This window comes from Saccharopolyspora spinosa NRRL 18395 (assembly GCF_000194155.1).
Taxonomy (GTDB): Bacteria; Actinomycetota; Actinomycetes; order Mycobacteriales; family Pseudonocardiaceae; genus Saccharopolyspora; species Saccharopolyspora spinosa.
Genome location: NZ_GL877881.1, coordinates 355846 through 470096 on the forward strand (window position 1 = coordinate 355846; position 114251 = coordinate 470096).

The 114251-nt window shown below is 67.4% G+C and carries 107 protein-coding genes and 6 pseudogenes (1 of these 113 running past the window's edge); 47 read left to right on the plus strand and 66 right to left on the minus strand.

The window, feature by feature from the left end; translation table 11 throughout:
* Nucleotides 1-881 (plus strand): annotated as a pseudogene (locus SSPN_RS60930) (integrase core domain-containing protein); the annotation flags it as partial.
* 228 nt (nucleotides 882-1109) lie between these two features.
* On the opposite strand, the gene SSPN_RS0134905 reads toward SSPN_RS60930, so the two are convergent.
* Nucleotides 1110-1325, minus strand: a complete 216-nt coding sequence (locus SSPN_RS0134905; protein WP_010314177.1) for a hypothetical protein — start codon at nucleotides 1323-1325, stop codon at nucleotides 1110-1112.
* On the minus strand, nucleotides 1322-1564 hold the full coding sequence (locus tag SSPN_RS47335; RefSeq protein ID WP_010314180.1) for an HC3 family zinc finger protein: 243 nt from the start codon (nucleotides 1562-1564) through the stop codon (nucleotides 1322-1324). The genes SSPN_RS0134905 and SSPN_RS47335 overlap by 4 nt, the downstream gene beginning before the upstream one ends.
* Nucleotides 1565-1767: 203 nt before the next feature.
* Here SSPN_RS47335 and SSPN_RS47340 point away from each other — a divergent pair.
* Nucleotides 1768-2612 (plus strand): annotated as a pseudogene (locus SSPN_RS47340) (IS982 family transposase).
* A gap of 29 nt (nucleotides 2613-2641) precedes the next feature.
* Here the strand turns inward: SSPN_RS47340 and SSPN_RS0134920 are convergent.
* The 7 genes and pseudogenes from SSPN_RS0134920 to SSPN_RS0134950 all read right to left on the minus strand — a co-directional run bounded on the left by SSPN_RS0134920 (nucleotide 2642) and on the right by SSPN_RS0134950 (nucleotide 9521).
* Complete coding sequence (locus SSPN_RS0134920; RefSeq protein ID WP_010314184.1) at nucleotides 2642-3859, minus strand: helix-turn-helix domain-containing protein; 1218 nt, start codon at nucleotides 3857-3859, stop codon at nucleotides 2642-2644.
* Nucleotides 3860-4204: 345 nt separating this feature from the next.
* Nucleotides 4205-4486: pseudogene (locus SSPN_RS0134925) on the minus strand (pyruvate dehydrogenase E1 component); the annotation flags it as partial.
* 164 nt (nucleotides 4487-4650) lie between these two features.
* Entirely contained in the window at nucleotides 4651-5826 is a 1176-nt protein-coding gene (locus SSPN_RS0134930; protein WP_044576410.1) for a YncE family protein, read from the minus strand.
* A gap of 218 nt (nucleotides 5827-6044) precedes the next feature.
* Nucleotides 6045-7394 carry an acetyl-CoA carboxylase biotin carboxylase subunit gene (locus SSPN_RS0134935; protein ID WP_010314190.1) on the minus strand — a complete coding sequence of 450 codons (1350 nt, stop codon included), beginning with the start codon at nucleotides 7392-7394 and terminating at the stop codon, nucleotides 6045-6047.
* Entirely contained in the window at nucleotides 7391-7630 is a 240-nt protein-coding gene (locus SSPN_RS0134940) for an acetyl-CoA carboxylase (protein ID WP_029536040.1), read from the minus strand. The genes SSPN_RS0134935 and SSPN_RS0134940 overlap by 4 nt, the downstream gene beginning before the upstream one ends.
* Before the next feature lie 20 nt (nucleotides 7631-7650).
* Entirely contained in the window at nucleotides 7651-8631 is a 981-nt protein-coding gene (locus SSPN_RS0134945) for a 5-oxoprolinase subunit C family protein (RefSeq protein WP_010314194.1), read from the minus strand.
* Complete coding sequence (locus SSPN_RS0134950) at nucleotides 8628-9521, minus strand: 5-oxoprolinase subunit B family protein (RefSeq protein WP_029536041.1); 894 nt, start codon at nucleotides 9519-9521, stop codon at nucleotides 8628-8630. Before SSPN_RS0134950 ends, SSPN_RS0134945 begins: the two co-directional genes overlap by 4 nt.
* A gap of 175 nt (nucleotides 9522-9696) precedes the next feature.
* Between SSPN_RS0134950 and SSPN_RS0134955 the strand changes: the two genes are divergently transcribed.
* Nucleotides 9697-10467: a LamB/YcsF family protein gene (locus SSPN_RS0134955; protein WP_010314197.1), complete on the plus strand. Its 771-nt coding sequence runs from the start codon at nucleotides 9697-9699 to the stop codon at nucleotides 10465-10467.
* Between the two features lies 1 nt (nucleotide 10468).
* Here SSPN_RS0134955 and SSPN_RS0134960 read toward each other — a convergent pair whose 3' ends face one another.
* Together SSPN_RS0134960 and gad are read right to left on the minus strand one after the other, a co-directional pair.
* Nucleotides 10469-11401 carry a nitrilase-related carbon-nitrogen hydrolase gene (locus tag SSPN_RS0134960; protein WP_010314201.1) on the minus strand — a complete coding sequence of 311 codons (933 nt, stop codon included), beginning with the start codon at nucleotides 11399-11401 and terminating at the stop codon, nucleotides 10469-10471.
* Nucleotides 11402-11416: 15 nt separating this feature from the next.
* Complete coding sequence (gene gad / locus SSPN_RS0134965; protein WP_083822279.1) at nucleotides 11417-12700, minus strand: glutamate decarboxylase; 1284 nt, start codon at nucleotides 12698-12700, stop codon at nucleotides 11417-11419.
* Between the two features lie 273 nt (nucleotides 12701-12973).
* Between gad and SSPN_RS61905 the strand changes: the two genes are divergently transcribed.
* Entirely contained in the window at nucleotides 12974-13351 is a 378-nt protein-coding gene (locus SSPN_RS61905) for a response regulator transcription factor (RefSeq protein ID WP_010314205.1), read from the plus strand.
* A gap of 307 nt (nucleotides 13352-13658) precedes the next feature.
* Here SSPN_RS61905 and SSPN_RS0134975 read toward each other — a convergent pair whose 3' ends face one another.
* Nucleotides 13659-14327, minus strand: a complete 669-nt coding sequence (locus SSPN_RS0134975) for a hypothetical protein (RefSeq protein ID WP_143539676.1) — start codon at nucleotides 14325-14327, stop codon at nucleotides 13659-13661.
* Nucleotides 14328-14800: 473 nt separating this feature from the next.
* Here SSPN_RS0134975 and SSPN_RS0134980 point away from each other — a divergent pair, with 473 nt between their 5' ends.
* On the plus strand, nucleotides 14801-15646 hold the full coding sequence (locus SSPN_RS0134980) for an alpha/beta hydrolase (RefSeq protein WP_010314209.1): 846 nt from the start codon (nucleotides 14801-14803) through the stop codon (nucleotides 15644-15646).
* A gap of 370 nt (nucleotides 15647-16016) precedes the next feature.
* On the opposite strand, the gene SSPN_RS47345 is transcribed toward SSPN_RS0134980, so the two are convergent.
* Together SSPN_RS47345 and SSPN_RS47350 are read right to left on the minus strand one after the other, a co-directional pair.
* On the minus strand, nucleotides 16017-16658 hold the full coding sequence (locus SSPN_RS47345; RefSeq protein WP_010314210.1) for a class F sortase: 642 nt from the start codon (nucleotides 16656-16658) through the stop codon (nucleotides 16017-16019).
* Complete coding sequence (locus SSPN_RS47350) at nucleotides 16637-17305, minus strand: DUF4142 domain-containing protein (protein WP_158309687.1); 669 nt, start codon at nucleotides 17303-17305, stop codon at nucleotides 16637-16639. The genes SSPN_RS47345 and SSPN_RS47350 overlap by 22 nt, the downstream gene beginning before the upstream one ends.
* 243 nt (nucleotides 17306-17548) lie before the next feature.
* Here SSPN_RS47350 and SSPN_RS52815 point away from each other — a divergent pair.
* Nucleotides 17549-17716: pseudogene (locus tag SSPN_RS52815) on the plus strand (acyl-CoA carboxylase biotin carboxyl carrier protein subunit); the annotation flags it as partial.
* A 546-nt stretch (nucleotides 17717-18262) separates the two neighbouring features.
* Here the strand turns inward: SSPN_RS52815 and SSPN_RS0135000 are convergent.
* Nucleotides 18263-18889, minus strand: a complete 627-nt coding sequence (locus SSPN_RS0135000) for a TetR/AcrR family transcriptional regulator (RefSeq protein ID WP_010314216.1) — start codon at nucleotides 18887-18889, stop codon at nucleotides 18263-18265.
* 6 nt (nucleotides 18890-18895) lie between these two features.
* Nucleotides 18896-20038, minus strand: coding sequence for a pyridoxal phosphate-dependent aminotransferase (locus SSPN_RS0135005; protein ID WP_010314218.1), 1143 nt, complete (start codon nucleotides 20036-20038; stop codon nucleotides 18896-18898).
* Nucleotides 20039-20278: 240 nt separating this feature from the next.
* On the opposite strand from SSPN_RS0135005, the gene SSPN_RS0135010 reads away from it, so the two are divergent.
* Genes SSPN_RS0135010 through SSPN_RS0135030 form a run of 5 tightly spaced genes read left to right on the plus strand, consistent with a single transcriptional unit; the run spans nucleotide 20279 to nucleotide 24761 of the window.
* Nucleotides 20279-21070, plus strand: a complete 792-nt coding sequence (locus SSPN_RS0135010) for a LamB/YcsF family protein (RefSeq protein WP_010314219.1) — start codon at nucleotides 20279-20281, stop codon at nucleotides 21068-21070.
* On the plus strand, nucleotides 21070-21777 hold the full coding sequence (locus SSPN_RS0135015; protein ID WP_044576437.1) for a 5-oxoprolinase subunit B family protein: 708 nt from the start codon (nucleotides 21070-21072) through the stop codon (nucleotides 21775-21777). The genes SSPN_RS0135010 and SSPN_RS0135015 overlap by 1 nt, the downstream gene beginning before the upstream one ends.
* Nucleotides 21770-22753, plus strand: coding sequence for a 5-oxoprolinase subunit C family protein (locus SSPN_RS0135020; RefSeq protein ID WP_010314221.1), 984 nt, complete (start codon nucleotides 21770-21772; stop codon nucleotides 22751-22753). The genes SSPN_RS0135015 and SSPN_RS0135020 overlap by 8 nt, the downstream gene beginning before the upstream one ends.
* 12 nt (nucleotides 22754-22765) lie before the next feature.
* Nucleotides 22766-23413 (plus strand): 4-carboxy-4-hydroxy-2-oxoadipate aldolase/oxaloacetate decarboxylase, encoded by a 648-nt coding sequence (locus SSPN_RS0135025; protein ID WP_010314222.1) that lies wholly within the window; start codon nucleotides 22766-22768, stop codon nucleotides 23411-23413.
* A gap of 28 nt (nucleotides 23414-23441) precedes the next feature.
* Complete coding sequence (locus tag SSPN_RS0135030) at nucleotides 23442-24761, plus strand: MFS transporter (RefSeq protein WP_010314223.1); 1320 nt, start codon at nucleotides 23442-23444, stop codon at nucleotides 24759-24761.
* Between the two features lie 307 nt (nucleotides 24762-25068).
* On the opposite strand, the gene SSPN_RS0135035 is transcribed toward SSPN_RS0135030, so the two are convergent.
* The 3 genes from SSPN_RS0135035 to SSPN_RS0135045 form a co-directional block, all read right to left on the minus strand.
* On the minus strand, nucleotides 25069-26265 hold the full coding sequence (locus SSPN_RS0135035; RefSeq protein ID WP_010314224.1) for an MFS transporter: 1197 nt from the start codon (nucleotides 26263-26265) through the stop codon (nucleotides 25069-25071).
* Nucleotides 26266-26408: 143 nt separating this feature from the next.
* Nucleotides 26409-27164 (minus strand): class I SAM-dependent methyltransferase, encoded by a 756-nt coding sequence (locus SSPN_RS0135040; protein WP_237710907.1) that lies wholly within the window; start codon nucleotides 27162-27164, stop codon nucleotides 26409-26411.
* Nucleotides 27128-27787 carry an ArsR/SmtB family transcription factor gene (locus tag SSPN_RS0135045; RefSeq protein WP_010314229.1) on the minus strand — a complete coding sequence of 220 codons (660 nt, stop codon included), beginning with the start codon at nucleotides 27785-27787 and terminating at the stop codon, nucleotides 27128-27130. The genes SSPN_RS0135040 and SSPN_RS0135045 overlap by 37 nt, the downstream gene beginning before the upstream one ends.
* An 81-nt stretch (nucleotides 27788-27868) precedes the next feature.
* Here SSPN_RS0135045 and SSPN_RS0135050 point away from each other — a divergent pair, with 81 nt between their 5' ends.
* Nucleotides 27869-29224, plus strand: a complete 1356-nt coding sequence (locus tag SSPN_RS0135050) for an MBL fold metallo-hydrolase (protein WP_010314231.1) — start codon at nucleotides 27869-27871, stop codon at nucleotides 29222-29224.
* A gap of 2 nt (nucleotides 29225-29226) precedes the next feature.
* Nucleotides 29227-30498 (plus strand): MFS transporter, encoded by a 1272-nt coding sequence (locus SSPN_RS0135055; protein WP_010314232.1) that lies wholly within the window; start codon nucleotides 29227-29229, stop codon nucleotides 30496-30498.
* Nucleotides 30499-31269: 771 nt separating this feature from the next.
* Here the strand turns inward: SSPN_RS0135055 and SSPN_RS50105 are convergent.
* From SSPN_RS50105 to SSPN_RS60945, 5 genes are all read right to left on the minus strand, one after another.
* The gene (locus SSPN_RS50105) at nucleotides 31270-31722 is read right to left on the minus strand and encodes an SPW repeat protein (RefSeq protein WP_044576440.1); all 453 of its coding nucleotides are present in this window, start codon (nucleotides 31720-31722) and stop codon (nucleotides 31270-31272) included.
* A gap of 511 nt (nucleotides 31723-32233) precedes the next feature.
* Nucleotides 32234-33187: a manganese catalase family protein gene (locus SSPN_RS0135070; protein WP_010314237.1), complete on the minus strand. Its 954-nt coding sequence runs from the start codon at nucleotides 33185-33187 to the stop codon at nucleotides 32234-32236.
* 310 nt (nucleotides 33188-33497) lie between these two features.
* On the minus strand, nucleotides 33498-33827 hold the full coding sequence (locus SSPN_RS47360; protein ID WP_029536043.1) for an HAD family hydrolase: 330 nt from the start codon (nucleotides 33825-33827) through the stop codon (nucleotides 33498-33500).
* A 420-nt stretch (nucleotides 33828-34247) separates the two neighbouring features.
* Nucleotides 34248-34472 carry an AI-2E family transporter gene (locus SSPN_RS60940; RefSeq protein WP_237710909.1) on the minus strand — a complete coding sequence of 75 codons (225 nt, stop codon included), beginning with the start codon at nucleotides 34470-34472 and terminating at the stop codon, nucleotides 34248-34250.
* A gap of 6 nt (nucleotides 34473-34478) precedes the next feature.
* Nucleotides 34479-34817, minus strand: coding sequence for an AI-2E family transporter (locus tag SSPN_RS60945; protein ID WP_029536045.1), 339 nt, complete (start codon nucleotides 34815-34817; stop codon nucleotides 34479-34481).
* Between the two features lie 318 nt (nucleotides 34818-35135).
* Between SSPN_RS60945 and SSPN_RS0135095 the strand changes: the two genes are divergently transcribed.
* A complete protein-coding gene (locus tag SSPN_RS0135095) occupies nucleotides 35136-36041 on the plus strand; it encodes a S1 family peptidase (protein WP_010314240.1) in 906 nt (301 codons plus the stop codon).
* Between the two features lie 172 nt (nucleotides 36042-36213).
* On the opposite strand, the gene SSPN_RS61910 is transcribed toward SSPN_RS0135095, so the two are convergent.
* The 5 genes from SSPN_RS61910 to SSPN_RS61915 all read right to left on the minus strand — a co-directional run bounded on the left by SSPN_RS61910 (nucleotide 36214) and on the right by SSPN_RS61915 (nucleotide 40695).
* Entirely contained in the window at nucleotides 36214-37629 is a 1416-nt protein-coding gene (locus tag SSPN_RS61910; protein WP_029536046.1) for a GGDEF domain-containing protein, read from the minus strand.
* 430 nt (nucleotides 37630-38059) lie between these two features.
* Nucleotides 38060-38692, minus strand: coding sequence for a cadmium resistance transporter (locus SSPN_RS0135105; protein ID WP_202798976.1), 633 nt, complete (start codon nucleotides 38690-38692; stop codon nucleotides 38060-38062).
* Between the two features lie 184 nt (nucleotides 38693-38876).
* On the minus strand, nucleotides 38877-39698 hold the full coding sequence (locus SSPN_RS55895) for a hypothetical protein (RefSeq protein ID WP_143539678.1): 822 nt from the start codon (nucleotides 39696-39698) through the stop codon (nucleotides 38877-38879).
* 158 nt (nucleotides 39699-39856) lie between these two features.
* A complete protein-coding gene (locus SSPN_RS47370) occupies nucleotides 39857-40528 on the minus strand; it encodes a DUF1275 family protein (RefSeq protein WP_010314250.1) in 672 nt (223 codons plus the stop codon).
* Nucleotides 40529-40569: 41 nt separating this feature from the next.
* Nucleotides 40570-40695 carry a hypothetical protein gene (locus tag SSPN_RS61915; protein ID WP_272941792.1) on the minus strand — a complete coding sequence of 42 codons (126 nt, stop codon included), beginning with the start codon at nucleotides 40693-40695 and terminating at the stop codon, nucleotides 40570-40572.
* Between the two features lie 278 nt (nucleotides 40696-40973).
* Here SSPN_RS61915 and SSPN_RS0135130 point away from each other — a divergent pair, with 278 nt between their 5' ends.
* From SSPN_RS0135130 to SSPN_RS57255, 6 genes are all read left to right on the plus strand, one after another.
* On the plus strand, nucleotides 40974-41405 hold the full coding sequence (locus tag SSPN_RS0135130) for a hypothetical protein (protein ID WP_010314254.1): 432 nt from the start codon (nucleotides 40974-40976) through the stop codon (nucleotides 41403-41405).
* Between the two features lie 147 nt (nucleotides 41406-41552).
* Nucleotides 41553-41948, plus strand: a complete 396-nt coding sequence (locus tag SSPN_RS0135135) for an ArsR/SmtB family transcription factor (RefSeq protein WP_010314256.1) — start codon at nucleotides 41553-41555, stop codon at nucleotides 41946-41948.
* A complete protein-coding gene (locus SSPN_RS0135140; protein ID WP_044576446.1) occupies nucleotides 41881-42363 on the plus strand; it encodes an SRPBCC family protein in 483 nt (160 codons plus the stop codon). The genes SSPN_RS0135135 and SSPN_RS0135140 overlap by 68 nt, the downstream gene beginning before the upstream one ends.
* The gene (locus tag SSPN_RS0135145; RefSeq protein ID WP_010314260.1) at nucleotides 42350-42922 is read left to right on the plus strand and encodes a TIGR03086 family metal-binding protein; all 573 of its coding nucleotides are present in this window, start codon (nucleotides 42350-42352) and stop codon (nucleotides 42920-42922) included. The genes SSPN_RS0135140 and SSPN_RS0135145 overlap by 14 nt, the downstream gene beginning before the upstream one ends.
* Before the next feature lie 100 nt (nucleotides 42923-43022).
* Nucleotides 43023-43196 carry a hypothetical protein gene (locus tag SSPN_RS57250; protein WP_158309688.1) on the plus strand — a complete coding sequence of 58 codons (174 nt, stop codon included), beginning with the start codon at nucleotides 43023-43025 and terminating at the stop codon, nucleotides 43194-43196.
* Between the two features lie 36 nt (nucleotides 43197-43232).
* The gene (locus SSPN_RS57255; protein ID WP_158309689.1) at nucleotides 43233-43391 is read left to right on the plus strand and encodes a hypothetical protein; all 159 of its coding nucleotides are present in this window, start codon (nucleotides 43233-43235) and stop codon (nucleotides 43389-43391) included.
* Between the two features lie 32 nt (nucleotides 43392-43423).
* Here SSPN_RS57255 and SSPN_RS0135160 read toward each other — a convergent pair whose 3' ends face one another.
* Nucleotides 43424-44347 carry a hypothetical protein gene (locus tag SSPN_RS0135160; RefSeq protein WP_010314264.1) on the minus strand — a complete coding sequence of 308 codons (924 nt, stop codon included), beginning with the start codon at nucleotides 44345-44347 and terminating at the stop codon, nucleotides 43424-43426.
* Nucleotides 44305-44649: a hypothetical protein gene (locus tag SSPN_RS0135165; RefSeq protein WP_010314266.1), complete on the minus strand. Its 345-nt coding sequence runs from the start codon at nucleotides 44647-44649 to the stop codon at nucleotides 44305-44307. Before SSPN_RS0135165 ends, SSPN_RS0135160 begins: the two co-directional genes overlap by 43 nt.
* 143 nt (nucleotides 44650-44792) lie before the next feature.
* Between SSPN_RS0135165 and SSPN_RS47380 the strand changes: the two genes are divergently transcribed.
* On the plus strand, nucleotides 44793-48683 hold the full coding sequence (locus tag SSPN_RS47380) for a CHAT domain-containing protein (RefSeq protein ID WP_010314269.1): 3891 nt from the start codon (nucleotides 44793-44795) through the stop codon (nucleotides 48681-48683).
* A 177-nt stretch (nucleotides 48684-48860) separates the two neighbouring features.
* On the opposite strand, the gene SSPN_RS0135175 is transcribed toward SSPN_RS47380, so the two are convergent.
* Nucleotides 48861-49181 (minus strand): GYD domain-containing protein, encoded by a 321-nt coding sequence (locus tag SSPN_RS0135175; protein ID WP_029536050.1) that lies wholly within the window; start codon nucleotides 49179-49181, stop codon nucleotides 48861-48863.
* A gap of 468 nt (nucleotides 49182-49649) precedes the next feature.
* Between SSPN_RS0135175 and SSPN_RS52830 the strand changes: the two genes are divergently transcribed.
* The 3 genes from SSPN_RS52830 (at nucleotide 49650) to SSPN_RS61920 (ending at nucleotide 52391) form a co-directional block, all read left to right on the plus strand.
* A complete protein-coding gene (locus SSPN_RS52830) occupies nucleotides 49650-50258 on the plus strand; it encodes a choice-of-anchor C family protein (RefSeq protein WP_170121597.1) in 609 nt (202 codons plus the stop codon).
* Between the two features lie 850 nt (nucleotides 50259-51108).
* Nucleotides 51109-51393 (plus strand): DUF4916 domain-containing protein, encoded by a 285-nt coding sequence (locus SSPN_RS63105; RefSeq protein ID WP_083822280.1) that lies wholly within the window; start codon nucleotides 51109-51111, stop codon nucleotides 51391-51393.
* A gap of 509 nt (nucleotides 51394-51902) precedes the next feature.
* Nucleotides 51903-52391 (plus strand): GNAT family N-acetyltransferase, encoded by a 489-nt coding sequence (locus tag SSPN_RS61920; protein WP_272941793.1) that lies wholly within the window; start codon nucleotides 51903-51905, stop codon nucleotides 52389-52391.
* 193 nt (nucleotides 52392-52584) lie between these two features.
* Here the strand turns inward: SSPN_RS61920 and SSPN_RS63355 are convergent, their stop codons facing one another.
* The 5 genes from SSPN_RS63355 to SSPN_RS55905 form a co-directional block, all read right to left on the minus strand.
* The gene (locus tag SSPN_RS63355; protein ID WP_010314278.1) at nucleotides 52585-53955 is read right to left on the minus strand and encodes an RNA polymerase subunit sigma-70; all 1371 of its coding nucleotides are present in this window, start codon (nucleotides 53953-53955) and stop codon (nucleotides 52585-52587) included.
* Nucleotides 53956-54106: 151 nt separating this feature from the next.
* Nucleotides 54107-55096 (minus strand): alpha/beta fold hydrolase, encoded by a 990-nt coding sequence (locus SSPN_RS0135195; protein WP_010314280.1) that lies wholly within the window; start codon nucleotides 55094-55096, stop codon nucleotides 54107-54109.
* 21 nt (nucleotides 55097-55117) lie between these two features.
* Nucleotides 55118-56287: a cytochrome P450 gene (locus tag SSPN_RS47395; RefSeq protein WP_237710925.1), complete on the minus strand. Its 1170-nt coding sequence runs from the start codon at nucleotides 56285-56287 to the stop codon at nucleotides 55118-55120.
* 13 nt (nucleotides 56288-56300) lie between these two features.
* On the minus strand, nucleotides 56301-57449 hold the full coding sequence (locus tag SSPN_RS52855; RefSeq protein ID WP_083822281.1) for a terpene synthase family protein: 1149 nt from the start codon (nucleotides 57447-57449) through the stop codon (nucleotides 56301-56303).
* Nucleotides 57450-57994: 545 nt separating this feature from the next.
* Nucleotides 57995-59023 (minus strand): NsdA family TPR-like regulatory protein, encoded by a 1029-nt coding sequence (locus tag SSPN_RS55905; RefSeq protein WP_237710910.1) that lies wholly within the window; start codon nucleotides 59021-59023, stop codon nucleotides 57995-57997.
* Between the two features lie 702 nt (nucleotides 59024-59725).
* Here SSPN_RS55905 and SSPN_RS55910 point away from each other — a divergent pair.
* The gene (locus tag SSPN_RS55910) at nucleotides 59726-60151 is read left to right on the plus strand and encodes a hypothetical protein (protein ID WP_143539680.1); all 426 of its coding nucleotides are present in this window, start codon (nucleotides 59726-59728) and stop codon (nucleotides 60149-60151) included.
* Nucleotides 60152-60358: 207 nt separating this feature from the next.
* Nucleotides 60359-62740: an endonuclease/exonuclease/phosphatase family protein gene (locus SSPN_RS0135215; RefSeq protein WP_044576648.1), complete on the plus strand. Its 2382-nt coding sequence runs from the start codon at nucleotides 60359-60361 to the stop codon at nucleotides 62738-62740.
* 56 nt (nucleotides 62741-62796) lie between these two features.
* On the opposite strand, the gene SSPN_RS0135220 is transcribed toward SSPN_RS0135215, so the two are convergent.
* The 9 genes from SSPN_RS0135220 to amiA form a co-directional block, all read right to left on the minus strand.
* Nucleotides 62797-63633, minus strand: a complete 837-nt coding sequence (locus SSPN_RS0135220) for an ABC transporter ATP-binding protein (protein WP_044576449.1) — start codon at nucleotides 63631-63633, stop codon at nucleotides 62797-62799.
* Nucleotides 63630-64649 carry a FecCD family ABC transporter permease gene (locus tag SSPN_RS0135225; RefSeq protein ID WP_010314292.1) on the minus strand — a complete coding sequence of 340 codons (1020 nt, stop codon included), beginning with the start codon at nucleotides 64647-64649 and terminating at the stop codon, nucleotides 63630-63632. The genes SSPN_RS0135220 and SSPN_RS0135225 overlap by 4 nt, the downstream gene beginning before the upstream one ends.
* On the minus strand, nucleotides 64646-65650 hold the full coding sequence (locus SSPN_RS0135230; protein WP_044576451.1) for a FecCD family ABC transporter permease: 1005 nt from the start codon (nucleotides 65648-65650) through the stop codon (nucleotides 64646-64648). Before SSPN_RS0135230 ends, SSPN_RS0135225 begins: the two co-directional genes overlap by 4 nt.
* Complete coding sequence (locus tag SSPN_RS0135235) at nucleotides 65647-66663, minus strand: ABC transporter substrate-binding protein (protein ID WP_010314295.1); 1017 nt, start codon at nucleotides 66661-66663, stop codon at nucleotides 65647-65649. Before SSPN_RS0135235 ends, SSPN_RS0135230 begins: the two co-directional genes overlap by 4 nt.
* Before the next feature lie 59 nt (nucleotides 66664-66722).
* Nucleotides 66723-67523 carry a sugar phosphate isomerase/epimerase family protein gene (locus SSPN_RS0135240; protein ID WP_010314297.1) on the minus strand — a complete coding sequence of 267 codons (801 nt, stop codon included), beginning with the start codon at nucleotides 67521-67523 and terminating at the stop codon, nucleotides 66723-66725.
* 64 nt (nucleotides 67524-67587) lie between these two features.
* The gene (locus tag SSPN_RS47400; protein ID WP_010314299.1) at nucleotides 67588-68778 is read right to left on the minus strand and encodes a nitroreductase family protein; all 1191 of its coding nucleotides are present in this window, start codon (nucleotides 68776-68778) and stop codon (nucleotides 67588-67590) included.
* Entirely contained in the window at nucleotides 68775-71570 is a 2796-nt protein-coding gene (locus tag SSPN_RS52860) for a CocE/NonD family hydrolase (RefSeq protein WP_158309692.1), read from the minus strand. Before SSPN_RS52860 ends, SSPN_RS47400 begins: the two co-directional genes overlap by 4 nt.
* A 14-nt stretch (nucleotides 71571-71584) precedes the next feature.
* Entirely contained in the window at nucleotides 71585-72406 is an 822-nt protein-coding gene (locus SSPN_RS0135255) for a hypothetical protein (protein WP_010314302.1), read from the minus strand.
* A gap of 89 nt (nucleotides 72407-72495) precedes the next feature.
* Complete coding sequence (amiA, locus tag SSPN_RS61925; protein WP_010314304.1) at nucleotides 72496-72600, minus strand: streptamidine family RiPP; 105 nt, start codon at nucleotides 72598-72600, stop codon at nucleotides 72496-72498.
* 160 nt (nucleotides 72601-72760) lie between these two features.
* Here amiA and SSPN_RS0135265 point away from each other — a divergent pair, with 160 nt between their 5' ends.
* Both SSPN_RS0135265 and SSPN_RS61930 read left to right on the plus strand, forming a co-directional pair.
* Complete coding sequence (locus SSPN_RS0135265) at nucleotides 72761-74014, plus strand: MFS transporter (RefSeq protein WP_010314306.1); 1254 nt, start codon at nucleotides 72761-72763, stop codon at nucleotides 74012-74014.
* The gene (locus SSPN_RS61930; protein ID WP_202798977.1) at nucleotides 73972-74253 is read left to right on the plus strand and encodes an SAM-dependent methyltransferase; all 282 of its coding nucleotides are present in this window, start codon (nucleotides 73972-73974) and stop codon (nucleotides 74251-74253) included. The genes SSPN_RS0135265 and SSPN_RS61930 overlap by 43 nt, the downstream gene beginning before the upstream one ends.
* Nucleotides 74254-74431: 178 nt before the next feature.
* Here SSPN_RS61930 and SSPN_RS0135275 read toward each other — a convergent pair whose 3' ends face one another.
* The 3 genes from SSPN_RS0135275 to SSPN_RS0135285 form a co-directional block, all read right to left on the minus strand.
* Nucleotides 74432-75067 carry an NAD(P)-dependent oxidoreductase gene (locus SSPN_RS0135275; protein ID WP_010314309.1) on the minus strand — a complete coding sequence of 212 codons (636 nt, stop codon included), beginning with the start codon at nucleotides 75065-75067 and terminating at the stop codon, nucleotides 74432-74434.
* Between the two features lie 23 nt (nucleotides 75068-75090).
* Nucleotides 75091-76113: an LLM class flavin-dependent oxidoreductase gene (locus SSPN_RS0135280; RefSeq protein ID WP_010314312.1), complete on the minus strand. Its 1023-nt coding sequence runs from the start codon at nucleotides 76111-76113 to the stop codon at nucleotides 75091-75093.
* 190 nt (nucleotides 76114-76303) lie between these two features.
* Nucleotides 76304-77017, minus strand: a complete 714-nt coding sequence (locus SSPN_RS0135285) for a GntR family transcriptional regulator (protein ID WP_010314313.1) — start codon at nucleotides 77015-77017, stop codon at nucleotides 76304-76306.
* A 121-nt stretch (nucleotides 77018-77138) separates the two neighbouring features.
* Here SSPN_RS0135285 and manD point away from each other — a divergent pair, with 121 nt between their 5' ends.
* From manD to SSPN_RS0135310, 6 genes and pseudogenes are all read left to right on the plus strand, one after another.
* A complete protein-coding gene (gene manD / locus SSPN_RS0135290; protein WP_010314316.1) occupies nucleotides 77139-78347 on the plus strand; it encodes a D-mannonate dehydratase ManD in 1209 nt (402 codons plus the stop codon).
* Between the two features lie 5 nt (nucleotides 78348-78352).
* Nucleotides 78353-79822 (plus strand): mannitol dehydrogenase family protein, encoded by a 1470-nt coding sequence (locus SSPN_RS0135295; protein ID WP_044576653.1) that lies wholly within the window; start codon nucleotides 78353-78355, stop codon nucleotides 79820-79822.
* 366 nt (nucleotides 79823-80188) lie between these two features.
* Nucleotides 80189-80641: pseudogene (locus tag SSPN_RS60975) on the plus strand (MFS transporter); the annotation flags it as partial.
* 157 nt (nucleotides 80642-80798) lie between these two features.
* Nucleotides 80799-81374 carry an MFS transporter gene (locus tag SSPN_RS60980; protein ID WP_237710926.1) on the plus strand — a complete coding sequence of 192 codons (576 nt, stop codon included), beginning with the start codon at nucleotides 80799-80801 and terminating at the stop codon, nucleotides 81372-81374.
* Entirely contained in the window at nucleotides 81371-82411 is a 1041-nt protein-coding gene (locus SSPN_RS0135305) for an L-idonate 5-dehydrogenase (protein ID WP_010314321.1), read from the plus strand. Before SSPN_RS60980 ends, SSPN_RS0135305 begins: the two co-directional genes overlap by 4 nt.
* Nucleotides 82408-82650 (plus strand): hypothetical protein, encoded by a 243-nt coding sequence (locus tag SSPN_RS0135310; RefSeq protein WP_010314324.1) that lies wholly within the window; start codon nucleotides 82408-82410, stop codon nucleotides 82648-82650. The genes SSPN_RS0135305 and SSPN_RS0135310 overlap by 4 nt, the downstream gene beginning before the upstream one ends.
* A 164-nt stretch (nucleotides 82651-82814) precedes the next feature.
* On the opposite strand, the gene SSPN_RS0135315 is transcribed toward SSPN_RS0135310, so the two are convergent.
* From SSPN_RS0135315 to SSPN_RS0135325, 4 genes are all read right to left on the minus strand, one after another.
* Nucleotides 82815-83192: a PH domain-containing protein gene (locus SSPN_RS0135315; RefSeq protein WP_010314326.1), complete on the minus strand. Its 378-nt coding sequence runs from the start codon at nucleotides 83190-83192 to the stop codon at nucleotides 82815-82817.
* A 164-nt stretch (nucleotides 83193-83356) separates the two neighbouring features.
* On the minus strand, nucleotides 83357-84226 hold the full coding sequence (locus tag SSPN_RS47410; protein ID WP_010314327.1) for a hypothetical protein: 870 nt from the start codon (nucleotides 84224-84226) through the stop codon (nucleotides 83357-83359).
* A gap of 5 nt (nucleotides 84227-84231) precedes the next feature.
* Nucleotides 84232-84585: a hypothetical protein gene (locus tag SSPN_RS60985; protein ID WP_010314329.1), complete on the minus strand. Its 354-nt coding sequence runs from the start codon at nucleotides 84583-84585 to the stop codon at nucleotides 84232-84234.
* A complete protein-coding gene (locus tag SSPN_RS0135325) occupies nucleotides 84582-86084 on the minus strand; it encodes a polysaccharide biosynthesis tyrosine autokinase (RefSeq protein WP_010314331.1) in 1503 nt (500 codons plus the stop codon). The genes SSPN_RS60985 and SSPN_RS0135325 overlap by 4 nt, the downstream gene beginning before the upstream one ends.
* A 292-nt stretch (nucleotides 86085-86376) precedes the next feature.
* Between SSPN_RS0135325 and SSPN_RS0135330 the strand changes: the two genes are divergently transcribed.
* The 3 genes from SSPN_RS0135330 to SSPN_RS0135340 are packed head-to-tail and all read left to right on the plus strand — an operon-like array spanning nucleotide 86377 to nucleotide 89350.
* On the plus strand, nucleotides 86377-87144 hold the full coding sequence (locus SSPN_RS0135330) for a CDP-alcohol phosphatidyltransferase family protein (RefSeq protein WP_010314333.1): 768 nt from the start codon (nucleotides 86377-86379) through the stop codon (nucleotides 87142-87144).
* A gap of 2 nt (nucleotides 87145-87146) precedes the next feature.
* On the plus strand, nucleotides 87147-87599 hold the full coding sequence (locus tag SSPN_RS47415; RefSeq protein ID WP_044576656.1) for an FAD synthase family protein: 453 nt from the start codon (nucleotides 87147-87149) through the stop codon (nucleotides 87597-87599).
* Entirely contained in the window at nucleotides 87596-89350 is a 1755-nt protein-coding gene (locus tag SSPN_RS0135340) for a right-handed parallel beta-helix repeat-containing protein (RefSeq protein ID WP_010314338.1), read from the plus strand. Before SSPN_RS47415 ends, SSPN_RS0135340 begins: the two co-directional genes overlap by 4 nt.
* A gap of 42 nt (nucleotides 89351-89392) precedes the next feature.
* Here the strand turns inward: SSPN_RS0135340 and SSPN_RS47420 are convergent, their stop codons facing one another.
* Nucleotides 89393-90904: a PQQ-binding-like beta-propeller repeat protein gene (locus SSPN_RS47420; protein ID WP_010314339.1), complete on the minus strand. Its 1512-nt coding sequence runs from the start codon at nucleotides 90902-90904 to the stop codon at nucleotides 89393-89395.
* 123 nt (nucleotides 90905-91027) lie between these two features.
* Nucleotides 91028-92215, minus strand: a complete 1188-nt coding sequence (locus SSPN_RS0135350) for a DUF1972 domain-containing protein (protein WP_237710911.1) — start codon at nucleotides 92213-92215, stop codon at nucleotides 91028-91030.
* A 209-nt stretch (nucleotides 92216-92424) separates the two neighbouring features.
* On the opposite strand from SSPN_RS0135350, the gene SSPN_RS47425 reads away from it, so the two are divergent.
* Together SSPN_RS47425 and SSPN_RS0135360 are read left to right on the plus strand one after the other, a co-directional pair.
* Nucleotides 92425-93714: an O-antigen ligase family protein gene (locus SSPN_RS47425; protein ID WP_237710912.1), complete on the plus strand. Its 1290-nt coding sequence runs from the start codon at nucleotides 92425-92427 to the stop codon at nucleotides 93712-93714.
* A 14-nt stretch (nucleotides 93715-93728) separates the two neighbouring features.
* Nucleotides 93729-94871, plus strand: coding sequence for a glycosyltransferase (locus SSPN_RS0135360; protein WP_237710913.1), 1143 nt, complete (start codon nucleotides 93729-93731; stop codon nucleotides 94869-94871).
* A gap of 14 nt (nucleotides 94872-94885) precedes the next feature.
* On the opposite strand, the gene SSPN_RS0135365 is transcribed toward SSPN_RS0135360, so the two are convergent.
* The gene (locus SSPN_RS0135365; protein WP_010314348.1) at nucleotides 94886-96400 is read right to left on the minus strand and encodes a sugar transferase; all 1515 of its coding nucleotides are present in this window, start codon (nucleotides 96398-96400) and stop codon (nucleotides 94886-94888) included.
* A gap of 601 nt (nucleotides 96401-97001) precedes the next feature.
* On the opposite strand from SSPN_RS0135365, the gene SSPN_RS0135370 reads away from it, so the two are divergent.
* Nucleotides 97002-97346: an Rv3488 family transcriptional regulator gene (locus SSPN_RS0135370; protein ID WP_010314350.1), complete on the plus strand. Its 345-nt coding sequence runs from the start codon at nucleotides 97002-97004 to the stop codon at nucleotides 97344-97346.
* Nucleotides 97343-97813: a DoxX family protein gene (locus SSPN_RS0135375; RefSeq protein ID WP_010314352.1), complete on the plus strand. Its 471-nt coding sequence runs from the start codon at nucleotides 97343-97345 to the stop codon at nucleotides 97811-97813. The genes SSPN_RS0135370 and SSPN_RS0135375 overlap by 4 nt, the downstream gene beginning before the upstream one ends.
* A 161-nt stretch (nucleotides 97814-97974) precedes the next feature.
* Here the strand turns inward: SSPN_RS0135375 and SSPN_RS0135380 are convergent, their stop codons facing one another.
* The 3 genes from SSPN_RS0135380 to SSPN_RS52870 form a co-directional block, all read right to left on the minus strand.
* A complete protein-coding gene (locus SSPN_RS0135380; protein WP_237710914.1) occupies nucleotides 97975-98565 on the minus strand; it encodes a manganese efflux pump MntP in 591 nt (196 codons plus the stop codon).
* A gap of 375 nt (nucleotides 98566-98940) precedes the next feature.
* The gene (locus SSPN_RS0135385) at nucleotides 98941-100089 is read right to left on the minus strand and encodes a hypothetical protein (RefSeq protein ID WP_010314356.1); all 1149 of its coding nucleotides are present in this window, start codon (nucleotides 100087-100089) and stop codon (nucleotides 98941-98943) included.
* Nucleotides 100086-100706, minus strand: a complete 621-nt coding sequence (locus tag SSPN_RS52870; protein WP_237710915.1) for a hypothetical protein — start codon at nucleotides 100704-100706, stop codon at nucleotides 100086-100088. The genes SSPN_RS0135385 and SSPN_RS52870 overlap by 4 nt, the downstream gene beginning before the upstream one ends.
* 249 nt (nucleotides 100707-100955) lie before the next feature.
* Between SSPN_RS52870 and SSPN_RS61935 the strand changes: the two genes are divergently transcribed.
* Entirely contained in the window at nucleotides 100956-101081 is a 126-nt protein-coding gene (locus tag SSPN_RS61935; RefSeq protein WP_272941794.1) for a hypothetical protein, read from the plus strand.
* A 1057-nt stretch (nucleotides 101082-102138) separates the two neighbouring features.
* Here the strand turns inward: SSPN_RS61935 and SSPN_RS0135395 are convergent.
* The 7 genes from SSPN_RS0135395 to kdgD form a co-directional block, all read right to left on the minus strand.
* Nucleotides 102139-102600, minus strand: coding sequence for a RidA family protein (locus SSPN_RS0135395; protein ID WP_029536055.1), 462 nt, complete (start codon nucleotides 102598-102600; stop codon nucleotides 102139-102141).
* A gap of 115 nt (nucleotides 102601-102715) precedes the next feature.
* Nucleotides 102716-104365, minus strand: coding sequence for a M24 family metallopeptidase (locus tag SSPN_RS0135400; RefSeq protein WP_010314363.1), 1650 nt, complete (start codon nucleotides 104363-104365; stop codon nucleotides 102716-102718).
* Nucleotides 104366-104422: 57 nt separating this feature from the next.
* On the minus strand, nucleotides 104423-105202 hold the full coding sequence (locus SSPN_RS0135405; protein WP_010314365.1) for an ABC transporter ATP-binding protein: 780 nt from the start codon (nucleotides 105200-105202) through the stop codon (nucleotides 104423-104425).
* A gap of 19 nt (nucleotides 105203-105221) precedes the next feature.
* Nucleotides 105222-106247 carry an ABC transporter substrate-binding protein gene (locus SSPN_RS0135410; RefSeq protein ID WP_010314367.1) on the minus strand — a complete coding sequence of 342 codons (1026 nt, stop codon included), beginning with the start codon at nucleotides 106245-106247 and terminating at the stop codon, nucleotides 105222-105224.
* A gap of 19 nt (nucleotides 106248-106266) precedes the next feature.
* The gene (locus SSPN_RS0135415; protein ID WP_029536056.1) at nucleotides 106267-107118 is read right to left on the minus strand and encodes an ABC transporter permease; all 852 of its coding nucleotides are present in this window, start codon (nucleotides 107116-107118) and stop codon (nucleotides 106267-106269) included.
* Nucleotides 107119-107375: 257 nt separating this feature from the next.
* Nucleotides 107376-108998 (minus strand): aldehyde dehydrogenase (NADP(+)), encoded by a 1623-nt coding sequence (locus tag SSPN_RS0135420; protein ID WP_010314371.1) that lies wholly within the window; start codon nucleotides 108996-108998, stop codon nucleotides 107376-107378.
* A 35-nt stretch (nucleotides 108999-109033) separates the two neighbouring features.
* On the minus strand, nucleotides 109034-109960 hold the full coding sequence (kdgD, locus tag SSPN_RS0135425) for a 5-dehydro-4-deoxyglucarate dehydratase (protein ID WP_010314373.1): 927 nt from the start codon (nucleotides 109958-109960) through the stop codon (nucleotides 109034-109036).
* Between the two features lie 689 nt (nucleotides 109961-110649).
* Between kdgD and SSPN_RS55915 the strand changes: the two genes are divergently transcribed.
* From SSPN_RS55915 to SSPN_RS49615, 5 genes and pseudogenes are all read left to right on the plus strand, one after another.
* Nucleotides 110650-111183, plus strand: a complete 534-nt coding sequence (locus SSPN_RS55915) for a hypothetical protein (protein ID WP_101376844.1) — start codon at nucleotides 110650-110652, stop codon at nucleotides 111181-111183.
* Between the two features lie 121 nt (nucleotides 111184-111304).
* Nucleotides 111305-111457 (plus strand): annotated as a pseudogene (locus SSPN_RS63110) (ISL3 family transposase); the annotation flags it as partial.
* 490 nt (nucleotides 111458-111947) lie between these two features.
* Nucleotides 111948-113399, plus strand: coding sequence for an MFS transporter (locus tag SSPN_RS0135440; RefSeq protein ID WP_237710916.1), 1452 nt, complete (start codon nucleotides 111948-111950; stop codon nucleotides 113397-113399).
* A gap of 93 nt (nucleotides 113400-113492) precedes the next feature.
* The gene (locus SSPN_RS0135445) at nucleotides 113493-113741 is read left to right on the plus strand and encodes a hypothetical protein (protein WP_010314379.1); all 249 of its coding nucleotides are present in this window, start codon (nucleotides 113493-113495) and stop codon (nucleotides 113739-113741) included.
* A gap of 278 nt (nucleotides 113742-114019) precedes the next feature.
* A protein-coding gene (locus tag SSPN_RS49615; protein WP_083822285.1) for an eCIS core domain-containing protein crosses the window boundary here: on the plus strand, nucleotides 114020-114251 show its 5' portion. Its footprint extends 1667 nt past the window's final position; the window shows 232 of its 1899 coding nt (coding positions 1-232); it begins with the start codon at nucleotides 114020-114022; its stop codon lies off the right edge, out of view.

The window sequence follows — 114251 nt, forward strand, 5'->3', positions numbered from 1 at the left end:
GTGAGGAGTCCGCTGAGCTGCGGGAACTGCGTAAGCGCAACCGCCTGTTGGAGCAGGAGAACGAGGTCCTGCGTCAGGCCGCGGCCTACCTGGCGCAGGGCAACCTGCCGGGAAAATAGTCTTCCCGCTCTCCGTGAACTGGCTGCGGCCGGTGCCCCTGTGCGGGTGCCGGTCGCGGTGACGTGCAGGGTGCTGGGCATCTCCCGGCAGGCCTACTACCAGTGGCGATCTGACCCGGTCTCACAACGAGACTTCGATGACGCTCAGCTGATCAACGCCGCACTCGACATCCATGCCGCCGACCCGTCCGACGGGTACCGGTTCATCGCCGACGAACTGTCTGCCCGCGGCTTTGCCGTGTCGGAGAACCGAGTGTGGCGGATCTGCTCCATCCAACGGATCTTTTCCTTACACGCTAAGAAAAAAGCCCGTTACCGCAAGGCTGGGCCGCCGGTGCACGACGACCTCGTGTGCCGGGATTTCACCGCGAACGCGCCGAATGTGAAATGGTTGACCGATGCCGTCACCGCGTTGCGCAACGCCATCGCCCTACGCGACCCGGCGGTGTGATCGTACACTCGGACCGCGGCAGCCAGTTCCGGTCGAAGAAGTACCGGTGCCTGCTGCGCAACCATAAGCTGACCGGGTCGATGGGCAGGGTCGGGGCGTGCGGCGATAACGCCGCAATGGAATCATTCTTTTCCTTGCTGCAAAAGAACGTTCTCGACACACGACGCTGGCGCACCCGGGAAGAACTACGCACCGCCATCGTCACCTGGATCGAGACAAAATACCACCGCAAACGCCGACAACGGGGCCTGGGCAAACTCACCCCGGTCGAGTTTGAGACCATCTACACCCCCGCCGCAACAGCGGCCTGAAAACAGTCAACCCCCAGTGACAATCAAAGTCTGGGCAGACCCTTACGACCGGCTCGCGCAGCCGATGCCGGCCACGTCCACGCGCCTCGGCCTCCACCCGCGCGACTAGATAAGCAACCTTCAGCGCACCCTCACCGCCACCGCCGTGCCGCGCCGGGGCGTAGTAGAACGTCGCCCACACCGCGAACCCGCCAACGCCGAGCAGACTCGTCGCAATCAACGCGGCGATCATCGGCCTGTCCCCTCGCCGTCGATTACGCGCGGCGGAACGTAGGTCGCGCTCTGGTCCCGCAGCAGCTCTGCAATCTCGTACATCAGCACCGCGGTTTCGGTGTACCGCTCGTCGGTGACGGTCTGCTCGCGCACGTCATCGGCGAGGTCCTCCAGCACCGCCGAGGCACGCACCAACAACTCGTGCAGCTGCGATTGCACCTGCGCGTTCATCGCGCACCCGCCACCGGCGCCATCGGGCACCGGGCGAGCACGTGCGCCGCCGCGTTGCAGTCCGGGCACGTCTCCCACAACCAGGCAATCTCGCCTGACTCGGCCTTGACGCGCTTGTCGCACAGGGTCGTGACCTCGGCGCCGGGGGCGTATCTGTGCCCCAGCTGTTGCGAGTCGGTGCTCGCGTGCCGTGCGCCAGCGGCCGGAAGCCAGTGGAACAGATGCGGTGCGTATAGCACGGCACCACGCAGTGCCGCATCCGGCTGGTTCCCAATTCCGTCACCTCCACGCTCGGTGCAGGCCGGTTAACAACGAACCGCAGCGCCCGCACTGATCAAGCTAGGAGTAGCGACGTACGCGGAGTTTTCTCCGTGAATAGGCGCCCTAGACGAGTAATTCCAAATTCCTGCGAGCATGAGGCGAGGGTGGCCAGGATCCGTTTGTGACGACAGACCTGGACACCCTCGTGATCGCACTCTACGTCAAAATCGACGATGACCTGGCCGGTTCGGCTCGGCTGCCTGGTCGGCCACCCAAGCTCAGCCACTCCGAGTTACTGTGCCTGGCCGTCATGCAGGCGATGCTGGGCTTTCACAATGAGGCCCGATGGCTGCGCTACACCCGCACACACCTGCGGCATCTGTTCCCCTACCTGCCCGGACAGTCCGGGTACAACAAGCGCCTGCGTGCCGCACTGCCGCGGATCAAACGGATCATCCGGGTACTGGCCCGCGACACCGACTTCTGGCATGACACCGTGTGGATCACCGACTCCACCCCGGTGCCCTGCGGCATGTCCCGCCCCACCGTCAAGCGTTCGGACCTGGCCGGCTTCGCCGGCTACGGCTACTGCGCGTCACACTCGCGGTTCTTCTGGGGTCTGCGCCTGTACCTGGTGTGCACCCCGGCCGGGATGCCGATGCTGTGGGCGTTGGCAGATCCCAAGCTCGGCGAGCGCGAGGTGCTGGCCGCGATGCTGGAGGTCGACGCCGAGATGATCAAGGACCGGGCCGGGCTGCTGCTGATCAGTGACAAGGGGTTCGCCTCGAAGACCTTCGAACGATCACTGTCCGAACAGGGCATCACGCTGCTGCGCCCGTCGCGCAAGAAGGAGGTCCTGCGAGCAGGCGAGCCGATGCTCAAGAAAGTCCGCCAACTCATCGAGTCGGTCAACGACACCTCACGGATGCCCTGGAGCTGCTCCAGAGCAATGCCGCGTTCGGTGCGTTGGGCGACGGCCGCACCGGCCAGCCAGTCACTCGCTCACTCACCGCCTACGATCACTGATCGTATTCAGACTTACTCGTCTAGTTGGGCTAAAGGGTGATTCCCATGCGGTACGCCATTCCGCGAAGCTCGCGGCCGACCGAGTCGCGCTGCGCCCGCTGCACCAGGTCCGCTATGGTTTCCCGCACAAACGGCATGTTCCGAACACGCTGCGGGGCAAGGTTTTCGGCCTTGCGGAGTAGCTGGATTGCCTGGCTGCGGGTCCGCTTGTCCACTGCGAGCGACCGTCCGAGGTCGGCGTAAAACTCGCCTTGGCGTGCCGGAGACGGCACGACTTCCGGGCGTGCTCCCTTGGCCATTTCCACGACCCGGCCCCCGTAGCCGAACTCGGTTGCTAACGCCACCTGCCAGATACGAACGTTGGCGCGACCGAACCACATGTAGCCGAACTGGCCGACGTCCTCGCGCTGTCGCTCGGCAAGCTCCTCGGCTTCCCGGTAATGGGTCCAGGCGTCGGACTCCTGTCCCATCGAGGCGTAGGCGAGCGCGGCGTTGAGGTGGAGCTGTCCGACCGCCTGTCGGAGCTCGGGCGTCATCGGTTCGCGGTCAACTGCGTCGATTGACCGGCGCGCCAACGCTGCTTGCCGCTTACGTCCGCTGCCACCGATCGCCTGGGTTCGGACCCATGCCGCGTGAGCGATCCACCCGGGGCGGCCGAGTCGGTCGGCGATCGTGATGCTGCGGTCGGCGGCCAGCTGTGCGATTCCCGGAACCCCCATCGATTTCGCCAGCATCGATGCCGCGTGGTAGCAGGTGGCGAGGCCGACTAGTGCGTCGCTGCGGCGTGCCTGGTCGGTGTAGTACACCGCGTGCAGTTCCTTGATCAGTCCTGGCACCAGGAGGCCCTGCGCCGCGTAGTCCGCGCGCGGACGTAGATCGGAGTTCAGGTGCTTGAGGTCGGCGACGATCTCCGTCCATGCGCGCGGCTCTACCTCGACCGGATCGTCCAGCCGCAAGTCAGCGACAACAGCCTCGATCATCCCGACCGCCGCGCGCGCTTCGGCGGCTGCATCGTCACGAGGCGGGAACGGAGTAGCGGCGAGCTCGGACGGTGCGACGCTGAGCGCAGCGGCCAGCGCCTCCAACGTCGATCGCTTGTCCACCCGCCGTCGGCCGCGCTCGATGTTCGACAGGTGGCCGGGGGTCATTCCCGCCAGCTCAGCAGTGGTTTTGAGGGTCATGCCCCGGAAAGCGCGGACTTCACGGATTCGGCGGCCAATGTGGGCTTCCTCGTCGAACGGGTCCATGCGCTCGCTCCCTCTGTCACGATCATCGCACATGCTAAGGGCACTCCACCAGAAAACGACAGCCCATAGCAAGGCACCACGTGACGTCGATCAGCGCCACGAGCGAAGCGCCCGCCCAGCATCCGAGATGCCGGGCGGGCGCTGCTGCGCGGCTGTGCCGACTTAGCGTTCCAGCTCTGGCCGGTCAACCCCGCGTGGCCGGAAAGAACCCCACTCCACTGCTCCTCGCCGCCACACGCTAGACGGCACGAACGGTCCGTTCGCTCCATACACCTGCCGCAAACCCCGGACTACTGGCGTGAAGCGAACGGCCTGATCACCTCACTAGACGGCACAAACGGTCCGTTAGATCCTGATGTCGAGAGCGGTGCGGACGATGGTGTCGGTATCCAGGCCGTGGTAGTGGTAGACGTCTTCCAGGGAGCCCGACTGGCCGAAGTTCGTGACGCCGAGGTGGGCGGCTCGGACCTGGTTGATGCCCGCCAGGAACGCCAGCGTGTGCGGGTGTCCATCTAGGACGGTCACCAGCGGGGTCGCCCGGTGCGCCGGGAAGACCTGGTTCAGGATTCCCGCCGATCCGCCGGCGCCCTGCCGCGCCCGCAATGCCTCGAACAGCAGGCCGGGACTAGCGAACGGCCTGATCACCTCACTAGACGGCACAAACGGTCCGTTCGCTCCACACCAGCACATACCAAAACAGCCTCCACGACAGCGAGAACCGACCGCGAATCCGTTCGCTCTCAACTGGGGGTCACAAACGCACCGGATACAACGTCGAGTGATCGCTGGCTTCAGCGGAGGTTGCTGGTGTGCCCGAGGGAGTACCGGCCTGGCTGCGGCATGTAGGTCAGACCGTGCGGACCGGCACCGACTCGGATGCGGGCCAGGAGTTGGCCCGTGTCGGTGTCGAACACGTAGACCTCGTTGTGGTATCGGCCGGACAACCACAGCTGTTTGCCGTCCGCGGAAACTCCGCCCATATCAGGGCTTCCGCCACCGGGGATGTGCCACTTGCCGATGGGCTGGTGGGTCTTGGTGTCCAGGACCGACACGCTGCCTTCCCCGCGGTTGGCGACGAACGCCCGCCGCGAATCGCGGGAGAAGTAGATCCCGTGCGCGCCCTTGCCAGTGGGCACGAAGCCGATCTGCTGGTTCGCCGCACCGTCGAACAGGTACACGCCGCCGGCCATCATGTCGGCCACGTAGAACGTCTTGCCGTCCGGCGCGAGCCGGCTGTCCTGCGGCATCCCGTCGGGGACGCGGTCGAGCTGGAAGGTGCGCACCTGCCGGCGGCTGGCGACGTCGAGCACGATCATCTTGTTGGCGAACTCGCACGTCACCAGCGCGAGCTTGCCGTCGGCGGTGAAGTCCATGTGGTTGACCCCGGCGCAGTCCGGGACGGGCAGCTTGCCCTGCGGCTGCCAGGTGTGCGGATCGTAGAAGTCCAGGCGCTTGTAGTACTCGGCGACGACGATCGCCGAGCGGCCGTCCGGGGTGAAGTACAGGTTGTACGGGTCCTGGATGGGCAACGGGGTGCTGGGCTTGCCGGTCTTCGGGTCGATCGGGGTGAGCGTCCCGGCCGGCACCTTGTCCGCGGTGACGTAGAGCGTCTTCAAGTCGTAGGACGGAACCACGTGTTGCGGTTCCTCGCCCCCGGGAAAGGCGTCCACGACCTTGAAGGTGTTCGGGTCGATCACCGAGACCGTGCCGTCCAGGCTGTTGGGCACGTAAACCAGGTTGCGCACGCCTTTCATCGCTTCCGACAGGTGGCCGGGACGGGTTGCCGCGTAAACGTCACCCTGGTCGAGCGGGGGTGGCATACCCGGCAGGACGTTGAACTGCGGTGGTGCCAGCACCGCCTTGGGCGTGTCGGCGAAGACCGCACTGTCCAGTTCTGGGCCGCTGCATCCCGCCGCCGCCAGCCCCACGATGCCGACCACCGCTAGAAGCGCTGTCCTGATCTGCATGGCCGCGACGCTACAATCCGCCATCGCTTGGTCCGGGTAACGACGTGGGAACACCACGCTTCCGAATCCACCACAGCCCCCGCACGGGTGAGGGTCTCCAGGCGCGCACGGCCTGGACGGGCAGTGGTGACCAAGTCAGGAGCGTCGTCCCACCAGGTACCCCGGCAAGGCGGTCACAAGTCAGGAGCGTCGTGCCACCAGGTACCCCGGCAAGGCGGTCAGTCGTCGGCGAGAACCTTCTCCAGCCACATGGTGTGGACCGGGCCGTCGGCGAGTTCCGCGTTGCTGGTCAGCCGGCGGTGCAGTGCCACCGTGCTCGCGACACCTTCGACGTGGAACTCGGCGAGCGCCTGCCGCGCCCTGGCGTAGGCCTGTTGGCGGTCCGTTCCCCAGCAGATGAGCTTCGCGATGAGTGAATCGTAGAACGGGCTGATCCGGTCCCCTTGCGAAATACCCGTGTCCACCCGCACACCCGGGCCGCCGGGCAGGTGCAGTGCGGTTACATCGCCAGGAGTTGGGGTGAAGGCGCGCGCCGGGTCTTCGGCGTTGATGCGCAGCTCGATGGCGACACCCCGGCACTCGATCGAGTCCTGATCCAGCGCGAGCGGCGCGCCACCGGCGATACGCAGCTGCTCCGCGACGACGTCCACGCCGGTGATCGCCTCGGTGATCGGGTGCTCGACCTGGACGCGCGCGTTCATCTCGATGAAGTAGAAGTTCTCATCGCTGTCGACCAGGAACTCCACGGTGCCGGCGTTCCGGTAACCGACGTGCTCGGCCAGTCGCACCGCCGCCGAGGTGATGGTTTGCCGGGTCGTCTCGCGCAGGGCCGGCGCGGGCGCCTCCTCGAGGAGTTTCTGCCGGCGCCGCTGCACCGAGCAGTCCCTTTCGAAGAGGTGCACCACTTTCCCCAGCTCGTCGGCGAGCAACTGCACCTCTACGTGCCGCGCGTTGGGAACCGCGCGCTCGAGATAGATCGTCGCGTCCCGGAACGCCGAACGCGCCTCTGCCTGGGCACCGGGCAGCACGTCCAGCAGTTCTTCGACATCGCGGACCGTCCGGATCCCCCGGCCTCCCCCACCCGCGGCTGCTTTGAGCAGCAGCGGGAATCCGAGCTCCAGAGCCGCCCGCGGCGCGTCCGCCGGATCGGTGATCGGGCCGCTGCCAGGCACCACCGGGACGCCAGCGGCCTCAGCCGCGCGGCGCGCGGCGGCCTTGTCGCCCATCTGCTCAAGGACCGCCGGGGGCGGCCCGATAAACACCAGGTCGGCCTCATCGATCGCCCGGGCGAAAGCGGCGTTCTCCGACAGGAATCCGTAGCCCGGGTGCACCGCGTCCACGTCGGTGGACCGCGCCGCCTTGAGCAGCGCATCCGGGTCCAAGTAGGACTTCTGCGCAGCAGACCGGCCGATGTGCACCGCATCGTCGGCCATCTGCACCCACTGCGCGTGTTCGTCGGCATCGGAGTAGACCGCCACCGCTTCGATGTCCGCCGCGTGGCACGCGCGGATGATCCGAACGGCGATCTCGCCGCGGTTGGCCACCAGCACTCGCCGCAGTCCGGTCATGGCTCATCGACCTCGAACATCGTCTGGCCCACGTCCACCTCGTCGCCGTCGTCGAGCAGGACCTTGCTGACGCGGCAGGCCCGGTCCGCCTTGATCTCGTTGAAGGTCTTCATCACCTCGATGATCCCCAGCGTCTGGCCCGGCCGGACAACGCTGCCGGGTTCGATGAACGGGTCCGCGTCGGGTGACGGTCGCCGGTAGAAGACCCCCGGCAGTTGAGCATCCACTGTAGACATCGACTCCCCCTTGAACGGCGCTAAGCGGGTGCGACCGCCGCCCGCGCCTTCTCCAGACGTGCACGCCGCTCCTGTCGGGCGGCCATCGCCGCCTCGACGTCCACCGGCACGAAATGCACCCGACCCCCGGTCCTGGTCTGCGCCATGCGGTCCCGGTCCGCCGAGATCACCGTGCCGATGGTCGCGTACCCACCGCCGGTGACCGCGTCGTTGAGCAGGACGATCGGCTCGTCGCCGCCGGGAACCTGCACCGAGCCGATCGGGTAGCCGAGGTCGACGACGTTGGCCTGGTCGCTGCCCGCACCGAACGGCTGCTCCCGTTCGATGAACTCCAGCGATCCGCCGCGCAGCCGGTACCCGACCCGGTCGGCGTCCTTGGTGACCTTCCACTCCGTGCTGAGGAACGACTCCAGCGCGCGCCCGGTCAACCGGTAGGCGCACAGCCCGACGACGAACCGGAGTTCGGTCGCCGCCGGGAAATCCGGGCGCAGCTCCTCGGGCACCTCGGTGCCGGCCGGCGGGGCCGGTCCGGGCTCACCGAGCGGCAGCTGGTCGCCGCTGATCAGCGCCCGCCCCTGGAAACCCCCGATACCGGTGAGCATGTAGGTCGAGCGCGAGCCCAGGTAGGGAGGCACGTCGATACCACCGCCCACTGCGATGTACGGACGGGCACCGGCGCGGACCTGTTGGACCGCCAGCACGTCACCTGCCGATACCCGCAGCGCCTGCCACGCCGGGGCGGGTTCCCCGTTGATCGTGACGCCGCCGTCCGCGCCGGTCACCGCGACGGTGCGCGAGTCGGTGAATTCCAGTTCGGGTCCGAGGTACGTCGCTTCCAGGGCAGCAGCCCCGTCCGGGTTGCCGACGAGCACGTTGGCCACCGCGAAGGAGTACTGGTCCACCGCCCCCGACGGCGGCATTCCGATGGCGTACCGCCCGTCTCGACCATTGTCCTGGACGGTCGTGGACAAGCCGCCCGAGCGCACGATCAGGAAGCTCACCGGTACAGCACCTCCAAGAGCCGGCCGTTCACCGCGTCCGGGTCGGCGAGCAGTTCCGCCGGAACCAGCTCCACGTCGCGGATCCGGTAGCGGAAGTGCCCGACCTCCACCTCCGAACGGGTGCGGTCGTATTCGTCGCGATCGATCGCCCGGTACCGCAGGACGTCGCTGGGCCGCGGGAACGCGATGTCGTCGGCGAAGTCCGGCAACCGCTGCGCGAGGTCGAACACCGGAGCGGGAGCTATCCCGAAGAGCTGGTACCCGCCGGCCCCGCGCACCGGGTAGACCACGGCGAAAGCCCCGCCGTAGCCGAATGCCCGTTCCGGCGTGTCGGTCCGCGGACGCACGTACTTCGGCACCTGGATCTGCCGGTCGCGCGGCACCATCTGGTAGCAGAACGGCAGTCCCGGGACGAAACCAAGCATGGTGACCAGGAATGGTGCGGCGGTGATCGCCTCGACCAAGGCCCGGACATCGGTGAAACCGTTGATGCGGGCGGCGAATTCGAGGTCCGTGGCGTCCGGATCCTGGTGCCGGTCGCGGAACTTCAGCAGGGTTTCGCGGGTCCACGGATCGTCGAAGAGCACCGGCACGTCGACGATGCGGGTGCGCACCGCGTGGTCGTCCGGGAGCTCCCCGGCCGTGTGCTCCAATCTGCGCAGTTCTTCGACCAGTTCGGCCGGGTGCAGGCGATCGGGGTTCAACCGCACCAGATACGAGGCGTTGGACGGGCAGATGTCGATGACTCCGTCGATGTTCTCGCGGCGCAGCGCACCGGTGATCGCCATCGCCTTGAGGTTGGCTTTTAGGCTCATCTCCCGGTCGAGTTCGACGAAGACGAATTCGTCGCCACCGAACTCGTAGCGCGCCGGCGGCAGCTGAACCTCCATCGCGGTCACGGCCCACCCCCCTCGCCAACGAATGCGAATTGAGAATGCGCCGCAGGAACGTTCCGCGCAGCTTGGTCGTGCGTGGGTGAGGCACCTTCGGGTGAGCCGCTTTGTGACCGCTCTGCGTGCGGCGGTCCCGGCACCTACCATCAGCGGCCGACCTGGAGGTGACCAGTTGCGCACTCTCGTCGATCTCAACGCTGACGCCGGGGAGAGCCTCGGACGGTGGCGGCTCGGTGATGACGCCCGCCTCATCCCGCTCGTGACATCCGTCAACATCGCGTGCGGTTGGCACGCCGGGGATCCGGCGACGATGAGCCGCTCCGTCGAGCTGGCGCGTGACGGCCGGACATCGATCGGCGCGCACCCGGGTTTCCCCGACCTCATCGGCTTCGGCAGGCGAGCTCTGTCGATGAGCCCGGGGGAAGCCGCGCGGGCCTGCCTCTACCAGTTCGGTGCCCTGCAGGCCATCGCCGCACACCACGGCGCCGCGATCTCCCACGTCAAGCCGCACGGTGCGCTCTACGGCCTGGCGGTCAAGGACGACGCCGTCGCCGAAGCCGTGGTGGAGGCCTTCGCCGCTGCGGCCCCCGGCGTGCGGGTCGTGCTCCTGGCCGGGCCGGTCGCCGAACGTCTCGCCGAGCGGGGGTTCCCGGTGGTGCGGGAGGCGTTCGCCGACCTGGACTACGACGAATCCGGACACATCATCATCGAGCCGGATCCCCGGGCCAAGTCCCCGCAGCGCTGCGCGGACCAGGCGGTGGCGGTGCTCCGCGGCGAAGTTACCTCCGTCGCGGGCACGCCCATCGCGGTCGACGCCGACACGATCTGCCTGCACGGCGACCGACCGAATGCGGTGGAGATCGCGGAGGCGATCCGCGACCGGTTCGCCTCCGAAGGGGTGCGCCTGGCTTCGATGGCCGAGGTCGCGGACGCGCGGTCCTGAGTCAACCCGCCGGCAGCAGGTGGTCGGAGGACTCGATGCGCGAATCGCCCAGGTGGTCCCCTTCCGGGCTGAACGGCGGCACGGTACACGGCACGCAGTCGGCCACCAGCAACGAGTCCACCGCTCGCTCCTCGGGGCCGGCGCACACCACCGCGGTACCGTTCGGCGCCCAGATGCCGGAATTGCCCCGGTACTCCCACTGCCCGCGTTCCGACACCTCCCAGCCGCGCCGATTGGCGTAGGCGACGAACACCCGCCACACGGCCGCCATCGCGGGAATGATGTGCTCGGTGGCATCGGGATAGGGAACCAGCGTCGGAGTCCCGTCCTGGAGCGTGAAGTGCCGGTCGGCAGCCGTGGGACCGACGATCAACCGCGCACCGCGCCGGACCAGACTCTGGTAGAGCGGCGGGAACTCGCACTCGTAGCAGTTGAGCAAGCCGATCGGGAATCCGTTCAGCTCGACCACCGGCGGAATCTCTTCACCAGCGGTGAAGTTCGCGCGTTCGGCGGCGCCGTACAGGTGCGTCTTACGGTAGTTGGCGATGAGCTCGCCGTCGGCGGCAATGGCCACCGAATCGTGCAAGGCACCGCTTTCCGCCCGTTCCACGTAGGGCAGGACGACTGCGACTTCGTGCAGTTTGGAGAGCTTCCGGGCGAGTTTGACGGACTGGCCGTCGTACGGCTCCGCCAGCAGTTCGCACTGCTCACGCCCGAGCGCGTAGCCGGTGTTGAAGCACTCGGGGAACGCGCAGAGCTGGCTCTCGTAGTCGGCCGCCAGGGCCAGAACTTCCTCCATCCTGGCGAGGTTCTCCGCCTTCGCGGTCGGTGAACCCGCCGGGTTCTCGCCTTGGAAGAGCGAAACCCGGATTCCGGTACCGGGCCGTGGGGGTTCGCGGTCGACCAACCTGCTGATGATTCTGACGGGACGCATGGCTCTCCTCTCCGATCAATTCACAGTGGAGACGAACTCTTCAACAGCGGCTATGAAATCCTCGACCGCCTCTAGCGTGAAATCGCTGCGGACGACGACGCGCATCGCTTCGACGTTGCCCAGTTCCGGCGGAAGCGTGTAGACCGGCACCGCCCAGCCGCGGTCGGCCAGGTGCATCGCCAACCGCCGCAACTTGATCGGCAGCTCGGCGGTCAGCACGACCACCGGCAGCTCGCTGCCGTCACCAAGCAGCCGGAACCGCCCGGTGTCGTGCAGGCGGGCGGCCAACTGCCGCGCCAGCAACCTCGAACGCGCGTGCACGGCGTGGAAACCGGCGAACCCGAAGCGAACGAAGTTGTAGTACTGAAGGACCACGGGCGCTGCCGACCTGGAGAAGCTCAGCTCGTAGTGGGTGTCGTCGCCGCCGAGGTAGTTGATCCGAATCCCCAGTTCGGGGCTGCGCCGGCCCCCGTCGCGCCACAGCAGCCAACCCAAGCCCGGTAGGACCATGCCCGACTTGTGGCCGGAGGCGTTGATCGAAACCACCCGCGGGATGCGGAAGTCCCAGCAGAGCTCGGTGTCCAGGAACGGTGCGATGAACCCGCCGGATGCGGCGTCGACGTGCATGGGCACGTCGATCCCGCGTTGTTGGTCGAGCCTGTCCAGCTCGGCCGCGATCTCGGCGATCGGCTCGTAACGACCATCCAAAGTGGATCCGAGGATGCCGATCACGCCGATGGTGCCTTCGTCGCACAGGTCTGCGGCCGCAGTGCCGTCGAGGGCCAGCCGGCCGGCCCTGGCCGGGGCGATGCGGGCCTCGACTCCCCAATGGCGGCAGAACTTCTTCCAGCAGGCGTGCGCGCCGGCACCCATGACGAGGTTCGGGCGGGACAGCTCGTCCCTGGTGCGTTCCTGCCAGCTCCGCAGCAAGGAGACCCCGGCCAGCAGGGCGGACTCACTGGACCCCGTGGTGGCGCTGCCAACCACTGCTCGCGAATCCCCGTGCCACAGCACGCCGATGATCCGCACGCATTCGCGCAGCAATTCGTCCATCGCCGGGTACTGCTCGCGGTCGACCAGGTTGTAGTTCAGGTAGGCGCGGTAGAGCCGCTGCGCCTCCGGTTCGATCGATGTGGTGAGGAAGGTCGCGAGGTTCCGTTCCGGACTGCAGCCGCCGCGCAACCTGCCCGCCACGGCATTCAGCGCTGCATCCGCGTCCATTCCGAAATCCGGGATCCCGCGCCGAAGTTGCGTCGAGGAACATAACGGTTCCTCGGCCGCGTTCGCCAGAGCAGACATGGTTGAACACTCCTGTTGCTGGTGGTGTGCGACAACATCGGCCAGGCTACGAGCGATCAGGAGCAATGCGCCATGAACAATTCGGCCCAGCGCTTTCGTACTAGTGCAGGACCCACCAACCGTGCTGGGCCGTCCGGGGTATCTCCTGCGGCATTCGAGCGATTTGATCGCTGTTTCAGTTATCTCCGCTGGTCGCGTGGCGAAATAGGAAGTGCTGATCGACGAACCGGGTACCGGGCGACCCCGGCCGAACCGCCCGAGTGGAGGCGTTTGATGGCCCGTTCCCACGACCGGGCGCTAGACCGGGCGATAACCGCTCTGCTGCACGAGGCCGTTGAGCATTCACGCGCGATGCGCCAGGTCCTGCACCAGGTCGGTCAGCTTGCTGCGCTCCGGATCGAGCTGACCCGACCAGACGAGAACGATGGTTTTCCCAAAGTCGCTGCGAACGGCCACGTGCTGTCCCCGCTGACCAAGCGGGAACGGGAGGTGCTCGACCAGCTCGTTCGCGGCCGCTCCAACAGAGAGATCGCCCGATCGCTGGGCATATCGGAGCGCACGGTCAAGAACCATCTCCGCAACATCTTCACCAAGCTGGGCGTGGGCGATCGAACTTCAGCGGTCGTGAAAGCCCTGGGGGGCAACAGGTAGCCCACTCCGTGGTGGCGTGAGATCCGCAGAGCAACCCGAGTACCAGGCCAGCCGTACGAGTTGGCCGGCAACCGATGCGGGAGCAGAACTCCTTCTCGGCCGGGGCGGGGAATCTCGCCAAGATCTCGAACAGGAGACCGGCGCCTCAAGCGGCGTGCGCCGCGACAGCTAGTCCGGCTCACGCGACTCCCGACGGCGTCGGGCGCGGCGTTCGCGTTCTCCTCGGCTGCGGCTACGGCGAACGCCGACCACCGCTCGGGTTCCGTCACGGCCAGCGCTCGCACAGCCTCGGCGATCGCATCGGAACTCAGACCGCCCGAAGTCGGTTCCAGGCCGCCGATGATGTCGCGCACCTGCGTCCAACGGGCATCCGCCAGGTGCGCATACCGCATCGTCGTTCGCGTCCCCTCACCTGGTGACGGTGTGGTGGCGCATTTACCTTGCAGGACATGTTCATTGAGACCATGCATGGTGGTGCCGATGGGGCGTTCGGCACGCTATAGATCATGAGCAGTCCTGTGGGGAAGACCGACGAGCTCGAACCCTCACCGAGCACATCGGTACCGGTGATGCATCGCTGGACGATCCCGATCGGGATCGTGTGCTGATGCTGTTTGGCGCAGGAACCGAGCAACAAGATCGGCGGGAGATCTTCAAACTCGCCGAAAGAATCGTGATCGGCACTGGCGGCGCGGTAGCGCTGTGGCTGCGTGCCCGTCGCCAGCGCATCACCGAACTCGACCTTGCCCACCGAGAACGCGTCGCGGCGGAGACAAAGGTCCGCGAAGAACTGGGCGCCGGCAACAACCGCCACGACGCCCCAGGAACGCCGCGTCATCGATCTGTATTCCACGACGGGCGAACAACTCGGATCGGCCGAGTCACCGGTACGCATCACCGCCCTGCCTGCCCTTAGCGTCCGGCCTTCCAGCGGGAACGCCGAGATCTCCGGCTGGACGAGCTGCTGCTGGTCCACGACCAAGGGCCCAGCCGAAGGGACCACGTCATCGCACCGCGTCGTCCGCGATGCCAGCTCAAAGGGCCGATCCTGCCACGTCGGACTAGCAAGTTCTTCATCACCTGCACCCTTCCCGATCGCGAGTAATGGTCAATCTGGTAGGTGTTCGCGGCGAGGACCACACGAGCAGTCGCGAGAACCTGTACCTTTCCCCCGGCAGAACACGCGTGCCCTGGCCTGGGGCTGCCGCGTGGGTGGGTTGGTAGAACATCTGACACCCGGTAGGGCCCCGTGTTCGTCACAGCCAGCCCGCACCTCGTGCACCGCGCTATCGCCGCCAGGACCTGCAACGGGGTGCGACGCTGAGCATCCAAACCGCAGGCGGCGGCGGTTACGGGCAGAACGATCGATGCTGTGCGGAAGCCACGCGCACGGTCCGACCACCCGGGCCGTGCGCGTACGGTGGCCGAAGCGCACTGCTGAGGAGCGGCATGGATCCACGCGTGGCGAACACCTCGGTCGACGGCAGGCACGGGCCCATCCCGGTCCGGGTTTACACCCCGTCGGCAGCGGCCGCGCAGCGGCGCGCTCCCTTCGTCTGGATCCACGGCGGCGGCTTCGTCAGCGGCGGTCTCGACCAACCCGAGTCCCACGCCGTCGCCAACGCCATCGCCGCGACCGGACGCACCGTGGTCACCGTCGACTACCGACTGGTGCCGCCGTTCAACCACTTCCGCAGGCCCAAGCCCGGCCCGCTGCCGGGCGTGCACTTCCCGGTCCCCCTTGACGACGTCACCGACGCGTTCAACTCGGTCCGCGCCCAGTCACCAACCGGGGCAGCGACTTTGGGCGGCGCGAGCGCCGGAGCCTGCCTGTCCGCAGCCACGGCACTCCGGCTCCGCGACCAACGCGCCTCGGGGCCGTTCCGACTGGTACTCGCCTACGGCACCTTCCACGCCGCGCTCCCGGCCCCGTCCCCGCAACTGGCCGCCCGCCTGCGCGGCCGCCACGGCATCCTCCGGCTCCGGCCGGGCACCGTGGAGCGGATGAACCGCAACTACGCCGGCACACCGGAAGCGATGACCAACCCCCACGCCTTCCCCGGCGGCTCCGACGTCGAAGGACTGCCACCCACCCTCGTGCTCGACGCCGACCGGGACTCGCTGCGCGCCTCCGGCGAGGCCTTCGCGGCCGAACTCGCCGCCGCGCACATACCCGTCGAACACCACGTCATCCCGGGAACGATTCATGGCTTCCTAAACAGACCGAACCGCCCGCACTTCCGCACCGCCATCGACATCATCGTCAAGTACCTCACTGACAACGCCGCGGGATAACCCGCTCGGTTCGCGTGCACAGCTCGACCGAGCATAAGAATGTCCTCAATGGACTGCCCTCGGCCTTCGATCCTCGGCGGTATCAATCGTGCATTCGACGCTAAGGCAACGACCCAACGCTTCAGGGCCATCAAAGCTGGCCGACGGCCCCGACAGGCGCGGTCCCGCAAGTCTACGGGCTGTTCAGCTCGCCAGGACGGCAGGACTTTGACCCGCGCCCTCGAACCCAGCGAGGTCCACAAGAGACCGTGACTCCTGGAAACGCGGGACTGTAGGACAAGCCGCCCAGTGCAGCGCAGTCCAGGTCGGACATTCCTCCTGTGCCTGCACATCGTCGAAGCCAGTGCACCCTCCCGGTCACAGGTGCCGCCTACGCCGGAACCGCGTAGGCGACGATGTTGTCCTCGTATTGGCGGGTGCTGTCGTCGAAGGGGCCTCCACAGGTGATCAGCGCCAAGCGCGGATTGCCGGTCCGGTCGAACAGGTCCGCCGGCAAGGATGCCTTGGGGTAACTGCGCACTGCCGCGATCCGGTACCGGGTCGCGCCGTGCGCGGAGGTGACCTCGAGAGGATCGCCCGGCTGGAGTTCAGCCACCCGGAACAGCGCACCCGGACCGGCGCTGCGGGTGTCGACGTGCCCAGCCAACACGACCGTGCCGGTCCGAGAACCCGGCGCGGCGCCGGCGCTCCACCAGCCGACCACGTCGGGTGATTCGGGCACGCTCAGCTGGCGGTCCGGCCCGGGCAACACTGGCTGCACCGGCGCGTCGACACCCATCGCCGATAGCCGCATGCGCTGCGGCACCTCGCTCAGCGACACCGGCTCCAGCGCTTGCTGCGCTGGAGCCGGAGAAAGTCCCGCATGGGCAGGCGGAACGGTCCCGATGTGCGGCAGGGAGGGACCGCTGACCAGAGCGTGGCCGAGTCCCGCCGCCACGGTCACCAGGCCGAGCGCCAGCACGACCACCGGCGCCCGGCGTCGCCATGAGCTCACCCGGTCCGCCGGCGCCACCGCAGCAGCATCGCACCGGCAGCCACGACCATTGCCAAACCGCCCGCGACCAGGCCCAGATCGCCAGTGCTGGACTGCGCTCGCTCCGCCAAGCCGCCGGAACCCGTGTTGGCCCCCTTCGGCGGAATTCCGAGGGCGTTCGCAGCCTCCTGGGCATGGCTCAGGTGCCTGAGGACCGCCGGGAGGAAGTCCTTCGCGAAGCTCTGCACGTCAGCATCCCGACCGGAGTCGATTTCGGAACGAGTCAGCGTGCTCGCCTCCTGGTGCCCGGAGATCTGCGCGTGCAGGTAAATGCTGTCGAACATTGTGCCCGACGCGCCCTCCAGCTGTTTTCCGGTGCTCTGCTGTTGCGCATTCGGCGACGATGGCAGCGTCACGCCCTTCTGTTCCGCCAGCCGTTCGAGTTTGCCCTGCGCGTCCTGGTGGTCGGTGAGCGTTTCCTGCGCCAGCGACCGCACCTGCGGCGTGTTGGCTTTCTGCAGCGCCAGCTTGCCTATGGTGATCTCCGCCAAGTTCACCTGCGCGGCCTGCGTCATGAAGGAATTGTCTTGTTCAGCCACTGCGGCCGCGTGCGCGGCAACGCCGGGCACAGCCAACGCCGCCACTATGGCCACGCCACCGACCGCGGCGGCGGCGCGTTTCCTCATCTTGGTCATCATCCCCCCAGTCAAGAACCAATTGCGCAGTCGGGATACCCGCACGTGCGGCAGCGAAAACCTCGGTCAATCAACGGATCTCCGGCCGGTGGTCAGATGGCCGCAGCATCACCAGAGGTATCCAGCCTCCAGCGATTCTCGGAAGCCCTTTCCCAGTTCACCGCACAGGGGACCCGTTGATCGATGCCGACGACAGCGTCACCGACCCGTTCAACCCAAGACTGTGACAGGCGGGTCTCCTGCGGCCAGGAGGTCGCGGCGAGCGACCTTATCGCGGTGCCGGAAGCGATGAAGATGGAGAAGGCGGGCACGGCCCACAAGGCGGGCACGGTCACGGGCCTGTCGGCCCAGCCGGGCGACCCGGTCTCGCAGGGCACCACCCTCTGCAAGCTGAAGGACTGAACGTCTGGGGCCGTGAGCCTTTTGGGCCACTATCGAGGATGTTTGGGAACTCGCTGTGTGGCGGTGGGTATCTGGCGGCGGTGGGCTGAAGCGAACGGACTGTTCACGTCAATAGACGCAACGAACAAGCCGTTCGCCCCGTTCGCCCCATCCACCCACCAGCGGCATCCGGTTGGTGGGTGAAGCGAACGGACCATTCACGTCAATAAGCGCAACGAACAGGCCGTTCGCCTCATCCACCCGTCACCGGCTTTGCCCTGGTTGGCTTTGGGGCCACCGGCACTGCTCAGGGTCGAACCGGCCGCTCTTGACGGCCTGCACGAACCCGGCGACGTCAACCCGCAGCATGGGGCCGGGAGCTCGCGAGCTCGGCGCAGGTTGCGGTGTTGGCGCTGTAGCTGGACTTGCGCCAGGTTGCCTCAGCTTTCATTGACGTCACGGCATGCGCCGTTTGCGGTTGCTGCGGCGGGGCCGACGATTCCTTTGTGGATGGTCCGACGCAGGTGGACGACTCGCACCGAATGCTCCGGACGATCGCCGCGGAGCTCAGGCGCCGTTGGCGTTGGCCCATCCCACAAGCGCCTGGAAGTATGCGTGTTCGAGGTGCAGGAGGGCCTCGTCACGGGTGAGGCCGGTGTCGACCAGGTCCAGGATCTCGCGCGGGTCGAACATGATGTTGCACAGGAACAAGGCGTGTTCGAAGTGCTCGTCCGGGATCTCCAGGTGCCGCATCACGCTGCGAACCGGTCGTTCCCACGCCTCTCGCACGGTGGAGATGACCGGGTCGTTGCCACGCAGCCTCGCCAGGAAGCCGCCGCGGGAACGCAGCTGCACCATCGCGGCCCCGTAGCTCTCCAGCAACCGGGCCCATTCGCCTGCGACTTCCTCGAACAGCGCCGGACCGGTTTTCGGGCAGTCGTGGCTGTAGTCGCGCAGCTCGACGATCACTCGGTGCAGGTAGGCGTTGAGCAGGTCGTCCAGCGCCGAGAAGTACCGGTAGGCGGTGGGCACCGACAGGCCAGCTCTGTCCGCGATCGCGGGCATGGAGACACCGCCGGGGTCGGTGCGCAACAGCTCCCCCGCAGCTTCGAGCAGCCGCTCTCGGTTGCGGACCGCGTCCCGGCGTGGCCGGCTGCGGGCCGGCGCGCGGCGCCCCGGTGTGGTGGTCAGCAATGCCTCCTACAGTCGCGCGAGGGTCTTCTGCATGCGGTTCAGTCCTTCGTCGAGCGTATCGAAGTCGGCGGCGAAGGAGAGCCGGACGTGGCCTTCCCCCGAGGGGCCGTATTCGCTGCCAGCGCGCACCGCGACACCACCAGCCAGCAGGCGCTGCACGACGTCCTCGGACCGCAGCGCACAGCGGTACCTGGCGAAGGCGTAGAACGCGCCTTCGGGCTTGATCGCCTCGACCTCGTCCATCTCGGCGAGACGCTTGGCCACCAGGTCGCGGCGCTCCTGGTAGGCGCGCAGCATCGGCGCCGCCAGTTCTGGGCCGAGTCGCAATGCGGTGATGGCCGCCCGCTGGGCAGCGGCGTTCAGAGCGCTGTTGAAGGTGCGGTGCACATGACGGATGGGCGCCGTCATCTCGACCGGCGCGACGACGTACCCGACTCTCCAGCCGGTCATGGCGTAGGTCTTCGACAGCGTCTGGCAGTAGATGAGGCGCTCGCGCAGGGATTCGACGGCGAGCGCGGAGGTGAACGGCACCCCGTCGTAGACGATCTCGGCGTACGCCTCGTCGGCCAGCACCAGGACATCGGTTCCGTCCAGCAACGCACCCAGGGCGCCCAACTCATCGCCGTTGAACACGGTTCCGGTCGGGTTGACGGGGTTGCACAGCACGATCATCCGCGCGCCTCGGAGGGCGTCGGCGAGCGCGTCCAGATCGAGTCGGTGATCTGATGTCGTCGGGACGAGCACCGGTTCGCCACCGGCCAACCGCACCGCGTCCGGGTAGAGGGAGTAGGTGGGTTCGGGGATCACCACTCGATCTCCCGGGTTCACGGCGGCGAGGACAGCGGCATTGATCGCGGCTGCGCCGCCGTGGGTCACCGCGACGTTGCCTTCCGAGTACGCCTGGCCGGACCGCCCGGACGCAGCCGCGGCAATCACCTCGCGGAGTTCGGGGTCGCCGTTGAGATCTCCGTAGTGGGTGTAGCCGTCGGCGAGCGCGCGACGACAGGCTTCCACGATCGGCTCCGGGGTCGGGAAATCGGGTTCGCCCGTGGCCAGCGACACCGTCCCGGCCGGCGGGACCGCGCCGGCCGGCCGAAGCGACGAACGTTTAACACGGGTGATGGCGAGCGACGGCTGGAACCGGACCACAGCTTCTCCTCAGGACGAGCGACTCGGCGAGCTCGGCACGAAACCGATAGTAGAGTCTCAGTTTTGATGCAGTATAGGAGAGGGTGGAGCTCCACGGTCAAGCCTCATCCTTCGGCAACGACGGCCGTTTCAGGTGCTTAAACCGCCTGGATTTCCAGGGGCAACCTATTGACAACACGGAACCCGCTCGCCACGCTGTCCTGAACTGAGATACCTATCTCGAATCGAGTGGGAGGTTGCATGGGTGCGGTAGTCGATCTCGTCGCGGATCTCGGGGAGAGCTTCGGCGCCTACCGGATGGGTGATGACGAAGCGCTCCTCGACGTCGTCAGCTCGGCCAACGTCGCGTGCGGCTTCCACGCCGGCGACCCGCGGGTGATGGATTCCACCGTGCGCGCCTGCGTTCGCCGCGGGGTCGGGGTCGGGGCGCACCCCGGGATCCCCGACCTGGTGGGGTTCGGCCGGCGGGCACTGGAGATGACTCCGAACGAGGTGCGCACCGACGTGCTGTACCAGATCGGCGCGTTGTCCGCGTTCGCCGCCGCGCACGGCACCCGGCTGCGCCACGTCACCCCGCACGGCAGGCTCGGCAACCTGGTGGTGACCGACGACGAGTACGCCGAGGCCGTCGCGGATGCCGTGCAGTCCTACGACCCGTTGTTGATCATCGTGGCGCAGGAAGGCCGGCTCGCCGTGCACGCACGCTCGCGCGGGCTCCCGGTCGCGGTCCTGGGCCTGGCCGATCGCGCCTATCAGGACGACGGAACACTCGTGCGCCGTTCCGAGCCCGGTGCGGTGATCCACGATTCTCGCGAGGTCGCCGAACGAGTCGTGCGGATGGTCACCGAAGGCGTGATCCGATCGATCAACGGTCACGACATCCCGGTGCGGTGCGACTCGGTGCTGCTGCACGGCGACACCCCTGGTGCGGTCGAGTTGGCCCGCACCGTCCGTCGTGAACTCGTGGCCGCGGCGGTGCGCATCCGACCGCTGACCGAGATCCTGGCCACCAAGAACGGAAACACCCGGTGATGGCCCCGCCAACGTGGCAGATCACCGACTTCGGCGACTCAGCGTTACTCGCCAAAGCGGTGGGCTCGGGCCCCGAGCACTGCTGGCAGGCCGTGCAGCGCTTGGCCGACGCCCTCGAACCCGATGATCGGGTCATCGACCTGGTTGCCACCTACGACAGCCTGCTCGTCGAGTTCGACTGCGACGAGGTCACGCACACCGAGCTGACGGAAGCGGTGCACCGAACCATCGCAGCCCAGCCCACCACGCCAGCACCGCTGCGCAGCCGCGCCTTCCGCATCCCGGTTGTCTTCGGCGGCTCCTGCGGACCGGATCTTCCTGCCGTGGCGGAAGAACTGGGCATCACCGAACAAGATGTGGTGGACGCGCTGTGCAGCCGCGAGTTCCCAGTCCGCTTCCTCGGCGCACCCGCCGGAGCCCCCATGCTGGACGGCACGCCGTTCGCCCAGCCGATCGGCCGATGCGCGCAACCCCGCGTCGCCGTCGAGCCGGGTTCCGTCGCGCTGTCCGGCCACCAAGCAGTCATCTACCCGGTGCGTTCCCCCGGCGGCTGGCGGCTGATCGGGCGAACCCCGCTGAAGCTGGTCGACATCGCCGACGAGCCGTACGTGCCGTACCAACCGGGAGACCGGTTCCGGTTCGTCCCCATCGACGCCGATCACTGGAGCGACTGCGCCGCCCAGATCGTGGAGGTCGTGGATGCCTGAAGAACTCCAAGTGCGCCAGGCCGGTATCGCTGCCATCACCGACCTCGGACGCCGCGGGCTCGCCCGGCGGGGCGTGCCCGTCAACGGTGCCGCCGACCAGTACTCGGCGGCCGTGGCCAACATCCTGGTCGGCAATCCGCGCAGCGCCCCGCTGATCGAGATCACCGCGACCGGCTTCGCGCTAAGCACCACTCGTCCCGTACTGGTCTCCGTCACCGGAGCACCGGCCGAAGTGACCATCAACGACCGCCTCGGCCGGATGTGGGAACCGCTGTGCCTGGAACCCGGCACGACCATCCGGGTCGCAGCGCCGACGGGCGGGCTCCGCTGCTACCTCGCGGTGCACGGAACCATCGACGCACCAACGGTTTCCGGCAGCTGCGCGCCGGACTCCCTGCTGGGTGTCGGTACCCAGCTGGCGACCGGGGCGACGGTCGGCCTGCGCAGCGACTACCGACCGGTCGACCACCCGGTCTTCCGCCATCCGCTGTTCTGCCTGGGAGCCGCGCCGCCGCGATTCCCGGATCCCTGCACGATCGACGTCACCGACGGCCCGGACATCGCCGAATTCCCCACCGGCCGCGAACTCCTCGCATCTGCGACCTACGCGGTCACCCCGCGCAGCAACCACATCGGACTGCGCTTGGCCGGCCCCATGCCACCGCGCTTGAGCTCAGCGGAGGTGCTCTCGCGCGGCATCCCCGTCGGCGCCGTCGAAGTCCCGCCCTCCGAAGAGTTGCTCGTGCTGCAACGAGGCCGGCCAGTCACCGCCGGATACCCCGTGATCGCAGTCGCCACCAAGATCGCCCAAGACGCGCTGGGACAACTCCGCCCCGGCCAGCACCTCCGCTTCCGGTACCGAACCGTCGCCGACGCCGTCGCGATGCACAGGGCCCGCCAGCACCGGCTGCGAACTCTGGCGAACCGGGTCTGCACGGTCTTCGCCGCACTCGGCATCTCCTGCCGCACCGCCTGAAAGAGGACTCCCATGACCGCAAGTTCCACCGCCGATCAATTGGCCAGGCTCAAGGAACTCGGGGCCGCCACCGTGCACGAAGCACAGGGCGGCACCGGCGCCCTCGACAGCGCCGTCAAGCCCCTGCACCCCGCGATGGCCGTCGCCGGTCCGGCACTGACCGTGGACTGCAAACCCGCCGACAACCTCGCCATCCAACACGCCGTCACCCTCGCCCGCCCCGGCGACGTCCTGGTCGTCGACGCCAAGGCATTCCTGGAAGCCGGCCCGTGGGGCGACATCCTCACCCTCTACGCCCAGCAGGTCGGCATCACCGGACTGGTCATCGACGGCTCAGTGCGCGACAGCCAAGCCATCGTCGACATGGGATTCCCGGTGTTCTGCCGCGGCATCTGCATCAAGGGAACCGGGAAGAACCAACCCGGCAAGGTCAACGAGACGATCATCTGCGGCGGCGTCACGATCAACCCGGGCGATGTCGTGGTCGGCGACGCCGACGGCGTCGTGGTGGTCCCCGCCGGCGACGTCGAATGGGTCATCGAGCTATCCGAAGCCCGCGAGCAGAAGGAAGCCCGCTTCCGAACCGCTTTGCGGGACGGGCAAAGCCTGGTCGAGCTCATGAGCCTCGGTCCCAAACTCACCGAACACGGCTACCGCTGACCTGAACCACTCGCCCCTGGAGTCGAGCATGCCCCACACCCCGACGACCGAGCCCACCGACCAGCAGGCATCACCCGCCCAACTGCGACGCGTCACCCTGGCCGGCAGCCTCGGTGTCTTCGTCGAGTTCTTCGACTACGGCATCTACGGCTTCCTCGCCCCGATCATCGCCACGGTCTTCTTCGCCGGACAAGGCAGCACCGCCGCGCTCCTGATGACCTACGGTGTATTCGCCCTCACCTTCTTCTTCCGTCCACTGGGCGGTTTCGTCCTCGGCTACCTAGCTGACCGGATCGGCCGACGCGCCGTGCTGGTCTTCGCTCTCACGCTGATGACCGGCGCCACCACAGCCATCGGCCTGCTCCCCGGTTACAACACCATCGGCATCGCCGCACCGATCCTGCTGCTGTGCATGCGCATCGCCCAGGGCTTCTCCGCAGGCGGCGAAGTCGCCAGCGCCATGTCCTTCGTGGGCGAACACTCCCCCGCCCACCGGCGCGGATTCCTGATGTCCTGGACCCAGGTCGGCTCGTTCACCGCCCTGCTCACCGGCACCCTGCTCGCCATGTGCCTCAACTCCGCCCTCAGCGAGCAGGCGATGCAAGCCTGGGGCTGGAGGGTGCCGTTCCTGCTCGCCGCACCGCTGGGCATCGTCGGCTACTACATCCGAGCCCGGCTGCACGACACGCCGAACTTCACCAAGCTCCAAGAATCCGACACCGTGGCGGCCAACCCGATCCGGGAGACGTTCGCCGAGAAGGGGAACCTGCGCAACCTGGCGCTGGCCATCGGGATCCCGGTGCTCAACAGCTCCGGTTACTACGTGCTGTTCACCTACATGCCCACGTACCTGTCGAAAGAGCTGAAGTTCAACCAGGTCCAGGGCCTCACCGTTACCGCGGTGTCCCTGGTCGTGATCGCGGTTTCCATCCCGCTCGCCGCCAAGCTGTCGGACCGCATCGGCCGCCGCCCGGTCCTCATGACCTCGGCGATCGGCCTCGTGATCCTCGCCTACCCCTGCTTCTGGCTGATGACGCAGGGCAGCGTCATCGCCTCGGTCCTCGGAGCTGTCGTCATGGCCCTGTTCTACTCCGGGCATGCCGGGATCATCCACGCGGTCCTCGTCGAGATGTTCCCCACCCGGGTCCGCAACACCGCCTACTCCATCGGCTACAACATCTCAACCGCAGTGTTCGGCGGCGCGGCCCCACTGGTCCTCACGGCATTGATCTCCGCGACCGGCGATCCCGCCATCCCCGCCTACTACGTCATCCTCACAGCTCTGGGAACCGGCGTCTCCGTCCTGCTGGCGAGGGAGACCGCTCGCTCCTCGCTCACCGACAAATAGCGGCAAAAGACCAGTCCTCGCAGCACATTTGCCGTCGAGGCGCGACAAGATCGGGCCCTCATCCGCTTCCTTGCGGGTGCGGGCCCGCCCCCGGGCAGCGCGGACGGTTCACCTCAGGTCCACCGGGACGTGGACCTGAGCTGAGACCGGGAGGGCCCCGAGGCTGCCGCACCGACCCGGCTGCCACGCGCCGAGCAGTCGGGTCGGTACCTCGGTGCCCTCCAGCGGTCACGAGCAGGATGCCGAATCCAATGGGCTTGGGTGGCGCGGTCGGGGGCGTGGTCACACGCATGCCAGCTGGGGCGGGTCATCGATGGGCGGGACGGGCGGTGTAGGCGACAGCGGGGATGATGGCCAGGGCGAGGGCGCCGCCGATGCCGGCGAGTGCGGTGTAGCTGCTGGCGGCGACGACCAGACCGGATGCCATACCGCCCCCGGCTCCGGCGAGTGCGATGGCGACGTCGACCGCGCCCTGGGTCTTGGCGCGGGTTGCCAGGGGGACGGTGTCGGTGATGATCGCGGTTCCGCTGACCAGCCCGAAGTTCCAGCCGAGTCCGAGCAGAGCGAGAGCGAAGGCCAGCAGTACCACGGAGTTCGGCGGTGCCAGGGCCGCGAGCAGTCCCGCGCCGAGGAGGGTGACCCCGGAAGCGGCGGCCACGGCCATCCGCCCGAAGCGGTCGACTAGCAGCCCGCTGAACGGCGATGGCAGGTACATCCCGGCCACGTGAACGGCGATGACCAGGCCCGCCGCGCTGACATCGTGGCCGTGGTGCTGCATGTGGATGGGCGTCATGGTCATGATCGCGACCATGATCAGCTGCGTGAGCACCATGACTGCCGCACCCAGCATCAGGTGTGCGCTGCGACCGTTTCGCGTGCTGGTCGCTTCCTGCTCCGGGGGTTCGCCGGCGGGATCTGCCGCGTCCGCGGCGATGGCCCGTGCGGTGGTCAGGGGGTCGGGGCGAAGCATGGTCCACAGCACGGCCGCGGCTGCTGCGTAGGCGACCGAGGCCAGGATGAAGGGACCGGCCAGACGCGGGATGTTCAGGGCATCGGCCAACTGGCCCGTCGCGGTGACCAGGTTCGGTCCGGCGACCGCCCCCACGGTGGTGGCCACCAGGACGGTGCTCACGGCCCGGCCGCGGTGCTGTGGCGAGGCGAGGTCGGCTCCGGCGTAGCGGGCCTGGAGGTTGGTGGCGGTGCCCGCGCCGTAGACGAACAGTGCGAGGAACAGTAGTAGCACGCTGCCGGTGGCAGCGGCGATGACGACCCCGAGGCTTCCTGCAGCTCCGGCGGCGTAGCCCACCGAGAGCCCGATGCGGCGGCCCAGGTGCTGCGAGGTGCGTCCGACGATGACCGCAGCGGCGGCGGAGCCGATGGTGAAGAGACCGCTGGGCAGCCCGGACAGGCTGGTGCTGCCGAGCATGTCTTGCGCCAGCAGGGCGCCAACGGTGATGCCGGCGGCGAGACCGGCTCCGCTGAGGATCTGGGCGGTCACGAGCACCGCGAGGATGCGCTTTTGGGCTGGGTGAACTGCAGTGCGCACGGGGTGCCTTTCGGGCCGGACGCGGCGAGGGCGTCGGGCGGCTCGGCCGGTGCGTCGGGACGGCACGAGTGCCGGACGCTCCGGTGGGAGGTTCGGTGAGGTCAGCGGGGCTTGGTTTGGGTGATGCGCCACAGTCGGCGTGGAAGTCGACCTTCTTCGAAGGCGTGTACCTCGGACGGATTCCACTGCTGCGCGAGGGTTTCGACCAGTGCGCGGTCGAAGAAGTGCACGGCGAAGCCGCCGTGTTCGTAGATGTCGTCGCCGTGCGCGATGCCGGTGCCGTAGTGGGCATCGCCGGTGTGGCGGACGGTGTACACCAAGGTGCCGCCCGGCCGCAGCACGCGACGGATCTCCGCGACGAGCGCGCGAATCTCTGCAGTGGACAGTGCCATGCACAGCAGCATGTGCGCGAAAACGCCGTCCACGCTGCCGTCGGGAAGCGGGATCGGGGTGCGGGCGTCGTGGAGGGTCGTGGTGATGTTCTCGGCGAGGCCGCGCTGGTGCGCGCGGGTGCGAAGTTGGGTCAGGCCATCGCGGCTGAAGTCCGTGGCGTGCACGGTGAATCCGCGCCGGGCGAAGTGAAGGCTGTCGCGGCCATGCCCGGCGCCCAGGTGGAGGACCGCAGTGGCGTGGCCGGCGGAGAAGACGTCGGCCGCGTGTTGCGCGGGTTCGGATGGTTCGTCGCCGTACATGTGGGGGTGGGCCTGGTGAGTGGACTGCCAGTGCGTGCGCTGAGCGCGTCCCAGGTCGACGGTCATGGTGCCTCGCATTCGGTAGATCGCCGTGCGGGTTTCGGTGCGCGGGTCGACGTGGGCGTGCGTCAGCTCGTTTCCACGGGCAGTTCGGCAAGTTGCCATTCGAGCATCCCGTCGGTGAGCCGTCGGGCGCTGCGGCCGTGGGCGGCCAGCAGACGCACAGCGTCGTGGGCGAGCACGCAGTAGCTACCGCGGCAGTAGGCGACGATCTCTTGATCGGCCGGGATTTCTCCGAGCTTGTCGGCCAGTTCTTCTACCGGAATCGACACCGCGCCCGGGATGTGCCCAGCTTCGTACTCCTCGCGCGGACGCACGTCGAGCACGACGACGTCACCGAGCCGCGCCCGGCGGAGCAGTTCCTCGCGGCTGACGTGTTCGGCATCGTCGGAACCGAGGTAGGCGGCGCGGGCCGCTTCCACGTCGGGCAGGTGGGCATTGGCGACGGTGCGCATCAGCGCGTACAGGGCGGCGACGTCCGTGCCGGCGAGGCGGTAGTAGATCTTGGTGCCATCCCGGCGGGTGGTGACCAGGTTCGCCTGCTTGAGGGTCTGCAGGTGCGCCGAGGCGGTGGTCATCCCCAGCTGCGCCGCGCGCGCCAACGCCTCGACCGTGCGCTCGCCCTGGGCGAGCAGGTCGAGCAGCTCCAGCCTCTTGCCGCTGCCCAGCGCCTTGCCGACGCGGGCGAACTGGTCGAACAAGGCCGTCTTCGCGTCTCGATCACCCATCGATACTCCAATCTTCTTTGGAATAGTGTATAACCAAGTCAAGGGGGCGATGGAACACCCACCGATGGGAGGGGTACCGCGATGAGCACGGTGGACGTGGTGCCGCTCGTCGATGAAGGGCTCGGCAATTCCGCCTACCTGGTCGACCTCGGAGACGGGCGAGGGCTGGTGGTGGACGTGAGCCTGGACCTGCGGGGCGCGTGGCAGGCCGCGCGGCGGCGCGGTCTGGAGCTGGCGTTCGCTGCGGACACCCACCTGCACGCCGACTTCCTCTCCGGCGCGCGTCAGCTGGCCGCGACGGAAGGTACCCGCGTCCTGGCGTCGGCCGCCGGGCACCGGGAGTTCCGCCACAGCGGGCTGCGCGACGGAGACGAGGTCGATCTCGGCGGGCTGCGGCTGCGAGCGCTGGCCACGCCTGGGCACACCCACGAGCACCTTGCGTTCCTGCTGCTCGACGGCGACCGCCCGGCAGGGGTGTTCACCGGCGGATCGCTGCTGGTCGGAGCTGCGGCTCGCACCGATTTGATCTCGCCGCAGCAGACGGAGGCCCTGGCACGCCAGCAGTACACCTCCCTTCAGCGGTTGGCGGGCCTGCCCGATGAGGTCGCGGTCTGGCCCACCCACGGAGCCGGGTCGTTCTGCTCGGCACCACCGGGTGCGCGGCGCACCAGCACCATCGGCGCGGAGAAGGCCGGCAATCCGTTGCTGCGGGCCCGCGACGCGGACGCCTTCGCGACGGCTCTGCTCGACTCGCTCGGCAGTTTCCCGCCCTACTTCCTGCGGCTGGCCGAAGCCAACCGACGCGGCCCGGCGGTGCTGAATTCCTACCCCGAGCTGTCCGCGCTGGATTCGGCGCGGGTGCAGTCGCTGATCGCCGAGGGTGCGCAGGTAATCGATGCCCGCCCCGTGGAACGGTTCGCCGCCGCCCACATCCCCGGAGCGCTGTCGATCCCGCTGCGTCCGGTGTTCGCGTCTTGGTTGGGCTGGCTCGCCCCGCCCGAGCCACCGCTGGTGATCGTCCGCGAGGACGCGCAGGACCCGGCCGAGATCGCCTGGCAGGCAGCCAAGATCGGCTGCAGCAGCATCGTCGGAGAGCTGGCCGGCGGGATGGACGCCTGGACGGCCGCCGGCCGCACCACGATGAGCACCCAGCTCGTCCGCGCCGACGAGATCACCGACCAGCACGTCCTCGATGTGCGCCAGGCATCGGAGTTCGCCGCCGGGCACCTGCCCGGCGCCACCCACGTCGAACTCGGCGCGCTCGCCGATCAGGCTGACGCGCTGGCCGCCTCGCCGACCGTGGTCATGTGCGGGCATGGCGAGCGGGCGATAGGCGGGGCCAGCCTGCTGGAGCGAGCCGGGCACCGCGATCTGGCGGTCTTGCAGGGCGGCCCGGAGGACTGGGCCGAGATCACCGGCCGTTCGCTGGAGGTCTGAGCATGAGCACCACCGGCCTGCGGCTGGGCCTGCGCGCAAACCTCGCCCAGTTCAGCCTGCTCGTGGCGGTCAACGCCCTGGTTGGCGGGATGGTCGGCCAGGAGCAGACGGTGCTCCCGCTCCTGGCCAAGCAGGAATTCCACCTGGCCGGCTACACCTTCCTGTTGACCTACGTGCTCGTCTTCGGGCTCAGCAAGGCCGCCACCAACTACCTCGCCGGCACCTGGTCCGACCGCTTCGGCCGCAAACCCGTCCTGGTCGCGGGGTGGTTGATCGCCATCCCCGTTCCGCTGATGCTGATCTGGGCACCGAACTGGGGCTGGATCGTGGCCGCCAACTTCCTGCTCGGCATCAACCAGGGCCTGACCTGGTCGACGACCGTGATCATGAAGGTCGATCTCGTCGGTCCTCGGCAGCGAGGGCTGGCAATGGGGTTCAACGAAGCCGCCGGATACGGCGCGGTCGCGATCACCGCGGCACTCGCCGGTTATCTCGCGGCGCAGTACGGGCTCCGCCCCGCCCCGTTCCTGCTCGGGGCGTTCTACGTCGTACTCGGCCTCACCCTCTCAGCCCTCGTGGTGCGAGAAACCCGCGATCACGCCCACCTGGAAGCCACCCAGCGCACCAGCAGCAGAAACGCCGGCGAGCACACCAGCCTGACCAACCGGCAGGTCTTCGCCCGCACCACCTTCACCGACCCGGCCCTGTCTTCGGCGAGCCACGCCGGCCTGGTCAACAACCTCAACTTCGGCCTTTCCTGGGGCCTGTTCCCGCTGTTGTTCGCCAGCGTCGGCTTGGCCGTCGACCGCGTCGGACTCCTGGTGGCCCTCTACCCCGCGGTCTGGGGAATCGGACAACTCGCCACCGGCGCGCTGTCCGACCGATGGGGCCGCAAGCACCTCATCACCACCGGAATGCTCACCCAGGCAGCCGCGCTGGCCCTCATCGCCGTGGCCCACAGCTTCTCCGCGTGGGCGCTCGCCACCGTTCTGCTGGGAGCCGGAACCGCGATGGTCTACCCGACACTGCTGGCGGCCATCGGCGACGTCGCCCACCCCAGCTGGCGCGCCCGCTCCGTCGGCGTCTACCGCCTCTGGCGCGACAGCGGCTACGCCGCCGGCGCCGTCCTCGGCGGCGTCGTCGCCGACCTCTGGGACCTGCGCGCCGCAATCTGGGCCGCAGCCGCCCTCAGCTTCGCCACCGGTCTCAGCGTTGCTATCCGCATGTACGAAACCCATCCCCGAACCCGCCATGCTGCCGAGGAGACCCCATGACCATCCCCGCCGGACTCCACGTCAACCCGATCTACCTGGACTACAACTAAGCAGTATGGCTCGGAAAAGATCGTCGAGCGTGTGCGTGACCTGCGTTCCCGGATGGACACGACGTGCGGTGACGTCAAGCTGCTTGATCGTATGTTGATCGACCTTTACGGCTGAAGGAGTGTGACGCGACTTGCTGTGACGGGGCACCGAGGGCTGCCGCAGCAGACCACAGAACTGGTGCAGTATGCGCTTCGTTCAGAGTTGGGGAAGTACGCGACTCCCTGATCGGGCTGAGCCGCATCGCGGACGGCGCGGATACGCTCTTCGCACGAGCAGTCCTCGTAGCGCGGGGCGCTGATCGTCATCGTTCCGGCAGCCAACTACCGCGAGAAACTTCCGGAAGAGCACCACACCGACTACGACGAACTGTTCGGCCTAGCCTCGGAGATCATCCGGCTCGACTTCTCCGATTCGACCTCCGAGTCCCACATAACGGCCAGCGTCAAGATGATCGAGCTGGCGGATCGCCTCGTTACGGTGTGGGATGGCATGCCTGCTCGGGGCTACGGGGGCACGGCTGATGTTGTGGAGGCCGCTCGTGAGCGTGATCTCGCGGTCACCGTCATCTGGCCGGATGGAGCCGACGCATAGCCTCGCTGCACCTTCTCGCGTCGGGAAGTGTGGGAGAAGTATGTGCACTGGCTTCCACCGACAATGCCCCACCGCGGGTGTGCCAGTACCAGTGCCCGCACCGATCATGCGCTCAGGCCTGAGACTGCCTCACCGGAAAGTTCCCCTTTCGGAACCGGGGCGTCGCACCGCCACCATTCCCGCGACTGCCAGGCCCAAGATGATCGACAGCGCCCCAACGACGACGTTGTTCCAGATCATCCCCACCGTCGGCAGACCGAAAGTGGTGACCCACGTCGCGATGATCAGCCAAATTCCGATAGGAGCCGCAGTCCAGCTGATGCCACCGCTGCGTTCCGGCGTTCCGGTGAGCCCCAGACCGATCGCCGTGACGATCAGCCCCAGGATGAGATTGTTCATGCTCAGTAATGGCTGAGAGCCAGCGAACCCAACGACCCAGGGCGAGACTGCGGTGTAGGCGCCGGTGAGCATGAGGGCGGATTCGCTGCCCGTAGTGGTAGGTGCGGCTAAGGCGGCTTCGTAGTCCCTGAGACGCGAGGTCTCAGCCGTTGTGCGAGTACCGCGTTGTTCCGGGGCGACCATGACATCTCATCTCCTCGTTGCCTCGCAGATCTCTTGCTCCCCTCGAGTTGCCATCGCATGCCCTGTGCAAACGTGCCGACGCCGTTGTACTGGAGTGCCTTTTGAGTACTTCCAGGGTGCATCCAGCACCACATACACCTCAAGGAGCAGGAGCCACAACAACATCGTGCACACCACAGGAAACAGGCGCTCGCCAGCCAGCATCTGTCATGAGATCAAGACCGCGAATTTGATTGCTCGTTGCCAGCAGCCGGATCGAGGAACCAGTTCGCTGGCGGTATGCCAAGCGTGGAGGATTCGGACGAGTGGTTCTTGCTTTCGGGGCATCACCTTTCCTGACCGCCTGAACAGAACTGACCCGGCCCACACGGGCCGGGTCAGTCCCACCGTTACCACCACGGAAGCCAGAAACCCGGTAAGGGCACCGGCTTCCCTCGACTACCCGCACAACGAGCACCGAAACCTCAGTCAGCGCAATCTGATTGACGCTTGGCCGAATCAGGGGTGCTGTTCACGCGGGTCCGTACCTGACCGGCTCGTCGGCCTCCGCTAGTTCCATCTCAGCTGTCGCCTGGATGAGTTCGATCAGCTCCGAGTCGAGACCTGGGCTGAACTCCTCCGGCCGCTCCGGCGCGATGCCGAAAGGTACGCCCTCTGGCGCTTGGGCCATGCGCAACACTTCGCCGTCGTGCGCCGACGGTGAATTCCCTTGGAAAACCTTGGCCGCCTCGGACTGGTGGTCGAGGTTGAAGGTGTACTGCCTGTTGTGCAGACCTCGCTCGAGCAGAGTGGCGACCTCTGGGTACCGCTCGGCGTTCGTCTTGGGAATCGGCAACGTCTTGCCCCAGTTCACACCGAGGCTTTCCAACGCCTTGGCATAGGCGTTCTCGTGCGCTTGGTCGCGAACGATGAGGTACGACACCGTCGATCGCAGCGTCTTGTTCGAACTCATCTCGTAGATGCGGCACTTCTGGAGCCTGCCGGTCGACTCGAGCATCAGGTTGTACAGCAGATCAAGCACGAGGTTACCGCTGTTGTAGACATATGAGCCCGACCAGGGATTGCCCACAGCGTCGACGGGCAGCGCACCTTGCGCGCCGACGAGCATGTGATGGATGTTGCCTTGTGCGAGGGCGTTCGACAACGGCGTCGCCCCCTTGGCACCTGGCTGATCGAGGGGCTCGTCCTTGGATCCCCGGTATCGCGGCGAACCATCCGTCAGCCGCGCGATCGTCGTGGCGATCAGCTCAACGTGGCTGATCTCCTCCGTTCCGATGCCGTACAGCAGGTCTCGATAAGGTTTGCCCTCGGGACCTCGGAAGTTGAAGCTCTGGAACAGGTACTGCATCATCGTCCGCATCTCACCGAACTGGCCGCCCAAGCCTTCCTGCAAGGCGTTGGCAGCGCCGGGGTCCGGCTCGTCAGGAACGATCTCGTTGATCATCCGCTGTACGTGGAAGAACATGGCACCTCCCACCCCGGCACCGCTGTCTGCTTGGCGCCACCGGGGGTAGCTGAGATCAAGACTCTGGATGGATGTGAGACGATTTCCGTCTGTGCTCGCTCGATCCGATGCAGCGGCGCCAGAACTACGTGCCTTGAATAGCCCGCCGACGAGCCAGCACCGTCCACGGTAGAAGCACCCGAGCCACTTCGCCAACGCTGCCAAGGCAATTACAACCAGCTCGCCACCGTCTTGGTTCGCAGGTGGCGGTCCCGCCCGCGGAGCAGATCGAACTGTTGGCAGTTGCTCATGCAGGGTTGGGAACGGTCAATTAGAGAAGTCCGGAAAGTGCGGCGATCTTGCAGGCCACCTCAGCAAGGTCGCAGCCGACGAGGTCGGGCGGGTTGAAGAACTCGGCGTAGTGACCTTCCAGGCGACTGGCCCAGGCGGTGTTAAGCCCAGCTCGTTTGGCCCCGTGGCAATCGAAGGCGTGCACGGCGACCAAGCGCTCCTCGGCGGCGTGTCCGATCCGTTGCTGTGCGTACTCGTCGACGCGCCGCGTGGTTTCCAGCTGCGGACGTGGCCGGTTCGGCATCGAGGTGAGCGGGCAGCTCACCGAAACCCGCCAGCACATGTGCCACGGCACGATCGTCGATTTCACCGCGGCCGAGCGTGCGCAGCGCAGCCGCGGCCACCTCGGGGAACGGCGCGTAGTCGTCGGTCAGCGTCAATGCGATGCCATCCCGCAGCAAGCGGTCGAACCAACGCTCGATCAGTTCGGGAGAGAGGCCGACGTCGTCGAATCGGGACCGCAGCGGTTCCAGCGACATGAGCGTTTCGACCACGTCGAACACGACTGTTCGGGGTCTGCTGCGAATGGAAACCTCCGACCTAGCTGCCCGACATCACCGGGGGCATGCACGGGCCGTGTCGGTGTTGTCCAGGTTCACCGCCTATCATGCGAGCCCCACTGCCCCTTCCGGGCGCGCGCACCGACCGCCGGGATGCTACCTGCACCGTGGTCCGGTCACGGTGCAGGTAATCGCGCGTTCAGACGAGGAAGCAGGAGCTCCCGCAGCAGCTACAGGACCACCGCGGCGATCGGGATCGCGACCACAGCACCGATCACCCCGAGCGGGGTTCCGCCGAGCAGCACGGCCAACACGGTGATCGGGGCGGGCACCCGAACCGTGCGGCCGATGATCCGGGGCACCAGCAGGTAGTCCTCGACGAACCGGTAGATCACGAAGAACCCCGCGGTGGCCAGGCCGACCGGCAGCGACACGGTCAGCGATACCAGCGTCACGATCACTCACGCAGCGATGGTTCCATCGACGGGGATCAGGTCCAGCAGCACCGCGACCATCGACGCCAGCAGCAACGGGTACGGCACACCGAAGGTGAGCATACACACGTACGCGGACAACCCCGCGATGACCGAGGTGATCAGGTTGCCCAACAAGTACGCGCCGATCTTGACGGAAACCTCGTCGCCGATCAGTACCGCGCGAGGGCGACGCGCTACCGGGAACAGACGGTAGAGCGACCGGCGGATGCGGGCATCGACGCCAGGAAGTACACCAGTAGCACGACGACCACGACCGAGTTCCGCCTGCCACCAAGGCGGAACCCAACTGTCCAATGTGCTCACTTTCACCCTCCGGGAGATCTCGCGCCAGGCAGGCGCACACCTCGTCCTCCGCGACGAATCCCGCGTTGCCGCCACTTGCGCGTGACCTCCACCACACGCCGCCCCACCCCGCGAAAACTCCCGCAACGCAAGGGATATCACCATCCAGCGGCCCGCTGTCCTCACTGTCAGCTCCTGATCCGACACCCCCAGCAATTGCTCCATTTGGCGTAGCGAAATGTTCATTCTGATGGGGGAGCATCGCCGGATAATTTACAAACCCCCAGCTCCCGGCTCTTTGCGTTCCCCCGGCGCGGAGTCGGGAAAGAAGGAGAGAACATGCCCCGAGGTTCTCTGATCCGAAGCATTCTCGCGTTCGCCGCGACGATGCTGGCCGGCTTGGCGCTCACAGCACCAACCGCCAGTGCCGTGGCTACGCCGTTCATCATCGGAGGTACCCAAGCAACTCAGACCTACAGCTTCATGGCGTCCATGCAGTCCACCGACGGCCAACACCACTGCGGCGCCTCGCTGGTCGACAAGCAGTGGCTGGTCACCGCCGCGCACTGCGTGGCAGGACAAGAGCCCAGCAATGTTCAGTACCGGATCGGGACAACCGACCGCACCAGCGGCGGCGAGGTCGTCAAGCCGGACAAGTTCGTGGCCCACCCCAACGCAACGCAGAAGACCGGGGACGAAATCGCCAGCGGCTACGACATCGCGATGGTCCACCTCTCGCAGCCGGTGAAGGCCGAGCCGATCAAGATCTCTGCCACGTCACCGCAGCCGGGCACCGCAGTGACACTGCTCGGTTGGGGCCAGACGTGCGGGACGCCCAAGTGCGGCGAGCCGCCCGTGAACTTGAAGGAGCTGGAAACCAAGACGATCGACGCGTCGAACTGCACCGGCGCGCAAGATCCCTTCGATGCGACACGTGAGCTGTGCATCGACAACCAGAAGGGCAAGGTCAGCGCCTGCTACGGCGACTCCGGTGGCCCGGCGGTGGTGCATGAGGACGACGGTTTCGCACTGGTCGGCGCGACCAGCCGTGGCCAAGCCGAGAACTGCCCGGAGAAGCCCGGCATCTACAGCAACCTCGTGGCGCACACCGACTGGATCAACGAGACCATTAAGTCTGGCGGCTCGTCCAGCCCCGGCAAGTCCCCGGGCAAGTCCCCGGGCAAGTTCCCCGGCCCTCTCCCCGACATGCCGTTGTTCCCGTCGATGGGGCCGCGCCACCGGTAACCCGCCACCCACCGCGGACACCCGCAGCGAGCAGCGGGGGTCGTGAAACCGCCACATCGTGAAACCGCCACAGCCGGTTCCCCGACCCCCGCATTCGCGTCTGAACCCGCAGGAAAGGCCGGTGCTTATCCTCCGCAACGGCCAACAGGCCGTCGCAGGACCAGCTGCGTCGTCAATCCGCTCTGCTCCGCTTGTCCTGGTACATCGCTTGATCAGCGTGCGCCAGTGCGTCGCTCGGGTGTTGACCGGGGGCGATGCGGTGGTAGCCGATGCTGGCGGTGATCCGGACCGAATTGTCCTCAGTTTCCAAGGCGACCGGCTGGGCCACCTCATCGGCCAGGTGTTGCACCAGCTCCTCGGGGTCGTGCGGTGGTGGGATGAGGAGGATGACGAATTCGTCGCCGCCGATGCGCGCGACCGTGTCGCCATCGCGCACGCACCCGCGCAGCCGGTGAGCGGTGATGCGCAGCAACTCGTCGCCGGCCTGATGTCCGAGCCTGTCGTTGACCGTTTTGAAGTCGTCCAGGTCGACGTAGATCAGCCCGCGTTCTTCGAACTGGGGACTCGACACGGCCTCGTCGAGCAAGTCGGCGAGCAGCACCCGGTTGGCCACGCCCGTGAGCGGATCTTGCAGAACGGCCTGAGCGAGCAGCCGGTGGGCCCGGTAGAGCTGCAGCAAGGTGGTGAAGTGACGGAGGATGACCAGAGCGATGATCACGCTGAGCACGTAGACCACGTCGGGGTACGGGCTGCCGCCCGCCATGTTGATGACGACCATGCCCAGGACGGCAGTCAGCGGAACGTACGGCACTGCCAGCAGCGCCAATGACACGCTCCGGCGCCGGGCAGTGGCTGGTCGCGGCGCCGCGAGTGCCGCGGGGATCAGCAGGAGCGTACCGATCAGGTAGCCCAGTTCGGCTGCTGCGGGTGCCGCCGCCCCGTAGATCGTGCTGTCGGCGTAAACGATGTCGCTGGCACCCATTGCGCACAATCCGACCACCAGCCAGATCAACCGGGGCCGCCACATGCTGTGCAAAGCGACGGCCATGAGCAACGCGACCACGATCAGAATTAAGTCACCGACTGTGTAAGAAACCGTCAGCAGCGTCATCGTGGGGGAATCATGGGAACCCGCCTGGACCGCGAGGACCTCGCAGGCGAGCGCGACGAGTGCCGTGACGATGATGAGGCCGTCGAGCAGTAGAACTCGTGGTGGATCCGCAGTGTCGTACACCCGGACCCTGGCGTGGTCGGCTCGGGCTATCACGAGCAGCGCCGCGAACACTCCCGCCGGAAACAGCAGGAAAAGCGCGCTAGCAATACCCGGCACCGCCAACGCGGCACCGTGCACGGCGCGATGCCACGTCCAGACCGCCTGCGCGGCGACCCATCCTCCCAAACCGACGGCCAGGAATAGTCGCCAGCGCCGCTCCGGGCCGGTATGCGACCACCCGGTCCACGAGTAGGCGACGACGGCAACGATCGCGTTGACCAGAGCTGCCAGGTCGTCGGCCAGCCGCGACACCGGGTCCGCGTAGGTGAGGACTAGAACAGTCGCCGCCGCCGTTAGGACGACAAGCCACCCCATTAAAAGCCACCGTGGTGGCCCGGATGCAAGTCGCCGTGGAGGCACACGCACACGGCCACTGTTACACATCGGCCCCGCCCACGCCTACTGGAGCGACTCAAGAACAAGCCTGCGACCAGCACAAATGCCGCAGAGAGCCCCGACGCGCAGGGGCTTCGGGCCTCAACCGCGCAATAGTTTCACGAGCTTGGCGCTGGCGGCAGCTCGGCGTGCGGCGAGTAGACGTTCGTGCCCCCGGCGGCCAGCAGCCCTGGCCGGAGAACCTGGCCGCCGCCCGCAGCGGCGCTCCCCGGGCGAGGAGAAACTCACATTGGTCTGGCCCACTCGCGCCAACGTGCTGCTGACCGAGCCGACCAGCAACCTGCCCCCGCGTCCCGCGCCGATTCGCTCCTACGGAATCCGCTTACGGCCGGGGGTGCGAGCGGATCCACTACGCGACATGAGCAACTACCCCGGTGCGAATGAGGATCACCGCGCCGATGACGATGTAGACGACTGGAACCAGCCAGCGGCGCACGCGGTCGAGGCCACTGAGCACTCGCTTCCGAGTCGCGGTGAAACGGGCCACCAGGCACCACACCCCGATGAGCGTCAAGAAGACGACCACGGTCAGCGCGGTCTGCGCCAGCGAAAAGACGCGGAATGCGGCGCTGTAGACGCTGAGGTTGTCCGCCCCGTTGGCTATGACGATCGAAACGACCGACAGCACGCCGATGCTCGGCAGATCCCGCTCCTGCTCGCCTGCCCGGACGGCCCGTACCAGGCCCGTGATTCCGAGCGCCAGCGGCAGAAGACCGAGCAACCCGATCCAGGACTCCGGCACGACCATCAGCCCGACGGCCGCCAGCAGGCTCATCGCGATCAGGCACGTCGACCCCAGGTACTGACCGGCCGCGATCTGCCACGGGCGCGGGCTGCCCACCTGCGCGGAGCGCAAGAACAACGCGGTCAGCACGACCAAGCCGTCGATATTCGTAGCCGTCCACATCACCACTGCGACCAAGACCGCCGCACCCAAAGCCACCACACGAGAAATGCTGACCTCGCCGCATCCAGACGGCACCGCGACAATTCACACGAACGAGTGATGGCGGCAGCGGATCTTCCGGAATGACGCTCAGCCGCGCGCCCGGTCGGTGACCTCGGTTGGCGCGCTCCCGAAACCGTTCGCGCCTTCGCCAGCCATCCGGGATGCCACGAACGCGGCCGACCGCTTTCCGCGGCTCGGCAAGGATCCGCAGCATCGCTCACTCGGGTGGTAAAAGCGAATTGATATCGCTGCGACGTGCCAGCCCGCCAACGATGGTGTCGCTGCCACCGAGCTTGGTTCGCCTGCTGCACGCGAAGATCGCTGTATGGCGCGGCCGTCCATACGTGCTCGGTTCCGCAGTGGACGAGTACCGCGCTCCAGATGGGGGATGGAGACGCCAATGGATGATGTTGTTCCGGCCCGGCCGGCTTTCGCCGAGCGGTGGCGTGGATTCGATCGAGCGCAGGTCGCCGAACATCTCGACCTGCTCGAATCCGAGCTCCGCCAGCTCCGCCAGCTCCGCGAGGAGCTTCGCTCCACAGACGAGGAGGAGCAGCACGACTCGGAGGTCGTCGAGTTCGCGGAGAAACGTGCCGCCGCGATCATCGGCCAAGCGCGCGAGGAGGCGGCGAGGCTCTTGGCGGAGGCGGAGCGAACAGCCGAGCAGATCAGAGCGCAGGCTTGCGATTTTGCTCGCTTGCTGGCGGAGCGTCGGGCCGACCTCGATCGGGAAACCGCGTGCTGGAAGAGGGAAGAGCGCGAGCGCGAGCACCGTCTTCGGCGGAACGTTCAGAAGGAGTACAAAAGAATCACGGCGCTGGCGCAGGAGGATGCCGAGCGGCTGCTCGATCGAACGCGTCGACGCTGCGAACAGCAAGACGCCGCAAGCGATGTGCGCTACCGGCGCATTTGCGCGGAGGCGGAAGAACGGAGGCAGGAGACCGGCGCGGCCATCAATGCGTTGCTCCAGGAAGTGGTCAAACATTCGACCGCGTTGCGGGAGCTGAGCCTGCCGAACGACGGGATTGTCGACGGCCACACCGCTCACCAGCCCGTGGCCAACAGCCAGAACATCCAACGTTGAAGGAAATAGATGTCCTTGTGATTCGTCCGCTCGTCGCCGCTCCGGCGCAGCGCCGCGGCCCAGAATTGCGTGGTGATCGACTGCTACGTTGTGCGCGCCAGCGGACGGTCGCATCACTTCTGCGCCCGGCTGGACCGCCGGACAGCGCGGTGGTGGAACGTGGCGGTGCCGATGACGACCGCCAAGGCTGCCAGCGGTAGCAGCGGCAACGCCCACGGCACCACGAGCATCACGATCCCGCCTGATGCGGCGCCGGCCGCCGCCGCCAGCAGGATCGCAGTTCCCCGCACGTCGAACACCTTCGGCCGGTCGCCGGCCGCGAGCCCGGCGACGACGCCGGTCAACGTGCCGGTCAGGTATGTGGTGGACAACTTCGTCCGGCGCCCCAACCCGCCCATCGCCGCGCTCTGCAGCCCCATCCCGACCGACGCCAGCACCAGCAGTCCGACCTGCCAGGCCCCGCCCGGCCGCGCGTCGGTGACGACCCAACCACCGGCGAACCCAGCGAGCACCACCACTTCGACCAGCAGGACCGCCGTGACCCGCAGCGGCCAGAGCGGGCCGTGCGGACGCGGCGACCCGGTGATCCGGCTACCCGCCGCCGCACCCGCGACATAGCCCGCGAAAGCGACGAGGGTGTGCACTGCTAACGGAGCAGACGCCCTCGCGATCGCTAGTCCGAACAGCACCAGGTTGCCGGTCATCACACTGCTGAAGACCTCACCGAGCCGGGTGAAGCTCGCGACGTCCACGGCACCGGTGCCGAAAGTCAGTACCACCGCCATTGCGCCCAACGGCGGAAATCCGTCCGCACCCCGGGCAACGCTCAAGGCAGTCCCGCCGCGGCTGCACCGTTCGCCCGGGCGGCGTGAAGGTCGGCCAGCACGACCTCCCGGCGCACCCCGCCGCGCTCGGTCGACGACAGCACCGCCGCCGACCCCACGGTGCCCACGCCGACCTCCACGGCACACCACCCTCGTCCGGAAAACGAAGTACCGGGCCAGTCCCCTTGTGTACCGCAGTCGACCGGCTCCCGCCCGCCACACCGGAATGGCGCCAATTGCGGGCAACCTGCAGATAAATTCTCACGTTCTCGAAGGTCAACCGGAAATCCAAGATGAGGAATATTCAAATTCTCTCGGAATCCGCCCCGGAATCAGTAGCTAAGAATTAGGCCATCCGAGGCACTGTCCTATCCGGCCAATGGAACCTTGTTTAACCTCTCCGTCCATGATGGACCCGGCGTTTCCGACCGACGAGGATGCGCAATCGATCCTGTCCTTCGCGCAGGCCGCATTGGACGCCCACGTGCAGGACGATCTGGCCGCGCTCAGGCACCTGATGGACCTCAACGAAGCCCACGGACCCGCCGGCATGTACTTGGCCACGGTGCTCCTGGCGGCGAACCTCGATCACCTGCTGGTCGAACCGCCCACCGGGATGAGCATCGGTACTGACGAAACCACCGGTCCTCGCGATGTTCTCGACGCGTTGAACTTCGCCGCCGCCGTCCACGCCAAGAACCGTCCAAGCGCCGACTCCATCTGGAACAGGCTGGTGACCGAACAGCGGCCAGTGGACCTCACGATCGCAATGTTGCACCTGCACAAGAAGCTCCGCGCACAAGGCGAGTACCCGGACGAACCCCGGAGACCGCACTAGTGGCCACGAGGACGATCGGCGAACCCGCCAACGCGCTGAACTCTGCGATCCGGCCACACCGCCTTGAACATTGCTTTCAACCACTGGGTTGACGGATGGGCAACATACGCCTACGGTTCTTTCAACCAAGGAGTTGAAACTGGGAAGATGACCACGGACCCGCTGTCCCGAGCCTTCGCCGCCCTCGCGGATCCGACCCGGCGCGACATGGTCGCCCGGCTCTCGGAAGGCGACGCGACCGTGAGCCAGCTGGCCGAGCCGTATGGGATCACGCTGCAGGCCGTCTACAAGCACCTGCGGGTGCTCGAGGACGCCGGGCTCGTCAGCCGACCACGAGGGCCGCAGCCACGGTCGGCACGCTTGGAGGCCCAGGCCTTCGACCTCTTGGACACCTGGATCGAGCGCCACCGGAGTCGCGTCGAGCAGCGCTACCGCCGCCTTGACGCCGTCCTGGCGGAGATGGAGGAAGAAACGCATGAAAAGGATCACAGAAACGAGCATCGAAGCCGACCCGAGGCTGCCGGTCATCCGGACGACTCGTGACTTCGCGGCAAGGCCCGAGCAACTGTTCCGCGCCCACACCGAACCCGCGTTGTTCGCTCAGTGGGTGGGCCCCAACGCCACGACCACCCGGATCGAGCGCTGGGACGCGTCCACCGGCGGCAGCTGGCGGTACGTTTCGGTGCACGACGGAACGGAGTACTGGTTCCACGGCTGCTTCCACGAGGTGCGGCCGGACCGAATCGTGCAGACCTTCACGTTCGAGGGCGATCCCGACGGAGTCGCGCTGGAGACGCTGTGGTTCGAGGATCTGGGCGACGGCCGCACGCGGCTGCGGACGCAGTCGCTGGTCGACAGCTTCGAAAGCCGCGATGCGTGGCTGCACAGCGGCATGGAGGTCGGTGTCAACGAGGGCTACGCGAAGCTGGAGAGGATGCTCATCGATGGCGCTGCCTGAGCGCCCGGCCGAACGGCACCGCCAGGTTGCCGGGCTGTTCACCGACAAGGTCCGCCGGACCCGGTCCTGGGACGCGCCATCCCCGGTCGCCGGCTGGACCGCCCGCGACGTCGTGCGCCACCTGACCGAATGGTTCCCCGGGTTCCTTGCCGCCGGCGCCGGCATCGAACTGCCCCGCGGACCATCAGTGGACGAGAACCCGGTCGCTGCATGGCAAGTTCACTGCGACGGCGTGCAGGCGGTGCTGGACGATCCGGACACGGCGCACCGGGAACTCACCAACCCGCACCTCGGCAACCTGCCCCTGCAAACCGCGATCGACCAGTTCTACACCGCTGACGTGTTCATGCACACCTGGGATCTCGCCAGGGCTACCGGCCAGGACGACCGGCTGGACCCCGACTTCTGCGCTCAGCTCCTCGGCGGGATGGAGCAGATGGAACAGATCCTCCGCTCCTCCGGCCAGTTCGGCGCCCGGGTCGAGGTTCCCGGCGATGCGGACACCCAGGCCAAACTGCTCGGTTTCATCGGCCGGGATCCGTACTGGCCGGGGCGGTGAGCCGGACGGCCCGACCTCCTAGCCGGGTGTGGCCGGTGCGTTCGCCATGCCGCGCCTACGCGTGCCGCGTCTACGAACCTTGATCGGCCTATCGATCATCATGCGTTCGCAGCCCACCCACCATCCGGGCCGCATTGGAGTGTGGGCGATCGGTGCCGAGGTGCTGCACGACGGCAGCGGCGTCGAGACGGCCGACGACATCGCGGCCGCACTGGGCACCGCCATCGGCCCGGTCGGCCCTACCTGTTCTACCTCGGCCTGCTCGGCGGCCTAGACGACGGTCACCGGCTCGATCTTCGCGCTGAGCAAGATGACCGCCGAGGCATTGCACGTCGTCCGTCCACACCGGACCAGGAGATCCGACGGCGACCCGGGCAAGGACGCGTTCTACCAGGTCATGATCGTCCGGGGCCGCCCAGCAGCCGGAGGCGGATGGCTAGTGCGCGAGTCGAACCTCGGACCCAGCTGATCAGCGAGCAGTGCCATTCGCGCACTCCGGCCTCATGTCCCCTTGCGGAACAGGAAGGTCAGGTCTTCGCCGGTGGAACGGGTGAATTCCTCGCCCTCCTGGAGCATGCGCAGACGAACCGCGAGATCGGCCGCAAAGACATCCACAGTGGACTCGATAAGCGTGGCGTACGTGTGTGCCGCGTCCCGCCCGCGCAACCACCCGTTGACCCACACGCAGGCCGCGATTGGGAGCGCAGGCCACCAGAACAGTCCGATCAGCAGGTACCCGACCGCCCAGGTGGCCTGGTTCGCCGCGGTGTCGAACGCCTCGCGGGCGGCCCGCAGCTCCGCGCGGGAGGTGTCGTCGAGGATCAGCCACAACCGGGGCCACCAAGATTCGACGTCCGCCTCGTACTGGTGGTGGACCCGGGTATCCGCCGCGGCGATCCGGTCACCGATGAAGGTCGGCCGGACCGGCGTCGCCAGGGAAATACGGTTGCGCCGCCTGGCGAAGCGGTGCTTGGTTGCCTCATCCACGGCTTCAGCGGAGGCGTCGTCCGCCGCGCGCCATCTGCGCTCTCGACGTGCTCGCAGCTTCTCCCCGGCTGCGGACACCCAGGACGATCGCGCATCCACCCAGACACCTAGCCACAGCCGCTGGGTTCGTGCGGTGAGGCCACGCACGATCAGCCCCGCGATCGTGGAGGCGAGCAGTACCGCGCCGACCACCAGCAACTGGGCCATCGGCGGTCGGCGTCCCAGCGCGCTGGACCAGGCATCGGCACGACGCAGCAGTTCGTTCCAGTCGAGTGCGTGCGAGTGGCCGAGCATGCCGGCCACCAGCGCCGTGGCCACCAGCAGCAAGCCGGGCAGCACCAGCAGGGAGAACCACTTCTCCGCGAACTTGCGGCCCAGCTCGTTGAAGAAGGCGTTCACCCGCGTGTCCGGCGCAGCGGCCGGTCCAGCAACCAGCACTCGGGCACCGGTCCGCCTGGCGTGCGCCGCACCTGGCGGTCACACCGTCCGTTCGGGCAGCTGTAGCTTTCGGCCGCCGAACGGGAACCGAGGCCCGGCACAATCATGTGATCGGTCGATCGCTGCCCTTCGAACACGTCGCGCGGGATGCCCAGCCTCGGCAGCTGATCCACCACGAGAGCACCTTCTCTGATCTTGCGGAGCACGTCGTCGAGAACCGGGGAAACCTGCTGCTGGCGCGCGAACTGCGAGAGTTTCGGCAGCGCTTCGCAAAACCCGGCGAGGTTGTTGTCCAGATGCACGGTTCCATCTTCCACATCTCGATCGCACTGCTGCGCGAAATGCCGGTATCGTAACCAGAACTGCCCAACGGGCGACCGTGTCGCACCATCGCGAGGTGAGCTCGTCAGGTACATGGGCATCATCCCGATGAGCCGGAGTTCTCATGGCGCAACCGGATCCGCACCGCCACCGCGACCTGGCGGCGTCCGCAGTGGCCCTGCGGGCGCGGTACGAGCAGACCGGTGACGCCACCGCGCTGGGCAAGGCGATCAGCACGCTGGCAGACGCCGTCAGGTTGGCCGAGCACGGCGAACCGATGCTTGCCGCGATGCTCGCCGAACTGGGTTACGTGCTGCGACTGGAATTCGAGCGAGTGCGCGACGTGACCGCGATCGACGAGGCGATCGCGGTCGGGCGCCGTGCCGCCGAGCTCTGCCCGTCCAGTTCTCCGCAGCGCGCCGGAATCCTGAGCTACCTAGCGGGCAGTCTCTTGTCGGCGTCAGCAGTGCGCAAGGATCCCGCGCTGGTGGCCGAGGCCGTTCGCGATGCACGCGAGGCGGTCGCGACGACCCGGCAGGACGACCCGCTGCGCGCGGGACGGCTGGGCGACCTCGCCCTGGCATTGCTCGCGCAGCGCCACGTCACAGGCGATCAGGACGCCCGAGGCGAGATCGTGGAGATGTTGCGCGAGGCCATTGCCGGCACTGGAACCGACGATCCGAGCCGCAGCTGGCTGCTGACCAACCTGGGGTACGCGCTCGTTCTCCCCGGTGGGAACGACCTTGCGGGTGCACGGCTGTCCGAGGCGGTTTCGGTGTTCGAGGAGGCGGTCGCCGCAACACCCCCGGAGCACGCCAACTACGGGAGGTCCCAGTACGGACTGGGCACGGTGCTCCGGATGCGCTGGCAGCACACCCACGAGCGAGCGCTGCTGGACCGTGCGATCGATGCCGTGCGTGCCGCGGTGGCGTCGGTGCCCGCTGACCACGGTTCGGCCCGCGCCTGGCTTTCCGAACTCGCGAAGCTGCTGGCTGTCCGCACCTCGTGGTGGCCGCGGGCAGACCTCGTCGAGGAGGCGGTCGCCGTCTACCGCCGCCTGCTGGAGCTGGATCCCGAGAACGTCACCGACCGGCTGGGCCTCGCGGAAGCACTCCTTGCTCGTTTCGCCTCCTGCACCCTCGATCTGCGGCTGGTAAACGAAGCCCTCGACCACGTTCGCGTCGCCCTCGGCGCCGACATGCCGGACGAGCAAGTTCGGGTGCTGGCGCGGTCGGTGGAGGGAGAGTGCCTCGAGCAGCTTGCCACGGCCCAGCAAGACCTCGACCTGTGCGAGCAGGCGGTGGACGCGCTGCGGACAGTCCTGCGGGATTTCCGCGAGCCCCCGGGCGTCGAGGCGGGACTGTGGTTGAGGCTCAGCATGGCGCTGAGGACACGGCACGTATTGACCGGGGAAGGGATCCAGGAGGCGGTGGAAGCGGCTCGGCGGGCAGTCGCACTCGGCGAAGACGCGCTGGACACCCGGCATGGATCCGCGCAGCATGCCTTGCGGCTGTCGACCCTGGCCAACCTGCTGTTGCGGGCCGCCGACGAAGACCGCGCCGACCTGGACGAGGCCGAGCGGGTCGGGCGTCGGGCCGTGCGCGAGTGCCCGCCTGACGATCTCATGCGTTCTCGGGTCCTCTTCGAGTTCAGCGAGATCCTCCTGGCGCGCGAACGCCGTTCTGGTGATCCGGCAGAGCTGGACGAGGCGATCGATCTGATGCGGGAGGCCGAAGCCGTACCGGTGAAGGTCCCCGAGCACACCCTGCACATGTCGGCTCTGGCAAGCGCGTTGATCGCGCGCTACCAGCGTTTCGCGGACCTGCGCACGCTCGAGGAAGCCATCGCGGTCGGGCGCGCGGCGGTCGACGCGCTTCCCGCGTCCAACCCGGAGCGCGTCAACCAACTCGCGAGACTGGTCGGCTACCTCTACGAGCACTACCTGCGCTCCGCCGAGGAATCCAGCATCACCGAAGCCATCGAGACCAGCCGGCACCTGATCGCCGCGACTCCGCCGAACCACCCCGAGCTCGGACGGCGACTTGCGAACATGGCCCTGATGCTGCGCGCCCGGTGGTTCATCGACACCGGGCAGCCTGACGATCTGCGGGCGGCGCTCGACGTACACCGGCAGGCGGCCGATGCGCTGCCCGACGGCCATCCCGTCCGCGGGCGCGCGTTGAGCAACCGGAGCCTGGCCCTGCTCGACGACTACCAGGAGACCGGGCGCGAGCAGAGCATCGTCGAAGCCGTGGACAATGCGCGGCAGGCGGTGGCGGCCACTCCGCCGGGCCATCCCGACCGGGCCGACACCCTGGGCGTTCTCGGTCATGCACTGGGCTCGTTGTTCGAACGGACCGGCGCCATCGGACATGCGCTGGAAGCCATCCGGGTGACCCAGGTCGCCACGTCGATCACGACGGCCCAGCCGTCAAAACGTTTCAAGAACGCCGAGCTCTTGGGAAGGCTAGGCGCCACGACCGACCAGTGGGACGTCGCCGCGGAGGGATACCGGGAGGCAGTCGGCCTGTTTCCGTTGCTTGCGCCCCGCAACCTGCACCGCATGGACCTGGAGCACCAGGTGGCCAGCGCTGGGCGGGTAGCATCCGACGCCGCCGCGAGTGCGCTGTGGGCCGGCCTCGACGCCGAGGCGTTCGAGCTCCTGGAGCAGGGGCGCGGGGTCCTGTTGTCGCGCGTTCTCGACAGCCGCGACGAGCTGGCGGAACTGCGCGTGAAGCACCCGGAACTCGCCGGCGAATGGGAGGAACTGAGGAACGAACTGGACGCGACGACCGGGTTCGGCGAAATACCGCCTGCCGCTGGGACTTCGGGGATGCCGGACTCGGATCGGCGCCATCGGCTGGGCCGGCGTCGCGACCAACTGCTCGTGCGGATCAGGGACGTGCCGGGGTTCGTGGACTTCCTCCGACCTGCCAGCCTGGCGGCGATGCTCCCCGCCGCCGAGGCCGGGCCGGTGGTCACGATCAACGTCAGCGCGTGGCGTTGCGACGCGCTGGTGCTCACCGGGGGCGAAACCCGGATCATGCGGCTGCCCGACCTGAGCACGACGGAACTGGACGAGCGGATCCCGGTGTTCCAGGAAGCGTTGGTCAGCACGCATTCCGGCGACTTCGCCGAGCGAGCGACGGCACAGGTCGTGGTCCGGCGGACGCTGAGCTGGCTGTGGGACGTGGTAGCCGGCCCGGTGCTGGAAGTCCTCGGGTACACAGCCGCGCCCGTCGAAGGCGCGCCCTGGCCCAGGGTCTGGTGGTCCCCGACCGGCCTGCTCAACTTCCTCCCGCTGCACGCCGCCGGCCGGTTCCCGGGCGAACCGGGCGAACCGGTGCGGGAAGATGCCGCCGTGCTGGACCGCGTCGTGTCGTCCTACACACCGACGATCCGCGCGCTCTCCCATGCCCGCTCCCGGCCTGCTGCGCCGCATCAGCGGCTACTGGCGGCGGCGATGCCCGTGACACGAGGGCAGCACCCGCTGCCCTACGCGCGGGCCGAGGTGGAGGATCTGGCCCAGCAACGCGGCGACGTGTCACTCCTCATCGAAGAGGAAGCGACGCACGACACCGTGATAGCCGCCCTCCGCCACTCGAGCTGGGCGCACTTCGCCTGCCACGCGCACAGCGATCCGGTCAGCCCTTCGAAGAGCCATCTGCTGCTGCACGACAGCCCGCTGAGCGTCATCGAGATCAGTCGGCTCAGGTTGCAGGACGCCGAACTGGCGTACCTTTCCGCGTGTTCGACCGCGCGCGGAAGCACCCGCCTCGCCGATGAGGCGATCCACATCGCCTCGGCGTTCCAGTTGGCGGGCTACCGGAATGTGGTCGGATCGCTCTGGTCGGTGGCGGACAGCACTGCGGCGAAGGTGGCCAAGGGCTTCTACCACCGGCTGACCAGCGGCCTGCCACCTGCCGTCGCGCTGCATGCGGTGATCCGGGGACTGCGGGACGAGGAGCCGTTGACCCCGTCGGCATGGGCCGGCTACGTCCACGCCGGCCCATAGCCCGGGCAATGGCAGCGAGATGATCTGCGGTGAACCTCGACCGACGGGCCCATCCGCCACCACTGTCCACATCAGACGGCTACGCCGGAACTGCGGTCCATAGGTCGCGATCCCGGCAGCGCGCAGCAGCCTCCGGGGGGCCGCAGGTCCGGACCGCACCGACATCAGCCGCCGCCGTCAGGTGCCGGGGGCGCGGAAGTCGACCGCCTTCCGCACAGCCTCGTCGATGTCCTCGGGGCGGAGCAGCGGCACCGCCCTGGACGTCACGGCGCCGGTGGCCCGCACCGCCATAGCCGTGGCGGCCATCGAGGCGTCGTCGGGCACGTCGACAACGATGTAGAAATCATGGTCGCCGAAAGCGAAGTACATCGACTCGAGCGTTCCGCCGCACGACCCGAGGACCCTCTCAACGGCCTCCCGCCGCCCGGTTCCGCCCTCGGCGAGCACTCCCTTCGTCCCCTCGGCGGTGTAGCTGCCCTGCACCAAGTACTTCGGCATGTCGCTCCCCCACTTCACCGTGCGGCCACCCGCAGCCGCGGTTCTGCTCCCACCCTCGGGCACTAGAGCAGGCTGGGCCATTCGAAACAGCCGCCCGGACTACTCATCCGCGGGACAAGCGGTCGCGGCCGCCTACAACGCCAGCAGGTCACGGCCGCTACGCGGCTCGACGAACGATCAGTTAATTCATCCGATGATCGTCCAGGACCGAAAAATTTTGGCAATCTTGAATAGTCAAATGTAAGTCTTGCGATCACGCATCGTCAGCCACACCTGCGGGAGCACAAACTTCAAGCAGGCAAGACGGGACCACCCATACGGCCGCCCAAGCCGACCCGAAAGGCCCATTGTGACATGCGAATCAACCAGCTACTTTCAGTGGGCCGCAACCAGTTTCTGCGTCGCTACCTGCGATTTTGATAACTGAACTGCGGTCTATTGCAACTCACCTTTCCCTTGGAGGATTCATTGCTGCCCATTCGGAACTACCTCGCTGCTGCCACGGCGGCCGTTCTTATCGGCGGTGCAGGCACCTTGCTGGCGGCACCGGCTTCCGCATCGCCGAGCGCGATCAGCCATTTTGACGACGGAAGTTTCGAAACACCAACGGTAGCAGCAAACACGTTCCAGAACATCACGATGGGGCAGTCTTTCGGACCGTGGCGAGTGGCGAGTGGGAATATCGACCTGATCGGTGCAGGGTACTGGCAGGCTGCCGAGGGTGACCAGTCCGTCGACCTCAACGGCACAACTGCGGGGGCTGTTTCCCAGACTTTTACCACGGTCCCTGGAACGGGATACACGGTGACGTATTCCCTTGCTGGCAATCCCGGCGGATCGGCGATCCTGAAAACGGGCAAAGTCCTCATCGACGGGCAGAATTTCCAAGACTTTTCCTTCGACACGACCGGAAAAACTACGACCAACATGGGCTATGTGAGACGGCAGGTGACCTTCGTGGCCACCAGTACATCCACGACGTTGACGTTCGCCAGCACCACCCCCAACAGTGCGTGGGGACCGGTGATCGACGACGTCACGGTCAAGTCCTGCCCGCCTCCCCCGTGTTGCGGGTGATCCGGGCGCGGTGATGGTGGGCAACCCGGTCGGATCGCCGGTGCGGCCTGCACAGCACGCGCAAGTTCTTTAAACCGGCTGTTAGGGCGGGTGTGGGGCAGGGCCGTCTCACACCCGCCGACTCTCGTCGCTTTTCAGCGCCGGAGCGAGAGCCTGCACCGTTTCCGATCGCCTCGGCGGGGGGCGCGGCGCGGCACCGTTTTTCGGCAGGCCGGGACTGGCCGTACCACTGCAGACCGGCAAAACTCGCTCGGATGATGACGGCGAAGAGCGTCCGGACCTGCCAGTTCGGGCGCTCTTCGCTGTTCAGGAGCCGATCCTGGCTGGTCGGCCCGCGAAACCGCCGTCGGCCATCCGTGGCGGCGTGCGGACCTGACTCAGCTGTTCACGCTGGGGGCGATGCTGGTTACCTTGGTGTTGGCCATTCCTCAGGCCATCAGCGTGCAAGCCACGTGGGTAAGCAGGTCGGCGTCGCGTATCCCGAGTCACTGGAGTTTCAGTCCTGGTTCCAGCCTGCTTCCCGGCGTCGGTCTTTTTCGACTATTCGATGGTTTACGTCTAAGAGAGGAAGGCGAAGCGCCTTCTGGAGGAATGCGTGGACAGCTTGATTGGAGCGGCGGCATGTCGGCTGTAGCGGTGGGCAACTGAATGCCGACCCAGGCATAGGCTCCCCGAGAGGTCCGGGGGAAATCAGCAGTTCTTCGACCAAAGGAAAGTGGATTCCCAAGGCCGAATACGACGAGATCACCAAGAAGATCCCGATTCTGTGCATCGAAGTGTTGCCGATCCACCCGGGGCCAGAGCGCTTGGTGGGACTGATACTCCGCAACACCTTCTGGGGCCGCCGTCGATGGTGCCTCGTGGGCGGCGGAGCCCAACACGGCGAACCGCTGCCGAACGCCGTCTAGCGGTCTTCGATTGGGCGCGGGGTGACCGAGTTTCACTCGACCTCGACACTGTGAATCTGAAGGAAGTGGCGGAGTACTTTCCCGATCCTGACACCGGCGAGTTCTTCGACCCCCGCAAGCATGCCGTCGCTCTCACTTACACCTGCGTCATGTCGGGTGACCCGTGTCCTCGTGGGAAAGCCATCGATTTCCGCTGGTCCTCGTCCCGACCCGCTTCCCGAGCATGACGACCTCGGTTTCGGGCAAAGCGTCTTGTACCGCGCCTTCTGACTGGTTGACCCTCGATCAAACCACCAAGCCGACCCAGCGATATGACGGCTTCCGCATCTGCCGGCCGGTATCGGGCCCTCCGGGAGATCTGCCTGCAGCTGCGCGAACAAAGCCCTGGATACAGCGCTGCGCTGAGCGCTTCAGATGCCCTGACGACCGTGCTGGTCGAGGTAGCGCCGTAGGGCCGTGTTGATGGTGGTGTGGTCGGCGTCGGGTCTCCGGTCAGGCCCTCGATGGTCGCGGTGGTGGTCATGGCGGTGTCCTCCTGGCGCTGGTCGGGGTCGATGCAGCGGGCCCGAAGGTCTGCATGGACGGTCGGCCGGCTGACCCGGGCGACGTCGGCCAACGCGGCATCCGGATTGCCACCAGGGGCCTGAAGTCATCGTGAAGAAGGTTTGAACCGACGTTGGGCATGCTTCGTTGAAGAGGGTGTGAACCGACGTTGGGGATGCTTCGTTAAGAGGGTATGAAGCCACGTTGGACATGCTTACCTGAAACTCCACCACGCTGCGTCTCCGAGCCGCGCGATCGAGAACTCGACGGCCCAGCGGACACAGCCCCAGCAGTCCCCTACCGAAGGGGGCGTCCTAGCTGGCCGCCCACCTGGAGAGCGACTCGGCGTTCGTGGCCGAGGCGGACGGCAAAGTGGCCGGGTTCGCGGTCTACGGCCCGTGGCGGGAACCGGACGGATACCGGCACAACAGTGGCGGACCCCGTCTACGTCCGCGAAGGCCAGCACGGGCTCCGCATCGGCTCCGCGCTGCTGGCCCCCCTCATCGCCTCGGCTCGCAAGGCTGGTCACCACGTCATATTCGCCGATGTCGAAGCCGAGAACACCTCCTCGATCCGGCGGCACGAGCGGTCCGGATTCCACCACGTCGGCACGGTGCCCGAGGTCTGCACCAAATTCGGCCGATGGCTCGACCTGACGATCATGCAACTACCCCTGGCGTGAGCCGCCGGCGCAATGCCACTGGCGTCGTCGCACCTTCCACCGCAGCGAAATTCGTTGGTGCCATTGGAATCGGGCGCGGTCACGCCTGCGGCAATCCGATTTGGCCGGTCGTCGGTGGTAAGCGGCGCCGCCAGTTCTGCGTGGCGACGGGCCTGCACCGTCCACCTCCATTCACCTCCGTCCACCGCGTGGCTCACGGGCGGAGGTCGGTGACAGCGGCACCGGTCTCGGGGGCGTAGGGGAAGGAGACGTGCTGGTGGACCATTTCCCAGCGGTCGCCGCGTTTCCGGAACACGCGGGTACCCCGCGACCAGCTTTCGTCGCTCGTGCCATCCGGCAGTTCGGCTTGCATGCGGTTTAGTCCCCACACGACGGCGAGGTCATCGCGGATCAGCACCGTCATATCCGGCACGTCCCACCCGACCGCGCCGCCGGTCCAGTCCAGCCCGCGCCCGCAGACTTCGCGAACCGCGTCCACGCCGTGGTACTGCAGGGGTGCTTCGTGCTCGTAGGACACGATGTCGTCGGCGATGTGCGCCATCAGTCGGTCGAGATCCTTGCGGGCGGTGGCGTCGAACCAATTCTGGTGCACCGCGCGCACCTCGGCCTCGGCGGTCGTCTCGATGGGTGGGTGAAGGAGTGGTGCTCGTGCGCGACCACCCAGCGACCGTGTTCCTTGTGCAGCCCCAGCGTGAGTCGCAGCCGCCGGTCCGGGTTCTCGGCCAGTTCCTCGGGGGTGCCGCAGCGCAGCAGGGCGTGGGCGAACGCGACGTCCGAGCTCGTATCGCTGCCTGCGGTGACCTCCAGCGGGTCCCTCGGCCAGGAACGCCCGGATCGCCTCACGACCGGCGAACCACTGCGGCAGCGGTGGCATCGAGTACTTCGCGTCGGCGGTCAGCATTCCCACGATCGCCTCGACGTCGGCGCGCTCCCAAGCGGCCGCGTACCTGCCGGCCAGCTCGCGGACGCCATCGTCACCCAGGGACCGCAACACGACCTGCTGGCTGGGGCCCGGGCCCTGCCGGTCCAGCGTTGAGCGGGCGCGTTGCAGCGCGCTGTTCACCGACGCGACCGTGGTGTCCAGCAGCGTCGCGACCTCGCGCGCCGAGAACCCGAGCACCTCCCGAAGGATCAGCACGGCGCGCGGGCGAGCCGCCAAGTGCTGCAGTGCAGCCACGAACGCCAACTCCACGCTTTCGCGCGCCACCGACCGCGTTTCCGGGTCGTCGGGAAAGGGCTCCAGCCACACCACATCGGCCGGTGGCGCGTCCGGCCCGAGATCCGCCGGCAGCTCGCGCCGCCCGCGCCGCTCCAGCAGCGTCAAGCACCTGTTCGTGGCGATCCGGTACAGCCACGGCCGGATCGAGCCGCGCCGGTCGAACCTGTCCAGGCCCCGCCACGCTCTGAGCAAGACCTCTTGCACCACATCCTCGGCGTCCTCGACCGACGCCAGCATGCGGTAGCAGTGCGCCCGCAACTCCGCGCGGAACGGGCGGACCAACTGCTCGAACGCAACCGTGTCACCCGCCAGCGCGGCCGCCACCAGCAGCCCGTCCCCCGACATCCGTCCCTCCCGAACCAGAAGCGGAAACCGTCGTTCTCAGCGCCGTCCACATGGTGGCACGGAAGCGGTGCAACGCGTCGCTACCGCGCATGCCCGGCACCACCGGTATCCGGAACCGACGGGCAAGCAAGTCGGGAATGGGGAAGGCCCCTCAGTGCGGGGATACGACCGCTGCTACCGAACGAGCGAACTCGATTATCGCGGCGCTGACTTGCGCTGGTGCTTCCTGCTGCGTCCAATGCCCGACGTCAGGCAGGACCAAGGCTTCACTTCGGCCCGCCACGAGCTCATCCATGCGCTCGATTGCGTCCCGCACGCCCGGGAAGTTCAAACATCGGTCCTGTTCGCCCACCAGATACAAAGCGGGACAACGAATCACACTGTTCTGCAAGAAGGCGGTGAGTTCCCAGTTGCGATCCATATTGCGATACCAATTGAGTGCACCGCTGAAGCCGGCCGAGAATTCGGCGGCATAGGTCTCAATATCGGTTTCAGTGAGCCAGGTAGGAAGTTTCTCAGGTTCAGGATAGATGTCGAGATATGTGCGACCAGCAGGGACGATGGGTGCGGGTGACCTGGCATGGGTCTTGGACTGGGACGACTTTCGTGAACCGCGAAGCATCAGCCGGAAGGTCTTGTGCGGGTCCGCACCGAGGTCCGCGTCTGCCGGGCCCGGGCGTTGAAAGTAATTGGTGTAAACACCGTCGCCGAAAGCTTCGACCATTTCAGTGAGTTGCGACTGCGAGCCACGGGGCCGGTACGGCAGGCTCAGGCCGACCACCCCACGTACCAAGTCTGGCCGCATGAGCGCTGTATGCCACGCTACTTCCGCGCCCCAATCGTGACCGACGACCACACCTTCTTTCTCATCGAGAGCATCCAGCAGTTGGATGACGTCGCCAACCAAATGCATAATGGAGTACTTTTCCACGGAAACCGGATGGTCACTCTGGCCATACCCGCGCTGATCCACCGCTACCGCTCGAAACCCGGCCTCGGCAAGGGTCGCAATTTGATGGCGCCACGAATACCACATCTCGGGAAAGCCGTGCAAGAGCAGAACCAGCGGCCCAGTGCCGGCTTCGGCGATATGCAGGCGGACGTCACCCGCTTGAACAAATCGATGCGTAATGGAGGTCACTGCTATTAGCCCTTAATTAGATTACCAGGTGACGGGGAACCGATCGAACCCGCCGATTACCGTTTCGATACGGCGCGGCAACGCTTCGCAGGTGCGCGCTGGCCGCAGGTGAGGGAAACGTCCGAACAGTTCTGCCAGCATCACTTCAAGTTCGACTCGCGCCAACTGCTGCCCTAGGCACTGGTGCGGGCCGAAGCCGAAGGATGCATGCCGAACCCGGCGTCGGGTTGCGTCCATCTCTTCAGGATGCGGACAAAGCGCCGGATCTCTGTTGGCGGCCGGGAGAAATGCTATGACGCGGTCCCCTTCCTTGATCTCCTGACCGCCAAGTCTGATGTGCTCGCGGGCAACCCGGTCTACGCCGTACTGAATAACGGTGATGTAGCGCAGTAGTTCTTCGACGGTTTCCGAGCTCTGCAGCGCGCCCGCAAGAAGGTTGCGGCGGGCCACTGAGTTCTGACTAAGCACGGCTACGCTTTCGGTGACCATCCCGGTTATGGTCAAATATCCGCCCATCAGCAACGTCACGGCCAAGTCAGCGAGCACGACATCGGCGAATTGCCCGGTAGCGATAAGCTCGTCAAGGAGGCCACCAGTGGGTGCGCGCCGAATCTCCTCGATCACCCGGCACATACAATCGAGGGCTTGGTCCACGACCACCCGGCTTTCCTCCGACGTCTGACCGCGACGCAAGAGGCCCTCGATTATTTCTCTAAATTGAGAGCGAAAAACGGGGAGAATGCCAAGCATTTCATGAATAACACGCTCTGGTACCGGCAGCGCGAAGGTTTCGATCAGATCGGCTGATCGGTTCTGCCTTTTCGAGAGCACATCGAGTTGCTCGCGGGTAATTTCGCGAATCCGCGGCTCCAGTCGCTGGATCCGGCGGGCAGAGAATACCTTGTTCAGCGGCTGACGGTACCATCCGTGTTCGGGTGCGTCATTATGCAGCAGTCGGCCGATCTTGCGCTCGTCTTCGGACCAAGAAGGTCGATGTATCGGCTCATCGCCGGCGCCGAACCGGGCGTCCGAAAGAATCAACCGCACCTCTTCGTACCCCTTGGCAAGCCAAACCTTTTCACCCGTCGCGAGGGTTACTTGCTTAACTTGTTCACTCCAGGAGGTAAGCGCGGATAAACACTTCTCGGAAAAGTCGAAGGAAGTGGTTTCAGGCTGTGTGGATGCGTTCATCAAAACCATTTCCCTATCTGATCGCAGCCCGCACGGCTTTGCCGAAATGGTCGTCCACCGCCCCAAATGTCACCCAGTCTTCGATGGTGAACGAGTAGGAAGCCCTGGTCATATACCAATCGACGTGAAAGTCCGCACAACGAGCGAGCCATCGGTAATGTTGACTGAGTGGATGACTGGGATCGTCGGCGACTCGATGCATATGCGCTATCTTGCCGCGCACCTCAGACAGCAAGTCTTGAATCGCCTGCAACTCACTTACTTGTTTTTCCTTCACCATGAGGACGACGGCGTTGACCTGTCCGGAATGCATATCGTCGTCAAGACTGGCGATATCGTTGCTCACGCGGACACACCAGCCGAGATCCAGGCAGCAAGATCGATAACGGTCGACTTCGATCCGGTCAATATCGTGCGGCATATTTGTCATCATTGCACTGAGTAGCAGTATTGGCGCACCTGCGTCATAGCTACCGTTCGCGAGATGTTGGTCGAGCGTTGGAGCCGATTCGTCGTTTGCTCGCGAGTCGCGATTTACCAGATGGCTTCGCAGCGTCTTCGCCAGGACGTCAAGAAATATTTCTACACTCTCCGCTGATTGCGCGCGACGCACGGCTCCACCCATGCAATCCGCGAAGCAGGAGATGGTCTGCTCGACAAGGGAAAGTTGTCCGCTCGCACGCGCCGAAGCGAGAACGTTATCCAGCGGGCCCGCCTCGCTCACCGCGGATCCTCGCTGGTCCGGGATGATGCTGGACGAGGTTGGGGTTCTGGCTTGGGGTATTGTGGCACTCTTGGCGACACCTAAGCAGGCCGCCGTCAGATCTTGCAAGGCTGTTTCGTCAAAAATTCCGTACTCGTCATCTACAATGTCGTCATACACGAATAGGGTAAGGCATTGGGCGGCAAACTCGCGTACCGTCTGATTGTAGGTGCCCGCAAAGGTGTAGGCGGCAAGCAAAGATGACCAGGGGAGAGCCGCACTGCTCCGCGAAACCTTAATGTCCGGACGGGCGCGCGTCCACTCCTCGAGATCTCGGTACACGGCTACGGCCGCTTCACATTCCTGAAGCGGCCAGCGAGCGGTACGTGTCGAATTGAGCCCACCGAGAATTCCTGCCACGGAGCAGGTCAAGTCAATGGGCTTGGCGCCGTTGTCCATGCGGTCCTCGATAAGTCAGGTAAGAGCCGAATAGGATCTCCGGTTAAGAACCGAAGTGGCGCTTACGGATAGGTAGCAGAAGGCGACTGTAGGTAGCCGCCAGGTGCCGGTCAACGCAAGATCGGATTGGGTGAGTCGGAGGGGCAGAAAGTAGCGCACAAAAGGGCAAATTCGCCGGAGATTGTTCTCCGGTTACCGCCGCGGCTCGCCTGATCTCGCGGCACCGCGGGTTCCGCTTTTGCCTAAACGGGTTAGGGCGTAGTGAGGGCTGCGACGTCGGGAACCCGGACACGCCTCAAAAAAATTCACTCCGCCCGCGTGCTTTTCGTGACGCTTTGTGATCGCTGTCGCTGGGCGGCGGTGGCGGTGTCGTGGTGGCTGGGCTGCTGTCGTCGGCGGCTGGTGGGGTTCGGGGTGTCGTGGGTTCGCTGCTGCCGCTGTGGGGTGCGCTGACGGGTCCGCTCCGTTGGCTCGCTGTGCTGCGTTCCCTGGTGCAGGGCACCCTGAGCGAGGCAGCAGGCTTCACGCTGTGGCCGAGCACTTGGCTAACCAGTTCGCATTATTTCGCCTATGCGCCGGTTTAGGTCTCGCACGGCTGGATTGCTTAAATGCCGCTTTCCTGCCACTCTTAGCTGCCGCAGCGCATTAAAGACTCGATCTGATCGTACCTGGCCGACAGATGTTATCGCGTCATTTCCAAGATCGACGGCATATACGGGGTCCGCTCGGGACATAATCAGGGTGGCAAGGTTGGCCAAGGCTAGCGCTTTTCCTCGTGAATGCGATGCCGGAAAACTTGCGATCGACGCGCATAGTTGATTCTGCGCCTCCCTGTAATCACCGCCATTCAGCGCCAATCCCAGAAGTGCCCTGCCGCAGTCACGCGCCAGTCGTGAACTATCGTAATAAGTGATCCACTCCGGCTCATTGTCAGAGCGGCCAACAAAGCAATCCTCCGCGCGACGAATCGCCGTGATGCAATCCATTTCCCGCTCAACACCGAATGAACCGAGCGCCCTAGCGTGCCGCGTATGCATCACCGAGCGAACGAGAGGCGTGAGTCTATCGGTGCGCACAAGCGCCATTTCTGCATAGCTAAGCGCGTCGTCGAAACGTTCCTGGTGGACTGCAAGATTAGCCATTCCGGAAAGTGCTTTGGCTCTGAGGGACCAGTCGCCTACTTCGGTCGCACATCCAGCAGCGAACCGAAAGCAGCTTTCTGCCTTCTGATGTAGGCCAGCGTCGAAGCATACGCCCGCCGCGATGTCCGCCAAGTCTCCCATTGCGGCGAACAGTTCACGCCTTGTTGTTTCCGAGGAAAATTGGCCGTTGAGCAACTGTGCCGAACTCGTAAGTTGCGCAATAGCGGCGTCGGCCGATAGTTCGCCTCCGAACAAATGGTCCTGACCAGCGAACATGCGCGCCATATGGTTAATATGGTCGATTTCCGCGCGACCGATTCGGCGATACGTGCCGGTAGGTGATGCACTCGCTACGAACTCTGCCACCGGGTCCACGAGCGTGAAGCCAGCGATGCTACCGGCCAAGGCTCGCAAAAACGTCTTTCGTTCCACGTCATCCCCTCCGTTCGCGCGCCGGGGGCTGGCTCTCAAGGTAGTGGCACGGCTACGGGAACTGCGAAAGCCAAGGTCAGCGTCCGATTCGACTTGGAGGACTGTCCGTAGCGCCTCCCGGTAGGACCGGTTGGGCCAGGTGTGAACCCCGCGTTCCAACTTGCCTATGTAATCGGCATCCATTGCGCCTGGGCCGTCGGTCAGGCGCTCTACCTCGGCATTTGCTCGTTCCGCTAGTTGTCCTTGGGTCAATCCAGCGGCTACCCGTGCGGCCCGGAGAAGATCATTTGACATACCGGACACGGGCAACCCTCCGTAGTCGATCAGTCCCAAAGTGTAGCCAGATGATCAGGGCATTTGGGGTGTGATCGGACCAGTCCTCCGGGTAAACCTCCGGGTTGATCGGCTGGTTGGTTCCCGGGCTCTTCTATGGCTATGTCTCTGTTCCGGCTCAAGCCGTATCCGGACATGCTAGGTATGTAGCGCGCAATGGTGCCGCTACTCCCCTGGTCTCGGCGGAAGCCCCCCGACGCCGGAACTGGGGAACGGTCGGTGACCAGTCCACGGGCGGCCAGGGGCGTAGTTGACGCGCGGTACCCCGACGGGGCTGGTCACCGGCCACACCACGGCGACGACAGTTCGTGCGAGGGACGACATGGCGATGACAGGCAGCCCGACATATCCGGGCGGGTGCGTGGATGCGTGGATAAGCGCTTCGGGCAGCAGTTCGGTCTAAGGCAGACGGAAATGGCTATATTTGCCGCGTATCTCCTTGTCGCCGCTAGCGTATTCGGCTCAATCCTGTGGTGGGAGCTTCGCCAGAGCAAGCGCGTCACCTCTCCCTCGCAGGGGGATCACGTATCTGGCACGCTCAGCGTTCGACAGATACGCGACAAGCTACATCGGGAGCAGGAAAATGGCCCGGCTCACAATTCGCCCGTTGACCGAGTCGCATACGAAAATCGTGATTTGTATCCGGCGGACGACAGCGCCACCGTTCGGATTCCTATTTACGTTGATCCAGGGCAAACAGAACCGATATTTTCACTTGTCCGCCCGTACCTCGACGCATGGCTACCGGAGCATGAATCGTTCATTGATGAATGGGGCAGCGATCGGCGAGCGTGAGCGGTTGACCATCGGGTTTCCTGGCCTGCGGTTGCGGTCAGGGTATGCCAAGCGAGAACGGGGTAATGCCTACGGCACGCATTGGCGCGGCCCGGCTGCGGTTTCAACCGGCCTTCGCCGTTTGGACGTCCGGCCGATACCGAAGCTTGATCGACCGGGCTCTCTTGGTTCACCCGGTCGGGCCAGTATGCCTCGGTGACTTCACTCCTGCGCAATACCCGCCGCGCACTCGCGGCGGTCACTGTTGTCGCTGTTAGCGGGTCGACCGTGCTGGTCACACCCGCTGCGGCGGCACCGAGCACTGGCCCGGTCATCGCCGAGGTGTACGGCGGCGGCGGGAACTCCGGCGCGCACCTCACCCAGGACTTCGTCGAACTGGTGACAGTCGGCGGCACCGCGGCGGACCTGACCGGGATGAGCGTGCAGTACCTGCCGGCCTCGCCGACCGCGAACTCCCGCTGGCAGGCCACTGCGCTGTCCGGTTCGGTCGAGCCGGGCGCGCGTTATCTCGTCGGCGAGGCCAAGAGCGGCGGCGGCACCGCCGAACTGCCCGCGCCGGAGGCCGCCGGGTCGATCAACATGGCGGCGGCCTCCGGCACGGTGGCGCTGGTCGAGGGGACAACCCCGCTCACCTGCCGCACCGCCGACGACTGCGCGGCCGACTCGCGGATCGTCGACCTCGTCGGCTACGGCAGCGCGGTGGTCCGGGAGACCGGACCGGCTCCTGCGGGCAGCAACACCACCTCCGTCCACCGCCCCGGCCTGGTCGACACCGACGACAACGCAGCCGACTTCGCGGCCGGCTCGCCGACCCCGGAGAACTCCAAGGGCGAAGGCCCCGGCGAGCCCGGCGGTGGGGTGACCGACACGCGCATCCACGACGTCCAGGGCAGCACCCGGACATCCCCGTTGGCCGGCAAGGTCGTGCGAGTCCCCGGCATCGTGACCGCGGCGCGGACGTTCGGCTCGGCGCGTGGTTTCTGGCTGCAGGACCCCGAATCCGACAACGACCCGCGCACCAGCGAGGGCATCTTCGTGGTCACCGGTTCGGTGACCCCGGCCGTCGCGGTCGGCGACGCCGTCGCCGTCACCGGTGCGGTGGCTGAGTACCGCCCCGCGTCCGGCTCGCCGACGACCACCGAGCTCACCAGCGCCACCTGGACCACCGCCTCGCGCGGCAACGAGCTGCCCGATGCGCTCGCGATCACCGAGGACACGGTGCCCGACCAGTACGTCGCGGAGCCGGGCGGCAGCATCGAATCGCGGCCGCTGGAGCCCTCAAAGTACGCGTTGGACTTCTGGGCGGCCCACGACGGTGAGCTGATCAGCATCGTCGACGCGCGCGCCGTGGGCGGGACCACCGCCTACAACGAGCTCTACGTGACGACCAAGCCGAACGAGCACCCGACTGCCCGCGGTGGCTCGGTGTACCTCGGCTACCACGAGACCAACAGCGGGATCGTCAAGGTGCAATCGCTGATCCCGTTCTCCGAACGACCGTTCCCACCGGCCAACGTGGGTGACGTCCTCACCGGTATCACCTCCGGACCGGTCGAGTACAGCCAGTTCGGCGGGTACACCGTCCAGGCCTCGATCCTCGGCGAGCTCAAGGACAACGGTCTGGTGCGCGAGGTCACCCGTCCGCAGAAGGGCGGCGAGCTCGCGGTGGCCACCTACAACGTGGAGAACCTGTCGGCCGTCGACGAGCAGGCCAAATTCGACGGGCTGGCCAGCGGCATCGTGAAGCACCTGTCCTCGCCCGACATCGTCACGCTGGAGGAGATCCAGGACAACAACGGGCCTGCGGGTGCCAACGACGGCGTGGTGGCGGCGGACCAGACGCTGAAGCGCTTCGTCGACGCGATCGTGGCGGCGGGTGGCCCGCGCTACGAGTGGCGGCAGATCGATCCCCAGGACATGACCGACGGTGGCCAGCCGGGTGGCAACATCCGCGTGGGCTTCCTGTTCAACCCGAAGCGGGTGTCGTTCGTGGACCGCCCGGGCGGTGGCGCCACGACCGCGGTCGACGTGGTGGCCGAGAACAACGGGAAGCCGCACCTGTCGATGTCCCCCGGCCGGGTCGACCCGGGCAACACGGCGTGGCAGAACAGCCGCAAGCCGCTGGCCGGCGAGTTCGTCTTCCAGGGCAAGGCGGTGTTCGTCGTGGCGAACCACTTCGCTTCGAAGGGCGGTGACCAGTCCGTGCACGGGATCAACCAGCCACCGAACCGCAGCTCCGAGGTGCAGCGCGGGCAGCAGGCCGAGGTCCTGCGCGCGTTCATCGACAAGTTGCTCGCGGCCGATCCGAAGGCGAATGTCGTGGTGGCCGGCGACCTGAACGACTACCAGTTCTCGCCGACCCTGCAGACCCTCACCCAGGGTGGTGCGTTGACGGCGTTGATCGACACCTTGCCGGAGAACGAGCGCTACAGCTACGTGTTCGAGGGCCGCTCGCAGGCCCTCGACCACATCCTGGTGTCGCGGACGCCGCGGCGGGTGGACTACGACGTGGTGCACATCAACTCCGAGTTCGCCGTGCAGTCCAGCGACCACGACCCGCAGATCGTGCGGTTCCAACCCGGTAACTGACCCGCGAGTCCCCGCTCCGGTCGCGGCCGGAGCCGCCCGAGGCCGCCTTGGTGCGTTCAACGCAACCGAGCTGGTCTCGGGTGCTTCACATCTGGCTGATCCGCTCCTTCGGGATGCACCGAATCGTATGTGCACAGTGGACGCCCGGTGAGTTCGTCGAGCCGCACCCGGCCGGACACGCCGAACACCGATGCCAGCAGCGTTTCGTCGACGACCTCACCCGTCGGGCCCTCGGCGTGGACCACGCCGTCGCGGAGCGCGACGAGTCGGTCGGCGTAGCGGGCGGCCTGTTCGAGGTCGTGCAGCACGGTCACCACGCACAGCCCGCGCTCGTGCTGCAACCGACGGACCAGTTCGAGGACTTCCAACTGGTGGCCGATGTCCAGGTAGGTGGTGGGCTCGTCGAGCAGCAGGATCGAGGTGTCCTGTGCCAACGCGAGCGCCAGGCGCACGCGTTGGCGTTCGCCACCGGAGAGGCGGTCGATCAACTCATCGGCGTAGTGCTCGACACCGGTGGCGGACATCGCGTCGCGCACCTGTGCGTCGTCCCCGCCCGCCAGCATCCCCAAGGGACCGTGCACGGCGTACCGGCCCTGGCGCACCAACTGCCGGACGGTGAGGCCGGGCACGGACGGCATCGACTGCGGCAGGACCGCGACCTCGCGGGCGATCTGACGACGGGAGGCCGATCGCAGCGAATGGCCTCGTACGAGGACTTCACCGGCATCCGGCACGTGGAGTCCGCCGAGCACGCGCAACAACGTGGTCTTGCCACAGCCGTTGCGGCCGACGAGCGCCACCCATTCGCCGTCGGAGACGGTGAGATCGACGCCGGCGAGGACTATCCGGTCTCCGAATCGGACGGTGATCCCACGGGCTTTCAAGGCACTCAAGGCTTTCCTCCGGCAGTCGGGGTTCTCCTGGCGACCCGGATCAGGACCACTGCGCCGATCAACGCGGTCACCGCCCCGGTTGGGACACCGGCGCGCGCAGGGTCCGCGACCCACGACGTGACGGCCTGGGCCACGACATCCGCGCCGCACACCGTCGCGGCACCGAGCAATCCGGCTGCGGGCAGGGTGAAACGGTGATCGGCGCCGAACAGCGCACGTGCGGCGTGCGGGGCGAGCAGACCCACGAAGGACATGGCACCGACCGAGGCGATTGCGACGGCCGTCATCAGAACCGCGATGAGCAGCACCGCGCTGCGCCAGGGAGTAACCGCGAGCCCGACGGCGCGCCCGTGGTCATCGTCGACTGCCAACACCTGGATCGTCATGGACACCAGCAGCCCCGACGCCGAAACCACGAGCAGCCACGGCCACAACGCCGACCAATGCGCCCAGGTGCGCCCGTTGAGCGAGCCGATCAACCACTGCGTCATCGCCCCGGTCAGCTGCGGTCTGGCGGTGAGCAGCATCGTGGTGCCGCCGCCGAGCGCGGCCGACACCACCACGCCGATCACGACCAACCGCAACGGGTCGCTGCCCGCCCGCACCGCGACCAGCCACAGCGCACCACCGCCCAGCGCGCCGCCCACCACCGCGACCAGGATCATCCGGGTAGGCGAAGCGAAGTCGCCACCCACCAACGTCGCGACCACCGCACCCAGCACGGCACCCGAACCGACTCCGGTCACATCCGGCGACGCCAGCGGATTGCGCAGCACTGTCTGCAGCACGATGCCCGCCATTCCCAGGCACATGCCCGACCCGGCGCCAACGAGCACGCGCGGCATCCGCAGGTCGTGGACGATCTGCGTGGTCAGCCGGTCCGCGTGCCCGAACACCGCGGCCCAGGTCTCCGCGGCCGAAACCGTCGACCCCGTCGCCAGGTGCGCCATGCCGAAGGCCACTACGACGACGAGCAAGGCGATCAGCCGCAACGGCCGGGGAATCCGCGCGATCACCGGACCACCACCGACACCTTGCGCCGCAGCAGGAGCAGCGAACCCGCGCAGATCGCGACGACAGCGGTCAATCCGCCCACCGGCAGTTCGATTGGGTGCAGCAGCGTCCGCGCCAGCAGATCTGCGGTGACCACCAGTAGCGCACCCAGCACCGCGGACCACAGCAGCCACGACCGATGCGTGCCCTGCGGGCGCAGCCAGCGGCTCAACTGCGGCGCGAGGAAACCGATCCAGGCCACCGGCCCGCACGGCCCGACGACGACAGCGGTGAGCACGCATCCCACGGCCAAGGTCGTGGCTCGGGCCCGGACCGGCGACGCGCCGAGCGCGGCGGCGGTGTCGTCACCGAGCCGGAGCACCCCGAGCGAGGGGATCATGAGCACGGCCAGCGGCAGACCGATCAGCAGTCCCGGCACCACGGTCGCGACGGTCTCCCACGTGGTCCCGGTCAGCGAACCCAGCAGGTAGCGCACCAGCACACCCTGGTCCCGCGAGTCCGACAGGGACAACGCCGTCAACATCACCGCATGCAGTCCAGCGCTGACGGCCGCACCGACGAGCAGCACCGCTGCCCGGTCGGTCACGCCGCGGATCGCCAGCATCGTGAAGGCACCGCCAACTGCGGCCCCCAGCAGCGCGGGCACGAGCGGTGCCCCCGGGAGCGACACGCCCCACGCGACGCACCCCGCCACCGCTGCCGACGCTCCGCTGGAGACCCCGAGCATTTCCGGCACTGCCAACGGATTCCGCAAGGATTCCTGCAACAGCAGGCCTGCGACCCCGAGCATCGCCCCGGCAAACGCCGCGAGGACCATTCGAGGAGCACGCAACAGCACCACCACGGTGTGCTCCACTCCTCCGTCTGCGGTCAGCGCGTGCGGAAGGCGGTTCACGCCCACGAACGGCTCACCGAGCATGAACGACGCGGCGACCAGCACTACCGCTAGGCCACCTGCAACTGCCGCGAAAGGCCAGTCGCCGCGCCGAAGAAGTGAGTTCATCGGGGAGCGGGGACCAGCTTCAGGGACGCGTCGATGATCGCGGCCATGCTCCGCGTACCGCGCCCGGAGCCGAACAGCTTGGCGTGCACCTCGTGCACCTGCTGCCCCTGCACCGCCGGGATCTGCTTCCACACCGGGTTTTCGGCGAGCTGCGCGCTGAGAGTTCGGTCCTCCGGCGAGAAGAGCAACGAGTACACCAGCGCTACATCGGGCTGCTTGGCCAGCAGTTCCTCGACGCTGTAGTTGCTGGCGGTCTCGACATCCGCGCCCCTGGCCGGGAAGGGGTAGGTGAACAGCTGCGCCAGCAGATCGCCCTTGAGGGAGTCACTGGTGTCCACGCCGATCGACTCGGCGCTGCCGTACATCAGCACGACCTTCTGACGCACCTGACCGCTGTCACGAGTGGCCTGCACGGCGTCGGCAAGCTTTGCGCGGAAGGCCGTTTCCGCGGCCATCGCCTGCTCGGTGCGTCCGGTCAGCGAACCCAGGTTCCGCAGGTATTCCACCGATTCCTGCCAGTTCACCGGCTCGGTCAACCACAACGGCGCGAAGCCTTCGATCGCTGGGCGCAGCGAGTCATGCACACCCGAGAGCCCGATCACGAGGTCTGGTTTGAGCGCCGCGATGCTCTCGATGTCCTCGGAGCCGAAACTGCCCTGCACGGCGGGAACCGCTTTGCCCTGCTCCCCCATCAGCGCGGGGTGGATGAGCAGGGCCGGATTGCTCGTACCGGCCGGCGTCATGCCGAGTTCGACGAGCATGTCGTCGCAGAGCCCGCTCAGGCACACGATCCGCTCGGGTGCCTTCGGCAGGCTCACCCGCTGCCCATGCGGGTCTGTGATGGTCGGCGATGCCTGCAACGGCTGCGTTGCGCGGTCGATCACCGGAACCGGCGCGATGTCGGGCGTATCCGCGGCCTGCTCGCCCGGAGCGGCCGAGCAACCGGCGAGCCCGACGACGGCGGCAAGCATGACAGCGGAAAGCGTTCGAACGGTGCTGCGCTCAGCGCGCACGAGATTCCTCCTTGAGCGATTCGTCCACCGAGTGGAAGCGCCGATGACGATAACCATTTTCAACTAAAGTGTCCATGTTCGGGTGATTCATCACTGGACGCCGCGGCGATCCGGTCACGCAGCGCAGCCGCGTCGCGTTTGCACGCATCGACGCGATCACCGGGCACGAACTCCAGCAACACCTCGCGCCGCCTGCCATCGACGGCGAGCTCGGCCAGGACCGCGTCCCAGAGGTCGACGCGGTCGGCCAACGCGAGCCGCTCGGTGAACCCGTCCGCGCCCCAGGAGAACGCGTGCACCGACGCCAGTTCCGGCAGCAGCGCACGCACTTCCCGCACGCAGGTTTCGACCTCGGGCAGCTCGCGCGGCTGCCAATGCGCGACCAGCGCGGCGTGCCCGACCTCGTCGTGCAGGCGCAGCGCCGAGTCGATGTCGTCGGTCAGCGACTCGACGTGGTACTCGACCGTGAGCTGAATTCCTTCCGCCGCACTCGCTTCCGCGCAACGGCGAATGTCGGCCACGGTGCGGGAACGCTGCTCGCCGGTTACCTCCGCGGACGCGACCACGCCCGCCCACACCCGGACGCGGGGTGCGCGCAGCGCGACGGCCGTGCGCAACGCCGCGTCGAACTCGGATTCAGGGGTTTGGCCGGCCTTGTAGTAAGAGCCGTACGTACCGATCTCGATGCCGTAGTCCGCGCACAACGCGGAAACGGTGCGCGCAGTACCGATGGCACCTTGGGGCACGTGCACGTCACCGCCCCACTCCACGACCTGCAGTCCGCAGTCGACCGCCACCGACACCACCTGTGCGGGGTCGAGCTGGCGGAAGGTCACCGACGCCAGTCCTGGGATGATCATTTTCTCGTCCTTCTCCGTGGGGGTGCTGACAAACAGGCGTCCGACACCGTCGCGAGCCGGGGGCTCATCTCCCGCCGACCGCGAGCGCGTGGAGCAGGCGGGCCGGACCTGCCGATCCCCGCAGAACCGTGTCGATCCAGCAGCCGACCGGCCGCGCCGGGAGGGCCAACCTGGTGGCGGTCAACCACGCCGCGTGCACCGCCAAGCCCGCACCGACGTGCTCGTCGAAGGCCGTCCCCGGGTCGGGATCGACCGTTCCGGCCGCCAGCAGTATCGCGCCCGAGCGAACGAGTTCCGGCTGACCGCACGAGCGGGGCGCGAGATCGGCCACCAGGTCGCTCGACGCGGACCGCAGCACCGCGACCTGCCCCATCGCCAGCGGCGCCGCAGAACTCGACAGCGCCTCCCACTCCGCCGCCGCGTCATCGCCAGAAGTCACGGCCGCCCACGGCGCGGTCGCCCGGGTCACCAGCTCGGTCGTGACCGGTTCCGGTGCGCGCCACTGCCACTGCCGCGCCGGCCCCTCCCGCCCCAACTCGGTGAGCGCCGCGGCGAGCAGGGCCCACGCCGCTTCGCCATGCGCCGCCATGATGGCGTCGAGCGCCGGTTCGGGGTTCGGGGCGCACTCGGCCGAGGTCACCGGTGGAAGGGTGAATGAGCCGTCGATCTCCACCACTGACAGCGGGAACTCCGGCGCACATCCCGGCCACCGCACCACGCCTCCCGAGCACGGCAGGCCCGCCAGCGCGGCCAGTGCATCCACGCCGAGGCCGGTTGTGGCGCGCGCCGGGTGGCCCAGTGCGGTGGCCGAGGCGAGGACCGCGCCTATCGCGTGCCCCAGGTCGAGCAGCAACACCGGGAGCGAGCGGGGGCCGTACCGCCACCACGTCCGCAAGGGGTTCACCGACAGCACCACCTGGAGGTCCGATGTGGACCGTGCTGTCCTCGTCGGCGCGACCAGGGCGTGGCGAACCGGGTCGTACCGCCACGCCGCGCCCCGGTGCACGACGTGCGCCTCGATCGGATACCGGCCGCCCGCCGAAGGCACGCGGCGCAACCGCACTCCGCCAGTTCGTCGTTGCGGGGCCGAGGCCAATGCGAGGTCCAGCAGCGCGCCGATCCCACCGCGCGGCCAACGGTCCAGCTCAAGTCCGGCGTCGGGCCAGCTCCGGGATTCCGCCGGCCGCAGCGCGTGATCGGGGGCACCAGGTGGTTCGCCGCCCCACGCCAGGTGCAGCGACTCGCGGACGCTCACAGGAACGGCGGGGGCTCGATGACAAGACCAGCCGGTCCGCCGAGCGGATCCGCGTCTGAGGCCCAACCGCGCTCCTGGATGACCTCGCGCCACCGCGGCAGACCCCAGTACCGGAATGCAGCGGGCGCGTTCGGCACGAGGCCCGTGGCGCACACCCGCACGACCCGCAGCGGCGTGTGCGCGACATCGGAGGTCGTCAGGTCGTAGTGCGCGATCCGGCATCCGCTGCGACGCAAGCTCGACAGCAATGAATCCAGGTCACCGCGCGGGAGCTCGTCGACCCCGATCACCTGCTCGGGCCGGGTGAACCGGGGCAGGAGCCGCTCCTGGACGCGTTCGTCGAGCCACACCTGGACCTGCGCGCCCAGGTCCCGGACCCGGCCGAAGCTGGTGCCGGAATCGTCCAGGTAACGACGGTCTTCCCGGAACGGCAGGTAGAGGCCTTCGGCGAGGATGCCGGCGCGAATCGCCTCGAACACCCATCCGCCGGGGTCGACCAGACCGAGCGTGAACACCCACGTGTGCACGGCTTCCAGCACCGCCTTGGTGCACGCCTCCACCGGGTCGAAACGGGCTGCGCCGCCCCCGCCGACGATCCCGGTCACCGGATCCACCACCACGGCCGCGACGCACGCGGCGGGATGCTCTGTCGGCAGCTCGACCAGGTGCACCCGGAGTCGCGAGCCCGCGACCTCGGCCGCCAGACCGGGCACCGAGTCGATGTCGATCCCTCGCGATGGGCCACCCAGGTGCCACCACAGCTCCAGCGCGTCGCGTTCGAGCAGTTCCAGCAAGCCGCGGCGGAACGCGTCGCGCTCGTCAGTGCCGGTTGCGATGCCCGCGTAGTTGAGGTGGTGCAGGCGGTGTTCCCGACGACGTTCGCCGCTGTGGTAGTTCAAGTGCACCCACGAGGCGGGCAGCCAGCACGGTTCGTCGTCCTCGGTGCCTTTCACCCATTCCACGGCCAGGTCGTCGGTGAACGGCCGGTACGGCCAGCGCGGGGCCTCATGCTGCCACGGCGCGAAAAACGGGAGGTCGCCGGGCCCGAACATCCGCTCACCGCGCAAATCCGCGGCGGCCGCCCGCAGCAGACCCGGCGCGACCCGGTTTCCGCAGTAGCGTTCCACCGCCTCGCCGAGCGCGGCGGTGCGTGCCCCTCCGGGATCCCCGAAGGTGGTGCCGAGGCTTACCCGGTCGGCGGGCCACGCGCCGAGCCGACGCGCGTCGGCGATCTCGGCGGTGACGCCGGTGTAGCGCGGCGGGGCACCATTTACCGGGGCGACGTCGACGAGGCGGCGCACGATCCCGGTGACGGGGTCGATCAAGGACTCCACCGGCATCGTCGGGGTGGCGGGCATCGAAGCGACCTCCTGGTCGGGACGTGGTGGATCGAGCAGTGCCGACGGCGTGACAACAGCGGTTCCTGGCCCGCGCCAAGGCACGTCGAGGTGCGCCGCGTGGACGTGACGCGCACCGGGCAGCAGTTCGGTCGCCGTGACCGGGTCGCCGCCGGTGTGCGGGTTGCGGGCGTGGGCGGGCCAGTGGTGACCTGCGACCTCGACGACAAGCCGCGCCCCAGCGGCGACCAGCACACCGATGGGCGGTGTCGTGATCACGACCTCGCGGCGACGTCCTGGCACATGCGCGTACCGGCCGATCGCGTGCGTCAACGGCACGAGGCGATCACCGTTTTGCAGTGCGATGCGCACCACCCAGTCCGCGTCGACGGAGTCGGCCTCCGCATCGAGAGCGACGGTGACACGACCAGCGATCTCGCCTGCACCAAGCGGATCGGTGCGCACCAACGCCCGGTCCTCGCGTTCGGAGAACCTGACGTCCGAACGGAACGGGTCGGACGGGTCGGCGACGAAAGCCGCATCCGACACCACGCACGGCAACCGCGTGCGGCGGTGGTCCAGGCTCCTCCACCGGCCGTGCGAATCGACGGCGATGACGCCCGCGTCTCCACCGAATCCGTCGCTGCAGACCTCGCGCGCCCACTGCGCGTACACCGAGCCGATGCGCTGACCGCCGAGAGCGGCGCCGGGCTCGCGTGAGTCCAGGTCGTGCCCCCAAGGCCCAAGGACGAGACGCGTGGGCCCACCCCATGCTTCGGCGAGTTCCACCGTGTGCGAAGCGAAGGGGTCGTGGAGACCGCCGACCGCGAGCAGCGGCATGCGCAGCTCGCGCAGCCTGTTCCACAACCGCTCGTCACGACGGGGTGCCGTCCACATCTCGCCCCAGCCCGGCGGCGTCGTGCCGAGCGCCCGTTCGACGAGCCCGACGACCGGTAGCTGCGTCAGCAGGCTCAGATCGTGCTGCGGCGCACGCGGTTCCGAGGTGCCCCCGTGTTCGGCCCACCACCCCACCCGGCAGGCGAGCCGCGCGGCACCACCCGGTTCCCGCGCGGTCTCGCCGAACCCAAGTGCCGGCACGCTGGCCAGCACCCCGCGCACGACGTCCGGTCGCGCCAAAGCGGCGGTCACCGCGCAGTACGCGCCGTAGGAAGCTCCAGCGGCGAGCAGCGGACCGCCGCCGAAGTCCTGATCAGCAACCCAGTCGACCACCGCGGCGCCATCGGCCGGTTCGTGGACGTAGGGCAGGAATTCCCCGGTCGAGCCGAAACGGCCTCGCACGTCACCGACCACGCAGGTGAACCCGCGCCGAGCCCATCCCTGCGCCTCGCCGAGCAGGCGGTGGCGCCCGTATGGCGTGCGGAGCAGCACGACCGGGCCCGGCCCGTCAGCCGCCACCACGGTGACGGCGAGCCGGCAACCGTCCACAGTGGTCACGACGTGATCGCCGGTCATGGCGCGCTGGCGGGAACGGGAAGGACCGGATGATCGCTGATCGCGCCGGTGTCGAGGTCGACCACGCGCAACCGCCTGTCAACGGGCAGCGGAAGGGGATGGAACGCGCTTTCCCCCGAGCGCGAACCCAGTGCCCATGCCCGGAGGTCATTCACCAGCAACGCCGCGACGAGAGCGAGGTCGGACGGATCGGCGTCCTCGTCGCCGTGCAGCGCTTCCCCGGTGTCGTGCTGCGCCCAGAACTCGGCCAGGTGACGGTGTCCCGACCCCGCGGCGGCCAGCCTGCGGGCAACGACATCACGATGCCGCACCTCCCCCGCCACCGGTTCGACGAGGACGTGCCGGCCTTCGCGACTCGCGCGCTGCCACGCCACGCCGTGGTCGACGAGCACGTCGAGCTCTCGCCATGCGCTCGGGGCCGGGCCGTCGGACCAAGCGCACACGGCGGCCGGATCGCAAGCCAAGATGTCCGCCGCGGTCGACGTCGCCGGGACCACGACCGGATCCGCACCGGCACGACGCAGTGCCTCGCAAAACGGCGCGTCCTCACGCGCGAGCACGACCACGCGCGCACGTTCCGCAGGCCACGTCGCGCGCGCACCGAGGTGCCCCGCCTGGCGGAACGCCGCCAGTGCCTCGGGTTCCACGCCGTTCTCGCCGGCCAAGGCACTGCGGACGGCAGCGAGCTCGTTGCCGGGCAACGCGATATCGAACATCGCCCCGGCGGCGTCGCGCAGCACCGCTCCCCGACCGTCCACGGTGAAAACCGAGCAGCCGGGCCGCAGTCGCGGCGGTGCGGCGGCGTCGCGCTGTCGCATCAGTCCTGCCTAATCAGTTCTGGGAGTAAGCCATTTCCGGAAGTTTCGGGGCCGGTGCCGGCACCCAGCGGTGCCGGCACCGGGGTCGATCACTCGTCGCCCTCGAAGGGGTTCTCGACGAGCGCGTTGCTGTGGCTGGCCGAGTTGTGCGGGAGCTCCCGCTCGACCTCCACGCGCTGGAAGACGTTGTCCATTTTGTTCACCTCCTCGTGATCTACGCCGCTTAGTGAGCCATAAACGATAATCATTTTCAACGGATTGATCGACATTGGCCTGTGATGCGCCCCACCCCAGAGGCCGCCCCGTTAACGAAAACGATTCTCATTTACACTGGCCGGGGCGAGGAGGACGAACATGCTCAAGACCACGGCCGACGAGGCACACGCCGACCAGGACTTCCGGCGCTACCTGGCCGCGCGGGTGACGTCAGTGGCGGGAAGCCTCGTCGCGACCGTCGCGCTGCCCGTCCTCGTCTACCAACTCACCGGATCGGCGGGCTGGACCTCGGCCATCGCGGTCGCCGAAGCGCTCCCCTACCTGCTGTTCGGCCTGATCGCAGGTGCGGTCGCAGACCGCGCCGACCGCCGGGTGCTCATGCTGAGCGCCGACTTCGCCAGCGCCGCCCTGCTGGCCACCATCCCCGCCGCCTGGGCCCTCGGAATGCTCACCGCGCCGCAGGTGCTCGTGGTCGGTTTCTGCGTGCAGACCCTGTTCGTGCTCTTCGACGCCGCCAACTTCGGGGCGCTGCCCACGCTCGTCGGCAAACGGCTCCTCACCGAGGCCTACTCCAGGGTCTACGGGGCGACAACGCTCACCGAACTCGTGATCCCCCCGCTGAGCGGTCTGCTGGTCGCGGTCGCCACGCCCGCACCGCTGACCGCCGTCAACGCCGTGACCGCGCTCGCGTCCGGGCTGCTGGTACGTTCGATCGTCCGTCCACTGTCGACACCTGTGGACACCACCACGCGCAGGACCGCCACGTCGATGCTCGCCGACATCAGGACTGGACTGTCCTTCCTCGCGCGCCACCGCGTGGTCCGCGTACTCACGCTCGTGGGCACCACCCACTCAGTCGCCAGCGGCGCCTACGTAGCCATGCTCGTGCCGTGGGCAGACCACGTACTCGGCGTACCCCCGTCCGGCGACTGGCGCATCGCGGTGCTGTTCAGCGGCTGGGGCGTCGGCGGACTCCTCGCATCGCGAATCGTGCCTCGCCTGACGAGGTGCTACGGCGGCGCACGCCTCGCGCTCGGCGCGCTTCCCGCCTCTCTGCTGTGCGGGTGCGCCGTAGTGCTCACCACGCATTGGATCGCCGCCGCTGTGACGGCCACCGCGTGGGGCGCCGCGTACTCCACCGTGGTCATCAACGCGATCACCTACCGCCAGCAGGTCTGCCCCGACGGACTCCAGAGCCGGATCAACACGACCTGCCGCATGCTGTCCTGGGGCATCGGCATGCCGACCGGAGCCGCGCTAGCCGGGGCGATCGCGGCGGCCGGGGCGAGCCCCCGCGCCGGAATCGCCGCCGGTGTCCTGGTCCTGGCCATCGGCGTCATCACCGCTTGGTGCTCACCACTGCGCAACGAACCCCGAACCGCGACAACCTGATCCGACACGCCACCCACCGGCCCCGTACGAACCAGCGTGCCCGTCCGCGCAGGGCGCGAGATTCCGCTTCCGGCGTGAAACAGCCGCGGAGCCCGGAGGAGATCGCGGACCTCCTCGGCGGCTGCACCATCGTCGATCCCGGGGTCGTGCCCATGCCCCTGTGGCGCCCCGACAGAGCACCGACCGACGACGAGGTGGACCGGAGCAACCGCTACGGCGCGGTGGGCCACCGGCGATAGTCCACTGTGGGCGCTGCGGCAGCGCTCGTCACCGCACGCTTCGATAACGTGGCGCCACAGGGCGGCATCCGGGCGACCGCCGTGCGGATTCGTGGCCTCGGCCGCGGTGGCGCCGAACTAGGGTCGACCACGACAACGGGCATCGATGTCGTTCGCCGCGCCCGATGACCCGGAACGCTCAGTAGGCGACCGAGATGTGTTCGCGTGGGTGCTCGTGGCGCTCGATCTCGTCGACGACCGCCAGCGCGAAGTCGGCACCGGAGATCTCCGACTTGCCGTTCTCGTCGAACAGAGCCACGTCACCGCCGATGCGGTAGGTGCCGGTCCTCTCGCCGGCAGCCCAGGAGCCGTAGCCACCCGCGGGCGAGAACACGGTCCAGTCGAGTCCGTCCGGCGCGGCGGTCGCGAGCCATTCCCGGATCCCGTCCATCTCGAGCGCCTCCGACCGGAACTGCTCGGAGATCTCCCCCTCGACGAACCTGGGCTCGCCCGGCGCGGGGCGCAGCGACGAGAACCCGGCGATCACGATCAAGCGCGCCCCGGTGCCGGCCGCCGCATTGGCGAAATCCTGGTACAGGCCGGGCAGCCGGCCCACCAGGTCCCCGCGCGGCGACAGGGTCGCGACCACCGCGTCCTGGCCGGCGATCAGCGCCGTGGCGTCCTCGGCCATGCCGTGCCGGTAGACCACCCCGGCGACCGGCGTGGTGGGCGCTGACCGCGAGAACGACGTCACCTGGTGACCGTGCGCGGCTGCCTCGGTGACGACGTTGCTGCCGGTGTACCCGGTACCACCGATGATCAGGATCTTGCCCATGATGACTCCCCTGCGGGTGGATGTCAGCGCCAGCCGAGCGCGGGCGCGACGTGGGTGAGGATGCTGTCCAGCACGTGACTGTTGTAATCCACCCCGAGCTGGTTGGGCACGGTCAACAGCAGCGTGTCAGCCTCGGCGATCGCCTCGTCCTCGGCCAGCTGCTGCACCAGCACGTCGGGCTCGGCGGCGTAGGTGCGGCCGAAGATGGCCCGCGTGTTCGCGTCGATGTGGCCGACGTGGTCCGCGCTGTCGCTGTCGCGGCCGAAGTACGCGCGGTCCAGGTCATTGGTGAGCGCGAAGATGCTGCGCGACACCGACACGCGCGGTTCGCGCTGCCACCCGGACTCGGCCCACGCCTTGCGGAACGCCCGGATCTGCTCGGCCTGCTGCACGTGGAACGGCGCCCCGCCCTCGTCGTCCTTGAGGGTCGAGCTCATCAGGTTCATGCCGAGCTTGGCTGCCCAGGCCGCGGTGGCGTTTGAGCCGGCGCCCCACCAGATCCGGTCACGCAGCCCCTCGGAGTACGGCTCGATGCGCAGCAGTCCGGGCGGGTTGGCGAACATCGGGCGCGGGTTCGGCTCGGCGAACCCCTTGCCTTCCAGCACCTTCAGCAACACCTCGGTGTGCTTGCGGGCCATGTCGGCGTCGGTCTCGCCCCCGCTTGGCTGGTAGCCGAAATATCGCCACCCGTCGATCACCTGCTCTGGCGAGCCACGGCTGATGCCGAGCTGGAGCCTGCTGCCGGAGATCAGGTCCGCCGCCCCGGCATCCTCTGCCATGTACATCGGGTTCTCGTACCGCATGTCGATCACGCCGGTGCCGATCTCGATGCGTGAGGTCTTGGCGCCGATCGCGGCCAGCAGCGGGAACGGGGAACCCTGTTGCCGGGCGAAGTGGTGCACCCGGAAGTAGGCCCCGTCGGCACCTAGCTCCTCTGCCGCCACGGCCAGGTCGATGGCCTGCAGCAACGAGTCCGAGGCGGTCCTGGTCTGCGAATGCGGAGTGCCTGACCAGTGTCCGAAGGATAGGAATCCGATGCGTTTCACGACCGTTGCAACACCGCAGCCCATTGGTTGATTCCTCAACCAATTCAACCAACTCGACCAATTCGGTAACTCGCCGACAGGAGCCGTCCAAGGAGACTCGGTACCTCGCGCCCGCTCGTTGCAGCGGCACGCAGCTGAGGACCCCGAAGGCCACGAGCAGGCCGATCTCAGCCTGGCATGAACGCCGGGTTCACTCCCAGACCACGACGTTGCGCCGCACGGGCGTCGCGGTGGAGTTGGTGACGAACAACTCCGGGCTGCGCTCGCGGATCCGCTCGATGTCGGCGAAGACCTCGCGCAGGTGCGCGCGCATGGTCTCGCGGGCGCGCGGCGGGTCTTGGTCGAGTACGGCCTCGAAGATCCGGACGTGCTGGTCGACGAACACGCGCGGCGAGTTCGCCTCGTAGAGCCCGAGACGGCGCGCGCGGTCGAGGTGGCCCTTCGCCGACACCACGGTCGGCCAAGCGCTTTCATGGCCGGACAGCCGCAGGAGCCCGCGGTGGAACTCCTCGTCGAGGGCGAAGAAATCCTCGAGATCGATCTGCGGCTCCTGCTGACGCGCCAGGTTGGCCTCCAGTTCGGCGACGACCTCGCCGTCGAGGTCCGCCGGAAGGTCGTCTAGCGCGGCGAGTTCGACCGCCTCGCGCAGGAACTGCGCGTCGGCCACCCGCCGCAGATCGACCCTGGACACGAACGAACCGACCTGCGGGAACACCTGCACCAGCCCCTCCTCGGACAGGAGGATGAGGCTCTCGCGCACGGGAGTGCGGCTCACGCCGAGGCTCGCGGCGAGCTCGTTCTCCGACAGCGCGGCCCCCGGCCGCAGCTCCAACGTCAGCATCTTGCGGCGCAGCGTCTCGTAGACGGCCCGCCTGTTGGTGCGCCCTCTGGTCCCCTCGGTCACGGATCCAACACTAGTGGACAGGCCTGCCGAACTAGTACACCAGTGCTTGACGCCCTCCGGGACAGGTGCTTGTATACCAGTGCTGCTACACCAGTCACGAGTCGTCGAGGGAGCGGATCCTGTGAGCAATATCGAGCGGGCCGAGGTGTTCGTCGCCTCGCCCGGCCGGAGCTTCGTCACGCTACGTCTGACCACGTCGGACGGGGTGCTCGGGCTCGGGGACGCCACGCTCAACGGCCGCGAGCTCGCGGTGGCCAGCTACCTGCGCGACCACGTCGCCCCGCTGCTCATCGGCCGCGACTCCGCCCGCATCGAGGACATCTGGCAGTACCTCTACCGCGGCGCTTACTGGCGGCGCGGCCCGGTGACGATGACCGCGATCGCGGCCGTGGACACCGCACTCTGGGACATCAAGGGCAAGGTCGCGGGCCTGCCCGTCTACCAGCTGCTCGGCGGCCGCTCGCGCGACGGGGTGCTGGTTTACTCGCACGCCAGCGGCACCGATGTGCCGTCGCTGCTCGACGACGTGGCCCGCTTCCGCGAGCTCGGCTACCACGCGATCCGCGCGCAGGCCGCGGTCCCGGGCATCCGCGGCACTTACGGGGTGCGCAAGGGCGCGGTCTACGAACCCGCGGCCACCTCGCTGCCGGAGGAACAGCCCTGGTCCACCGAGGCGTATCTGGACCACGCCCCGACGTACCTGGAGGCGATCCGCGAACGCTTCGGCTTCGGCTTCCACCTCCTGCACGACGTGCACCACCGGCTCACCCCGATCGAGGCCGCGCGGTTCGGCAAGCGCGTCGAGGACTGCCGCCTGTTCTGGATGGAAGACCCCACGCCCGCGGAGAATCAGGAGTCCTTCCAGCTGATCCGCCAGCACACCACCACGCCGATCGCGGTCGGCGAAGTGCTGACGTCGATCTGGGACGTCCAGCACCTCATCACCGAGCAGCTCATCGACTACGTGCGCACCAGCGTGGTGCACGCGGGCGGGATCACGCACCTGCGGCGGATCTTCGACCTGGCCGCGCTGTACCAGGTCCGCACCGGCTCGCACGGCGCCACCGACCTGTCCCCCGTCAGCCTGGCCGCAGCGGTGCACCTCGACCTCACCGTGCCGAATTTCGGCATCCAGGAGTACATGCCGCACGCACCCGAGACGATGGAGGTCTTCCGCAGCGGGGTGCGCTTCGAGGACGGCATGCTCCACCCGCCGGAGGAACCCGGCCTGGGCGTCGAGTACGACGAGAAGGCCGCCGAGCGCTTCCCTTACGAGCCGCGCTACCTGCCCGTGGCGCGCCGCCTCGATGGCTCGGTGCACGACTGGTGAGCACGATGCTGAACCGGTCCACGACAGGCGAGCACCGGTCCACGACAGGCGAGCTCGGTCCGGAGATGCGACCGCTGGTCGATCCCGGCGAGTTGCAGCCGCGAATCGTCCACTTCGGACTCGGTGCCTTCCACCGGGCGCACCAGGCGGTGTACACCGAGGCCGCCGCGGCACGCTCCGCGCAGCCGTGGGGAATCGTCGCCGTCGGGCCGCGCTCGGCCGCCCCGGTCGAGGCCGCCCGCGCCCAGGACTGCCTGTTCTCGGTGACCGACCGGATGCCGGGCGGGGGCCGGATCCGGGTAGTCGGCTCGGTGCTTGACGCGCTGATGATGCGAGCGGATGCCGAGCGCATCGACCGGCTCATCGCATCGCCCGAGGTGACCACCGTGACCATGACGGTGACCGAGAAGGGGTACTCGCGCGATCCCGGTACCGGGCTGCTGAACACCGCCGACCCCGGGGTCACCGCCGACCTGACCGCGACCGCGGTCGGCGACCCCCTGCCGATGCGCACAGTCGTCGGCAGGCTCACCGCATCGCTCGCCACGCGCTTCCGCGCGTCCGGCGCGCCGGTCAACGTCATCTCGTGCGACAACGCGGCCCGCAACGGCGCCGCGCTGGCGGCCGTGGTGCGCGGCTTCGTCGAGGCATCGGCGTGGCCGGACCGGGACGCGCTGCTCGACTGGCTGCAGACCTCGGTCGCGTTCCCCTGCACGGTCGTCGACCGCATCGTCCCCGCGACGACGCCCGAGGACCGGGCGGCAGCGTCGAAGGCACTCGGCCTGCGCGACGAGACACCAGTGGCGGGTGAGCCGTTCCGCCAGTGGGTGCTGGAGGACCGCTTCGCCGCCGAACGCCCGCCGTGGGAGCTGGACGGCGCGCTCGTCGTTCCCGACGCGGGCCCGCACCAGCTGATGAAGCTGCGCCTGCTCAACGGATCCCACTCGATCCTGGCGTACCTCGGGCTCGCCGCCAGGCGCGACACCGTCGCGGACGCCCTGGGATCGGACTGGGGTGAGCGGGCGGTGCGCCGCTTCGCCGCGGAGGTCGCGGCGACCCTCCCGGAGGCCGGGCTCGATGTGGCCGGTTACGTTGACGCCCTGGTCGAACGGTTCGGCAATCCGGCCATCGGCCACCGGCTGCGGCAGATCGGCTCGGACGGTTCGCTGAAGATCCCCGAGCGGTGGTTTCCCGCCCTGCGCGCGCTTCGGGCGGGCGGGTTCGCCACGCCCGTGCTGGAACTCGCGCTGGCCGCCTGGGTCAACGCCACCCGCCCCGGCGGCAGCCAGGTGTTCGGCACGGACGATCCGGCCGCCGAGGCGCTCGCGCGGTGCTGGCGGGGCGCCGCCGAACCGGCCGTGGTCGCACGACTGCTGACCGCCATCGGCGCCGCCGACCTGGCCGAGGACGCCGGCCTCGTGTCCGCGGTCGCCGATCACCTACCGGCTCTGCGCGCGGGCCGGATCGAGTTGTGAGGGCTTGTGAAATGGGCTTGGTCTGCATTCTTGAAGCGGCGCAGCCGCTTGTCCCACGTAAGCAACTCGCACCACCACGGGTTCACGGTGCCCCTCCCGGGTTCCTCCAGCGAGCACACCCCCATGCCGCGCATTGGACATCCGTAAGCCGGGGATCCCGCAGCCGAGAAGGCAGCTGAGGTTCCACACCCGCACCGCCACGCCCAATGAGTTCGGATACAGGCCCTGAGCCCCCAGTACGTGAAGCAAAGGAGCGCACGGATGACTGAGAGCACGCAGACGGAGCCGGACGGTTCCGTACGGCGGACGACGCGCGATCTCAGCCGCGCCGCCGTGTCCGGCTGGCTCGGCACGGCGATGGAGTTCATGGACTTCCAGCTGTACTCGCTGGCCGCCGCCATCGTCTTCAACAAGATCTTCTTCCCGGACGTGAGCCCGGCCATCGGGCTGATCGCCGCGATGGCCACCTACGGCGTCGGGTACGTCGCGCGCCTCGTCGGCGCCGTCTACTTCGGACGGATGGGGGACCGGATCGGCCGCAAGAAGGTCCTGTTCCTCACGATCATGCTGATGGGCGGCTCGACGACGCTGATCGGCGTGCTCCCGCCGTACCAGGTGATCGGCATCGCCGCGCCGATCCTGCTCGTCGTGCTGCGGCTCGTCCAGGGGTTCGGGGCGGGCGCGGAGATCGCCGGCGCCACGGTCATGCTGGCCGAGTACGCGCCGGTGAAGCGCCGCGGCCTCATCGCGTCGCTGGCGGCGCTGGGCACCAACTCCGGCACGCTCGCCGCATCCGGGCTGTGGGCGGTGCTGCTGGCGGTGTTGCCGGACGAGCAGCTGCTCAGCTGGGGCTGGCGACTGCCGTTCCTGCTGAGCTTCGGGTGTCGCCCTGTCGCGCAACGAGATCAAGAAGTCCGGCGAGCACTCGCTGGGGGCGGGGCTGCGCCAGAGCAAGGGCAAGGCGTTCCTGCTGACGCTGGGGCTGCGGTTCGGCCAAGCCGGGAACTCCGGTCTGGTGCAGACTTTCCTCGTCGGCTACATCGCCACGAACCTGCTGGTGAGCAAGTCCGTGCCGACGACCGCGATCGTCTACGGCTCGCTGCTGGGGTTCGCCACGGTTCCGCTGGTGGGCATGCTGGGCGACCGGTTCGGCCGTCGCCCCGTGTACCTCGCGATGACCGCGCTGACCATCGTGCTCGCGGTGCCGATGATGGCGACGATCGCCGCCGGGCACACCGTGGCGCTTTCCGTCGCGATGGTCGTGGGCCTGAACATCGGCGTGCTCGGCCTGTTCTCGTTGGAGAGCGTCACGATGGCGGAGATGTTCGGCTCCCGGAACCGCTTCACCCAGCTCGCCGTGGCCAAAGAGATCGGCGGCGTCCTGGCAACCGCGATCGGCCCGGTGCTGGCCGCCACGCTCACCGCCGTGACCGGGCACTGGTGGCCCATCGCGGCGATGCTCATCGCCTACTCGTTGATCACCTTCGCGGCCGCGTACTTCTCGCCGGAGACCCGCGGTCGTGACCTGGTCCGGCTGGAGGACGCCGTATGAGGGCGGTGGTCGTGCACGGCCCCGGCGACGTCAGGGTCGATCTGCTGCCGGACCCGGTGCCCGGCGACGGCGAGGTCGTCATCGCTATGGAGTGGGGCGGCATCTGCGGTTCGGACGTGTCCTACTGGCGGCACGGCGGCTCCGGTACGGCGGTGCTGAAGCATCCGCTGGTGCTGGGGCACGAGGTCGCCGGGCGGGTCGCGAGCGTCGGCCGCGGGGTGACCGGGGTCGAGGTCGGCCAGCCGGTCACCGTCCACCCGGCCGAGCTGGTCGGTCCCGAGGCGCTGCCCGAGCGGCTCGCCGGGCGCACCAACCTCCATCCCCGGGTCCGGTACTTCGGCTCGGCCGCGCTCCACCCGCACACCGACGGCGGTTTCAGCGAGTTCCGGGCCGTGCGCGCCGATCAGCTGCGGCCGCTGCCGGATGGCGTGAGCACGCGTCGGGGCGCGCTGGCGGAACCGCTCGCGGTCGCGCTGCACGCGGTCAACCGCGCCGGGGCCTTGGCGGGGCGGACGGTGCTGGTCAACGGAGCCGGGCCGATCGGCGCGCTCGTCGTGGCTGCGGCGAAGCACCGCGGGGCCGGCACTGTGATCGCCGCCGATCTCGCCGGTCCCGCGCTGCGCATCGCCGAACGCCTCGGCGCCGACGAGGTGCGGAACCTCGCTATCGGCGACTCGCTGCCCGCAGACGTCGAGCTGGTCTTCGAGGCGTCCGGCGCGCCGGGCGCGCTCGGGCCGGTGCTGCACGCGACCGCGCGCGGCGGCACGCTCGTGCAGGTCGGCAACCTGCCCGGCGAGCCGGCACCCGCAGCCCTCGGCGACCTGGTGACCAGGGAGATCACCTGGATCGGCTCGTACCGGTTCGTCGACGAGATCACCGACGCGCTCGGCGACCTGGCCGCCGGGCTGGACGTCGATCCACTCATCACGCACACCTTCGACCTCGACGATGCGGCGGCGGCGCTCGCCGTCGCGGCAGACCGAAAGAGCAACAGCGGCAAGGTTCTCCTGCGGCTGGGCGGAGAAGTGAACGAATGACGCCGGTCATGACGCTGGGCGAGACGATGGCGCTGCTGAACAGCGCGGCCTCGCAACTGTCCACATCGGACATCGATGAGTCGCACGCGCTCGGCAAGACCGGCCCGCGCACGGCGGTGGTCAAGCTCGGCGCAGCTTCAGCCGGAGATTCTGCTGCACCACCCGGGTCTTGCCGCAAGCCCCTCAGCGGGGTAAACGTTGAGAATGGCAGGGAAAACGTTCCTTGCTGCTACGTCTGATGTGGACGAGCGAGCTCCTCTCGCAGCGCGGAGCGAGAGGTTCTTCCGCCACCAGCTTGGCCGACGAGAACGCCGTCGAGAACGCCGCCACTCTCAAGGAGCAGAACCTCGATCGGCCGGGGAGTCCGTCACCGCGTCCACGGCTGCCGTGCTTCGCGGCTCGATCAGCGTGCGACGTAGGCGCTCATGAGGGCCTGGACCTCGTAGACGTCGACGCCCTTGCCGAACTGTTTCGTGATCGGCTCGGCATTGCCCGAAAGCCAGATCTTCAGCTCGGCGTCGAGGTCGAAGGTACCGGCGGTCTCGACGGAGAAGTGGGTGATGCTGCGATACGGAATCGAGTGGTACTCGACCTTGCGGCCGGTCATGCCCTGCTTGTCGATGAGGATCAAGCGCCGGTCCGTGAAGACGAACGAGTCCCGGATCAACTGGTAAGCGGCATGAACTTCCTCTCCCTGCGCCAGCAAGCGTCCGAACTCCCGCGCCGCTGCACGAGGATCGATACGCGAAGCGTTGCCCAGCATTCCGTCGAAAAGTCCCATGCGCGCACTCCCCGCCTAACGAATCCGATTCCGTGCGACCACAGTAACGAAACGCCTGATGTCCGAGGTCGTCTTTCCGGGGTCCGACGCGGCGAGGCCCGCGAACCGAGAGCGCTTGAAACGCCGGTGGCGTCGCCCCTGGATCGTCCCGCGCTCCATTCTGGTTAGGCGGTTCGTGCTTCGCGTCGGGAGCGGATCGCCAGGCGTCGCACGTGCCATGCCGAGTAGATTCCCCCGCACGCCATGAGCCACGGGACGGCGATCACGGAGCCCGACAGGACCGTTACGACCGCGACCAGCACGATGCCCAGCGCCGAATCCGCGAGCCGGACGAAGAAGATGTGGCGCGACATGCGCCGGGCGACCACCTCGGTGACATGGGGCAGTCCCGCTGCCCAGACCATCAAGTACGCGACCCACCCGAGTACCAGCAGGGGGTCCACGGCTTGGCCGGTCAGCAAGGTGCCCAGGGGGTTGGCGAGCAACGTCAGCGCGACGCCGCCGACTCCGGTGCCGATGATCAGCAGCCATGTCGCGCGGTGGACGAGCCGTTGCCCGGCGACGGCGTCCTGCCGCATCTTGGCTACGAAGTTCGACAGCAGGAAACTGCCCGCGCCGTTGATCACGACCTGCAGCGGTGCGACGACGAGGCGACCCGCTTCGAGCACCCCCACCGCGGCCGTGGACACCAGCAGCGCGACCAGGGCGCGTGAACCGAGAAGAGCGGCCGGACGCAAGGCGGCCTGCAAGGATCTCCAGGCGGCGAACGACATCACCGCGCGCAGACCGGCTGTTCCGGCCCGCAGCAGCCGCAATTCCGCTGCGGGCAGCTGCACAACGCCCACGAACACCGCTGCGGCCGCTCCGGCCGCCATCGACAGGAACAGCGCCGGCAGCGAGACCCCGGCCACCGCGGCTGGTGCGAGCGCGAGCATCGTCCCGGTGATGTGCACGATGTCGTTGCCCACGAGGTGCCAGAACTGCAATCTGGCCATGAGCAACCGCCGCACCGTTTCGGCGGCGAGTCGCAGCACTGCCATCATCCCGAAGGCCAGTGCGGTAGCTGGTTCGCCGTCGCGCAGCAGCAGGGCCGCGCCGACTGCGACGGCGAAGCACAGCAGCCAGCCCGCGAGGGCGCTGCTGACGATGCTGGCCCGGGTGCTGGGGTCGTGGCGGTCGAGGACCGCCCCACCCAGCCCGTGTACAGCGCGATCGCCGTCACCAGCAACGCCAGCAGCAGCACGAAGGATCCGAACTCGGCAAGCCCCAGCGTGCGGGCGGCCAGCACCTGGAGCACCAGACTCGTGCCCGCGGTGATGCCCTGCGACAACACCGGGGCAGCGACCTTCGCGACGAGGCGCCGTTTCGGCGCACGCGCACCGGTCGTGGTCATCGGGATGGTTGCGGGGCGGGAGATTCGGCGGCGCGCCCGGCCGGGGCCGCCCCGGCGAATGTCAGCACGTACCCGGTGATCGTTCCGCCGAACAGCTGCAACTGCTCGCGCAACCTGCGCAGCGAACCGAGATCGCCGTCCCGCCGCACCGTCACCACCACCCCGTCCGACGCGCTGATCAGCGACGTCGTTTCTGGCTGGGAGATCAGCGTGGGCAGGTCCACCAACACCAGGTCGTAGCGCGACCGCATCTCCGCGATCACCTGCTGCAGCAGTCCGGAACGCAGTTGTTCCCGGGAGTAGGGCTGTCCGTGCCCCGCGGGCACCACGCTGAACCCGACCCCGTTGCCCAGGTGCACCGGGTGCGCCGACTGGGCCAGCGACGCGTCCCCGGTAGCGATCGAGGTCAGCCCGGGCCAGTCGGCCAGCCCCAGCATCTGAGACAGGTCGCGGGAGCGGATCGCGGCGTCGACCACCAGCACCTGCAGGCCGTCCCGGGCGGCGGCGCTGGCGATCTGCATCGTGGTCGTCGTCGCTCCCTCACCGCCGGACGGGCCCGTGACGAGCACGACTCCCCTGCCCACCGTCGATCGCAGACCGGAGGCCACCAGCTGGTAGGAGCGCAGCGGCGGGACACCCGGTTTGCGCAGCGCCAGCATGGCCTGGGCGGGCAGCGTCTCGATCTCGCCGAGCACCGGTTCGTCAACGACGCGGGTGAGGTCGTCGGCATCGCGCACCCGGTGATCGCGATCGGCGCGGAACCAGGCCAGCGCGGACGCGAGCATCAGGCCGACGGCCGTGCCGACGGCGAGATCGCGCAGAATCCCGCGCCAAGGACTCGTGCCCGCCGGCGACGCGACATCCACGAACGACACCCCGTCGGCGAACTGCGAGGCCACCACCCGGATCCGGGTGATCTGCTTGTCCAGGTCGCTGAGCGTCGAGCCGGCGGCCGAGCCGACGGGGCTGCTCTGCGGGCGCCCGCCGGCCTCGGACACGATCGCCGCGCGTTGCGCGTTCAACGTCTCCAACGCCTTGTCCGTGGCGGCGACCACCTCTGCCCTGGACCGCTCCTGGTAGGCGGCGATGACCGCATTGGCGATCAGCACGGAACGTTCCAAACCCGGCCCGTCGACGTTGATCTCGATGGACTCGCCGCTCGAAGAGGCGTCCGCGGTGATAGCGGCGCGCAGCTGCAGCACGGTCTCCTCGCCGCCGAGCCGGGCACGCGCGCCGTCGAGCACCTCGTCGGAGGTGACGAACAAGGCCCGCTGCTTGACGTAGCGGAGGAAGCTGGACTCGCTGGCCATCTCGATCCCGAGGACACCGGTCTGGTCGGGTGCCTTGAGCACGATGCGCGCTTGGGCGCTGCGGCCGTCGCCCGCGACCAGTGGGACCAGCAGGCTGATCAGCACCGCCGCTGCCACGATCGCCAACGAGATCCAGCGATACCGCCACAACGCACCAAAGATCGTCGGTGCCGGGTAGGCGTCGTCCATCGACCGTCATTCCGCTCTGTGTGCCAAAAGGAGGATTCCTCCGGGCAGGCCGGCGCCCATCGGTAACGCACCGGGCCCCTGCGGCGAATACCGCGTGAGCGCAGTGATCGGAACCGCTGGAAATTCGCGGCCGATGGGGCAAGTCAACTGATCGGGCTACCCGGGAGGAGAACCATCGATATTTTCAGTATTCAGACGATGGTGATCGCCTGTCAAGTTCTTCCGCCCGGCGGCGCCGCGCTTGGCCTACCCAGTGATTTCCGCACGTGTTGTGCAGGAAAGAAAGGCTTCGATGACCACTACCGACATGCCGAAATCCGGCTTCGCAGCGGCCTTACGCCGGTTGCCGTCCGCGCAGAAGTCGGCCAAGGGAGCACCTGCCTACTCGCGGTTCGTCAACCGCAAGGCGGGTGGCTACCTCGCGGCGGCCGCCTTCCTGCTCAAGGCGACCCCGAACCAGGTCACCGCCGTCAGCGCCCTGTTCACCTTCGCCGGCATCGCCGCCGTCGCCACCGCCGCACCGTCGTGGCCGCTGGGCATCGCGGTGGGCCTGGCGCTGGTCGTCGGGTACGCGCTGGACTCGGCGGATGGCCAACTCGCCCGGTTGCGGGGCACCAGCAGCATCGCGGGCGAGTGGCTGGACCACGTGATCGACAGTGTGAAGATCGCCACACTGCACCTGGCCGTGCTCGTCTGCGCGTTCCGGTTCTTCGACCTCCCCAGCGGTTTCCTGCTGGTCCCGCTCGGCTACGCCGCGGTCGAGACCGTCATGTTCTTCGCGATGATCCTCAACGACCAGTTGCGCCGCGGCCACAACTCCGGTTCCGGCGCACCGGCCCCCGCTGCGGGATCACCTTCGATCCTGCGGTCGTTGCTGGTCCTGCCGACCGACTACGGGGTCCTGTGCCTGGCTTTCCTGCTGCTGGGATCCCCGATGGCGTTCTCCGTGGTCTACGGCGCGCTCTTCCTGCTCAACACCGCCTTCCTCGCCGCTGCGCTGCCGAAGTGGTTCGGCGACATGGCGCGCCTCGACGGCACCGCTGCGAAACAGGGGCGGTGACGATGCCCACTACCGGATACGCACCCGGCGCCTTCGACATGTTCCACATCGGACACCTCAACATCCTGCAGCGCGCCAGCCAGGAATGCGACCACCTGGTGGCGGGTGTGGTGACCGACGACGTCCTGCTGAGCGTGAAGGGCCGCAAGCCGGTCATCCCTTTCGAGGAGCGATTGGAGATCGTGCGCAACATACGATGCGTCGCCGAGGCCGTCACGGACCAGTACGAGGACAAGTTCCGCATGTGGGAACGCCTCCGGTTCGACGTGCTGTTCAAGGGCAGCGATTGGCGTGGCACGGCACGCGCCGAGGCGTTGGAGCGCAAGCTGTCCGCTGTCGGGGCGCGAATCCGCTACTTCAGCTACACCACCCACACGTCCAGCACCTTGCTGCGGCAACGAATCTCGCTCCCCTCGCCCGGTGTGCTCGGCGAGCTGGAGCCCGGGCCGACATGAACCGGCCACGTCACCGCGACCGGCTCGTGTCCGCAATCGCCCTCGTGACCGCGCTGCTGGCATCCTGCAGCGCGAACGGCAACGACAGAGCCGCAGCGCATCCCATCGACGCGACGATCACCACGACGGCCTACCCGGTGCCCGCCGGCGCGCTCTTCGTCGCCACCAACGGGAACGACTCCGCACAGGGCGACGAAGCGCGACCGCTGCGCAGTCTCGGCGAGGCGGTGCGCCGGGCGCAGCCCGGAGCCACGATCGTCCTGCGAGAAGGGACGTACCGGGAGACGGTCGGCATCATCGACAAGAAGCTGTCCATCCAGCCCTATCCGCGCGAGCACGTCTGGCTCAAGGGCAGCCGGGTGGTCTCGCAGTGGTCCCGCGACGGCGATGTGTGGGTGCACGCGGGCTGGAACGTTCCGCTGTGCCGGACGTGCTTCTTGCCCGAGATCATCGACCCGGCGCATCCGCTGGCCGGGCTTCCGGACATGGTTTTCGTCAACGGCAGGCCACTTCGGCAGGTGGGCGAGCGGAGCTCGGTCACCGACGGCACGTTCTACGTCGACGTCGCGCGCAAGGAACTGGTGATCGGTGAGGACCCGGCCGGGCGGTTCGTCGAAGCGACCGAGTTCGACTGGCTGCTGCAGTTCGACGGCGCGGCGGCCGCGGGCAGTTCGATTCGCGGGATCGGGATCGCGCACTACGGATCGAACCAGGAGTACGGCCAGCGCGGCGCGATGGTCGTGGTGAACGCGCCATCGGTGGTGTTGGAGAACAACACCTTCGCCGCCTCCGCCTCCAGCGGCGCCGCGGTCTTCCAACCCGATGCGAACCTGAGCGGCAACCAGTTCCTGGACAACGGTCTGGTCGGTTTGATGGCCAACCGGGCCGATGGGCTCCGGTTGGTTTCGAACACCTTCGCGCGCAACAACAACGAGCACTTCGCCTTGACCGGCGAGGCCATCGGAGCGGCGGGCGCGAAGGTGACTCGCACGAAGCGGGCGTGGGTGTCCGACAACGAGTTCGCGGACAACTTCGGCACCGGGTGGTGGTGCGATCTGGGATGCACCGATGCCGTGGTGGTCCGCAACATCGCGCGGGGCAACGCCGTGAACGGCCTGTACTACGAGGTTTCAGCGAGGGCGCTGATCGCGTCGAACATCGTGGTTTCCAACGACGGGCTCGGCATCAAGGTCTCCAGTTCCGACCACGTCCGGCTCGTGCACAACACGTTCGTCGACAACGGGATCGAGCTCGGGCTGTACAACGACAAGCGGTCTGCGAGTTCGGACCCCTACAGCGAGGAGCTGGGCCTGTCCTGGATCACGTCCAACACCGAGCTGCTGAACAACTTCCTGATCAGGCAGCACGACACCGAGCCGCTCATCGAGTCCGCCGACTACAAGCCGCACCCCAAACCGGCGTCACCGTTCATCTCCACCAGCGACGGCAACGCCTTCCTGCGGGCAGCGGGCTCGGCGCCACTGGGCACCTGGTCGCTCGGCTCGGGTGAGGTCGTCACGATCAACACGTTGCCGCAGTTGCGGGAACGGACGGGACTCGACCTGCACAGCCTGGCGGCAGCACCGCCGCCCGCCCCGTTTCGCTATCCGGACCGGGACGATTACTCGCTTCGCCCCTCCACGCCGGGTTTCCGCGCCGGTCGGCCCCTGCCGCCGGATGTCGCCCGGATACTCGGCATTCCACCGCTGGACCACCCCGACATCGGTGTGCTCGCCGGCCCACGCGGGTGAGCGCGGGGACGCCTGCTCAGGCGTCCCCGCGTCCCCTCGGGATCAGCTGATGCTGCTGTGCGGGGTGCTGAGCACTGCACCGTCGGCGTCGACCGACCTGATCCAGTACTCGGCCGTGTCCTGCGGCGCTTGGTTGTCGGTAAAGCTCATCGTCGTCACCGACCACGGCCAGGCGCTGCTGGTGGTGGTGTAGATCGGGTTCGCGGTTCCGGCGCGCATCACCTCGTAGCGGATCTCCCGGTTCTGCGCGTCCCAAGTTCCCGTCCACCTGATGGAGATTGCGCCGTCAATGCGCCGGCTGAGGTCCGGGGCTGGGAACGGCACCTGCGGCCCGTTGTTGACAGCGCCGGGCACGCCCCGGGCTGCGAAGCGGGTCAGCGACTGCTGGGCGCTACCGTTGACCGTCGTGAACTCGCCACCGACCACCACGTAGCGACCGTCGGTGTCCACTGCCCACGGCCCGTTCAGCCACGGACTGCCGGCGGGTCCGCCGTTGGTGTTGGGCAGCCACGGCAGCAACTCCGGAATCGGGTCGCCGGAGCGCACGTAGTTGACGTTGCGCTGGGCCGTTTTGGTGGCGGTCGTCGTTTCGGCGAGCAGCCGGTGGTAGTCGATCGATCCGTTCTCGGGGACGGCGTTGATGGCCGCGCAGTTGTGGGTGTGCGAGGCGCTGTAGAGCACACCGTCCGCTACCGCGACGCTTTGGGTGTCGCCGTAGCAGCCGTCCATCCAGCGCGGCTTGCCGGTGGCGATGTCGATGGCGCCCCTGCCCTCGAACCGGGGATTGCCACCGAGCCAGTTGTAGGAACCGACGTAGACCGTCCCCGTGCCGTCGGTGGCCAGGTCCGTGATCGTGTCATAGGGCGAGGGCGTGACCCATTTCCACGGTACGAGGGCACCGCTGGCCGCGTCGACCGCGGTGAGTCCGTGCCGGTAGGTGCCGTTGACGTTGTCGAAGGATCCCCCGATGACCGTGCGCCCTTGGGCCGGAGCGGCCAGCACCGCGAAAACCTCCCGGTCCGCGGTAGGAGCCCAGGGCAACAGCGCGCCGCTGCCGGTGGACACCGCGGCGAGCCGGGTGCGCGGCACGCCGTCGACGGCGTTGAAGCCGCCGCCGAGATAGACGGTGTCGTCGGTGATCGACAGGCCGCGGACCCGGCCGGCCACGCGGGGCTTGAAGTACGGGTCCAGCGCGCCGGTCGCGGCGTCGAAGGCCGCCACGCGCGAGCGCCACTGACCGTCGACCTTGTCGAAGTCACCGCCGACGTAGATCTTGTTCCCGTCCGGCGAAACCTCGATCCGGAACACGCTGTCGCAGATCCACCGCCCGGTGTTGGCGGGCTTGCAGAACGGTCCCGGGTCCGAGCCGGAGAACACGCTGCCGCTGACCACCGGTGCCCACGGCAGGAGTTCGCCGGTGGTCACGTCGAAGGCCAGCAGGTTGTTGCGGGTGACCTCACCTGGTCCCCCCGGCGCCACGCCGGCCGGGCGCGCCTTGCTGAACTTCCCGCCGGCGACGGCGATGTTGCCCGCGATGGCGACCGCGAAGACCACACCGTCGGTCTGCGGCGTCGGCAGCGCCCCGGCGGGCGGCTATCGCTGCCGGTCCCGGCACTACTGCCGCCGACAACGCGGCGACGGCCACTGCGGCGACGCACGAAAGCTTCCGCGCGCGATTCATCGGACCTCCTTGGTTTCAGGCTTTTCAGGCATTGACACTGCCGCTGAGACGTCAGCCCGCGCGCCGGGCAGCCCGCGCGGCGTGGTTGTGCGCCGGTCGGCGCGCAGGACGCGGGCGGCCAGTTCTTCGTACTTCTGCGCTACTCCGTCCCACGTGTAGCGGTCGAGCGAGGCAACCTGCTCTTTTCCGCGCAGCGAGGTGCCCGCCGGATCGGCTTCCGCAGCGTCGCACAACGCCGCGAGGTCGCCAGGATCGCGGAAGTAGCGGCCGAACGAGCCGAGGACTTCGCGGTTGAAACGCACGTCGAAGGCGGAAGTCGGGGCAGCCGCGCCCATCGCGCGCAGCAGCGAGGGGTTGGTGCCGCCGACGGAATGACCGTGGATGTAGGTCAAGGCGTTGCCGTAGAGCTGGTCCAGCAGTCGCTGGTCCCACACCGCGCCGAGCAGCCGCACCCGGGGATCGCCTTTCGCTGCTCGCGTGATGCTCGCGGTGTACTCGTCGGCGTAGGGTGCCGATCCCACCACGACCAGCGGATGGCGGGCGTTGCTGCGGAGGTAGCCCTCGACCGCCACGTGCACGTGGTTCTCCGGTTCGAACCTGGCCACGACCAGGTGGTAGCGGCGGGGGCTGAGCCCGAGATCCGTGATGCCGTCGGTCCCGACCTCGGTGAGGACCGGTGCCCCGTAAGGGATGTAGTCGGTCTCGGTGTTGAACCGATCGCGGTAGTAGTCCTGGATTCCCCGGGCGTCGGCGATCAGCGCGTCGGACCAGCGGACGGCGAGCGCTTCGGCGCGGCGGTAGTAAGCCGACCCCGCAGGCCCCCACTTGGCCCGCTTCCACTCCAAGCCGTCGACGTGGGTGATCGTGGGAATTCCGCGGAGCCTCAGCAGGGGCAGCAGCGGTGCGTTGGCGGCGTTGAACACCACCGCCACCTCCGGTGGCCGTACCACCGCGTGCGACGCCGAAAGGGCCGTGTGGCTCAGCGTTTCCAGTGTCTTGCGGCGCAACGCGGGAAGGTACACGAGCCGCATCCCGAGGTGGCGTTCGGGGCGGGGGCCGCGCCCGCCGAGCTTGCGGCAGTACACCGTGACCTCGTGTCCACGCTGGACGAGTCGTCTCCCCACCTCCTCGACGCACGTCTCGAAACCGCCGTAACGCGCGGGCACGCCGCGGGTTCCGATCATCGAAATCCGCATGTTTCGTTCTACCGTTTCGTCGAAGGGCAGCCACTGAATCACGACGGGCAGCCCTGGAACCGCACAGCTGTTTCCGCGCGGCTCACTCGATTCGGCGCCCAGCTTGTAATATGCCTACGGCGGGTAGTCGTTACACCCATTCGGCAACCCGTCTTCGGCGCATTCGCGCCCGAACCCACCTGATCCGAGGACCGGCCGTGAGCTGGAATGCAATTCGACGCCGCTATGGTGTCACGCGTCGCCGGGCCTACGACGCCGAGCGTTGGCCCGTCGTGTGCGTGCTCGCACTGATCGTGGCCAGCGAATACAAGTTCCGCGTTCGCGCCGACGACCAGTCGGTTTCTGGCTCGCCCGACCTGTTCGTGCTGGCCGAAATCGCCGTCTACGCGGCCGTGGCGTGCTTCCTGTTCCTGCGCTTCCGCCCCACGTCCCAGTTGCGGCGCGCCGACTGGATCACCTGTTCGGCCTATGCCTACGCGGCCGTGTTGGTGCTGTCGGCGTTGTACTCGCCATACCACGCACTGGCCCTCGTGCGGGCCTGCCAGGTCGTGGTCGTGCTGGCGCTGAGCCGTTCGATTGCCCGCCATTGCGCCCGGGATGCGCTGCACCGCATCGCGCACGCCTTCGCAGTCCTGGTCAGCGCCTCGGTCGTCTTCGGCGTGGTCGTGCCGTTCCCCCGGCTTCCGACGCAGCCCGACAGGTTCACCTGGCTGCACCTGCATCCGGTGGACGCGGGCCAGTTCCTCGCACTCGCAGTGGTGATCTTGGTCACTTATACGTTCGGTCACCGGTTGGCCCGGCCGGGCCCGCACTGGCCGCTGCCCGCCTACCTCGTGCTGCTGGCGATCTGCGTCGCCGGGTTGATCGGGAGCAACACGCGGGGGGCCGTGTTCGGGGCGATCGTGGGTTGCCTGGTGATCGCGGGATTGCGTTGGCGCGGCCGACGGCGGCTGGAGATCACGGTGGCGTTGGCGCTCGTGCTGATCACCGCGTGGCTCGCCACGGGGCCGCTGATCGAGGCTTTCTTCGTCCGCGGTGAGTCCGCCGAACGGCTCGCGTCTTTGAATTCGCGGACGGATCTGTGGGCTTACGCGTTGGAAGCGTTCCTCCAACGCCCGCTCTACGGCCACGGCCTCACCGCCTCGCGGGGCTTGTTCCTCGACGAGATCGGGTTGGGCGGCGGGCACAACGGGCTGGTGAACGTGCTCGTCGACGCCGGACTGCTCGGCGCGGTGGTGTGGCTCGTGCTGCTCGGCCGCATCTTCACCGCCGCGGCCGCGCTGCGGAACCTCCGGCCCGAGCCGCGGTTGGATCGCATCCTGATCCTCGCGGTGTTGTCGGGCTTGCTCGCCAACTCGATGTTCACCCAAGGGCTCGGCGCTCCGGCCAACGTCGCCTGCGTCTGGCTGTTCCTGCTAGCTGCGTGGACAAGCATGGCAGGTGCGCGGAACTCGCCCTCGGTGCAGTCACCCCATATCCCCGTCTAAGAGCTGGAGCGACATTGGTCCGACGAACCGCGCTCATGGTCCATCCCGGTGCCGAGCTGTACGGATCCGACCGCATATTCCTGGAATCGGTCATCGCGTTGACCGATGCGGGCTGGCGGGTGGTGGTCGCGCTGCCGGAGCGGGGACCGCTCGCCGACCGACTGCGCGACCAAGGCGCAGAAGTGGTCCTGTGCCCGACCCCGGTGCTGCGGAAGTCGGCGTTGCGCCCAGCCGGATTCCTGCGGCTGCTGCTGGAAGGACTGCGGGCAGTGGCGCCGACTTTGCGTTTGCTGCGGAGGACCCGGCCCGACGTCGTGTACGTCAATACCGTGACCGTGCCGCTGTGGCTCCTGCTCGCCCGCTCGACCCGGCGATCGGTGATCGCCCACGTGCACGAGGCTGAGGACAGCGCACCACGCCTGGTCAGGACCGCGCTCGCCGCTCCCCTGCTATGCGCTACCTCGGTGGTGGTGAACAGCGAGGCCACGGCTCGCGTGATCACGCGACCGCTGCCTCGGCTGCGTCACCGGATCCGCTTGGTCTACAACGGTATTGCCGGGCCGGCGCAGGCCGCGTCCCGTGGCGGCGAGCGACCCGATCCGGTCCGGATCGTGCTCGTCGGTCGGCTGTCACCGCGCAAGGGCACCGACGTCGCGGTACGCGCGATCGCCCGCTTGCGCGCCGATGGCCACGACGTCGTCCTCGAACTATTGGGGTCCGCGTTCACCGGCTACGAGTGGTACGAGCGGCAACTGGCGGACCTCGTGCGGCGTCACGACCTGGCGGAGGTGGTCACCATCCGCGGTTTCCGCGCGGACGTCTGGGATGCCTACCGGGACGCCGACATCGCGCTGGTCCCGTCGCGGTTCGAGCCTTTCGGCAACACCGCCGTGGAGGCGCAGCTGGCCGGAACCCCGGTGATCGTGACCGATGTGCAGGGCTTGCCGGAAACCGTCGCGCAGGGCCGCTACGGCCGCGTCGTGCCCGCCGACGACCCCGACGCCCTCGCCGAAGCGATCAGCGATGCGCTTGCCCAATGGCAAGGAACTCTCGCCACCGCAGCGCAGGCTCGCCAGCACGCCCAGGAGGCGTTCTCACCGCAGCGCTACCACGACGACATCGCCACGATCGCAACCGACGCCGCCGGCCGCCGCTGACGAGTCAACGGCCGTCAGTACGCGCCCTGCTTGGTCAGCACCGCGCGCACGGTCTTCCAGAGGATCACGGCGTCCATCGCCAGCGACCAGTTCTCCACATACCGCAGGTCGAGCCGGACGCTCTCGGCCCACGACAGGTCGCTGCGACCACTGACCTGCCACAGCCCGGTGAGCCCCGGCTTGACCAGCAAGCGGCGCCCCACCTCGTAGTCGTAGGTCTCGGTCTCCTCCGGCAGTGGCGGTCTCGGGCCGACCAGCGACATGTGCCCGGCGAGGACGTTGAACAGCTGCGGCAGCTCGTCGAGCGAGTACCGGCGCAGCAGAGCACCGACCTTGGTCACCCTCGGGTCGCGGCGCAGTTTGAACAACGGACCTTCCGCATCGTTGGCCGGGCGCAACGCGGTTCGCATCGCGTCCGCGCCCACCACCATCGTGCGGAACTTCAGCATCGTGAACGTGGTGCCGCCTCGTCCGGTCCGGCGCTGCCGGTAGATCACCGGTCCGCCATCGGACAACTTCACGACGAGGGCGATCACCAGCATCGCCGGCCCGATCAGGCCCAGCAGGAGCAGCGCGCTCACCCAGTCGGCGAGGGCCTTCACGACTCGGCGACCACCGGTGAAGGCGGGTTCGCTGACCTTCAGCATCGGCATCCCCAGCACCGACGACACGTGCAGCCGGGGACCGGCCACCTCCATCAGCACCGGGGCAACGACCATCTCGGCGGAGGTGTCCTCGATCTTCCACGCCAATTCCTGCAAGCGGCGCGGAGTCCAGTAGGCGTCGGCGGTTATGGCGACCACTCGGTACCCGCCGCGCCGGACGTGCTCCGCGAGCTCCTCGACATCACCGATCACCGGAACGCCATCCACCTCGCTGGCCAGCCCCTCGCCGGTTTCGGGACGAAGGCACAGCGCTTGAATCTGCCATCCGACGTGCGGTTGCTGGCGGGTGCGCGCGATGAGGTCGCGCAGCGTGTGCCTACTGCCCGCAGCGATCACCGGTAGCAGGCACCTGCCGTCGCTGCGGGCGCTGTGCAGGTAGCGGCGCAGCAAGTACCGCTGCGCGAGCACCAGAAGCGCAAGCGACGGTAAGACACCGAAAACCCACGGCCGCACTTCCAGCGGCGGCACCGCAAGCCCTGCGACCGCGAGGACGACGCCAGCGGAGAAGATCCCTCGCCCCAGGCGGCGGTACTCCTCGTGGCCTTGCCCCAGGACCCTGATGTTCCAGGAACCGACCAGGGCCCACAACACGGCCACCGCGGTGAGCAACGCCAACACCATCGGAGGCAGCACCGCGATGTCCAGCCAGGCCGCCCAGAGCGATCCCGCTGCCGAAGCCATCGCCGTTGCAACGGCGTCGCTGGCGATCACCGCGAATCGGTACCGCCGTTGCCACACCGTCGCGGGCAGTGCGGGGAGCGGGTGGTCCGGAGGTGCTGTCGCGTTCAACCGCGGAGCCTGAACGAATCCCGTCGACCCTACGCCGTCCGGCAATGACATCGGTGCGCGCATCGGCTCCTGCATCAGACCCCTCTCCAGTTGGCAAAATCGTCCGCGCGGTAAAGGCGATCGGACGTCAGAGCTATCGGGGCAATCACGAATCCGTTACACGTTCACCGACGAAAGTTGAACCGCCGTGGGACTGGAAGGCCAAGCAGCCCGATCCCCGGCGGCCCTCGGCGACGTGCCCAGCATCCTTCTTCAACGGCTCGCCTACATCACCACCGATAGCCGCCCCGCATGTGCGCTGTTGGCGAACGGCGGTGACGTCCGCGGCTGTGCGGCGGATGCCTCGCATGGCTCGCATGCACCGCGTATGCCGACCATTCGTTCCAACGAGCGTGTCGGTGCACGAGCTAAATCTGGGCCTGCAAGGACCTGATGCCCTCGTCCTCGATCTTGTGTCGGCCTACGATTTCGGCAGACGATATCGAATTCCGATATCTACGCGGAACGGAAGGGGGACCGGTCCATGAAAACCACGCGACATGGCCTGGGAGCGGGGAGGCTCACTTCCCACCCGCCCAGGCCCTCCGGTGGCTGCACAGCAGTTCGACCGCCTCGTAGTATCGGAAGCCGATATCGGTTTTGCCATCGAGAGACCGGCCTGTTCCAAGGGGGCGCGGTGCGGGAGTTCTTACGCGGTGCGATTCGGCTGCACATCCTGCACCACGCGGCCGAAGAACCGATACATGGCGCGTGGATGGCCCGCGAGCTGGCCAGTCACGGTTACCGAGTAAGCCCCGGCACCCTGTACCCCACGTTGCATCGGCTGGAAGCAGAAGGGCTGCTGGTGTCCGACCACGAACTGGTGGAAGGCCGTCAGCGGCGGGTCTACCGCCCAACCGATGCGGGCCTGGAAGCGCTAGCTGCCGATCGGGCTGCGCTGCGGGAGCTGGCACGGGAAGTCCTCGGCTACCACGACCTCACCGGAGATCATCGCGACAACCCGGAAGGAGCGCCGTCATGACCACTGCGGTGCACACCGGATGGGGGACGCGACTGCTCAGCACCGACGCCCCGGCTGCGACGATCCTCATCCGGCTGGTCGTGGGCGGCATTTTCCTGTCCGAAGGGATCCAGAAATTCCTGTTTCCGGCCAAGCTCGGCCCCGGCCGGTTCGCCAAGGAAACCCCACTACCAGCGCCGGAATTCTTCGCCTACCTCGACGGGGTGTTTGAGATCGGCTGTGGGGTGCTGCTCATCCTCGGGCTGCTCACCCGGCTAGCAGCCATCCCCATGATCATCAACATGCTCGGCGCGGAGATCCTCACCAAGTTCCCCCTCCTGGCCCACGGCGGGGTGTGGACCTACATGCACGAGGCACGCCCCGAACTCAGCCAGCTGTTCGGCTCGGTGTTCCTACTGATCGTCGGCGCGGGAGCGTGGTCACTGGACGCCTGGCTGACCGCCCCACGGCACACCTCTGCCGCCTGACCGCCGATCACCGCACAACCACCAGCGCCAGCAGGTAAGCCACGGACACCCACACGACCGCAACCAGCGGTGTTTGGCACTCCGTTCGAAGGTTTGTGTAGGTGAGCCGCTACCCCGCATCGACGATTTCGATGGTGTCGATGGGCGCCGGTGGCGGTGCTTCAGTCGCCGCCGGAAAGGCCCAGCACGATCGCCTCGATGATGAGGGCGATGCCAGTCACGATCTCGTAACGGATGTTGAGTCGCCTGCGAACCAGTCGGAAGGCGGTGCGGCCCAGCACAAGCCCGACGAAGGTCATCACGGCGGTGATGACTCCGAAAAGCACGGCTGGCAGCCACGGGGAGAACCCGAGCAATCCGAGGCTGGCGCCTGCGAGAACATTGTCCACGCTCAGCGGCAGCGGAAGACCGAACAGCATCCACGAGTGCTCTAGCTCCTGCTCGGTGTCGGTCACCGGGTGCCGCCACGCCCGCAGCAGCAGGTACAGGCCATATGCGCCGAGCGCGATCGGGCCCACGTAGTCGGCCACCGGTCCGATGGCCTCACCGACGTAATGTCCGAGGAGCAGGCCCACCAGGGGTGCGGCGCCGTCCCAGAACCCGAAGTTGACCGCGACCAGTGCCATCCGGCGCCAGCCGAGCCGCAGCGGCCCGAGCAGGACTGCGGTCCGGAAATTGTCCAGGCCGAGGAAGAACCCGAGCGCAACGAGGTTCGCGGCCTGTCCGATCATGTCGCCCCCCGCACGAAGCACAACCGCTCCCGCTTGCGCGCAGCTGCCACCACCTGCCGCATGAACGCTCTCCCCTTCTGATCAGGATGCTCCGGCTCCCAAGGTGCCGTGGCGGACAAGCATCCGCAATCGATGGCAACGACAGCCGGCGCGGGGCGATTTCCACGGTCCAGTGGCCTCCCAGGTCCGTACCGCAATCGGCTCCCGAGCCGTGGCATCCCTGCGCAACCTCGCCGGTCAGCATCCTGCGGAGCAACGGCTTCCCCAACATCGCCCGAGAAGTCAAGGCGGGCATCCAGGCAGGCGAGGGCGACCTCTTGGCCGGGGTGGAGCGTCGACACCGACGCGCTGCCCCACGAGGACGGCGGGCCCGTCGGTGAGCGGTCGCGCTGGGCCTCAACTTAGTGTTGTAGTGATGCGGTTGACCCACATCCGTACAGTCGCTCGGTCACGCTTCTTCAGCAGGCGCAGGTGGGAGACTCTGTTGCGTATCGGCATGACGTCCTGTCTGAAACGCCGCCACAGGGCCCCGTCCCACGACAGGCCCTTGAACTTCGCCGACTCGACGACCTGGAGCAGTTCACCGAGGGTCAGCCACTCGATGGGGTCTCGTAGCTCGGAGACATTCCACGCAGTCACGTTAACGTCGTTTCGTGCTCGTTCGAGCACAAGCTGAGCGATGGTCTCGTTGAAGAGATTCTTGCGCCACTGTGCACCCGCGTCCCGAATGGCGGCTTCGCGCAGCAATCTCCGGATCGTGCGTTCAATTTGCCAGAGACCCTCGGAGACCGCGGGGAGATCGGCCTGAGGTCCGACGATAGTAGCGATTACGTCGGCGACGGCGTTTTTGAACTGCCAGAACGGCCCCGGCGAATTAAACCTCAGGGCGCCGTCGACGATGTAGGCAAGGCCGGCGCCGCGCATCGCCTCCGCGACACCAGGCTCGACTTCGGTGATGAAGCTGGCGCCGTGGTTCGCTTCGAAAACGGCGAAATCCAGGTCCGTGAGGACGTTGACGCCGAGTTCTTCAAGTGCCGTTCGCAGGAGGAGGTTCAAGTCGGATTGGCGACCAAGCCCGACCGACGGAAGCGATGACGCCGGAATATGTCGCAGCTCTTCGGGGCGTTCGTGCGGTTCGAGCAACGGGAGGCAATGCCAGGATGCGTCGTCAAGCAGGCTGCTGCCCGCGACCGGAGCGAAAGAGATCTTCGGCATGCGGGAAACCAGGCAGATCTCTGCGTCGATGTCCCGGAGTTTGTTGACCTTCGCGCGGAGCGCTCCCAGCGTGACACCGCCGGCTTTGCCGTCATGTGCGAATGCCTCTATGCCGTCCAGGATGACCGGCCCGGTGGGAAGTTCGACGGGACTCGATGTTCCCGCGAAGTCCGCGGCATTGAGCACGGTTCCGCCCAAAGCGCCGAGCAGAGGTTCCCGGAGAATGTCGAACGCGGCACCGCACTGGATGAAGATCAGCTTGAAGCGTTTCATCCGGGTGCGGATCTCCGCAGCCCGGTTCTGTGCGCTGGAGAGGATGAGGTCCGTCATAGTAATTGCAGTACCGGCGTGAGTTCGTAGGAGTACCTTCTGACATGATCGAGCATCTCGCGCATGTTTACGGCAATCTGGTGGCGCCAGGTGTTGATGGTCCTCATGACCAGCGGGTTTTTAAGCTCACGATGGAACGTGTCGAAAGGCAGCTCGTTGACGACGGCGGAGGCCAGGTGCCGGTAGCGGAACGCGCGCCCTCCTGCCGCCTCGAACAATGCCTCCAGCGCGCCATCCTCGATCGTGATGCGCATCTTCTGCCCCACGGACCGGGCAAGGTCGTCGGCTTCGTGCCGTTCGAACGGAGCGAGAAAGTTCGCCTTTGCCCAGGAGAACAGCGGATTGGGCCGGCCGAGGAACTGCGATCCGAAACGGGCGAGAATCACCTGATGATCCTCGACCACGGGAACCGCCTGTTTGCGCCGCTGCAGATTCCGTGAGGTGTCGGGGTGTGTCGATGGCTTAACCGCTCCGGCGTTCCGGGTCGACTGGCGCGGAGTGGTAGCACCGGCCTCGGTCGCGACGTCGTACTGGCCGAATGAGTCCTTGACGCGTGTCGCTGTCGCGCTATCGACAAGACTGGAGGCACCAGGGGCCGGCACACCGAGCTCGCTCAACCGCGCTAACACGCTGTGAGATGACATGCTCAGAGATCTGGCCAACTCATGGCCCCGGAGCCCCACACCTTTCACCATCCCCCGCCACGTTGCGTTTCACAACACGATAGTGGACGTTCCCGGAGTCACGGGCGGGGCTTGACTACTCCAATGGCCTACTTTATGCGCCCGAATGGCGCTATCAAACCACTGCGAATGTTGGGAGAATTCTCGCTTTTGGTACGTGGCTGGCTGGGAGGCCCTGCCCGAATGCAGAAGGACACCGACTCCGGCATCTTCGAGCGCATCGAGCAGGGCGTAATACACCCGCACATCCTGACAACTCACCGCCGACGGCAGCGCCTGCCTGAAGATCACCGTCGGCGGCGCTACTGAACGCGAAGCAATGGCCGCCTGGCAGGGCGTGTGCAAGGTTGACCTATCCGGTTTAGGTAGTTTCGGGCGGGAAGGTGGGTGGCAGGTTGCCCAGGTGGTGGACAGGTTGGCCAGGTGGTGGACCGTTTCGATACCGGCGGCTGTGCCGTTCGGTCGGCGCCAGCGCCATATCCGGTTCGCAAGTTTCCGTCCAGAACAAAGACCTTCCAGGCTGCGGGTCCTGGCACGTCCGTACCCGCCCACGATTTCCATTGAAATTGCGGAGGTTGTCCACAGGCATCGGCGTGTCGGGATGCGACACGCCGACGGTCCGCAAGTTCCATTGAAATCGAAGGTTCGATTTCAATGGAACTTGCGGCTTCTCTCCGCCGAGGCGGACTCGATGAACGTCTTCGCACCGGGAGTCACACGACCCCGCAAGGACTCGACTGTGAGGGTGGGCCGGTCAAGCACAACCCGAATCAGGGAAGCCAAGAACACGAGAGCGCGGCTCCTGGACAGACCGTCACGGCTTGAACAACCACCGCCAGGGCCGGCAGCAACCCATACAGGATTCCCCGCCCACCGCCTCCAGCGCCCGCCAGAGACCGTCCACACGACCCCGCAAGGACTCGACTGTGGGGGTGGGCCGGTCAAGCACAACCCGAACCAGGGAAGCCAAGAACACAAGAGCGCGGCTCCTGGACAGACCGTCACGGCTTGGACAACCCGATGATCTCCCACCGGAAACCGCGCCCTCGTCTCGCGTCCCACCTGGACAAAAACCCGCCGCAACCCTCAGATCAACCCTCAGATCAATCTTGCACACGCCCTGGGGCGCCTGGGTCGCGTCGGCGAAAAGCTGCGAGGCTTGCACGCACCCCGCAGCTCTTTTCACGACGCCACGAGATCGACGGCGCAGACCGAGCATCCTTGCCGCACCCTGCCACCACCCGATCAACTGTCCTTTGTGGACTCGCATCTCATTGACGGGGGTCGGTCACCCGGCCCGTGTCCGCACCAGCAGCGCCCGCCACCCTGCCGCACCTGGCAGCGCAGCGAGACTGCTCGCACTGCGTTAGCTGCGAATGGCGACCGTGGCGTCGAGTTCCACGAGCGCACCCTTGGGCAGCACATGGGCCGGCAATGCGGTTCGAGCGTGGCGGCCAGCGTCGCCCAGGACGTCGATCAGCAGCTTCGACGCCCCGTCGACCACCGACGGCTGGTCGACGAAGTCTCGCGAACTCGTGACCCAGGCATTGAGCTTCAGCACCTGCTCGACGTTGTCCAGGCCAACTGCCTCATGTATGCGTGCCAGCAGGTTGAGCGCAGCGACCCTCGCGGCAGCCACTCCCTTAGCCACCGTGACGCCGTCCCCCAGACAGCCCGTCAGGATCTCACCTGCGGCGGTCCGGGAGATCTGGCCGGACACGTGCAGCAGGGTGCCCCATTGCACACTCGCCTCATATGCGTAACGGGGCGCACCGAGTACCGGAAGCTCAAGGGAAAGCGCTTTGAGACGCTCGTGCGCGTCAGTCATGTCATCTTCCAATTTAATCTGTCGAAGAGGCGACGCAGGTTGGGTCGTGGATACCGTTCGCTGGGGAGCGGTATCCACGCCGTGCGGGCTACTTCTATCGTTGGCAACGCAGCCGTTATCGCTTGCTGAGCACGTAGGTCCGGTCGCGTCCGATGTACCAGAGGTCCTCGGTGCCGATCGCCGCGTTCTCGTACCGCCAAGGGATCTCGGCGGCGCCGTACGAGCCGACCGCGAGGACGTGCTTGTACCCGGGCCGGAGCTCGTTGGCGAAGGACTCCTGCTTGCCCATGAGGTGGCCGACGTTGCGCTTGCGGTACTCGGTGTTGAAGTCGACCTCCGTCCCGAGCATCCCGATCTCGACCATCCGGTCCAGGTGGGGCGCCAGGTAGCGCAGGGTTCCCTCGTGCACGTCCTCGCACACGACGCCGGGCTTGAGCTGCCCGATGATGCCCTCACGCACGACATCGAAGAAGAAGTTGTACGCCTCCTTCGCCGCCGCAGTGCGGGGCAGCGAGCGGGCCATGTCGGAGGTGGCGACGGTGACTCCGTCGAACACGATGCGCACCCCGGCGTCGAGCTGGATGCAGGTCGTCTCGTCGGTGATCGGGTAGTCGACCGGTGGGCCGGGGAAGAGCATCCGGTTCGACGAGTGCAGGTTGGTGAAGTACGGCTCGATGCCGAAGGGGATCTCGTTCACCGTCCGGAACTCGACGATCTTGTCGAGGTACACCGCGTTGATGTCGAGCTCGGAGAACGAGCGGCCGGCGTCGAGGCTCTTCTCCGTCCAGGCCAGCGCCTCTTCGATGGCGAACACGCTGGCCCGGGCGGCGACGACCTGGAATGCGAGGTCCTCGTGATCGCGGATGTCCCGCCAGTGGCCGAGGTCTGTCGAGACCGGAATCAGTTCCGCCCCCTCCCGCTCGAGCTCGCGGGCCAGTCCGACGCTGATCCACTCGTCCTCGACACCGGTCCGCGAGCCACGGGACAGCTCCCGGACGGCGGCACCGACGGACGGGAACTGGCCGACAGGCGCCCCGGAAACCCCGGAGGTTCCATCGGGCGCCAGCACGACGAGCCTGTCCGAACCGGCCAGCCACAGGGCGACTGTTCCGTCCGGCTGCGCGAGCCCGGTCGCCTCGGTGAAGTTGGGCGGCGCGGCGAGGAGCAGCGCGTCGAGGGAGCGGTCGGCGACGAGCGTCTTCAGCGCCGAGAACCGGCTGTCCTCGCTGGCGGTGAACTCCTCCGCCAGGCCGGACAGGTGTTCGACGGCCTCGATCAGCCGCCGCGCGGTGTGGACGCCCGTCTCGCGCCACGTCGCGAACCTCGCCAGGACCTCCTCGAGGTCAATCTCGTATGCGGTGACCGGGGTGGGGTCCTGGTCGGCGACGACGAGCTCGACGGAGCCGGACAGCGTGCGGTAGTGGCTGTAGACGACGTCGGCGGCGAGGCTGACCGCAGCGCCGTCGGCGAGTTCCTTCACCAGGCTCGTCAGGGACGCCGAGGCCGGGGTGTCGGCGACGATTCGGGGGTCGATCGTGACCCAGGGAGCGTAGAACTTGATCTTGTCCTTCGGGACGCCGGCGGAGAGGGCGTTGCCCTGCTCTTGTTGGCGCACGAGGAGGTACTGGTCCTTGTCAGTCTGTGCGATCAGTGGTGCGACGAGCGGGTAGGAGTCGAGGCGGATCGCGGAGAACAGCAGGCTCAAACGGGCGTTGAGTCCGTAAGTTTCTTCGACTTGCGAGGCGTCTGCGGTGAGGCTCAGCATGGGTGTTCCTCTGATGTCAATTTCGGTGCCGGAATCGGTCGGATTCTGCGGCTGCGGTCAGCTGATTCCGGTCACGACTCCGATGTGGGATTCGATTTCCGCTGCGTAGTCGGAGAAGGCTGCGGAGAAGCGGTGCTCCTTGCCCCGGGGCCGCGGGAGGTCGATCGCGATGTCGGCGACGATCCGGCCGGGCCGTCCGCCGACGACGACCACCCGGTCACCGAGCCAGACCGCCTCGGAGATGCTGTGCGTCACGAACAGGACACTGCACCCCGTGGCCTTCCAGATGCGCTGGATCTCGAAGTTCATCGAATCACGGGTCATGGCGTCGAGCGCGCCGAAGGGCTCGTCCATGAGCAGCAGCTCGGGGTGGGAGACCAGTGCGCGGCAGATAGCCACCCGTTGCTGCATCCCGCCGCTGAGCTCGTAGGAGTAGTGCTTGGCTTTGCCGCCCAGCCCGACCATCTCGAGCAGTTCATGGGCGTAGCGTTGCGACTCGTCCGTGCGGACGCCGCGGAACTCCAGGGGCAGGAGCACGTTGTCGAGGTTGTTGCGCCACGGCAGGAGCACGGGGCTCTGGAACACCATCGCGATGTCCTCGATCCCGTCGCGGATCGGCCGCCCCTTGACCAGGATTTCGCCCTCGGTGGGCTCCTGCAGCCCGGAGATCGTCTTGAGCAGCGTGGTCTTCCCGCTGCCCGACTGCCCGACGATCGAGACGAACTGCCCAGGCTTCACGTGGAAATCCAGCCCCTTGAGCACCGTGTTGCTCTGGCCGTCCCGGGATCGGTAGGTCTTTTCCACGTTGTTGACCGAGATGGCGTACTCGTTGTTCATGTGACTCTCCGTCCGGCCGTCACGGCGCCTGGATGATCTCGTTGCGGTGCAGCGGCTCGATGTAGGCGTCGCTGTACACGTCCTTGGGCGTGAGGTTGCTCGCCGATTTCAGGCCGAGGAACTGGCGGGCGATGTCAATCATTTTCTGAGCGCCGGCGTCGTCCATGACGCCGAACTGGTTCGCCGACTCATCAGGTCCCCAGTTGAGGGCGCACTGCTCGCCGATTGCGAGGGTGATGGTCTTGGTCTCGTAGCCCGAGACCTCTTTCTGGAAGTCCTGCGCGGCCTCGGTCGGGTGCTGGCACGCCCACAGGAAGCCCTTCTGCATCGCCCGGTTGAACCGCCGCACCTGATCGGGATTGGTTTTGAGCTTCTCGTCGGAGACGACGATCCCGTTGCCGTAGAGGTCGATGCCGAGGTCAGACCACTTCAGCACAACGGCCTGCCGGCCGAGTGCGTCAATGGCTGGCTCGTCGGAGACGTACAGGGCGAGGTTGGCGTCCCACTGACCGGCCAGCAGTCCGGGGATCTTCGATCCGCTCGAGGCGTGCACGACGTTGACGTCGCCCTCCTTGAGCCCCAGCTTGCTCATCGCGAACGGCCACATCGCGGTCATCGCACCCGCGCCCTCGGTGGCGACTGTCTTGCCCGGGAGATCGGCCCATCCGTTGATTCCGCTGCCCGCGAGGGCCACGACCGCGTAGGCGGACCTGGCCTGGACGAGGTTGACCTGCTTGACTTTGGCGCCCCTGCCCTGGCTGGTGACCGTGGCGCCGAAGTCCGCCCAGCCGGCGTCGACCTTGCCGGTTTCGACGGACGTGACCGTGTTGGTCGAACCTGACCCCGGCATCACCGTGAGGTCGATGCCTTCCGCCTTGAAGAAGCCCCGCTCAACAGCCGAGATGAACGGGGCGTGCTTCGGCAGGTACGCCACGTCGAGCATGAGGGTCATCGAGTTCTTCCCGCTACTGCTCGCGCAACCCGACACGGTCACGAGCAGCACAGCTCCGACGATCGCGGCGATCCTGCGAATCGAGTTCCGCATTCGAGTCTCCGATCCCCGGTCACTTCGCGTGGTTCTTCCACGGGACCAGCTTTCGTCCCGCGAAATCGACGATGAAGAACAAGGCCAGGGCGATGGCGGCGAGCACGATGAAGGCCGCGAACATCGACGGGAGGTCGACCTGGCTGTTGGCGAGGAGGATGACGTATCCCAACCCCTTCGAGCCGGCGATGAACTCACCGACGACCGCCCCGCCCACAGCGAGCGAGATGGAGATCTTCGCCCCGGAGAAGATCGACGGGATCGCATAGATGAACTCGATCTTCGTCATCTTCTTCCACTGCGACGCCTTGTTGATCCGTGCGAGCTCCTGCAGTTCGTGCGGTACCGAGCTCAGCCCGTCATAGGTGTTGATCACCAGCGGGAAGAACGCGATGGCCATCGCGACGAACGCCTTCGACTCGAAGCCGAACCCGAACCACACGATGAACAGCGGTGCGAGCGCAACCTTGGGGATGGTGTCGATCGCGATGAGCGCGGGATAGAGGAAACTGCGCACGGTCGAGGAATAGTGCAGCGCCGCGCCGCATAGAACCCCAAGCGCGGTGCCGAGCGCAAAGCCGGCAAGCGCCTCCTGCAACGTGACGAAGGTGTTGCTCGCGAAGTATCCGGGCCGTTCGATCAGCTCGGCGAAGGCCGAGACCGGACCGACGAGCAGGAACTCCGGCGGGGCGATGATGGTGACCAGCAGCTGCCAGACGACGAAGATCCCGACGATCCCTGCGACTGCCTTCGCACCGGCCACGATCGAGTCACGGCTGAGTCGTGTCGGCCGGGATGTCGCCCGTCCATCGAGCGCTGCCTCGGGCGAGGACTGGCGCAGGCGGTCCGATCTGACTTCAGGAGAGGCCATCGCGGGAGCTCCCATCAAAAGGCGTGCCTTGCGCGGACAGTGCTGCGGCGACCGACTGGGGGTGTGGACGCCGGCAGGAGCCCGTGGCGGGGAGCGGCGACGCAGCCGTGATTCGGCGCGACGGGGGTGAGGGCGGGAGCGATCGGGGTGTCATTAGGTCCTCACAACATTGGAAGGGTTGCGACCGGGCGGTCGCGGGAATGGCTGGCGAGGGCCGGATCCGGCCGGGGTAATCCGCCGCATTAGGCCGACACGGGTCAATCGGCGCTTTCGGTGGCAAGCGCGTCTCGACTGGGTTCGCCGTCGAGTCGACGCCACACGCCAACCGGATTGTCGTCTTGTACCTCGGCCGGCAGCAGCGCTGCCGGCACGTCCTGATAAGCGACGGGTCGCAGGAAGCGCTCGATTGCGAGCGTCCCGACCGAGGTGCTGCGCGGGTCCGTCGTGGCCGGGAACGGGCCGCCGTGCACCATCGCGTGCCCGACCTCGACCCCGGTGGGCCAACCATCGAACAGGATGCGACCGGCCCGCTCCTCCAGGAGCGGCAGCAGCTTCGCGGCGAGTGGATGATCAGCCTCATCGGCGTGCACTGTCGCGGTGAGCTGACCTTCCAGCGCGCTCACCGCTGCGGTCAGCTCAGCGATGTCGGCACATCGGACGAGCAGCGACGTCGCGCCGAAGGCTTCGGCCTGCAGCCCCGGATCGGCAACGAACCGGGCGCCATCGACGGTCAGCAGCCGCGCGCAACCACCGGCCGCATCGCCGGACCGGCTGCCGCAAGCGAGCTCATCGACGCCGTCCCGGGCCGCAATGGCGTCACCGGCGGCGGCGTAGTGGTCGGCGATACCGATGGTGAGCATGGTTGCTCCGGGGTTGGTGGCAACGGCGTCGGCCGCGGCCTTCGTGAACGCGTCGAGGCCCGGTCCCTCGACCATAAGCACCAAACCAGGGTTCGTGCAGAACTGCCCGGCTCCGAGCGTCAGCGATCCGACGAAGGCGGCGCCCAGCTCGGCTCCGCGGGATCCGAGCGCCGCAGGCAGCAGCAGCACCGGATTGATGCTGCTCATCTCCGCGTACACCGGGATCGGCACCGGCCGGGCGGCAGCTGCGGCCGCGATCGCCAGCCCGCCTTGGCGGGAGCCGGTGAAACCCACGGCACGAATCCTCGGGTCTCTGACGAGTTGGGCACCGATATCGGTCCCACTGCCGACAACCTGCGAGAATACGCCCTCGGGCATTCCCGTGTCAGCCGCTGCTTCGGCGATCGCCCGCGCCACCAGCTCCGCGGTACCCAGATGCGCCTGATGCGCCTTGACGACGACCGGGCACCCGGCGGCCAGCGCCGACGCCGTGTCGCCACCGGCGGTGGAGAAGGCCAGTGGGAAGTTGCTTGCGCCGAACACCGCGACCGGGCCGAGCGCGATCCGGCGCTGTCGGATATCGGGGCGCGGGAGCGGCACGCGGTCCAGCCGTGCCGGATCGATCCGGGCACCCTGCCAGCTCCCAGCCCGCAGCTCTGCCGCGAACAGGCGCAGCTGACCGCTGGTGCGACCGACTTCGCCGGTGAGCCGCGGACGAGGCAGCGCGGTCTCGGCGTGAGCGCGCTCGACCAGCAAATCCTGGCGCTTGTCGATCAGATCGGCGATGCGCTCGAGGAACTCGGCACGCCGCTCGGCGGTGGTCGCCCGAAACACCGGAAACGCCTGCGCTGCTAGCGCACAAGCCCGTTCGACATGCTCGGCCGACGCCGTCGGGTAGGCGGGGTCGAGGGCCGCGCCAGTGCGGGGATCGGAGGACCGGATCTCCTTGCCCGTGCCGATGACGGGTTCGGCTCCGATGATCATGGCGCCGGTCGGGCAGGTCTGGAGGGGAGCGGACACGAGTGTCTCCTTCCTCTTCATCACGGTCGGTAGCGTCAGGCGATGGCGGTGCGCGATGTCTCGACGACGCCGGCCAACAATGCGCGCTCGGCGTCATCCAGGTCAGTCAGCGGCGGTCGGACCGGACCGGCCGGGCACCCGACGAGCTCCATGCCAGCCTTGACGATGCTCACCGCGTAACCCGCCTTTCGGTCACGAATCGCGGTGTAAGGCAGCACGACGTCGTCGAGCAGTCGACGCACCTTCGTTCGGTCCCCTGTCCGCACCGCGCTGTAGAAGGTCAGGGCGAACTCGGGCAGGAAGTTGAAGATCGCCGAACTGTAGGTCGTGACACCCAACTCCAGGTACGGCAGCGCGAACGTCTCCGCCGTCGGCAGCCCGCCGACGTAGACCAAGCGGTCGCCGAGACGCGAGTGGATCCGCGTGATCTCCTCCAGGTCGCCGACACCGTCCTTGAACCCGATCAGGTTCGGGCACGCGTCGGCAAGCGCAGCCACCGTGTCCGATGTGTACACGGCGTTCGCACGGCTGTAGAGCACCACGCCCAGCGAAGTGGATTCGCAGACCGCGCGCACATGAGCGACGAGGCCGTCGGCGGAGGCCTCGGTGAGGTAGGGCGGGAACAGCAGCAGGCCGTCGGCGCCGGCCGCCTCAGCGTCGCGGGCCATCGCGACCGCCTGCGCGGTGCCGTGTCCAGCCGGGGCGAGGATCGGGGTGCCCTCGGGCGCGCTGCCGACGGCCGCTCGGACCACGGTGCCGACTTCCTCCGGGGTCAGGGAGAAGAACTCCCCCGTCCCGCCAGCGGCGAACAGCCCGGCGATCTCGTACTTGCCGAGGCGGATGATGTTCTCCCGGTAAGCGGGCTCGTCGAACGCCAGGTCACGGGTGAAGTGGGTGACCGGGAACGACAGCAGTCCGGAGCCGAGGCGCTCGGCAAGTTCGGTCGGCGTGAAGGCGGGCATCAGTGAGTTCCTCCTGCGGGTGGCGCCAGTGCTCGGCGGCGACTGGAACCGACAGTAAGAATGAAACCAATGCGCGTCCAACACTCCTTCGGCATCGCGTGATACCGATAATGGATTGGTGACGCTGAGCCAGCGGGAGAGCACCCACCGGCCTCTTACGCGAACACCTCACCCCCCACGACCAGGGCTTCGTCTTCACAACACCAAGAGGCCGCGTGCCACGACGCACCAAACGTCGACCGAGCCCGGAAAGCCCCAATACCCACGCAGGCATCAAAAAACCACCAATCACTCCCCCCGCGCAGGAACCACCTGACGTTCGTACGCACACCATTCGGATCGTATTCCGGCGGCACCGCGTTCAAATTCCGCTTCATTCGGCCACCAATTCTTGATCATTACAAGACAGGCTTTAGAAGCACCCTTTCGGGCGGTCTCGATTTCCCAACGGCGCGCGCTGCCCCTTGGTGAGCTTCTCGCCGAGTTCCGCCCTCGGCCGGGAACTACTCCAGTGTGCACCGTCGGGCTGGTGGATGATGGCCGAGCGTGTCGATGACGTCGTCCGGCAGCGGGTCAGCGGCGATGCTGGCCTGGTGGCGCCCTGCGTAGCGGCCGAGCGCGGTTGAACCATGTGCGCCTCGATACACGTGTACTGGCTGACAGGTCCGAGCGCACCGGGAGGACTTTCCGTGAACCATGTGGCAGAACCCGACAGCTGGAGCGAGTTCGAGAGAATGGAGCAACGGAAAGCCCAAGACGAGCGCGTGATTCAGGAGTGGAAACGAACGAATAGCGGCAACGGCGACGCATTGAAGCACGTGCGCAATTTCGTCGAACACGTGCGCGGGGACATTGGGGTGGACGGCGTAATCGTCGACGTTGACGCCATACCGATCAACGGGGGCTACGAGATCAAAGCGGGTTATTACATGGAGCCGGACCCGCTGAACGATCTGCAAGCTTTGGGCTCGTCTGCGGCTAAGTTGTCGGCGAAATCGTCGGCCCAGTCGGCTGGCGGCGCATGTGGGCGTTCAGTGAGCACGCCGCTGGGAGGGCACCCCGAGGAGTTGGCCGATTTGGTGCCCCAGGGAGGAGTAGGAGCGTCGTACGCGGACGGTGGGCCGCCTTCCGACGCCGGTCGGGTCGGTCGGCGAGTTCGCAGCGGAGATGGCGTGGATGAAGCGCCGCACACGGCGTCGGGTTCGGCTACAGCATCGGCCTGATGCCGGTGGCACGGAGCGGCAACGCCGCCCGCCGCGCCCCGGGTGGCGCCGCGCCGACTCTCCGGGAAGTCCGGGACACGAGCGGAACACGAGACATCCGGGACACGAGCGGGCCAAGAAGCTGAGAAACGCGCGGTTACGCGTTGTGGAAAGCCCCCGAAGAATCCGCCTGCTGACCCGCATTGCGTTTGGCTACCGAAGCCCCGAAGCATTCATCGCCCCGGCCATGCCCGCCCTCCACGGCCACACCCCCACCCTCCCAGGACGGAAATAACACCAACAGAAACAACAGAAGAGCCCAAAGATCGATACGGCATCCTTCGCCGACGATCACTGGAGATCCACATCGTGGCCAAAAAAGCCCGCTGAGCTGCACTTACGTGCCGACCAGCGGGCTTCCGCCAACGTCGGGCCGAGAGGATCCGACCTGCCAGCCCTTGACCCCAGTCCTGTCCACAAGAGACGGTGACCGGCGAGAACCGATAACTCAGGACGAACCGGTGCTGTTGAACGCAGTACCACTCTCGCATCAGAGCACCACAATATTCCCAGATATCCTCCCACTCCTACTCCTGCGGTCAATGACCGATGTCCGCCGGATTCGGCCCCATCCATCACCGGCTATGCATGACGTTCTCGCCGCCGCCTCTCGCCCACTTCAGCCCCTCAATATCACCGGCCCCGACGAAGTGTTCGGGATCGCGACCTTGTTGCCGGGCAGCGGCGACGGGTCCGTTTGATGGTGGGAAACTTGCTGACATTTATTGCATAATGGTCAACAATTGACTACCGGCCTAGAACGCTATACCGTCGGCCCACTTGCTGGAGCACCTGCCCAGCCCGTCACATCGCTCGGCGCGTCCCCAGCGGGCTTTCCTCAAGGAGGTTCGGAAATGACCGACCACGCCCTCGGCGCGCGCGGCCCACGATCGGGGCTGAAGGCGCTCGCCGCGGGAAGCATCGGCAACTTCGTGGAATGGTTCGACTTCGCGATCTACTCGGCATCCATCCCCATCGTCGCCAGGCTCTTCTTCCCGCCAGGCAACGATTACGCTGCGTTGCTCTCCGCGTTCGCGCTCTATGGCGTGGCCTTCCTTGCCCGGCCCCTGGGCGGCGTTGTCTGGGGCAATCTGGGCGATCGGCTCGGCCGCCGCAACGTGCTCGCTACCATCGTGCTGCTGATGGGTGCCGCCACGATGGCGATCGGGCTGTTGCCCACCTACGCCACTGTCGGGCTGCTCGCGCCTGTCCTGCTGGCGCTGTGCCGGCTGGTCCAAGGCTTCTCCGGCGGCGGGGAGTTCACCGGTGCGACGTCGTTCATCACCGAGTACGCACCGTCCAACCGGCGCGGACTGTTTTCCGCCATTTCCGCAACCTTCACCACGCTACCGGCGGTCCTCGGCACCCTGACCGTGCTGGGGATGCGGGTGATCATGTCCGAGGCGTCGTTCATCGAGTGGGGTTGGCGGGTGCCGTTCCTAATCGGCGGCCCCCTCGCGATCGTCGGCCTGGTCATCCGGTTGCGCATGAACGAGACGCCGGCGTTCCAGGAGGTGGCGGGCAAGCACGAGGTCGAGAGTGCGCCACTGCGCGTGGCCGTGCGGCATCATGGCCGGCAAATCGCGCTGGTGTTCGCCATCGCGTCGCTAAGCGGGCTGGGTGCCTACACGCTGGGGACATACTTCGTTTCCTACCTCACAGTGACGATCAAGATCAGTCCAACTGCGGCGTTGCTGGCGAACGCCGCCGCGCTCGCGGCAACCGTTCCGCTGGTGCCGGCGGCGGGGCTGCTTGGCGACCGGATCGGCCGCAAGCCGCTGCTGTTTATCGGCTCGGCAGGGTTCATCGCGCTGAGCGTGCCGGGATACCTACTCGCCGCCCAAGGCAGTCTGTCGACAGCCATCCTCGGTCAGCTCTTCGTCGCGCTGCCGTGGAGCTTTGTGGTCGCTGCCGTCGTAGCGATCCAGATGGAGATCTTCCCGACGCGGGTGCGGTACAGCGCCTCATCGATCGGCTACAACCTGGCTTACATGGTCTTCGGCGGTACGGCGCCCCTGGTCGCCACCTGGCTGGTGTCGGTCACCGGCAGCTCCATCTCGCCAGCGTTCTACCTCATGATCGTCGCCGCCGTGATCTTCGTGGTCGCTTTCGCGCTGCCCGAGACATCGCGGCTGTCGCTGCGGACCGGCGCCGAGCGGCCCGAGCCGGCGGTGTGAGCCGACCGTTCCGCCGCGTCAGCCTGACGCCGCGAAGCCGAAGTGGACCAATGGCCGAGTTCTCTTAGCAAGACTCCAGGCAACCCGCGGATCATGATCCCCCACGACGCCGATCTACCTCGGCGAAGAACGCGGAAGACCCTCATCCTGCGGCACGAGGTCGCGCTGCTACGCCGACAGGTCACCTCGCCGAAGCCCAGCTGGCCAGACCGGACACTGCTGGCGCGCGTCGAACGCAGCGTGCCCTTCGCGATGCTGGGCCTGACCATCCTCATCCTGTGGTACGCCGCCAACGGCACCCCCGACACCAACCTGGCCACCGCGCGCACCCGAGCACCCTGAAACCGCAAGAAGAACAACGTCAGCGTCGACGACATGCTCATCGCCTTCCGCCGGGCCGGAATAACTGCCATCAGCACAGGCCAGCACACAGTCGATCAGAATCCCGCCACGCCCTCGACCAGCACCTCATCCGCCGCATACCTGCGAAACCTCAGCAAGCAACCTGTAGAGCGGTGTGCTTCCCGCCCGCAGCCTGGTCCACTGAAGGACAGCGTCATGGGTGGGCACAACGAAATTTTCTGACCGACGTGTATGGGAGTGGAAGGGGACGGCGCATCATGGCGGCCACCACGCGTGTTCAACTGGTGCAGGGTGCGAAGGAGAAGACCGGGGCGTCGCGGGCTCGTGGCCGGGCTCCCTCCGTGCGGTCGGCGGGTGGGCGGGCTGGGGCGAGTGCGGTGGTCCGTGACGTGGCCGCATTCGTACTGGACGGCCAGCGGCCAGGTGTGCGCAGTGCCCCGGTGGCGTCGGGATCGGAGATCGGCGACGTCGTGTCCTCACCTGGTGCGC

What these genes read in the sequence shown, in the direction of transcription:
- SSPN_RS0134905 (WP_010314177.1), bottom strand. Translation starts at nt 1,325, where the DNA reads ATGAACGCGCAGGTGCAATCGCAGCTGCACGAGTTGTTGGTGCGTGCC.
- SSPN_RS0134920 (WP_010314184.1), bottom strand. Translation starts at nt 3,859, where the DNA reads ATGGACCCGTTCGACGAGGAAGCCCACATTGGCCGCCGAATCCGTGAA.
- SSPN_RS0134930 (WP_044576410.1), bottom strand. Translation starts at nt 5,826, where the DNA reads ATGCAGATCAGGACAGCGCTTCTAGCGGTGGTCGGCATCGTGGGGCTG.
- SSPN_RS0134935 (WP_010314190.1), bottom strand. Translation starts at nt 7,394, where the DNA reads ATGACCGGACTGCGGCGAGTGCTGGTGGCCAACCGCGGCGAGATCGCC.
- SSPN_RS0134940 (WP_029536040.1), bottom strand. Translation starts at nt 7,630, where the DNA reads ATGTCTACAGTGGATGCTCAACTGCCGGGGGTCTTCTACCGGCGACCG.
- SSPN_RS0134950 (WP_029536041.1), bottom strand. Translation starts at nt 9,521, where the DNA reads ATGGAGGTTCAGCTGCCGCCGGCGCGCTACGAGTTCGGTGGCGACGAA.
- SSPN_RS0134960 (WP_010314201.1), bottom strand. Translation starts at nt 11,401, where the DNA reads ATGCGTCCCGTCAGAATCATCAGCAGGTTGGTCGACCGCGAACCCCCA.
- gad (WP_083822279.1), bottom strand. Translation starts at nt 12,700, where the DNA reads ATGTCTGCTCTGGCGAACGCGGCCGAGGAACCGTTATGTTCCTCGACG.
- SSPN_RS61905 (WP_010314205.1), top strand. Translation starts at nt 12,974, where the DNA reads ATGGCCCGTTCCCACGACCGGGCGCTAGACCGGGCGATAACCGCTCTG.
- SSPN_RS0134980 (WP_010314209.1), top strand. Translation starts at nt 14,801, where the DNA reads ATGGATCCACGCGTGGCGAACACCTCGGTCGACGGCAGGCACGGGCCC.
- SSPN_RS47350 (WP_158309687.1), bottom strand. Translation starts at nt 17,305, where the DNA reads ATGAGGAAACGCGCCGCCGCCGCGGTCGGTGGCGTGGCCATAGTGGCG.
- SSPN_RS0135010 (WP_010314219.1), top strand. Translation starts at nt 20,279, where the DNA reads ATGGGTGCGGTAGTCGATCTCGTCGCGGATCTCGGGGAGAGCTTCGGC.
- SSPN_RS0135015 (WP_044576437.1), top strand. Translation starts at nt 21,070, where the DNA reads ATGGCCCCGCCAACGTGGCAGATCACCGACTTCGGCGACTCAGCGTTA.
- SSPN_RS0135020 (WP_010314221.1), top strand. Translation starts at nt 21,770, where the DNA reads ATGCCTGAAGAACTCCAAGTGCGCCAGGCCGGTATCGCTGCCATCACC.
- SSPN_RS0135025 (WP_010314222.1), top strand. Translation starts at nt 22,766, where the DNA reads ATGACCGCAAGTTCCACCGCCGATCAATTGGCCAGGCTCAAGGAACTC.
- SSPN_RS0135030 (WP_010314223.1), top strand. Translation starts at nt 23,442, where the DNA reads ATGCCCCACACCCCGACGACCGAGCCCACCGACCAGCAGGCATCACCC.
- SSPN_RS0135040 (WP_237710907.1), bottom strand. Translation starts at nt 27,164, where the DNA reads ATGGCAACTTGCCGAACTGCCCGTGGAAACGAGCTGACGCACGCCCAC.
- SSPN_RS0135045 (WP_010314229.1), bottom strand. Translation starts at nt 27,787, where the DNA reads ATGGGTGATCGAGACGCGAAGACGGCCTTGTTCGACCAGTTCGCCCGC.
- SSPN_RS0135050 (WP_010314231.1), top strand. Translation starts at nt 27,869, where the DNA reads ATGAGCACGGTGGACGTGGTGCCGCTCGTCGATGAAGGGCTCGGCAAT.
- SSPN_RS0135055 (WP_010314232.1), top strand. Translation starts at nt 29,227, where the DNA reads ATGAGCACCACCGGCCTGCGGCTGGGCCTGCGCGCAAACCTCGCCCAG.
- SSPN_RS50105 (WP_044576440.1), bottom strand. Translation starts at nt 31,722, where the DNA reads ATGGTCGCCCCGGAACAACGCGGTACTCGCACAACGGCTGAGACCTCG.
- SSPN_RS0135070 (WP_010314237.1), bottom strand. Translation starts at nt 33,187, where the DNA reads ATGTTCTTCCACGTACAGCGGATGATCAACGAGATCGTTCCTGACGAG.
- SSPN_RS0135095 (WP_010314240.1), top strand. Translation starts at nt 35,136, where the DNA reads ATGCCCCGAGGTTCTCTGATCCGAAGCATTCTCGCGTTCGCCGCGACG.
- SSPN_RS61910 (WP_029536046.1), bottom strand. Translation starts at nt 37,629, where the DNA reads ATGGGGTGGCTTGTCGTCCTAACGGCGGCGGCGACTGTTCTAGTCCTC.
- SSPN_RS47370 (WP_010314250.1), bottom strand. Translation starts at nt 40,528, where the DNA reads ATGGCGGTGGTACTGACTTTCGGCACCGGTGCCGTGGACGTCGCGAGC.
- SSPN_RS0135130 (WP_010314254.1), top strand. Translation starts at nt 40,974, where the DNA reads ATGATGGACCCGGCGTTTCCGACCGACGAGGATGCGCAATCGATCCTG.
- SSPN_RS0135135 (WP_010314256.1), top strand. Translation starts at nt 41,553, where the DNA reads ATGACCACGGACCCGCTGTCCCGAGCCTTCGCCGCCCTCGCGGATCCG.
- SSPN_RS0135140 (WP_044576446.1), top strand. Translation starts at nt 41,881, where the DNA reads ATGAAAAGGATCACAGAAACGAGCATCGAAGCCGACCCGAGGCTGCCG.
- SSPN_RS0135145 (WP_010314260.1), top strand. Translation starts at nt 42,350, where the DNA reads ATGGCGCTGCCTGAGCGCCCGGCCGAACGGCACCGCCAGGTTGCCGGG.
- SSPN_RS57250 (WP_158309688.1), top strand. Translation starts at nt 43,023, where the DNA reads ATGCGTTCGCAGCCCACCCACCATCCGGGCCGCATTGGAGTGTGGGCG.
- SSPN_RS57255 (WP_158309689.1), top strand. Translation starts at nt 43,233, where the DNA reads ATGACCGCCGAGGCATTGCACGTCGTCCGTCCACACCGGACCAGGAGA.
- SSPN_RS47380 (WP_010314269.1), top strand. Translation starts at nt 44,793, where the DNA reads ATGGCGCAACCGGATCCGCACCGCCACCGCGACCTGGCGGCGTCCGCA.
- SSPN_RS0135175 (WP_029536050.1), bottom strand. Translation starts at nt 49,181, where the DNA reads ATGCCGAAGTACTTGGTGCAGGGCAGCTACACCGCCGAGGGGACGAAG.
- SSPN_RS63105 (WP_083822280.1), top strand. Translation starts at nt 51,109, where the DNA reads ATGGTGCCTCGTGGGCGGCGGAGCCCAACACGGCGAACCGCTGCCGAA.
- SSPN_RS61920 (WP_272941793.1), top strand. Translation starts at nt 51,903, where the DNA reads ATGAAGCCACGTTGGACATGCTTACCTGAAACTCCACCACGCTGCGTC.
- SSPN_RS63355 (WP_010314278.1), bottom strand. Translation starts at nt 53,955, where the DNA reads ATGTCGGGGGACGGGCTGCTGGTGGCGGCCGCGCTGGCGGGTGACACG.
- SSPN_RS47395 (WP_237710925.1), bottom strand. Translation starts at nt 56,287, where the DNA reads ATGAACGCATCCACACAGCCTGAAACCACTTCCTTCGACTTTTCCGAG.
- SSPN_RS52855 (WP_083822281.1), bottom strand. Translation starts at nt 57,449, where the DNA reads ATGGACAACGGCGCCAAGCCCATTGACTTGACCTGCTCCGTGGCAGGA.
- SSPN_RS0135230 (WP_044576451.1), bottom strand. Translation starts at nt 65,650, where the DNA reads ATGAACTCACTTCTTCGGCGCGGCGACTGGCCTTTCGCGGCAGTTGCA.
- SSPN_RS0135240 (WP_010314297.1), bottom strand. Translation starts at nt 67,523, where the DNA reads ATGATCATCCCAGGACTGGCGTCGGTGACCTTCCGCCAGCTCGACCCC.
- SSPN_RS0135255 (WP_010314302.1), bottom strand. Translation starts at nt 72,406, where the DNA reads ATGCGACAGCGCGACGCCGCCGCACCGCCGCGACTGCGGCCCGGCTGC.
- amiA (WP_010314304.1), bottom strand. Translation starts at nt 72,600, where the DNA reads ATGGACAACGTCTTCCAGCGCGTGGAGGTCGAGCGGGAGCTCCCGCAC.
- SSPN_RS0135265 (WP_010314306.1), top strand. Translation starts at nt 72,761, where the DNA reads ATGCTCAAGACCACGGCCGACGAGGCACACGCCGACCAGGACTTCCGG.
- SSPN_RS0135275 (WP_010314309.1), bottom strand. Translation starts at nt 75,067, where the DNA reads ATGGGCAAGATCCTGATCATCGGTGGTACCGGGTACACCGGCAGCAAC.
- SSPN_RS0135295 (WP_044576653.1), top strand. Translation starts at nt 78,353, where the DNA reads ATGCTGAACCGGTCCACGACAGGCGAGCACCGGTCCACGACAGGCGAG.
- SSPN_RS0135305 (WP_010314321.1), top strand. Translation starts at nt 81,371, where the DNA reads ATGAGGGCGGTGGTCGTGCACGGCCCCGGCGACGTCAGGGTCGATCTG.
- SSPN_RS0135310 (WP_010314324.1), top strand. Translation starts at nt 82,408, where the DNA reads ATGACGCCGGTCATGACGCTGGGCGAGACGATGGCGCTGCTGAACAGC.
- SSPN_RS0135315 (WP_010314326.1), bottom strand. Translation starts at nt 83,192, where the DNA reads ATGGGACTTTTCGACGGAATGCTGGGCAACGCTTCGCGTATCGATCCT.
- SSPN_RS60985 (WP_010314329.1), bottom strand. Translation starts at nt 84,585, where the DNA reads ATGACCACGACCGGTGCGCGTGCGCCGAAACGGCGCCTCGTCGCGAAG.
- SSPN_RS0135325 (WP_010314331.1), bottom strand. Translation starts at nt 86,084, where the DNA reads ATGGACGACGCCTACCCGGCACCGACGATCTTTGGTGCGTTGTGGCGG.
- SSPN_RS0135330 (WP_010314333.1), top strand. Translation starts at nt 86,377, where the DNA reads ATGACCACTACCGACATGCCGAAATCCGGCTTCGCAGCGGCCTTACGC.
- SSPN_RS47415 (WP_044576656.1), top strand. Translation starts at nt 87,147, where the DNA reads ATGCCCACTACCGGATACGCACCCGGCGCCTTCGACATGTTCCACATC.
- SSPN_RS0135340 (WP_010314338.1), top strand. Translation starts at nt 87,596, where the DNA reads ATGAACCGGCCACGTCACCGCGACCGGCTCGTGTCCGCAATCGCCCTC.
- SSPN_RS0135350 (WP_237710911.1), bottom strand. Translation starts at nt 92,215, where the DNA reads ATGATCGGAACCCGCGGCGTGCCCGCGCGTTACGGCGGTTTCGAGACG.
- SSPN_RS0135365 (WP_010314348.1), bottom strand. Translation starts at nt 96,400, where the DNA reads ATGCAGGAGCCGATGCGCGCACCGATGTCATTGCCGGACGGCGTAGGG.
- SSPN_RS0135375 (WP_010314352.1), top strand. Translation starts at nt 97,343, where the DNA reads ATGACCACTGCGGTGCACACCGGATGGGGGACGCGACTGCTCAGCACC.
- SSPN_RS0135385 (WP_010314356.1), bottom strand. Translation starts at nt 100,089, where the DNA reads ATGACGGACCTCATCCTCTCCAGCGCACAGAACCGGGCTGCGGAGATC.
- SSPN_RS61935 (WP_272941794.1), top strand. Translation starts at nt 100,956, where the DNA reads ATGCAGAAGGACACCGACTCCGGCATCTTCGAGCGCATCGAGCAGGGC.
- SSPN_RS0135395 (WP_029536055.1), bottom strand. Translation starts at nt 102,600, where the DNA reads ATGACTGACGCGCACGAGCGTCTCAAAGCGCTTTCCCTTGAGCTTCCG.
- SSPN_RS0135400 (WP_010314363.1), bottom strand. Translation starts at nt 104,365, where the DNA reads ATGCTGAGCCTCACCGCAGACGCCTCGCAAGTCGAAGAAACTTACGGA.
- SSPN_RS0135405 (WP_010314365.1), bottom strand. Translation starts at nt 105,202, where the DNA reads ATGAACAACGAGTACGCCATCTCGGTCAACAACGTGGAAAAGACCTAC.
- SSPN_RS0135410 (WP_010314367.1), bottom strand. Translation starts at nt 106,247, where the DNA reads ATGCGGAACTCGATTCGCAGGATCGCCGCGATCGTCGGAGCTGTGCTG.
- SSPN_RS0135415 (WP_029536056.1), bottom strand. Translation starts at nt 107,118, where the DNA reads ATGGCCTCTCCTGAAGTCAGATCGGACCGCCTGCGCCAGTCCTCGCCC.
- kdgD (WP_010314373.1), bottom strand. Translation starts at nt 109,960, where the DNA reads ATGCCCGCCTTCACGCCGACCGAACTTGCCGAGCGCCTCGGCTCCGGA.
- SSPN_RS0135445 (WP_010314379.1), top strand. Translation starts at nt 113,493, where the DNA reads ATGATCCCCCACGACGCCGATCTACCTCGGCGAAGAACGCGGAAGACC.